Annotated in this window: 101 protein-coding genes, 2 tRNA genes and 3 rRNA genes (2 of these 106 cut by a window edge); 35 read left to right on the top strand and 71 right to left on the bottom strand. The window is 66.3% G+C overall.

Annotated features, from left to right (window positions below; all coding sequences use genetic code 11):
• Nucleotides 1-492, bottom strand: partial view of an NAD(P)/FAD-dependent oxidoreductase gene (locus PT015_RS05280; RefSeq protein WP_285189348.1) — the start only. Its footprint begins 1,278 nt before the window's first position; 492 of the gene's 1,770 nt are visible here — the first part of the coding sequence; it begins with the start codon at nucleotides 490-492; its stop codon lies off the left edge, out of view.
• 116 nt (nucleotides 493-608) lie between these two features.
• On the opposite strand from PT015_RS05280, the gene PT015_RS05275 reads away from it, so the two are divergent.
• Nucleotides 609-1,886, top strand: coding sequence for a cation:proton antiporter (locus PT015_RS05275; protein ID WP_285189346.1), 1,278 nt, complete (start codon nucleotides 609-611; stop codon nucleotides 1,884-1,886).
• 230 nt (nucleotides 1,887-2,116) lie between these two features.
• Here PT015_RS05275 and PT015_RS05270 read toward each other — a convergent pair whose 3' ends face one another.
• A complete protein-coding gene (locus PT015_RS05270; RefSeq protein ID WP_285189344.1) occupies nucleotides 2,117-2,587 on the bottom strand; it encodes a DIP1984 family protein in 471 nt (156 codons plus the stop codon).
• Between the two features lie 676 nt (nucleotides 2,588-3,263).
• On the opposite strand from PT015_RS05270, the gene PT015_RS05265 reads away from it, so the two are divergent.
• Complete coding sequence (locus PT015_RS05265; protein WP_285189342.1) at nucleotides 3,264-4,127, top strand: PE-PPE domain-containing protein; 864 nt, start codon at nucleotides 3,264-3,266, stop codon at nucleotides 4,125-4,127.
• A 168-nt stretch (nucleotides 4,128-4,295) separates the two neighbouring features.
• Here PT015_RS05265 and PT015_RS05260 read toward each other — a convergent pair whose 3' ends face one another.
• Nucleotides 4,296-4,760 carry an SRPBCC family protein gene (locus PT015_RS05260; protein ID WP_285189340.1) on the bottom strand — a complete coding sequence of 155 codons (465 nt, stop codon included), beginning with the start codon at nucleotides 4,758-4,760 and terminating at the stop codon, nucleotides 4,296-4,298.
• A 240-nt stretch (nucleotides 4,761-5,000) separates the two neighbouring features.
• Here PT015_RS05260 and PT015_RS05255 point away from each other — a divergent pair, with 240 nt between their 5' ends.
• Complete coding sequence (locus tag PT015_RS05255) at nucleotides 5,001-5,984, top strand: glycosyltransferase (protein ID WP_285189339.1); 984 nt, start codon at nucleotides 5,001-5,003, stop codon at nucleotides 5,982-5,984.
• Nucleotides 5,981-6,838 carry a glycosyltransferase family 2 protein gene (locus PT015_RS05250; protein ID WP_285189336.1) on the top strand — a complete coding sequence of 286 codons (858 nt, stop codon included), beginning with the start codon at nucleotides 5,981-5,983 and terminating at the stop codon, nucleotides 6,836-6,838. Before PT015_RS05255 ends, PT015_RS05250 begins: the two co-directional genes overlap by 4 nt.
• Nucleotides 6,839-7,002: 164 nt before the next feature.
• On the opposite strand, the gene PT015_RS05245 is transcribed toward PT015_RS05250, so the two are convergent.
• The 8 genes from PT015_RS05245 to PT015_RS05210 form a co-directional block, all read right to left on the bottom strand.
• Nucleotides 7,003-8,061 (bottom strand): glycosyltransferase, encoded by a 1,059-nt coding sequence (locus tag PT015_RS05245; RefSeq protein ID WP_285189335.1) that lies wholly within the window; start codon nucleotides 8,059-8,061, stop codon nucleotides 7,003-7,005.
• A complete protein-coding gene (locus PT015_RS05240) occupies nucleotides 8,052-8,765 on the bottom strand; it encodes a glycosyltransferase (RefSeq protein ID WP_285189334.1) in 714 nt (237 codons plus the stop codon). Before PT015_RS05240 ends, PT015_RS05245 begins: the two co-directional genes overlap by 10 nt.
• On the bottom strand, nucleotides 8,762-10,030 hold the full coding sequence (locus tag PT015_RS05235; protein ID WP_285189332.1) for an SAM-dependent methyltransferase: 1,269 nt from the start codon (nucleotides 10,028-10,030) through the stop codon (nucleotides 8,762-8,764). The genes PT015_RS05240 and PT015_RS05235 overlap by 4 nt, the downstream gene beginning before the upstream one ends.
• 89 nt (nucleotides 10,031-10,119) lie before the next feature.
• The gene (locus PT015_RS05230; RefSeq protein ID WP_285189329.1) at nucleotides 10,120-11,193 is read right to left on the bottom strand and encodes an acyl-CoA dehydrogenase family protein; all 1,074 of its coding nucleotides are present in this window, start codon (nucleotides 11,191-11,193) and stop codon (nucleotides 10,120-10,122) included.
• A 468-nt stretch (nucleotides 11,194-11,661) separates the two neighbouring features.
• Nucleotides 11,662-12,048, bottom strand: coding sequence for an STAS domain-containing protein (locus tag PT015_RS05225; RefSeq protein WP_285189328.1), 387 nt, complete (start codon nucleotides 12,046-12,048; stop codon nucleotides 11,662-11,664).
• Between the two features lie 90 nt (nucleotides 12,049-12,138).
• Nucleotides 12,139-12,369 carry a microaggregate-binding protein 1 gene (gene mbp1 / locus PT015_RS05220; protein WP_285189326.1) on the bottom strand — a complete coding sequence of 77 codons (231 nt, stop codon included), beginning with the start codon at nucleotides 12,367-12,369 and terminating at the stop codon, nucleotides 12,139-12,141.
• 142 nt (nucleotides 12,370-12,511) lie between these two features.
• Nucleotides 12,512-13,279 (bottom strand): GAF and ANTAR domain-containing protein, encoded by a 768-nt coding sequence (locus PT015_RS05215; protein ID WP_285189324.1) that lies wholly within the window; start codon nucleotides 13,277-13,279, stop codon nucleotides 12,512-12,514.
• A gap of 96 nt (nucleotides 13,280-13,375) precedes the next feature.
• Nucleotides 13,376-14,038, bottom strand: a complete 663-nt coding sequence (locus tag PT015_RS05210; RefSeq protein WP_285189322.1) for a LuxR C-terminal-related transcriptional regulator — start codon at nucleotides 14,036-14,038, stop codon at nucleotides 13,376-13,378.
• A gap of 104 nt (nucleotides 14,039-14,142) precedes the next feature.
• Here PT015_RS05210 and PT015_RS05205 point away from each other — a divergent pair, with 104 nt between their 5' ends.
• Nucleotides 14,143-14,442 (top strand): GlsB/YeaQ/YmgE family stress response membrane protein, encoded by a 300-nt coding sequence (locus PT015_RS05205; RefSeq protein ID WP_285189321.1) that lies wholly within the window; start codon nucleotides 14,143-14,145, stop codon nucleotides 14,440-14,442.
• Nucleotides 14,443-14,543: 101 nt separating this feature from the next.
• Here the strand turns inward: PT015_RS05205 and PT015_RS05200 are convergent, their stop codons facing one another.
• From PT015_RS05200 to PT015_RS05190, 3 genes are all read right to left on the bottom strand, one after another.
• Nucleotides 14,544-15,170 (bottom strand): TenA family protein, encoded by a 627-nt coding sequence (locus PT015_RS05200; protein ID WP_285189320.1) that lies wholly within the window; start codon nucleotides 15,168-15,170, stop codon nucleotides 14,544-14,546.
• Between the two features lie 700 nt (nucleotides 15,171-15,870).
• Nucleotides 15,871-15,947: transfer RNA gene (locus tag PT015_RS05195), tRNA-Pro, on the bottom strand.
• A 157-nt stretch (nucleotides 15,948-16,104) separates the two neighbouring features.
• Nucleotides 16,105-17,121 (bottom strand): NADP-dependent oxidoreductase, encoded by a 1,017-nt coding sequence (locus tag PT015_RS05190; RefSeq protein ID WP_285189318.1) that lies wholly within the window; start codon nucleotides 17,119-17,121, stop codon nucleotides 16,105-16,107.
• Between the two features lie 64 nt (nucleotides 17,122-17,185).
• Here PT015_RS05190 and PT015_RS05185 point away from each other — a divergent pair, with 64 nt between their 5' ends.
• A complete protein-coding gene (locus PT015_RS05185) occupies nucleotides 17,186-17,866 on the top strand; it encodes a DUF3060 domain-containing protein (protein ID WP_285189316.1) in 681 nt (226 codons plus the stop codon).
• 4 nt (nucleotides 17,867-17,870) lie between these two features.
• Here PT015_RS05185 and PT015_RS05180 read toward each other — a convergent pair whose 3' ends face one another.
• Genes PT015_RS05180 through PT015_RS05150 form a run of 7 tightly spaced genes read right to left on the bottom strand, consistent with a single transcriptional unit; the run spans nucleotide 17,871 to nucleotide 23,977 of the window.
• Nucleotides 17,871-18,653, bottom strand: a complete 783-nt coding sequence (locus PT015_RS05180; protein ID WP_285189314.1) for a sulfite exporter TauE/SafE family protein — start codon at nucleotides 18,651-18,653, stop codon at nucleotides 17,871-17,873.
• Between the two features lie 43 nt (nucleotides 18,654-18,696).
• A complete protein-coding gene (der, locus tag PT015_RS05175) occupies nucleotides 18,697-20,100 on the bottom strand; it encodes a ribosome biogenesis GTPase Der (protein ID WP_285189313.1) in 1,404 nt (467 codons plus the stop codon).
• The gene (gene cmk, locus PT015_RS05170) at nucleotides 20,097-20,768 is read right to left on the bottom strand and encodes a (d)CMP kinase (protein WP_285189311.1); all 672 of its coding nucleotides are present in this window, start codon (nucleotides 20,766-20,768) and stop codon (nucleotides 20,097-20,099) included. Before cmk ends, der begins: the two co-directional genes overlap by 4 nt.
• Nucleotides 20,765-21,520, bottom strand: a complete 756-nt coding sequence (locus tag PT015_RS05165; RefSeq protein ID WP_285189309.1) for a pseudouridine synthase — start codon at nucleotides 21,518-21,520, stop codon at nucleotides 20,765-20,767. Before PT015_RS05165 ends, cmk begins: the two co-directional genes overlap by 4 nt.
• On the bottom strand, nucleotides 21,517-22,299 hold the full coding sequence (scpB, locus tag PT015_RS05160; protein WP_285189306.1) for an SMC-Scp complex subunit ScpB: 783 nt from the start codon (nucleotides 22,297-22,299) through the stop codon (nucleotides 21,517-21,519). The genes PT015_RS05165 and scpB overlap by 4 nt, the downstream gene beginning before the upstream one ends.
• On the bottom strand, nucleotides 22,296-23,105 hold the full coding sequence (locus PT015_RS05155) for a segregation/condensation protein A (RefSeq protein ID WP_285189304.1): 810 nt from the start codon (nucleotides 23,103-23,105) through the stop codon (nucleotides 22,296-22,298). Before PT015_RS05155 ends, scpB begins: the two co-directional genes overlap by 4 nt.
• The gene (locus PT015_RS05150) at nucleotides 23,102-23,977 is read right to left on the bottom strand and encodes a ParA family protein (protein WP_390887936.1); all 876 of its coding nucleotides are present in this window, start codon (nucleotides 23,975-23,977) and stop codon (nucleotides 23,102-23,104) included. The genes PT015_RS05155 and PT015_RS05150 overlap by 4 nt, the downstream gene beginning before the upstream one ends.
• Nucleotides 23,978-24,116: 139 nt before the next feature.
• On the opposite strand from PT015_RS05150, the gene PT015_RS05145 reads away from it, so the two are divergent.
• Complete coding sequence (locus PT015_RS05145; RefSeq protein ID WP_285189300.1) at nucleotides 24,117-24,857, top strand: O-methyltransferase; 741 nt, start codon at nucleotides 24,117-24,119, stop codon at nucleotides 24,855-24,857.
• A gap of 69 nt (nucleotides 24,858-24,926) precedes the next feature.
• Here PT015_RS05145 and xerD read toward each other — a convergent pair whose 3' ends face one another.
• The 11 genes from xerD to PT015_RS05090 all read right to left on the bottom strand — a co-directional run bounded on the left by xerD (nucleotide 24,927) and on the right by PT015_RS05090 (nucleotide 36,234).
• Complete coding sequence (gene xerD / locus PT015_RS05140) at nucleotides 24,927-25,874, bottom strand: site-specific tyrosine recombinase XerD (protein WP_285189299.1); 948 nt, start codon at nucleotides 25,872-25,874, stop codon at nucleotides 24,927-24,929.
• The gene (locus tag PT015_RS05135) at nucleotides 25,871-26,494 is read right to left on the bottom strand and encodes an NUDIX domain-containing protein (protein ID WP_285189297.1); all 624 of its coding nucleotides are present in this window, start codon (nucleotides 26,492-26,494) and stop codon (nucleotides 25,871-25,873) included. The genes xerD and PT015_RS05135 overlap by 4 nt, the downstream gene beginning before the upstream one ends.
• Nucleotides 26,487-28,244: a CTP synthase gene (locus PT015_RS05130; RefSeq protein WP_285189295.1), complete on the bottom strand. Its 1,758-nt coding sequence runs from the start codon at nucleotides 28,242-28,244 to the stop codon at nucleotides 26,487-26,489. Before PT015_RS05130 ends, PT015_RS05135 begins: the two co-directional genes overlap by 8 nt.
• A 205-nt stretch (nucleotides 28,245-28,449) precedes the next feature.
• Nucleotides 28,450-29,391 (bottom strand): copper transporter, encoded by a 942-nt coding sequence (locus tag PT015_RS05125; protein ID WP_285189294.1) that lies wholly within the window; start codon nucleotides 29,389-29,391, stop codon nucleotides 28,450-28,452.
• Nucleotides 29,392-29,403: 12 nt separating this feature from the next.
• A complete protein-coding gene (gene steA, locus PT015_RS05120) occupies nucleotides 29,404-30,597 on the bottom strand; it encodes a putative cytokinetic ring protein SteA (protein ID WP_285189293.1) in 1,194 nt (397 codons plus the stop codon).
• A gap of 105 nt (nucleotides 30,598-30,702) precedes the next feature.
• A complete protein-coding gene (gene recN / locus PT015_RS05115; protein ID WP_285189291.1) occupies nucleotides 30,703-32,475 on the bottom strand; it encodes a DNA repair protein RecN in 1,773 nt (590 codons plus the stop codon).
• Nucleotides 32,476-32,478: 3 nt separating this feature from the next.
• A complete protein-coding gene (locus PT015_RS05110) occupies nucleotides 32,479-33,402 on the bottom strand; it encodes an NAD kinase (RefSeq protein ID WP_285189290.1) in 924 nt (307 codons plus the stop codon).
• On the bottom strand, nucleotides 33,399-34,208 hold the full coding sequence (locus PT015_RS05105) for a TlyA family RNA methyltransferase (RefSeq protein ID WP_285189285.1): 810 nt from the start codon (nucleotides 34,206-34,208) through the stop codon (nucleotides 33,399-33,401). Before PT015_RS05105 ends, PT015_RS05110 begins: the two co-directional genes overlap by 4 nt.
• Nucleotides 34,209-34,213: 5 nt before the next feature.
• Nucleotides 34,214-34,408: a hypothetical protein gene (locus PT015_RS05100; RefSeq protein ID WP_390887935.1), complete on the bottom strand. Its 195-nt coding sequence runs from the start codon at nucleotides 34,406-34,408 to the stop codon at nucleotides 34,214-34,216.
• Nucleotides 34,409-34,463: 55 nt separating this feature from the next.
• Nucleotides 34,464-35,453 carry an HAD-IIA family hydrolase gene (locus tag PT015_RS05095; protein ID WP_285189283.1) on the bottom strand — a complete coding sequence of 330 codons (990 nt, stop codon included), beginning with the start codon at nucleotides 35,451-35,453 and terminating at the stop codon, nucleotides 34,464-34,466.
• A gap of 1 nt (nucleotide 35,454) precedes the next feature.
• Nucleotides 35,455-36,234, bottom strand: coding sequence for a tetratricopeptide repeat protein (locus tag PT015_RS05090; RefSeq protein ID WP_285189280.1), 780 nt, complete (start codon nucleotides 36,232-36,234; stop codon nucleotides 35,455-35,457).
• Nucleotides 36,235-36,404: 170 nt separating this feature from the next.
• On the opposite strand from PT015_RS05090, the gene PT015_RS05085 reads away from it, so the two are divergent.
• Nucleotides 36,405-36,749, top strand: coding sequence for a hypothetical protein (locus PT015_RS05085; RefSeq protein WP_285189279.1), 345 nt, complete (start codon nucleotides 36,405-36,407; stop codon nucleotides 36,747-36,749).
• 9 nt (nucleotides 36,750-36,758) lie between these two features.
• Here PT015_RS05085 and PT015_RS05080 read toward each other — a convergent pair whose 3' ends face one another.
• Nucleotides 36,759-37,016, bottom strand: a complete 258-nt coding sequence (locus tag PT015_RS05080) for a hypothetical protein (protein WP_285189277.1) — start codon at nucleotides 37,014-37,016, stop codon at nucleotides 36,759-36,761.
• Nucleotides 37,017-37,383: 367 nt separating this feature from the next.
• Between PT015_RS05080 and PT015_RS05075 the strand changes: the two genes are divergently transcribed.
• Nucleotides 37,384-37,710, top strand: coding sequence for a hypothetical protein (locus PT015_RS05075; RefSeq protein ID WP_285189275.1), 327 nt, complete (start codon nucleotides 37,384-37,386; stop codon nucleotides 37,708-37,710).
• A 70-nt stretch (nucleotides 37,711-37,780) separates the two neighbouring features.
• On the opposite strand, the gene rrf is transcribed toward PT015_RS05075, so the two are convergent.
• From rrf to PT015_RS05050, 5 genes are all read right to left on the bottom strand, one after another.
• Nucleotides 37,781-37,893: ribosomal RNA gene (rrf, locus tag PT015_RS05070) — 5S ribosomal RNA — on the bottom strand.
• A gap of 93 nt (nucleotides 37,894-37,986) precedes the next feature.
• Nucleotides 37,987-41,099 (bottom strand): 23S ribosomal RNA (locus PT015_RS05065).
• A gap of 345 nt (nucleotides 41,100-41,444) precedes the next feature.
• A 16S ribosomal RNA gene (locus PT015_RS05060) occupies nucleotides 41,445-42,977 on the bottom strand.
• Together the 16S, 23S and 5S rRNA genes form the textbook arrangement of a ribosomal RNA operon.
• 386 nt (nucleotides 42,978-43,363) lie before the next feature.
• Nucleotides 43,364-44,638 (bottom strand): tyrosine--tRNA ligase, encoded by a 1,275-nt coding sequence (gene tyrS / locus PT015_RS05055; protein ID WP_285190936.1) that lies wholly within the window; start codon nucleotides 44,636-44,638, stop codon nucleotides 43,364-43,366.
• Nucleotides 44,639-44,681: 43 nt separating this feature from the next.
• Nucleotides 44,682-45,293 (bottom strand): DNA-3-methyladenine glycosylase, encoded by a 612-nt coding sequence (locus tag PT015_RS05050; protein ID WP_285189274.1) that lies wholly within the window; start codon nucleotides 45,291-45,293, stop codon nucleotides 44,682-44,684.
• Between the two features lie 59 nt (nucleotides 45,294-45,352).
• On the opposite strand from PT015_RS05050, the gene PT015_RS05045 reads away from it, so the two are divergent.
• From PT015_RS05045 to PT015_RS05035, 3 genes are read left to right on the top strand one after another with little or no spacing between them, the layout of a single operon-like run.
• Entirely contained in the window at nucleotides 45,353-46,105 is a 753-nt protein-coding gene (locus PT015_RS05045; protein ID WP_285189272.1) for an ABC transporter ATP-binding protein, read from the top strand.
• Nucleotides 46,051-46,869, top strand: a complete 819-nt coding sequence (locus PT015_RS05040; RefSeq protein ID WP_285189270.1) for an ABC transporter permease — start codon at nucleotides 46,051-46,053, stop codon at nucleotides 46,867-46,869. The genes PT015_RS05045 and PT015_RS05040 overlap by 55 nt, the downstream gene beginning before the upstream one ends.
• On the top strand, nucleotides 46,866-47,489 hold the full coding sequence (locus PT015_RS05035; protein WP_285189268.1) for a TetR/AcrR family transcriptional regulator: 624 nt from the start codon (nucleotides 46,866-46,868) through the stop codon (nucleotides 47,487-47,489). Before PT015_RS05040 ends, PT015_RS05035 begins: the two co-directional genes overlap by 4 nt.
• On the opposite strand, the gene PT015_RS05030 is transcribed toward PT015_RS05035, so the two are convergent.
• Entirely contained in the window at nucleotides 47,455-47,667 is a 213-nt protein-coding gene (locus tag PT015_RS05030) for a Trm112 family protein (protein ID WP_285190935.1), read from the bottom strand. The two genes, PT015_RS05035 and PT015_RS05030, sit on opposite strands and share 35 nt — an antisense overlap.
• Nucleotides 47,668-47,681: 14 nt before the next feature.
• Nucleotides 47,682-50,651, bottom strand: coding sequence for an acyl-CoA synthetase (locus PT015_RS05025; protein WP_285189266.1), 2,970 nt, complete (start codon nucleotides 50,649-50,651; stop codon nucleotides 47,682-47,684).
• Between the two features lie 180 nt (nucleotides 50,652-50,831).
• Here PT015_RS05025 and PT015_RS05020 point away from each other — a divergent pair, with 180 nt between their 5' ends.
• Together PT015_RS05020 and PT015_RS05015 are read left to right on the top strand one after the other, a co-directional pair.
• A complete protein-coding gene (locus PT015_RS05020) occupies nucleotides 50,832-52,610 on the top strand; it encodes an ABC-F family ATP-binding cassette domain-containing protein (RefSeq protein WP_285189263.1) in 1,779 nt (592 codons plus the stop codon).
• Between the two features lie 187 nt (nucleotides 52,611-52,797).
• Nucleotides 52,798-55,089 carry a putative bifunctional diguanylate cyclase/phosphodiesterase gene (locus PT015_RS05015; RefSeq protein WP_285189261.1) on the top strand — a complete coding sequence of 764 codons (2,292 nt, stop codon included), beginning with the start codon at nucleotides 52,798-52,800 and terminating at the stop codon, nucleotides 55,087-55,089.
• A gap of 4 nt (nucleotides 55,090-55,093) precedes the next feature.
• Here the strand turns inward: PT015_RS05015 and argH are convergent, their stop codons facing one another.
• Genes argH through pheS form a run of 10 tightly spaced genes read right to left on the bottom strand, consistent with a single transcriptional unit; the run spans nucleotide 55,094 to nucleotide 67,055 of the window.
• Nucleotides 55,094-56,506 carry an argininosuccinate lyase gene (gene argH, locus PT015_RS05010; protein WP_285189259.1) on the bottom strand — a complete coding sequence of 471 codons (1,413 nt, stop codon included), beginning with the start codon at nucleotides 56,504-56,506 and terminating at the stop codon, nucleotides 55,094-55,096.
• On the bottom strand, nucleotides 56,503-57,711 hold the full coding sequence (locus tag PT015_RS05005) for an argininosuccinate synthase (RefSeq protein WP_285189257.1): 1,209 nt from the start codon (nucleotides 57,709-57,711) through the stop codon (nucleotides 56,503-56,505). The genes argH and PT015_RS05005 overlap by 4 nt, the downstream gene beginning before the upstream one ends.
• Before the next feature lie 26 nt (nucleotides 57,712-57,737).
• Entirely contained in the window at nucleotides 57,738-58,232 is a 495-nt protein-coding gene (locus PT015_RS05000; RefSeq protein WP_285189254.1) for an arginine repressor, read from the bottom strand.
• Entirely contained in the window at nucleotides 58,229-59,155 is a 927-nt protein-coding gene (gene argF / locus PT015_RS04995; protein WP_285189252.1) for an ornithine carbamoyltransferase, read from the bottom strand. The genes PT015_RS05000 and argF overlap by 4 nt, the downstream gene beginning before the upstream one ends.
• Entirely contained in the window at nucleotides 59,152-60,342 is a 1,191-nt protein-coding gene (locus PT015_RS04990) for an acetylornithine transaminase (protein ID WP_285189250.1), read from the bottom strand. The genes argF and PT015_RS04990 overlap by 4 nt, the downstream gene beginning before the upstream one ends.
• Nucleotides 60,339-61,214: an acetylglutamate kinase gene (gene argB / locus PT015_RS04985; protein ID WP_285189247.1), complete on the bottom strand. Its 876-nt coding sequence runs from the start codon at nucleotides 61,212-61,214 to the stop codon at nucleotides 60,339-60,341. Before argB ends, PT015_RS04990 begins: the two co-directional genes overlap by 4 nt.
• Nucleotides 61,211-62,425, bottom strand: a complete 1,215-nt coding sequence (gene argJ / locus PT015_RS04980) for a bifunctional glutamate N-acetyltransferase/amino-acid acetyltransferase ArgJ (protein WP_285189245.1) — start codon at nucleotides 62,423-62,425, stop codon at nucleotides 61,211-61,213. Before argJ ends, argB begins: the two co-directional genes overlap by 4 nt.
• The gene (gene argC / locus PT015_RS04975; protein ID WP_285189242.1) at nucleotides 62,422-63,468 is read right to left on the bottom strand and encodes an N-acetyl-gamma-glutamyl-phosphate reductase; all 1,047 of its coding nucleotides are present in this window, start codon (nucleotides 63,466-63,468) and stop codon (nucleotides 62,422-62,424) included. The genes argJ and argC overlap by 4 nt, the downstream gene beginning before the upstream one ends.
• A gap of 48 nt (nucleotides 63,469-63,516) precedes the next feature.
• Nucleotides 63,517-66,003 (bottom strand): phenylalanine--tRNA ligase subunit beta, encoded by a 2,487-nt coding sequence (gene pheT / locus PT015_RS04970; protein ID WP_285189240.1) that lies wholly within the window; start codon nucleotides 66,001-66,003, stop codon nucleotides 63,517-63,519.
• The gene (pheS, locus tag PT015_RS04965) at nucleotides 66,003-67,055 is read right to left on the bottom strand and encodes a phenylalanine--tRNA ligase subunit alpha (protein ID WP_285189239.1); all 1,053 of its coding nucleotides are present in this window, start codon (nucleotides 67,053-67,055) and stop codon (nucleotides 66,003-66,005) included. The genes pheT and pheS overlap by 1 nt, the downstream gene beginning before the upstream one ends.
• A 185-nt stretch (nucleotides 67,056-67,240) precedes the next feature.
• Between pheS and PT015_RS04960 the strand changes: the two genes are divergently transcribed.
• Together PT015_RS04960 and PT015_RS04955 are read left to right on the top strand one after the other, a co-directional pair.
• Nucleotides 67,241-71,137, top strand: coding sequence for a Pls/PosA family non-ribosomal peptide synthetase (locus tag PT015_RS04960; RefSeq protein ID WP_285189237.1), 3,897 nt, complete (start codon nucleotides 67,241-67,243; stop codon nucleotides 71,135-71,137).
• On the top strand, nucleotides 71,134-72,465 hold the full coding sequence (locus PT015_RS04955; RefSeq protein ID WP_285189235.1) for a M1 family metallopeptidase: 1,332 nt from the start codon (nucleotides 71,134-71,136) through the stop codon (nucleotides 72,463-72,465). Before PT015_RS04960 ends, PT015_RS04955 begins: the two co-directional genes overlap by 4 nt.
• A 4-nt stretch (nucleotides 72,466-72,469) precedes the next feature.
• Here PT015_RS04955 and PT015_RS04950 read toward each other — a convergent pair whose 3' ends face one another.
• Nucleotides 72,470-73,267 carry a rhomboid-like protein gene (locus PT015_RS04950; protein ID WP_285189233.1) on the bottom strand — a complete coding sequence of 266 codons (798 nt, stop codon included), beginning with the start codon at nucleotides 73,265-73,267 and terminating at the stop codon, nucleotides 72,470-72,472.
• 9 nt (nucleotides 73,268-73,276) lie between these two features.
• The gene (locus PT015_RS04945) at nucleotides 73,277-74,209 is read right to left on the bottom strand and encodes an adenylate/guanylate cyclase domain-containing protein (protein ID WP_390887934.1); all 933 of its coding nucleotides are present in this window, start codon (nucleotides 74,207-74,209) and stop codon (nucleotides 73,277-73,279) included.
• A gap of 220 nt (nucleotides 74,210-74,429) precedes the next feature.
• Between PT015_RS04945 and PT015_RS04940 the strand changes: the two genes are divergently transcribed.
• Entirely contained in the window at nucleotides 74,430-75,473 is a 1,044-nt protein-coding gene (locus PT015_RS04940; RefSeq protein WP_285190933.1) for an oxygenase MpaB family protein, read from the top strand.
• Here the strand turns inward: PT015_RS04940 and PT015_RS04935 are convergent.
• From PT015_RS04935 to infC, 4 genes are read right to left on the bottom strand one after another with little or no spacing between them, the layout of a single operon-like run.
• Nucleotides 75,470-76,240, bottom strand: a complete 771-nt coding sequence (locus PT015_RS04935; RefSeq protein ID WP_285189231.1) for a TrmH family RNA methyltransferase — start codon at nucleotides 76,238-76,240, stop codon at nucleotides 75,470-75,472. The genes PT015_RS04940 and PT015_RS04935 overlap by 4 nt on opposite strands.
• A 12-nt stretch (nucleotides 76,241-76,252) precedes the next feature.
• Complete coding sequence (rplT, locus tag PT015_RS04930) at nucleotides 76,253-76,642, bottom strand: 50S ribosomal protein L20 (RefSeq protein ID WP_285189230.1); 390 nt, start codon at nucleotides 76,640-76,642, stop codon at nucleotides 76,253-76,255.
• 52 nt (nucleotides 76,643-76,694) lie between these two features.
• The gene (gene rpmI, locus PT015_RS04925) at nucleotides 76,695-76,889 is read right to left on the bottom strand and encodes a 50S ribosomal protein L35 (RefSeq protein WP_285189198.1); all 195 of its coding nucleotides are present in this window, start codon (nucleotides 76,887-76,889) and stop codon (nucleotides 76,695-76,697) included.
• 29 nt (nucleotides 76,890-76,918) lie between these two features.
• Entirely contained in the window at nucleotides 76,919-77,518 is a 600-nt protein-coding gene (gene infC / locus PT015_RS04920; RefSeq protein ID WP_285190932.1) for a translation initiation factor IF-3, read from the bottom strand.
• Nucleotides 77,519-77,911: 393 nt separating this feature from the next.
• Between infC and lysX the strand changes: the two genes are divergently transcribed.
• From lysX to PT015_RS04900, 4 genes are all read left to right on the top strand, one after another.
• Nucleotides 77,912-81,241, top strand: coding sequence for a bifunctional lysylphosphatidylglycerol synthetase/lysine--tRNA ligase LysX (gene lysX / locus PT015_RS04915; protein WP_390887995.1), 3,330 nt, complete (start codon nucleotides 77,912-77,914; stop codon nucleotides 81,239-81,241).
• Between the two features lie 75 nt (nucleotides 81,242-81,316).
• On the top strand, nucleotides 81,317-82,729 hold the full coding sequence (locus PT015_RS04910; protein WP_390887933.1) for an alpha/beta hydrolase: 1,413 nt from the start codon (nucleotides 81,317-81,319) through the stop codon (nucleotides 82,727-82,729).
• A gap of 59 nt (nucleotides 82,730-82,788) precedes the next feature.
• Nucleotides 82,789-83,028, top strand: coding sequence for a hypothetical protein (locus PT015_RS04905; protein ID WP_285189195.1), 240 nt, complete (start codon nucleotides 82,789-82,791; stop codon nucleotides 83,026-83,028).
• 53 nt (nucleotides 83,029-83,081) lie between these two features.
• A complete protein-coding gene (locus PT015_RS04900) occupies nucleotides 83,082-84,206 on the top strand; it encodes a winged helix DNA-binding domain-containing protein (RefSeq protein WP_390887932.1) in 1,125 nt (374 codons plus the stop codon).
• Here PT015_RS04900 and uvrA read toward each other — a convergent pair.
• Nucleotides 84,196-87,108 carry an excinuclease ABC subunit UvrA gene (gene uvrA / locus PT015_RS04895; RefSeq protein WP_285189193.1) on the bottom strand — a complete coding sequence of 971 codons (2,913 nt, stop codon included), beginning with the start codon at nucleotides 87,106-87,108 and terminating at the stop codon, nucleotides 84,196-84,198. The genes PT015_RS04900 and uvrA overlap by 11 nt on opposite strands.
• Nucleotides 87,109-87,209: 101 nt before the next feature.
• Here uvrA and PT015_RS04890 point away from each other — a divergent pair, with 101 nt between their 5' ends.
• Complete coding sequence (locus PT015_RS04890) at nucleotides 87,210-87,887, top strand: MBL fold metallo-hydrolase (protein WP_285189192.1); 678 nt, start codon at nucleotides 87,210-87,212, stop codon at nucleotides 87,885-87,887.
• 41 nt (nucleotides 87,888-87,928) lie between these two features.
• On the opposite strand, the gene PT015_RS04885 is transcribed toward PT015_RS04890, so the two are convergent.
• From PT015_RS04885 to PT015_RS04870, 4 genes are read right to left on the bottom strand one after another with little or no spacing between them, the layout of a single operon-like run.
• Nucleotides 87,929-88,705, bottom strand: coding sequence for an SDR family NAD(P)-dependent oxidoreductase (locus PT015_RS04885; protein ID WP_285189191.1), 777 nt, complete (start codon nucleotides 88,703-88,705; stop codon nucleotides 87,929-87,931).
• On the bottom strand, nucleotides 88,702-89,196 hold the full coding sequence (locus PT015_RS04880) for a nuclear transport factor 2 family protein (RefSeq protein WP_285189190.1): 495 nt from the start codon (nucleotides 89,194-89,196) through the stop codon (nucleotides 88,702-88,704). Before PT015_RS04880 ends, PT015_RS04885 begins: the two co-directional genes overlap by 4 nt.
• Nucleotides 89,144-89,995, bottom strand: a complete 852-nt coding sequence (locus tag PT015_RS04875; RefSeq protein WP_285189189.1) for an SDR family NAD(P)-dependent oxidoreductase — start codon at nucleotides 89,993-89,995, stop codon at nucleotides 89,144-89,146. Before PT015_RS04875 ends, PT015_RS04880 begins: the two co-directional genes overlap by 53 nt.
• Nucleotides 89,996-90,017: 22 nt before the next feature.
• The gene (locus PT015_RS04870) at nucleotides 90,018-90,458 is read right to left on the bottom strand and encodes a universal stress protein (protein WP_285189187.1); all 441 of its coding nucleotides are present in this window, start codon (nucleotides 90,456-90,458) and stop codon (nucleotides 90,018-90,020) included.
• A 312-nt stretch (nucleotides 90,459-90,770) separates the two neighbouring features.
• Here PT015_RS04870 and PT015_RS04865 point away from each other — a divergent pair, with 312 nt between their 5' ends.
• The gene (locus PT015_RS04865) at nucleotides 90,771-92,333 is read left to right on the top strand and encodes a mannosyltransferase (protein ID WP_285189184.1); all 1,563 of its coding nucleotides are present in this window, start codon (nucleotides 90,771-90,773) and stop codon (nucleotides 92,331-92,333) included.
• A 10-nt stretch (nucleotides 92,334-92,343) separates the two neighbouring features.
• Here the strand turns inward: PT015_RS04865 and PT015_RS04860 are convergent, their stop codons facing one another.
• The 3 genes from PT015_RS04860 to PT015_RS04850 are packed head-to-tail and all read right to left on the bottom strand — an operon-like array spanning nucleotide 92,344 to nucleotide 97,975.
• Complete coding sequence (locus tag PT015_RS04860; protein WP_285189183.1) at nucleotides 92,344-93,738, bottom strand: MFS transporter; 1,395 nt, start codon at nucleotides 93,736-93,738, stop codon at nucleotides 92,344-92,346.
• Nucleotides 93,735-95,894, bottom strand: a complete 2,160-nt coding sequence (uvrB, locus tag PT015_RS04855) for an excinuclease ABC subunit UvrB (RefSeq protein ID WP_285189181.1) — start codon at nucleotides 95,892-95,894, stop codon at nucleotides 93,735-93,737. The genes PT015_RS04860 and uvrB overlap by 4 nt, the downstream gene beginning before the upstream one ends.
• 32 nt (nucleotides 95,895-95,926) lie before the next feature.
• Entirely contained in the window at nucleotides 95,927-97,975 is a 2,049-nt protein-coding gene (locus tag PT015_RS04850) for a serine/threonine-protein kinase (protein ID WP_285189179.1), read from the bottom strand.
• A gap of 306 nt (nucleotides 97,976-98,281) precedes the next feature.
• On the opposite strand from PT015_RS04850, the gene PT015_RS04845 reads away from it, so the two are divergent.
• Nucleotides 98,282-100,873 carry an ATP-binding cassette domain-containing protein gene (locus PT015_RS04845; RefSeq protein WP_285189177.1) on the top strand — a complete coding sequence of 864 codons (2,592 nt, stop codon included), beginning with the start codon at nucleotides 98,282-98,284 and terminating at the stop codon, nucleotides 100,871-100,873.
• On the top strand, nucleotides 100,873-101,376 hold the full coding sequence (locus PT015_RS04840; protein WP_285190929.1) for a DUF402 domain-containing protein: 504 nt from the start codon (nucleotides 100,873-100,875) through the stop codon (nucleotides 101,374-101,376). The genes PT015_RS04845 and PT015_RS04840 overlap by 1 nt, the downstream gene beginning before the upstream one ends.
• Before the next feature lie 3 nt (nucleotides 101,377-101,379).
• On the opposite strand, the gene PT015_RS04835 is transcribed toward PT015_RS04840, so the two are convergent.
• Complete coding sequence (locus tag PT015_RS04835) at nucleotides 101,380-101,910, bottom strand: hypothetical protein (RefSeq protein ID WP_285189175.1); 531 nt, start codon at nucleotides 101,908-101,910, stop codon at nucleotides 101,380-101,382.
• Between the two features lie 111 nt (nucleotides 101,911-102,021).
• Between PT015_RS04835 and PT015_RS04830 the strand changes: the two genes are divergently transcribed.
• Both PT015_RS04830 and PT015_RS04825 read left to right on the top strand, forming a co-directional pair.
• Nucleotides 102,022-102,504, top strand: coding sequence for a DNA polymerase ligase N-terminal domain-containing protein (locus tag PT015_RS04830; RefSeq protein ID WP_285189173.1), 483 nt, complete (start codon nucleotides 102,022-102,024; stop codon nucleotides 102,502-102,504).
• A gap of 17 nt (nucleotides 102,505-102,521) precedes the next feature.
• Entirely contained in the window at nucleotides 102,522-102,932 is a 411-nt protein-coding gene (locus PT015_RS04825) for a hypothetical protein (RefSeq protein ID WP_285189171.1), read from the top strand.
• Here PT015_RS04825 and coaE read toward each other — a convergent pair.
• From coaE to PT015_RS04805, 4 genes are all read right to left on the bottom strand, one after another.
• Nucleotides 102,922-104,142 (bottom strand): dephospho-CoA kinase, encoded by a 1,221-nt coding sequence (gene coaE, locus PT015_RS04820; protein ID WP_285189170.1) that lies wholly within the window; start codon nucleotides 104,140-104,142, stop codon nucleotides 102,922-102,924. The two genes, PT015_RS04825 and coaE, sit on opposite strands and share 11 nt — an antisense overlap.
• Before the next feature lie 77 nt (nucleotides 104,143-104,219).
• On the bottom strand, nucleotides 104,220-105,659 hold the full coding sequence (gene rpsA / locus PT015_RS04815) for a 30S ribosomal protein S1 (protein WP_285189169.1): 1,440 nt from the start codon (nucleotides 105,657-105,659) through the stop codon (nucleotides 104,220-104,222).
• A 162-nt stretch (nucleotides 105,660-105,821) separates the two neighbouring features.
• Nucleotides 105,822-108,485 (bottom strand): DNA polymerase I, encoded by a 2,664-nt coding sequence (gene polA, locus PT015_RS04810; protein WP_285190928.1) that lies wholly within the window; start codon nucleotides 108,483-108,485, stop codon nucleotides 105,822-105,824.
• Between the two features lie 98 nt (nucleotides 108,486-108,583).
• Nucleotides 108,584-108,871, bottom strand: a complete 288-nt coding sequence (locus PT015_RS04805) for a putative quinol monooxygenase (RefSeq protein ID WP_285189168.1) — start codon at nucleotides 108,869-108,871, stop codon at nucleotides 108,584-108,586.
• Nucleotides 108,872-108,996: 125 nt separating this feature from the next.
• Here PT015_RS04805 and PT015_RS04800 point away from each other — a divergent pair, with 125 nt between their 5' ends.
• From PT015_RS04800 to PT015_RS04790, 3 genes are read left to right on the top strand one after another with little or no spacing between them, the layout of a single operon-like run.
• The gene (locus PT015_RS04800; protein ID WP_285189167.1) at nucleotides 108,997-109,440 is read left to right on the top strand and encodes a Zn-ribbon domain-containing OB-fold protein; all 444 of its coding nucleotides are present in this window, start codon (nucleotides 108,997-108,999) and stop codon (nucleotides 109,438-109,440) included.
• Nucleotides 109,437-110,636, top strand: a complete 1,200-nt coding sequence (locus PT015_RS04795; protein ID WP_285189166.1) for a lipid-transfer protein — start codon at nucleotides 109,437-109,439, stop codon at nucleotides 110,634-110,636. The genes PT015_RS04800 and PT015_RS04795 overlap by 4 nt, the downstream gene beginning before the upstream one ends.
• Nucleotides 110,637-110,638: 2 nt before the next feature.
• The gene (locus PT015_RS04790) at nucleotides 110,639-111,037 is read left to right on the top strand and encodes a VOC family protein (RefSeq protein ID WP_285189165.1); all 399 of its coding nucleotides are present in this window, start codon (nucleotides 110,639-110,641) and stop codon (nucleotides 111,035-111,037) included.
• Between the two features lie 2 nt (nucleotides 111,038-111,039).
• On the opposite strand, the gene PT015_RS04785 is transcribed toward PT015_RS04790, so the two are convergent.
• Nucleotides 111,040-111,651 carry an ANTAR domain-containing response regulator gene (locus PT015_RS04785; RefSeq protein WP_285189164.1) on the bottom strand — a complete coding sequence of 204 codons (612 nt, stop codon included), beginning with the start codon at nucleotides 111,649-111,651 and terminating at the stop codon, nucleotides 111,040-111,042.
• A 100-nt stretch (nucleotides 111,652-111,751) separates the two neighbouring features.
• On the opposite strand from PT015_RS04785, the gene PT015_RS04780 reads away from it, so the two are divergent.
• From PT015_RS04780 to PT015_RS04760, 5 genes are all read left to right on the top strand, one after another.
• Nucleotides 111,752-111,825: transfer RNA gene (locus PT015_RS04780), tRNA-Leu, on the top strand.
• Nucleotides 111,826-112,048: 223 nt separating this feature from the next.
• Nucleotides 112,049-112,579 (top strand): hypothetical protein, encoded by a 531-nt coding sequence (locus PT015_RS04775; protein ID WP_285189162.1) that lies wholly within the window; start codon nucleotides 112,049-112,051, stop codon nucleotides 112,577-112,579.
• A gap of 65 nt (nucleotides 112,580-112,644) precedes the next feature.
• Nucleotides 112,645-113,970: an adenylate/guanylate cyclase domain-containing protein gene (locus PT015_RS04770; RefSeq protein ID WP_285189160.1), complete on the top strand. Its 1,326-nt coding sequence runs from the start codon at nucleotides 112,645-112,647 to the stop codon at nucleotides 113,968-113,970.
• A 73-nt stretch (nucleotides 113,971-114,043) separates the two neighbouring features.
• Nucleotides 114,044-114,616, top strand: a complete 573-nt coding sequence (locus PT015_RS04765; RefSeq protein WP_285190927.1) for an HdeD family acid-resistance protein — start codon at nucleotides 114,044-114,046, stop codon at nucleotides 114,614-114,616.
• 126 nt (nucleotides 114,617-114,742) lie between these two features.
• Entirely contained in the window at nucleotides 114,743-115,237 is a 495-nt protein-coding gene (locus PT015_RS04760; protein WP_285189158.1) for a DUF4190 domain-containing protein, read from the top strand.
• A gap of 20 nt (nucleotides 115,238-115,257) precedes the next feature.
• Here the strand turns inward: PT015_RS04760 and PT015_RS04755 are convergent, their stop codons facing one another.
• Nucleotides 115,258-115,343 carry the 3' portion of an acyl-CoA thioesterase II gene (locus PT015_RS04755; protein WP_285190926.1) on the bottom strand. The gene runs 754 nt beyond the window's last position, so only the last 86 of its 840 coding nucleotides appear in the window; its start codon lies off the right edge, out of view; the stop codon is at nucleotides 115,258-115,260.

Genomic DNA, 115,343 nt, shown 5'->3' with positions numbered 1-115,343 from the left:
GGTGATTTCGACGCCCTCGGACAGGCAGCGGCGGTTCAGCTCGTTCTCCAGTCGTCCCCGGTCGATTTGATAGGTGACCTGCGGTGTGAACGACGAACTGCCCAATTCCAGCCGACGGGCGATGTCGGTATTGCCGTCATGGGAGAAGAACATGCGTAGCCCCATTTTGCGGAGCTGCGCCGTGTTCAGGTGATCGGCCAATTCGAGGTGATCCCGAAGGTATTGCGCGGAGATCTCCACAGTCGACTCGCCGACGGTGTGAGTGATCTCCGGTACCGGGTGATCGCGCGGTTCGACGATCAGAATTCGCGTGTCGGGCCGAGCGCGACGAAGCTCGAGCGCCAGAGTGAGTGCGGCTATTCCACCGCCGACGATCGCGACGTCGTTGTCGGACTGGATGCTCTCGCCGTCGTGCAGCCGCGACTTGATCTTCTGCACCAGCGCGGCGCGTTCCTCCGGGCTCAGTTGTGACAGCTGCGTTTGCACGTCCATGAGTCCGCTCCCGCTGCTTGGATAGGACAGTTACTTAATAGTTAAGAAGCTACACTAACCCGAGTCTCTGGCAAGCGGACACAACAAGAATCAGTCGAACCGCGAGGACCGGTGTCATGCCCGCATCAACCGCTGTCCATTTTCTCCTCGAGCTTGCGGTCATCCTCCTTGCGTGCCGACTGACCGGTCTCGCCGCCGAACGAATCGGGCAGGCACCGGTGGTCGGCGAGATGATCGCGGGCGTATTACTGGGTCCGTCCCTCTTCGGCCAGATCGCGCCCGGAATACAGCACCAATTGTTTCCGCCAGGGCCGGCGAACATCGTCCTCTATACGGCGGCACAGATCGGCCTGGTGCTTTACATGTTCCTGGTCGGGTTGAACTTCGACGTGAACCTCGTGAAGCATCGCGTGGGCACCGCCGCGGCGGTCTCTGCCGCCGGGATTCTCGTGCCGCTGGCGCTCGGTGCCGCGATTGCGGTGCCGCTGTTGTCCGGCGGCATCTACTTCGACAAAAGCGTCACGCTGACCATGGCGATGATGTTCCTCGGAGCGTCGATCGCCACGACGGCGTTCCCGATGCTCGCCCGGATCATCTATGAAAAGCGGCTCTCCGGAACGCCTTTGGGCACTCTGGCCTTAGCGTGCGGTGCCGCCGACGATGCGCTGTCATGGTGCCTGCTCGCCACCGTGCTGGCCATCCACCGGGGTAGCGCCATCGTGGCCGTGACCGCAATCGTGGGCGGGGCGCTGTACACGTTGGCGCTGCTCACTTTCGGCCGCAAGGCATTTCGAGTTTTCGGAACGCTGTCCGAACGCCGCAACGCCATCAGCGGACCAATGATGAGCACGGTCCTGATCCTGTTGATGATGTGTGCGTGGTTCACCGACACGATCGGCATCTACGCAATCTTCGGCGCCTTCGTGCTTGGCGTAGCCATGCCGTCCGGATTCTTCGCCGAGCGCATGTCAATCAGTCTTGAGTCGGTCGTCACGACGTTCTTGTTGCCGCTGTTCTTCGTCTACTCCGGGCTCAACACCCAAATCGGATTGGTCAACACGCCGACGTTGTGGGCGGTGACACTGGGGATCCTCGTCGTCTCGATTGCGGGCAAGGGCGTCGCCTGCACGGTGGCGGCCCGGCTCAACAAGGTCCCGCTGCGCGAATCCATCGCGCTGGGCTCCCTGATGAACGCGCGCGGCCTGATCGAACTGATCCTGCTCAACATCGGGCTCGAGGCGGGGATCATCACGCCCACGCTGTTCACCATTCTTGTCCTGGTCGCCGTGGTCACGACGCTGATGGCCAGCCCGGTGTTCGAGTGGGTGTATGGACGGCATCGAGAGACACCGGCTGCGGACCGTCACCAACCGGCGGTCGTGCCAGCGGGCTGACGTCTGGCTATGTGGGATGGATGCCCCGTGCCCGCCCTCATCGTCGCGAATCTGCACGCGGTGCTGAACCGTGCCCTGTGCACCTTTACCTGTGCACGATGCGGGGCTGCACTGTGACGAGGGAGTCGAACCCTTCGCGCTGCCCTTCGCGCACCAGGAGACCGGGCTTGGCCCGCCGGTCAGGGGCTTGTGCACGCCTTCGCGACGACTACCTGCTCCACCCCAGCTGTTCAGTCCAGTAGTTCGACCTCCCAGTTCGCCTGCTGGATACGCACATCCAGCTCGCGAAGTTCGCGGGCGACTCGATCGGCCTGAGCGCGCAGATCGGCAACCCGCAAGGCGGAGAGCATCTTCAGCTCTGAGCGCAGCTGCCGTGAATAGCCCTGCTGATTGCTGCCCGCCGCGGCATCGGCCGCCGAGTTCAGTACGTGGTGGCGCCACTTCAGGGCGTCTCTCCGCGCCAGCGCATCAGTCAGCGTGCCGTCTGTCCCGATCGTTGTTGCGGCGTTCGTACGGTTTATGCGCCGGATCAGTCCCTCGTATTGGTCGATCACGGACTCGGCTTCGGTGAGCAACGCGGCGGCGTCCTCGGCCGGCTCTTCACCCTCCTGATAGCGCGCGTTGCTCACGACGCGTGCGCGCAGCTGCTCGATGCGACGCACTGCGGTGGCCCGCAAAGACAGGGCTTCGGCGAGCTTCATGAGGCCTCCTCGATCGGTTGGCTCGGTGCCATCCGCTGACATGGTCTTCCACATTCCGCAACCCGGCAATTCACCCTGGTGCCTGCCGGAATCAAGAAGCGGTCTCCTGAAAAGGTAATTCGTCACTTATTGAAGAATTAAGATCTTTTCGGATGGACTAGCTTTGCGCTATTTTCTCTCGCGCACCAACTGCCCCAGTGTTGCTGCCGCTATCACCAGATTTCGAAGCGGCCGGGCGTCGTGGCCAAGCTCGAGGCACGATCGCCGGAGGCGAACGACGTTCGCCGTGAGAGGGCGTTAGCGCGCGACCTGACGGATTAGCGTGGCCAGCGAGTACTCCCGGTTTCACGGGTGACGTCCATCAGTTGGGTGTGAAGTTCCGATGTGTCGGACGTGAGGTCTGAATACATGGCTAACTGCTAATTAGAGACCGCATTTAGGTGGGTGAACAATTCGCGGAAAAGGCGTCGGTCGGCATCAGTTGCCTATTGAAAAAAGTCTAAAAGTTTGACGCCGAATCCGTTTACTCGCACAAAAGTTGAGGGATAACTTAGTTGTGCCTGAGAGATTCTGATCGTCAACTCGTCGGGGAAGTGCCGAACAGAAATAGGTACCTGCCGCGCAGCCCGCGCACGGCGACCGTCATCTGTTTTCTGGAGAACAAGGGGGACATCCGATGAGAAAGACAATTATCGCCGCCGCGCTATGCGGTACCGCGGTCGCGCTGGCAAGTCCGGCCGACGCCGACAGCAGCAATGACTTCTGGACCAACGCGCTGAGCAGCCTCAACGACTGGTTGCTCGGCCCGACCGTTGCCGGCGCATCCAGTTCAGCGGGCGACTCGCTCGGATCCGTCGATGCTGATACCGGCGGCGACTTCTTGTCCGGGTCGGACCATGCCTTCATTCTGGGGCCCACCGGAATACCGACACCGAATGCCTTCTACATCAATGACGCGGAGAATCTGTACCTCAACCCGAATGGGTACGAGGGCAACGCGTTCACCACGCTCGCACTGACCACCCCGGAGACGAACGATTTCGACACCAGCGTGCCCCAGGGTGAGGCCATTCTGATCAATGCGATCGAGGCCGACTACAACGCCGGCGACATGGGGTGCGACGCTTCCGGCGTCTGCAGCGATCCGTTAACCATCTTCACGTACTCGCAGAGCAGCGCCGTCGCGGCCCTGGCCGAGCAACAGCTGTCCGCCGACAAGATCCCCGACGACGCGCTCAGGTTCGTCATGCTCGGTGCCAACCCCACCGGCGTTCCCAACGATCTGTTCCCGACCGAGATCTACAACATCCACGGCGACAGCTTTGCGGAACCGGGTGTCCTCGGCACGTCGTGGCAGGACATCATCTTCGGAGCGGAACTCCACGAGGCCTACCTCGGGTTGACGCAAGCCCAAATCGACTCGGCCACAACGACCGTCGAGGGCTTGACCACCATTCACGAGATCCCGACCTTGACCAGTATGGAACTCTGGACGGCGTTGCTCAGTGCGATGGATGCAGGGTCGTTCATGACCAGCTAGGCCTACACCCAGCAGCGCATGCTGCTTGATCTCGCCGACGACCGCCTCGTCCAAATCGACGCCGCGGTGTTCGAGCGTGCGCTTGACTTGCAGGATGAGTTCGCGGTTCGGCGGCGCCGCTCGCGACTGTTCGCCGGCCACAGCGACCTACGCCACGAAATGGGCGAATCAGGAAACGGCTTCCGCGGCAAGCTTTGCCAGGGAGTCTTCCAGCTGCTCCTTGGTAATCAAGGGAAAGTGCACCTTCTGCAGCAGATCCTTATCGGTGACCTGAGACCAGTCATAGGTCAATCGCACCAACGTCTCATGCGGCGCCTCGGAGTCCAGCTCCCACAGCCACTCCCATCCCGGGGGCTGCTCGCCGGCGGGAGCAGTCTTCCAGGCCACCAGCTTGTCCTTGACGCAACCGGAGACGTGGTTGTCAGTCTTGTACTCCCCGCCCATGTGATCGCCCTGCATGTTCATCGTGAAGACGTCGCCGACACTCTGGATGCGGTCGGCGTGGTCGATGCCGCGGATGAACCCCGAGCCATCGAGCGCCGGGTGTCGGTGCGGGTTGGACAGCACATCGAAGATGGCATCGGCGGGTGCCGCGATGGCTCGCTCAACTGTGATCTTGTTGTCAGGGCTCATCTCGGTATCGTGCCCAGACCGCCGCGATTGGAAACGTCGACTGCTGCCGGGTGCGCATTCATCCTGATGGACGGTTGCCGTCCGGCGCGTGGCGTGGTTGTCGCGGCCATGTGTTATTAGTCGTAGTGACGCAATCGTCGAGTCAGCGGCGAAGTTCCACGCTGTATGACGATTGGAGTTCTGCGTTGTGATTTGTGTTCGACCTACTTCCGCGTCCGATTCCACGCCACGGAAATCAGCGTGATCGGCTACTACGTACACCATCACGGCCGGGGCCATCTGATGCGGGCCCAGTCGATAAGCGCGCATCTCGCCGAGCCGGTGACGTTCCTGTCCTCATTGCCACGGCCGGCCGGTCTGCGGGCCGACGATGCGTGGGTGCAGCTGCCGAGCGACGTGCCTGCTGAAGCGTGCCGAGCGCACGATGTCACTGCCAACGGGCGACTGCACTGGGTGCCGCTGCACGACGAGGGACTGCGGCGCCGATCAGCGATGTTGCTGGGGGTCCTGGCCGCGGCTCGGGCGCGGCATCTGGTCGTCGATGTGTCGGTGGAAATCGCCGTGCTGGCACGCTTGGCCGGGATACCGGTGACCGTGATTGCGATGCCCGGGGAGCGTTCGGACCCAGTGCACCGCTTGGCGTTTGACGTCGCCGAGAACATCGTCGGGTGCTGGCCCCAAGAGGTGTACGACCCAGACTGGTTGACGGTGCACGCATCCCGCACGCACTTCGTCGGCGCGATCAGTCGATTCGACGGCAGAGCATCGATCGGTGATTCGCCGAACCGGCCCGCGACCGGGCTGATGCTGTGCGGGGCTGGCGGCTCCGCGTTTCCCGCCGACGCGCTCGAGCAGTTGCGTCGCGCCGTCCCGCAGATCACGTGGCGCGCGGTTGGCGGCGCTGCCGCATGGGTCGACGACCCGTGGTCTCTGCTGGCCTCGGCCGACATCGTGGTCACCCACGCGGGCCAGAACGCGATCGCCGACGTCGCGACCGCTGGCGTTCCGGCGGTCGTGATTGCGCAACCACGACCATTCGGCGAACAGCGCGCGATGTGCGAAGCGCTGGACTGGGCCGGAGTCGCCGTCACGTCGGCCAAGTGGCCGGCGCCTGAGTGTTGGCCGGCGTTGTTGGACAAGGCGATAGCGCACGGCGGTAAGCAGTGGCGCCGAATGCGCACCGCCGGCGCCGCGGCGCGAGCGGCGGCTGTGATAGCGCAGTGACCGCGCCTCGCACCGCCGTCATCACTGCCGTGCGCGGTCGCCACCAGCACCTGCGCTTGCAGCAGGCCGGTATCGCCGCCGCCGCACCAGGCATCGACCTACGGTGCCTGGTCGCAATCGACGACGCGGCGATCCGCTCCATCGCCAGCGTCGGTACCGAAGTGATCGATTGCCCCGCAACGGGAACGGGGCTTCCAATGGCGCGCGCCCGCAACGTCGGCGCGCGCTGGGCCCTGGAACACGACGCCGAGTTGCTGATCTTCCTCGATGTAGATTGCGTCCCGGATGCCGCCATGATCGGGCGCTACATCGATGCGCACCAACATGTTCGGGACGCTCTGTTGGCCGGGCCGGTCACCTACTTACCTCCGTCGCCCGGCGGCTACCGGTTGGCTGAGTTGCCCACACTGGTCAATCCGCATCCAGCCCGACCGAATCCACCGGGCGGTGCGGTGATGCGCGAATGGAACTATGACTTGTTCTGGTCACTGTCGTTCGCGGTCTCGTCGCTCACCTGGCAACGGATCGGTGGCTTCTGTGAGGACTACGTCGGGTACGGCGGAGAGGACACCGACTTCGCCGCGGTCGCGGCGTTGCGTGGTGTTCCGCTCTACTGGGTCGGCGGCGCACACGCATACCACCAGTTCCACCCGGTTTCTGACCCTCCGGTCGAGCACCTCCACGCGATCGTGGCCAACGCCAGAACATTTCGCCGGCGCTGGGGCCGATGGCCGATGATCGGCTGGCTGGACGCGTTCGAACGCGCGGGCCTGATCCGGTTGTGTATCAACGAGATTGCGTTACTTCCGCATGGTCATGGAGATCCGGATCAGTCGGCCTCAGCACCAAGTTGAAAGCGGCAAACGGCGGCAACGCTGTTGGCTCAACGCCGAAGCTGCACCCGCCATCTGCCTGACGGAAGCACTTGAGGCAGCTGCCCAGCATGATCCGCTACAGGTTCACTACCCACCAATCAGTCTTCGCACACCGCAGCTCGCGGTCGCAAAGTCTGCTGCCGTCACTGCCGCCGCAACAGATCGCAGAGCCGCTCATATTGATCGATCATCGCGCTCACATCCCACCTCGAACGCGCGTGGTCAGCGACCTCCGCGCGCGATATCTGGCTGACCCCCGGCAGCGCCTCGGCCAGACGCGAGATCAACCGCTGACCCGGCTCGACCAGGACACCGCCGGGACCGGTCACCACTTCCGGCAGGCCGCCGCGACGGATGCCGACCACAGGTGTTCCGCACATCTGCGTTTCGACGGCGACCAGACAGAACGGCTCCTCCCACCGCGGTGTGACCAAGGTCGCGGCGCTGCTGCCGTACAGGTCGGCGAGTTCGCGCCCGCTGACCGGACCCACATACGACACCGAAGGCCCGAGCATCGGTCGGATGACGCTACCGAACCAATCGGGATCGCTGATGGGTCCGGCCAACCGCAACTCTCGGTCCGCGTGCTGGGCGACGCTGATCGCAATGTCGGCGCCCTTGTCGGGGGTGAGCCGTCCAACCCACAGCAGCTCTCTGCCTCCCGGCCCGATCGGAAACCGGTCGGGGTCCACACCGTTGTAGATCACGTGGCTGTCGGTGAGGGTGGACCACTGCGCCTGTAACGCTTGGCTGACCGCGACAAAGCACGCACTCGGCCCGGCAAGCCACGCCCCGATTTCCATCCAGGGAAACGGCGGGGTGTGCAGAGTCGTCACCGTGGGCATGCGCAGCGCTGAGGCCAGCGCCAGCGGTAGCTGGTGCAGACTCTCGTTAAGCACGGCGTCAATATCGTTGCGCTGCAGCAGATCACGCATTGCCGCCAAGTAGACGAACTGGTCGTGCAGAAACAAGGGTTCGGGCATATTGGGATCCGCGGAGGCGACCTCCGAGAGATCAGGTAATGCGGGCATCAGATGCAGCCGGTCGGCGAGCTCAGGGTCAGTTCCCGGCAGCGCGAACAGCTCGAGATGATGGCCCCGCCGTCGTAGTCCGCGTACCAGGTCCGCGGTGAAGCGCTCCTGCCCGCCGGCGAACGGCTCGCCGACCGGATGATGCGACGGGCCCAGAACGGCTAGGCGCACGAGGAGTCTTCGGCATCGAGGCACCTGATGAACGTCGCGAAACCGCCGTCGACGCGGGACTGCGTACGCCCTGACGTGGTCACACTCGCGCGGTGCGTGGCGACCCACCGATCGGTCTTGCGCTGCACCTTGTCGACGATGTCGTGATCTTCGTCGACGGACAGCGGCGCGAACCCGCCCGCCGCCAGGTAGGTGCTGCCGCGGATGCCCAGGTTGGCGCCGTGAATATGCGGGTGCCCTTCGATGAGCTCATGGGCGTTGCGCCACAGGCGATCTAAAGCGGGAGTCAACGCGGCCGGGGTGACCGTGCCGATTACCAGTTCGGCGCCGGTCGCCGCGATCTGCAGCTGGGTGGCCAGCCAGCAGTCCGGTACCACGCTGTCGGCGTCGGTATTGGCGAGCCACACCGCATCAGCGGGAACACCAGCTCTGCGGCCGCGCTGCAACACCGCTAATGCGCCTGCGTGGCGGGCGCACCCCACCCGCCCCGCGCTGCTGACGATCACCTCGGCCCCGTGCCCTGTCGCCCGAGCGGCGGTGTCGTCGGTGCAGCAATCGAGGACGACCACGATCTGGCAGGAAATACCCGGATTTACTTGGCGCACAAGGCTGATGGCCTCCTGGACACTGCTCAGGCACGCCGAGATGGTCTGCTCTTCGTTGCGGGCGGGAACTACCACGCCTAGATGACGGATCTCGTTCATTGATCACTTCCACCTTCGTCGAAAACGGAGACCGGGCTGCCCCAGATGTCCACTGCCAGGTCGGCGTCCAGGTACTGCGCTCGCCGAGGCAGATCCAGCACGGCCGCCGCCTGCTCGTTCACCAGTGGACCGTCGAGCGGAATACCGGACGTTGACCGACGCCAGTTGGCGATGACGATCTCGCCGCCGCGTCGCAGCGAGCGCCGCACCGCCCTGAGTGCGGCAAGCAGATCGGGACCGTCGAGGAAGTAGCCCACTTCCGACAGCACGATGAGGTCGAAGCGTTCGTCGGGGATGTCCCACGGTGCGGCGCCGAGGACCCACCGCACTTGTTCGTTTCGGGTTCGCGCGATGTCGAGAGCACGTTCGCTCACGTCGAGACCGACCACCTCGTCGCACACTGTGTGCAGTCGATCACTCAGTTGGCCTGTGGCACAACCAATTTCGAGGGCCGCACGGTAGCGACGACGGCCCAGGCAAGCGAGTACGATGTCGAGTCGTCGGCGCTCATACAAGGAGCTATCCAGTTTCCACGGATCAGTATCGCCGTCGGCCATCATGGCGTCGAACTGCTCCGCCGTGCCGGAGCGGTCACCGGGAGGCGCGGCCTCCTGCACGCGGGCTGCCAGGTCCGCATCGTGCGGCAACAGCACCGCTTCGAAGAGTCGCCGAGCCCGGGCGATGCTGCTCGCTCCGACAATCGGAAAGCCGTCTGCGGAGCGCAATTGGCTGGAGTAGCAATCGACGGCGGCGCGCTTGTCGCGCAGGCCGCGCAGCGACGGTGCGGTGACAAGCACACGCGCCCAGTCGATGTGGTCGGGATGCGCCCAGTGCCACAGCCACACGGCGTAACACAGCAGCACCGCGTTGCGTCGCCGCGCCGCGGCGTACGCCGCGCGTGCGACAGCTTCATGATCGCCGTGGCCGTCGCACTCGACGGGCGCGAGCAGCAGAGTTCGCGCATCGATCAATTCGGCGATCCGGTCGGTGATGGCGGACTCGTGGTCGGCAAGGGCGCCGTCCGGCAGATCCCACCACACCGTGTCGACGCGGGGCGAGAGCGTCGTGATCGCGCGCACGGCTTCCGCTCGGCGCACCAAGGATTGGGGGTGACTGCCGCCGTGGGTCGCGAACACGACCGTGATCGGCACGCCGCGCACTGCTAGATCGGACAGGGTGGCGCCCAGCGCCAGGCTTTCATCGTCGGGATGCGGCGCGATCAGCACCACCCGCGCAGACTCGCGCAGCATGTCGTCAATTGCCAAGCGCGCAACACGATCCCACCGCGCATCGAGTAGCCAGGTGGATTCCGCGGTGCCAGGGTCTCGATGCGAGAACGTTCTGTCAACGCCGGTCAGCACGGTGTGCTCCGCAGTAGCTCGGCCAGGCGTACCAAGTCACGCTCGCCGTGATGTTGCCGGACGTACACGGTGAGATCGGCCGTACGCCGGGCGTACTCCTCATCCTGGGTCAGCGGCCCAGGTCCGAGCGCCGCACCGACGACGGTAAGGACGTTGTGCACCATCCGCGCGACGACGGCGCGCACCCGAAGAGCGAGGATGTCGCCCTTATCGCCGACCGCTCGGCCGGCATCGATCTCGTCCGCTGCGTGGTGCAGGCTGAGCTGCGCCGCAAAGAGGTCGTAGTCGACGGTTCCCATGTCTGCCAGCGCGAGTTGATCAGGCGGGCGCCGGTCAACCTGTTGACACATGTGGTCGTAGAGACCCAGCGCGATGCCGAACCACACCGCGGCGACCCCGATGGCGCCCCAGCTGAAGCCGGGGCGGGTGAGGTACCACCCGGCGTCACCGACCTGAATCGCAGGCAGCCCGTCAATCCGGATGCCGGTGCTGACCACCTCGGACAGCCCACGCGAAACCCACCGAGCCGGAAGCGGCGTGACGCTTTCCCGGTCCAGTCGGACGGCGAACGCGCCGGAGCCTCCGCCGGGTAGGTCTGCGGTGATGACGGCGTGGGATAGCGACTGTGCCAGTGAGCACCAGGGTTTGGTGCCGCTGAGCGTCCACCCGAGGTCGTCGCGGTGCGCCTCGAGGTGATGTCCAGCCGCGTTCGCGGCGAACACTCCCCAGGTCGCAGCTTCGTCGGCATCGATTCTGGGGATCAGCGCGGAAAGGCCCGCCTGATGCAGGATGGCGTGCGCATCGAGGTGCGGTTCGATGACACGCGCGACGGTGGCGTCGACGAAACCCGCCGTCACCAGCGCCGACAGGTAGGCGTAGGTCCGTCCACCTCCGGGACGAATATTCCGCTCCGACAGCGCGGTTGCTGCTGATAGCGTCGATGTCAGCGAGACGACGCCGTGCTGTAATGTGTTCCGCCGCAACCACTCTGCGAGCTCTTCGTCGACGTGCGGACGACCATGGGTATCTGAGATCGCCGTGTGGCCACTGGGCGAGATGTCGATCATCGGGGATGCGTCCTCCCGTCACGAGAGGGGTCGACGCCGGTACGCGGTCTGCGCCGTGGGCGACCATGCGCGGTCGCGTGATTCGACGCCAAAACTTCGTTGCGACAACGGTATTGCTGCCGACAAGCAACCGGTCGCGGTGTGCAGCGCACACGCGCGGTCATCCGCACGTCAACTCCGGGACTGTCGCAGGGTCAACCGCGGTTCTGGCGTGTCGCTCTACGACAATGGGTAGTTACCCGATCCGGGTGGGGTCTAAGCGTGAGGGCGGATTGGGCGGCGATTGCCGACAGAATGGGCCGCTAACCAGCTGGCAGAGGACGGTGCCCGCGGGTGTTCTGCAATGCCACATTCGGCCGCCGCTGTGTGCTCAACGGCTTCAGATCCCGCAAGTCTGTAGTCGCGGGCGTGCCGGCGGTACTCGCGTTGTGAGCCGCCCGAGGCGCGGCTTCGATAACGCAACGAGTGTCAGAGGCGGGCCTCGCCGTCGCGGTGTCCGCAGATGGCCTCTCGCATACTGGGATACAGCTCGATCAATCGCTCGACGCCCAACAAATGCATCGGTCGGCTGGTGGCCGGGCCATCTGCGACTACCCGCAGCGTCGCCGAGGTCGACCGCGTCAGACGCTGCATTTCGACAAGCAGGCTGATGCCCGAGGTGGACATGAAGTGCACCGCGGTCAGGTCGACGATCAACACCCGGGGCTGGTGGATCATCGACTCGTCGAGTTGGGTGGCCAGCGACGGCGCGGTGACCTCATCGAGGCCGCCGCGGACCGAGACGATGAGGACGTCGTTCTCGTGCCGGCGCAGTACGGCAAAGCGGCTGGACGAGTCCAGCGTATTTATCGGCACAGCGGCCCTCCCAGATAATCGTGTGACCGTGTGCGGAGATAGCCGAGCGGCCACGCGACACCGTTGTCGGCGCGGCCGCTCGGATTGTCCCTACTCAGCGGCCTTTTGGCGGGCTTCCGCAGCCTTCTCGGCGGCGCGGGCGGCATCGGCCTCAGCCTCTTTCTTGGCGACGTCACGCGCGGCTTCGGCCTTGTCCTGCTGCGCGCGACCCTCTTCGCGCAGGTCCGCGTTGTCGGTCACGATTCCCGCGACCTCTTTGGCCTTACCTTTGACGTCCTCGACGATGCCCTTGACGGCTTCCTCGGGTCCACTGTCACCCATGTTCGGTCCTTTCACCTCGTGTGCTGAAGAGAAGCACCGACATTTACCCGGCTGACACCGTTTGAAAACGAGGCGTGGCTCACGGGCACGGCCCGGGAATGCGGATGCGCTGGTCTTTGACGTCGATTTCGACGCCGCCGTCTCAGGCGTCAGGCAGCACCCCGGTCGCGGCCACCGTCTCGGCGACCTCGACCAATTTGCGATTGACTCGCTGCGACTGCGTCTTGAGCAGCAGGAAGGCTTGGTCGGCTGTGACGCGGTGACGCTCCATCAAGATGCCCTTCGCCTGCCCAATCACGTCGCGACTGGCCATCGCCCGTCGCAGCTGGTCGGTTCGTTGCGCGGCGGACAGCGCCAGCGCCGCGTGGGTGGCATACAGCTCGGCCAGCCGGCGATCCGAGTCACGAAAGGCGCGCGGCGCGGTCCCGTACAGGCTCAGCGAGCCCAGCATCTCGTCGGTCACCCACAGCGGCAGGCACAACATGGAGTGCACACCCTGAGAGATCGCCGCGGCCGAGAACGCCGGCCAGCGCGAATCTGCCTGCAGGTCATCAATATTGACGGTGACCTGGCTACGGGAGGATTCGATGCACGGGCCCTCGCCGGTGCGCTTCTGAAGGTCGTCGAGCGCGGGCGGCGCCGAACCGACCGTGGCCTGCGGAGTGAAACGCCCCTTGACGTACAGGTTAAGTCCGGCATGCCCGGCGGCGGGCATCACCGTGGTAGCCGACTCCAACACGGCGCGCAGCGTGTCCTCCAGGTCCGCCTCGCGCAGGTGCAGCGCCCGGCTCAGAACGGTCAGTGCGTCAAACGCGGTGTCATCCAGAATGTCCAGACCATCGAGTCCCGACGCCAAATCGCCCTCGCGGCCGTCACGGGTGGGTATGGAGTCAGTAGCGGCACCAGACATGACGCGATTGTTGCAGGTTGCTCGCTGCCAGCGGCGGGATCAGTGCGTACCCGATCCCTTAGCCACCAAACGAGTGGGCCAACGGGCTAGATGTCGTCACGGCCCGCCCTTCCAATGGTCGATGCGATGGTGGTCGGGGGTAAAACCGTGCCGAACTCCCCACAGCACCGCCTGGGTGCGGCTGCCCACGTTGATCTTGCGATAGATACTGCGGATGTAGGACTTGACCGTATTGGGACTCAGATACGTCAGCCGAGCGACGTCGGCGTTGCTCTTACCCTGGGTGATCAAAGCCAACACCTCGGATTCACGATCGCTCAACCCCTCCGTGCGGCCCGGCCAATCCAGATTCGGGGCGCTGCGTGCTCGCGGCCCAGGCTCGCTGATGACCAGTTCGCCGGCGTGAACGGCCTCAAGGGCAGCGACCAGTTCTCGCGCCGGCAACGTCTTCGACAGGTAGCCGTGCGCGCCGTGCTGGCGTGCGCTGGCGATCAGGTCGGGATGAAAGTTCCACGTGTACACCACGACTCGATGGGCGCGAGGGTTGTTGATCAGCGTGGTGATCTCGCGATCGTCAGATTCAGGTTGGGCGAAAGAGTCGTAAAGCGCGATGTCGACGGGGTCCTTGACCCCGGTCGTCGCATCGAGTTCGGCGATCACCACGCGGTCGCGGTAGTTGTCGAACATATTGGCCACGCCCTTGACCACTATGTCGTAGTCGTCGACCAGCGCAATGGTGATGGGACGGTCCGACGGCACAAGGCGAACTTACCCCCCGTAGGGGTGTACCGGGACCCCCCTAGGGAGGGTTGTCTGGACGCATGTGTCGAGCTGACTCGGCGCCCTGAGGAGAGGAAGACATCATGAGTACGAATTTGGCAGCTGCCGAACTGCTGGCCCGGTCCACCACCGTGACCAGTGTCGGCTGGATCGGCTACATCGTTATCGGAGCAGTTGCGGGATGGATCGCGTCGCTGATCATGAAAACCCGAGAAGGTCTCCTACTCGACATCGTTGTCGGTGTGGTGGGCGCGCTGCTCGGCGGATTCCTGCTCAGCTTCGTCGTCGACACCGCCAGCGGGGGATGGTGGTTCACCCTCTTCACCGCGGTCTTCGGCGCCGTGATCCTGCTGTCGTTGGTTCGTGTAGTGCGGCGCGTCTAGAACATTGACTGGCCGTCGCCGCCGTCGTCAGCACCGATAGCGGCGACGGCCGCCCAACACCGATATCGCCGTATTCCCTTGTCGGCGTGGTCGTCAGAAGCTCACGACACGCCTTGCGCGCAACTGCTGAAAAATTGCATCTCGAGTTCCATACCTCGGCCGTAGAGGAACGTCATGCGCTTTGAGTCGCCGCCGTAACGGTCGACCAGGCCCTCGAGACGTTCAGCAAGCTTCTCGAACTCGGGGTCGGAGTAGGTCGTCACCCACTCGCGAAATGGGTTGCCAGGTTGCGTGTGCGGATTCAGCTGCTGACCCAGATAGCTGTAGAGGCGCAGGCACGGAGCCATCGCCGCCGCGATATGACCGACCGGCTCGAGCGCGGCAACCGCCAAAATGAAGTCCGTGTACGCCGCAGTTGCAGCGCCTATCGGAGGGTCGAGGTCGACGCCCCAGCGGTCGGCGTACCCGCGATGCAGGGCAAGCTCCTCGACTGCGGCGTCCAACAGAGTCTTGAACACCATGACCCCCTCGCGGTCCGGGCTCTTGGCTGATCCGAGCGCGTACGCGCGGCAGTAAGCGTCGAGAAATGCAGCGTCTTGGCCGACGTAGTGCGCGAACGCTGCGCGGGGCAATTTTCCTGACGCGATGCCTCGAAGAAACGGGTGATGTAGTGCAGCTTCCGCCGTGTCCTGGTTTCGGCGCCACAGCGTATCGGCGAAGGAGTCCACTCGCTCCAGGCTAGGCCGTTGCCGCTGACCGACCCAGCAGTCGTGCTCTGACTTGTGTCATCCGATGCGACGCAGTCGTTGAACGTCGCGCTCGAAGCAACCCACCCGGTCCGCTGCCCATGCGATGGAGAGTTCGGGGTTCTACAGAATCGTCAATTCGTAGGCTGTGAACGCGGCTTCGGCATCCACGGCGCCTCGTCGGGATCGTTGCGCGCAACGATCCCCCGGGAAAAGTGAAGTGATACCGATCCCGATCTTGGTCGGCGTCTCCCCCGCTGACTCTGACGCCTTCAAACGATTATGCCGTTGCCGCGCAGGGGATTTCCGCCCCGAAGATCATCACCCGACCGCCGTGGCTGACGTGAATGCCGAACAACGGGCACGCGGGACTGGCTGTCGGCCGCAAGGTCTTTGGTCGCGAAATCGAACGACCGCGCCGTCCATGCCTTATTGATGCTGATGTACACGCTGCCCAGTCAGGCGCCCGTCCATCCGCACGTGAGACACAAGATTGCCGCCCGCGTCAACGACGGTGATGTCCCGCGGTTGACCGATCTCCCCGGCGCGCCTTCGGTGGCTGCGAGGACGTTGCGGCGTCGGCGAGAGCGATTCCTAGGCGGCCTGATTCGGGTTGAGTTTCTTCGACACGAGCAGGCTAGGAAAAAGCCGGCTCACGCAGGTCGGAAACCGCCTCTGAACTTGGTCGGGCTGACAGGATTTGAACCTGCGACCACTTGACCCCCAGTCAAGTGCGCTACCAAACTGCGCCACAGCCCGCCGCCGCCAGTTGTACCACCGGCAGCAGGGGGAAAGCCTACAGCAGACTGCGAGACGTACCCCAACCCGAACACGACGCCGCACGATCGCGCGGCTGACCTTCCGCGATCTCGCGCTTCGGTGCCGCGTCGCCCTGCGCCCGCATCCGGGAGCGGAGCTAAATTGTCGGCTCGCTCAACTTGACCAGCATCTTGCCGATGTTGGCTCCGGTGAACAGCCCGTTGAGCGCGTCGACGCACGACTCGATGCCGTCAAAGATGGTCTGGCGGGCATTGATTCGGCCCTCGTGCCCCCACTGGCGCAGCGCGGCCGATGCTTCGTCGAAACGACCCCACTGGTCAAGCGCGTTGAATCCCTGCATGGTTGCGGTCTTTGACAGCAGGTTCACGTAGTTGACCGGGCCGGGGTGATCGCCGCTGAGGTAGCTGGAAATGATGCCGCACAGCACAACTCGGGCGTTCATTGCGAGCCGGCCGAGCACGGCATCGAGTATCGGCCCGCCGACGTTGTCGAAGTAGACGTTCACCCGTTCGGGGCAATGTTGCTTCAATGCCGCGGGCAGGTCGTCGTTCTTGTAGTCGATGCAGGCGTCGAACCCGAAGTCGTCGACCACCGCCCGGCACTTCTCGGGGCCGCCCGCAATGCCCACCACCCGCGCGCCGGCGATCTTCGCGATCTGGCCGGCGATCGACCCCGTCGCACCCGCGGCCGCCGACACCACCACGGTGTCGCCGGGCTGCGGCTTACCGACGTCGGTCATCCCGATGTAAGCCGTCGCACCGGTCGGGCCGTAGACCGACATGATCGCCAGCTGGTCGCTTTCACCGGGAATCGGCGTGCTGAATACGTCGTCGCGGATGATGACGTACTCCTGAAAGCCGGTGAGTGTGGTGATCACATCGCCCACCTGGTAGGCGTCACACCGGGACGACACAACCTCGCCGATCCCGGCCGCTCGGATGACCTCGCCCAGCTGTACCGGCGGAAGGTAGCCCTGTTGGTCGTTGAGCCAGGTGCGCACTGCGGCGTCGAGGCCGACGTACGTGGTGCGGACGAGTGCCTCGCCCTCCACGGGCTCGGGCGCAGGCGTGGTCACGAGCTCGGTATCCCCCGGCTGGACCAGCCCGCTCGGACGGCGGCGCAGCAGGATCTGGCGGTTGGCTAAGTCGGGCACGCTGCAGAAATTACCGAATGCGAATGACCTTTTAGCCGTGTTCCCGGTATGCGAGCATCGGTGAATGAAATCCGAGGATGATCCGGAGGCCCGGATCCGGGAGCTGGAGCAGCCGCTGACGGACGCGGCCCGCGCTTCCGAGGCTGCCGCCTATCAGCCCCCCAGCAAGTGGGCGCCGCCGTCCGGCCCGCCATTGCCGCCACCGGCGTTGCCCTACGACGCCACCATCCAGTACCCGTCGACCGGGCCCCGGCGAGGGGGTCGGACGCGCTGGATTCTGCTTGCGCTGTTCGTGATTGGCGTGATGTGTCTACCGATCGCGATCTTCCTCTTCAGTGCGCATCACGTGTCTCGCAGCACCTTTCCGTCTATACCGAGTTTCTCGACGCCCGGCCCGAGTACGTCCGTGCGAGTGCCGCGCACCACCGCGTCCGCGGCCCTGCCGACCGCACCCGCCACGTCGGTGACGAAGGCTCCGGCCGGTGAGAACATCACCGTGTCCGGCATCAGCGAAGCCCGGACCATCGCCTGCAGCGGAGGATCGATCAGCGTCAGCGGAATCACCAACAACGTCACCATCACCGGCCACTGCGCGCGATTGATCGTCTCCGGAATTCAGAATCAGATCAGTATCGACACCGCCGACGCGATCGAAGCCTCGGGCTCCGGGAACCAGGTCACCTACCACGGCGGGTCGCCGAAGATCGGGAAGTCCGGCATCGACAACGTCGTTCAGCAGGGGTGAGGCCTCAGGGTGCCAGCAGCCGGTACAGACCGATCAGGCCCACCACGACGATCGTGGCGCGCAACGCGTTCGGCGACAACCGACGACCATAATGCGCGCCCAGCCACCCGCCGATCAGCGAGCCGGCCGCAATGAGCCCCGCTGCGGGCCAACTGACCCGGTCGAAGGCCACCAATGTATAGGCCAGCGCCGCAACGATATTGACCAGCAGGGCGAGCAGGTTCTTGGCGGCGTTGGTCCGTTGCACCGATTCGGGGAGCAGCGCACTCATTGCGGCGATCAGCATGATCCCCTGCGCCGCTGTGAAGTACCCGCCGTAGACGCCGATCGCGAAAGTGCTTGCGACCAAGGCGAACATCCGGCGGGGTGAAACATGGTCGGCGTCCCGTCCGGCGTTCTCGGACCGCCGCCGCGCCCAGTTCTGAATCCGAGGGCCCACCGCCACCAATGCCAGTGCGGCGATCAGCAGCACCGGCACCACTCGCGCGAAGACCTTCTCGGGCAAGTGCAGCAGCAGCCACGCCCCGAAGATTGCACCCAGGATCGACGCTGGGATCTGCCAGCGGAGCCGATTCCACTGGCCGCGCAATTCGCGGCGGTAGCCCCAGGTCCCGGATGCGCTGCCGGCGACCAGGCCCACGGCGTTCGACATGGTCGACGTCACCGGCGGGTAGCCCATCGCGACCAGAGTCGGGAAGGTGATGAGGGTGCCGGATCCGACGACGGCGTTGATCGCACCGGCGGCCAAGCCGGCGAGGGTGATGAGAATTGCGTGAGTCAACGGCACCGAACCGACTGTAACCGGGCCGGTTTCGACGACTACGTCACACTCAGCGCGACTTGGGTTTCCGTTTTTCGCGCACCCGCACGTTGATGCGGACCGGGCTACCCTCGAACCCGAATGTTTCGCGTAGGCGCCGCTCCAGGAACCGGCGATACCCCGCCTCCAGGAAGCCACTGGTGAACAACACGAAGGTCGGCGGTCGGGTGGTCGCCTGGGTGGCGAAGAGGATGCGAGGCTGCTTACCGCCGCGCACCGGCGGCGGCGTTGCGGCGACGATTTCCTTGACCCAGGTGTTCAGTCGGCCGGTGCCGATCCGGGTATCCCATGACGCCAGTGCGCTTTCCAGCGCGGGCACCAGCTTCTGCACCGCGCGTCCCGTCTTCGCGGAAATGTTCACCCGCTGCGCCCAACGAATCTGGACCAATTCGCGGTCGATCTCCTTGTCCAGCAGGTAGCGCCGGTCCTCGTCGACGAGATCCCACTTGTTGAAGGCCAGGACCAATGCGCGGCCGGCCTCGACGACCATCGACAGCACCCGCAGGTCCTGTTCGGTCAGCGGCATCGACCCGTCGATCAGCACGATCACCACCTCGGCCGCGTCGATCGCGCCGTGGGTGCGCACGGATGCGTAGAACTCGTGGCCGCTGGCTTGTCCGACCTTGCGCCGCAGGCCGGCTGTATCGACGAATCGCCAGATCTTGCCGTCCAATTCGATCAGCGAGTCCACCGGGTCGACGGTGGTGCCGGCGACATCGTGCACGACCGACCGCTCATCACCCGCGAGGCGGTTCAGCAGCGAACTCTTGCCGACGTTGGGCTTGCCGACCAACGCCACCCGGCGTGGACCGCCCTGGCTGGAGCCGAGTTCCGCGACGGCGGGCAAGGATTCGACCACGGCGTCGAGCAGATCGCCGACGCCACGACCGTGCATCGCGCTGATCGCATGCGGCTCACCGATTCCCAGCGACCACAGCGCCGCCGCGTCAGATTCGCCCTTGTCGCTGTCGACCTTGTTGGCGGCCAGGAAGACCGGCTTGCCGGAGCGGCGCAGGATGCGGGCGGCCGCCTCGTCGCCGGCCGTCGCGCCGACGACCGCGTCCACCACCAGGATGATGGCGTCGGCGGTGCGCATGGCCACGGCGGCCTGTTCGGCCACCAACTGTTGCAGACCCTTCGCGTCGGGCTCCCACCCGCCGGTGTCCTGCACCACGAACCGGCGACCGATCCACAGCGCGTAGTAGGAGACGCGGTCGCGGGTCACGCCCGGAATGTCCTGTACCACCGCTTCTCGTCGGCCCAGGATCCGGTTGACGAGCGTCGACTTGCCGACGTTCGGTCGCCCCACGATCGCCACCACCGGCGACGGTCCGCCGGCCACCTCGTCGGTTGGCTCGACGAATTCGGTTGATTCCCAGTCGCTTTCGTCGACCCAGGTGCCGTCTTCGCTCATCGGCTGATCTCCTCGACCAGGTGCACGAGGTGGTCGACAACCTCGGACTCGGTCATCTCGCTGGTGTCGACGACCACCGCATCGTCGGCGGCCCGCAGCGGCGACACCAGGCGCGTCGAATCCAGGTGGTCTCGGCGCCGGACGTCGGCGAGCACACCGTCGTAGTCGTCGGGCAGGCCGGCCGCGACGTTCTGATCGTTACGGCGTCGCGCCCGGGTCTCGGCCGAGGCGGTCAGGAAGATCTTGAGGTCGGCGTCCGGCAGGACGACGGTGCCGATGTCGCGTCCTTCGACGACGACGCCGCCGTTCCCGCCCGCGAGTCGGCGCTGCAGATCGACCAGTCGGGCGCGCACGGCGGGAACCGATGAGACGGCTGACACCGCTCCGGTTACCGCGTCGCCGCGAATCTCCGATGAAACATCTTCGCCGTCAAGGTAACTGCGGTCCTCGTCCGGGTCGTGGCCGACGGACATGTTCGCGCTCGCGGCCACGGCCTGCACGGCTTCATGGTCGGCGGGGTCGACTCCGGCCCGCAGCACCGCCAAGGTGGCGATGCGGTACATGGCACCGGTGTCGAGGTAGCGAGCGTGCAGGGTCCGCGCCAATCCCCTTGACACCGACGACTTTCCGGTTCCGGCCGGGCCGTCGACGGCGACAACGGCGCTCACAGCCCGACCGCTTTGTAGAGCTCACCGATCTCATTGCGGCGCAACGCCCGGATGCTGCCCGGACGCTGATCGCCGAGTGTCACCGCTCCGATGTCGGTGCGCACCAACGCCTGCACCGGAAAGCCCACGGCCTTCAGCATGCGGCGCACGATGCGCTTGCGCCCTTCGTGCAGCGTGACCCGAATCAACGTCTTACCGGGAACTGCGTCGACCACCGCGAAATCGTCGACGGCTATGGGGCCGTCCTCCAGCTCGATTCCATCCCGCAGCTTCTTACCCAGGCCGCGCGGCACCGTCCCGTTCACGGTGGCCACATAAGTCTTGGGGATCTCGTACGACGGGTGCATCAGCCGGTGCGCGAGTTCGCCGTCGTTGGTCAGCAGGATCAGCCCCTCGGTGTCGGCGTCGAGCCGGCCGACGTGAAAGAGCTTCTTGTTGCCGCGAACTCGGTGCTCGACCAGGTCGCCGATGCAGGGACGACCGCGGTCGTCGGACATGGTCGAGTGCATGCCCTGCGGCTTGTTCAGTGCCAGGTAGACCATCGAGTCGTCCAAGATCACCCGGGCGCCGTCGACCCGAATCTCCGACGCGTCCGGGTCGACCCGGGTGCCCAGTTCGGTGATCACCTGCCCGTCGACCTCGACGCGGCCGTCGATGATCATCCGCTCGGCTACCCGGCGTGACGCAATCCCGGCCTGAGACAGCACTTTTTGAAGGCGAATCCCGTCGGATTCGCCGGCACCGGCGATCATTCGTTGTCCACGTCGAACGACAGCGGCTGGTCGTCGGAGACCGGGCCGCCGCCAAGCTTTGCGAAACGTGGCTCATCGTCCAGGGTTTCGCTGAGATCGTCGATCATGTCGACGTCGGGAAGCAGCGGAGCGATGTCGGGAAGGTCGGTCAGCGACGACAGTCCGAGGCGTTCGAGGAACAACTCCGTCGTGGCGAAGGTCGATGCGCCGGTGTCGGTGTCGGCGCCGGCCTCCGTGATCAGACCGCGGGCCAGCAGCGTTCGCATCACGGCGTCGACGTTGACGCCGCGGACCGCGCTCACCCGCGCACGCGTCACCGGCTGCCGGTAGGCCACCACCGCCAGGGTTTCCAGGGCGGCCCTGGTGAGTTTCGAGCGCGACCCGTCCAGTAGGAGTCGTTCCACGTAGGGCGCGAAGCGTGCCCGAGTGTAGAGCCGCCATCCCCCGCCGGCCTCGCGAAGGTCTATGCCGCTGTCCTGTTCGGTCAGGTCGTCAGCCATCAGCCGAAGCTTGGCGGCGACGCGGTAGGCGGGCTGCTCGGTGGCCGCCGCCAACGCCTCGACGGTCACCGGGGTGTCGACCACCAGCAGCAGCGCCTCCAGCACCGCGCCAAGCTCGCCGTCTTCGAGTTCTGGGGCGGTAGCGACGTCGATGCCCAGGTTCGTCTCGGACGTTTCGAGGTCTGGGTCGGGCTCGTCGTTACCCAGGTCAGCGTCGATGGGCTGATCGGTGCCCGACTCCTCCGCGTCGCTGCGCTCGGCATCGTCGTTGGCGGTCATTGGTATTCGTCCCGGAATTCTGCGTTGGTCGGTTGTTCTCCGGTCCACGAAACCTGGAGCACACCAAGCGGTTCTGACTGGTCGAATGCTACCGCCCGGGAGCGATACAGCTCGAGCAGCGCCAGGAAGCGACCGACGATCTCGATCGGTTCGCACTCGGCGACGAGATCAGAGAACGACGCCCACTGTCCGATTCCGCGCTGCTCCAGAAACCACAGCAGTCGCTTGGCCTGCTCGGGGACGGACACGTACACCTGGTGTAAGTGCTCGGTGCCCACCGTCGGCACCGGCCGCGGAGTGAACGCGGTCGCGGCGATATCGGCGAAGGTCTGGGCGTCCACCCCGAGCATGACTTCGGGCAGCAGGTCGGCGAACTGGTCCTCCAACGCGACCGCGCGGGGGTAGCTGCGCAGCGCGGCGGCCTCGAGCTCGCCGAACATCATTGCGACGTGCTTGAACGCCCGGTATTGCAGGAGGCGGGCGAACAGCAGGTCGCGAACCTCCAGCAGCGCGAGATCCTCCTCGTCGGTCACCTGACCAGACGGCAGCAACCGAGCGGCTTTGAGATCGAGCAGCGTCGCGGCGACCACCAGGAAGGCGGTGGTCTCCTCGAGTTCGAGGTCGGCGCCGATGGCCTTGGTGTAGGCGATGAAGTCGTCGGTGACCTGATGCAGCGCGACCTCGGTGACGTCGAGGCGGTGCGCGAAGATCAGCTGCAGCAGAAGGTCGAACGGTCCCTCGAAATTGGTCAGCCTGACCTGGAAGCCGTTCTGGGTGGGTGCCTCGCAGGTCGTTCCGTCGGTCACGCGCCGAACCGGTCGATCACTTCGCGGGCCAACGAGCGGTAGGCGGCCGCGCCGCCGGATCTCGGTGCCCAGGAGGTGATCGGTTCGCCGGCGACGCTGGTCTCCGGGAATCGGACAGTGCGGGTGATGACCGTGTCGAACACCAGATCGCCGAATCGCTCGACGACGCGGGACATCACCTCGCGGGAGTTGACGGTCCGCGGGTCGTAGCGGGTGATCAGGATGCCGCTGATGTCTAGTTTCGGGTTCAGCCGGTCGCGGACCTTCTCGACGGTGTCGGTCAGCAGGGCCAGGCCACGCAGCGAGAAGAACTCACACTCGGTCGGGATGACGACGCCGTCGGAACAGGCCAGGCCGTTGACCGTGAGCAGGCCCAGTGAGGGCTGGCAGTCGATCAAGACGTAGTCGTAGCGGTCCAGCACCGGATGCAGCGCACGTGACAGCGTCTGCTCGCGACCGACCTCGTTGACGAGTTGGATCTCCGCAGCGGACAGGTCGATGTTGCTGGGCACCAGATCCAGGTTCTTGACCCGAGTGTGCATCAGGACGTGGTCCAGCGACACCCGCGGCTCGACCAACAGGTTGTGAATCGTGTGTTCCAGCTCGTAGTGCGGCACGCCCAGCCCCGCGGACAGCGCACCCTGCGGGTCGAGGTCGACGAGCAGCACCCGGCGGCCGTACTCGGCCAGCGCGGCACCCAGATTGATTGTCGACGTGGTCTTGCCGACGCCGCCCTTCTGGTTGCACATCGCGATGACCTTGGCCGGTCCGTGCGACGTGCGCGGCTTCGGTTCCGGAACCGCCCGCGGCGGACGCCCGGTCAGGCCGATTTGAGTGCCGCTGTCGGCCTCGTCAGTCACGCGCGGCGCCATTCATGCGGCGGGCGGACAACTGCGGGCATGGCACGAAAGTGTAACGGTTACGAGCGCCCGCGCCGGGAGACCCGCAACAACGTCACCTGCGAATTTGGCAGCCACCGGCTGCCCCGTCCTGCGGACTAGGGTGGCGATCATGAGTCTGAAGCAGCGCATCCCCCTGCTGCGATGGTCGTTCTGGCGGTTGGCGACCAGCGCGCGCAACATCACCACGACCGGCCAGATCGGCGACGGCCGCGAGGCCGCGGCGGTCGAGTACGTGCTCAATCACGCTCGGGCCGGCGATATCGACGACGTCATCGCGACCATCGACCGGTTCGCCTACGAGAAGTCGATGCTGATCAACGTCGGTGACGAGAAGGGCGTTCTGCTCGACGCGGCCGTTCGCCGTGCCGGCCCGAAGCTCGCGCTCGAGCTGGGCACCTACTGCGGCTACGGCGCGCTGCGCATTGCCCGTGCGGCACCGGGCGCGCACGTGTACTCCGTCGAGCTCGCCGAAGCCAACGCCGCGAATGCCCGCCGCATCTGGGCACACGCCGGCGTCGCTGACCGGATCACCTGCGTCGTCGGCACTATCGGGGACGGTGGCCGGACGCTCGACGCGCTCGGCTTCGATTCTGGCACATTGGATTTCGTCTTCCTCGACCACGACAAGGATGCGTATCTGCTCGACCTGCAGAGCATCCTCGATCGGGGCTGGCTGCACGGAGGGTCGATCGCGGTGGCCGATAACGTACGAGTCCCGGGTGCGCCCAAGTACCGCGAATACATGCGTCAGCAGCAGGGCAAGCTGTGGAACACCACCGAGCACAAAGCGCATCTGGAGTATCAGAGCCTGGTCTCGGACCTGGTGCTGGAGTCGGAATACCTCGGCTAGTCGTCGCCGAGCGTCGACTTGTTGTCGAGATTTTGGCGATTGGGCCCCATCAACTCGACGTTCGCGAAGTCAGCGGGCCCGCGGGTGGGCTTCGGCCCACACTTCGCGCAACGCGTGCACGGTCACCATGGTGTAGATCTGCGTGGTGGTCACCGACGCGTGCCCGAGCAACTCCTGGACGACGCGGACGTCGGCGCCACCTTCGAGCAGATGCGTGGCGAACGAGTGCCGCAACGTGTGCGGCGAGACGCCCGAGGTGATTCCTGCGCGCTCCGCGGAGTCCTGCAGCACCTGCCACGCACTCTGCCGGGACAGCCGACCGCCGCGGGCGTTGAGGAAGATGGCCGGCGTGCCGCGCCCGCGACGCGCCAACTCCGAACGCCCGCGGACCATGTAGGCGTCCAACGCCGCCACCGCCGGGCGACCGATCGGCACCAGCCGCTGCTTGCCGCCTTTACCCCGGAGCAGCACCGAACGGGCGTGCGTGTCAACGTCATCCACGTCGAGTCCGACCGCCTCGGAGATGCGCGCGCCGGTGGAATACAACAGCTCGAGCAGCGCGCGGTTGCGCAACGTCAGGGGTCCGTCGGAGGGGCTGTCGCCGCCGGCACCGGCCAGCAGCGCGAGCACCTGATCCAGGCTGAGGCTCTTGGGCAGTCGCCGGCCCGGCGTCGGGGGTTTGACGGCTTGCGCGACGTCGACCTCGGCGAGGCCTTCGGCCGCTGCGAAGCGGTGAAATCCGCGCACCGCGATCAGCGTTCGCGCGGCCGATACCGCGGACAGTGGTACGACGCCGGAGTCCGGGTCGCCGCGCCGCAGCGACATCAGGAATTCGCTGACGTCGTCCTCGCGGGCCTTGGCCAGATCATCGACGCTGCGCGACATCAGATGCTCGAAATACCGTCGCAGATCGCGCCGGTAGGAGCTCAACGTGTTCGCCGCGACACCGCGCTCGATCGTCAGGTGATCGAGGTAACCCTGCAGCTGGCCCTCCAGCGGCGGTGCCAACGTCGTCATCCGGACGCCTTTCGCGCGGCGAACGCCGTCGGGCGATCGGTCCACGGTGCATCCACCGGCCGCGGCTCCGCGAGTCCCTCGGTGACTGCATAGGCGGCCAGAATGCCGCTTACGGCAAGAGAATTGACGATGTCTCCGCTGAAGATGCGCCGCACCGCCTCGGGGATGGAGTACCAGTCCATCGTCATGTCGGCTTCTTCGTCGTGAGCTTCGGGCTTGTCGACCTCGGTCAGCTCGGTGGCCAGATAGATCCGCACCGACTCGTCGCTGAAGCCGGGCTCGGAATCAAGATCGACCAGTACCTGCCACGTTTCGGCCGTCAGCCCGGCCTCCTCCCGCAACTCACGGGCGGCGGCGAGCTGCGGGGTCTCGTCGCCGACGTCGAGCAGTCCGGCGGGTAGCTCGCGCAGCCGGCGGCCGAACGGGTGACGGTACTGATACACCAGCGGAATTCGGCCGTGTTTATCCATGGCCACGATCGCCACCGCACCAAAATGTTCGACGACTTCGCGGGCCTTGACCGTACCGTCGGGCATCCGAACCTGATCGATTCGCAGCGCGAATATCTTTCCGCTGTGCAGCAATTCGGACGAGGTCGTCTCGAAGTCGTGCTCACCCACGGGTAACGGGCTCGGGCTCGGACAGCGACGACTCCGCGTCCTCGTGGTGCTCGTTGCCGTTGGCCCGTCGCTCCGGAATCTCCAGCGACAGCCGCTCGGCCGCCTTGTATTCGATTGCCGCACCGATGAAACCGGTGAACAGCGGATGGGGTCTGGTCGGTCGGCTCTTGAGTTCGGGGTGCGCCTGGGTGCCGACGACGAACGAGTGCATGTCCGCCGGGTATTCGACGAACTCGACCAGATGCCCGTCCGGAGAGGTGCCGGAGAATTTCAGCCCGCTCTCGGCGATGCGCTCCCGGTAGGCGTTGTTGACCTCGTAACGGTGCCGATGCCGCTCGGACACCTCGGTTGCCTGATATGCCTGCGCCACAATCGAACCCGGCTCGAGGACCGCCGGGTAGGCGCCCAGTCGCATGGTGCCGCCGAGGTCGGCTTCGCCGGCGACGATCTCTTCCTGGTCGGCCATCGTCGAGATCACCGGGTCGGTGGTGTCTGGATCGAACTCCGCGGAGTTGGCTCCGGCCAGTCCGACCGACCGGGCGGCCTCGATCACGATGCACTGCATCCCGAGGCAGAGTCCGAGCACCGGCAGCCCACGCGCGCGGGCATGCCGGATCGCGCCGATCTTGCCCTCGATGCCGCGGATGCCGAACCCGCCGGGAATCAGTACGCCGTGGACGTCATCGAGGACCGCCGCCGCGCCACCGGCCGTCTCGCAGTCGTCGGATCCCACCCAGCGGATCTCGACCTTCGCGCGGTGCTTGAAACCCGCCGCACGCAACGCCTCACTGACCGACAGGTATGCATCGGAGAGGTCGATGTATTTGCCCACCAACGCAATTCGGACGGTCTCCTGCGGGTCGTGCACGCGACGCAGTAGGTCGTCCCACTCCGTCCAGTCGACGTCACGGAACGGCAGGTTGAGCCTGCGCACGACGTAGGCATCCAGCTCTTCGCGGTGCAGCACCTTCGGGATGTCGTAGATCGACGGCGCGTCGGGTGTGGAGATGATCCCGTCGATGTCGACGTCGCACATGAGCGCGATCTTGTTCTTCAGGGGTTCGGGCACATCCCGATCGCAGCGCAGGATCAGCGCGTCGGGAGTGATACCGATGCTGCGGAGCGCGTTCACCGAGTGCTGGGTGGGCTTGGTCTTCAGCTCCCCCGACGGCGCCAGGTAGGGGATCAGCGACACGTGCAGGAAGAACGCGTTCTCCCGGCCGATGTCATGGCGCACCTGGCGCGCCGCTTCCAGGAACGGCTGAGACTCGATGTCACCGACGGTGCCGCCGATCTCGGTGATGACGACATCGGGTCGATTGCCGTCGGCGTCCGGTTCGGCCATCGCCAAGATCCGACTCTTGATCTCGTCGGTGATGTGCGGGATGACTTGGACGGTGTCGCCGAGGTACTCGCCGCGGCGTTCCTTGGCGATGACCGTCGAATACACCTGTCCGGTAGTGACATTGGCCGACCCGGACAGGTCACGGTCGAGAAAACGCTCGTAATGACCGACGTCGAGGTCGGTCTCGGCCCCGTCCTCGGTGACGAACACCTCGCCGTGCTGGAACGGGTTCATTGTTCCGGGATCGACGTTGAGGTAGGGATCCAGCTTCTGCATCGTCACCTGCAATCCGCGGGCGGTCAGCAGCTGGCCGAGGCTACTCGCGGTGAGTCCCTTACCGAGCGACGACACGACCCCGCCGCTGACGAAGAGATGCTTGGTGGCGGTCTGCGGATGCTTTCGCAAGTTGGCGACCTCCGTGATGACGGCGCAGGGCTAGCCTCTGGTGAGGGCTGTTTTCCAGCTTTTGGGCCTGCCGACCCACGGAAACTCACCCTAACAAACAGTGCGCCGACGCGTCGCTGACACGCCCTCTGACGCGAAACAGAACTCGCGGCCGGGAAAACCTCGAGCCACGACCCGGGCTGCTGACTCGCAGCGGCTGGAGCCGTTACGAGGCGACCGTGAGGCTGGTGCTGCGGTGGCCGGTGCCGTACTGACCGGTGTGGCCGCCATTGATCAGGTCGGCCACACCCAGGATCGCGGTGACCCGGCCAGACGACGCGTCCACGTCGTCGACGGTGCTGATCACCGGGGTCACGGCGGCGTCCGCGCGGGCGACACCGACGGCCGCGGGCCCGTCCGACGAGCCGTCGCGGCCGGCCAGGACGACGCCCGAACCGTGCGGTGCGAGCGCGGCCGCGAACCGGGCGACGCTGACGCCCTGATTTCCGGCGTCGTTGTTCAGCGAGCCGCCAGTGACGACGAGGGCGCCGTTGGCCGCACCGATGTGCTGGCTGCCGAATGCGATGAAGCCGGTGTCGCGCAGCGCGGCGAGCACGGTGTCGCGCTGCGGGTCGTCGACCGGAGGGACGGCCGGATCACGGTTGATCAGCAGAGCGATGCCCAACAGGTCGCCGGCCTGTGAGCCTTGGTCGACCAATTTGGTGCTGAGCTGGGCGCCCGCGGGTAGCACCGACGAGTTGACCACCGAGTGCAGCTTTTCCGCGGAGTTGGCGTCGACGAACTCCTGCGTCAGGGTCACCGTCCCGGTGACCGCTCCCCCGGCCTGGCCGACGATCTTCGACACCGCGTCCACGTCTTCGTCTTTGGCGTCGGGCGCGCGGAAGATGACCAGCGACTTGCCGTTCAGCGTGTCGTGCACCATCCGGCCGGCCATCTGCGCGTCGAAGGCGTTGGCGGAGTTGATCTTTGCGTTCAGAACGCTCTTGTCGCCGTTGAGCCCGTCGATCTGCTTGTGCAGCGTCTTGGTCTCGTCGCGCAGCCCGGAGACCAGCGTGTTGGACAGAAAGCCCGACCCGAGTACGACTCCCACCGCCAGGGCCAGGAACACCGCGGCCAACGAAATCGCATGCTGGCGAAGAGATATCACGTCGCTACCGTCCTAGTGGATCCAGTGCTGCAGCCACAAGAAGAAGTGGTTCCAGTACGTCGCGACCCAGTGCAGCACCACCGTGTCGGTCCGCGACACCCACAGCGCGGCAATGACCGACAACAGCATCGTCAGGATCAGCAGTGCGATCGCACCGCCGGAGATCCGGTTGTGGTACAGCGTCGCAACGGCTTTCGCGTCGACGACCTTCTCTCCCACCCTGAGCCGGGTGAGGAAGGTCGACGGGTTGCTGTGCTGGCGGGTGCGGTCGAAGAATGTCTCGATGTTGGCGCGGTGCCCGGCCGTCACCAGCAGCGCGGCGCCATGGTGGTCGGCCAGCAACAGCGCCAGGTCGGCCGGCGATCCCGCCGCCGGGAACGTCATCGCGCCGACTCCGAGGTCTTGTATCCGCTCCAGTCCCGGCGCGTGCCCGTCGGCGTCGGCCGGCAGTACCACCTGAGCGCCGCTCTTGAGCACTTCGTCGCTGAGGTTGCTGGGGTCCCCGACGATGAGTTGCGGACGATATCCGGCCTTGCGCAACACATCTGCCCCGGTGCCGACACCGATCAGCACCGGTTGATATTCCTTGATGAACGGCTTGAGCCGCTTGAGGTCGTCGGCGGCGTCATCTTCATCGGCCACGACCACGACGTGGCGACGGCGCAGTTCGATGTCGACGTCGGGGATGCCAATGCCGTCGATCAGCAGCGGGCTTTCGCTTCGGATGAACTCAATCGTGTTGCCCGCGAACGCTTCCAGATGCGATACGAGCCCGCTCTTGGCTTCCTGCATCAGGGTGGCGATTTCTTCGTCGGTGCGCTCGGTACCGCGGATCAGTCGACGGTCACCGGCGTAGACACCGCCGTTGTAGAGGCGAACCTTCGAGCCGTCCTTCACCTTTTTGAAGACATCGGTCCCGGTCTCGTCGATCAGCGTGACGCCGTTGGCCAGCAGCACCTCCGGCCCCAGGTTCGGGTAGCGGCCCGACACGGACGGGGATGCGTTGACCACGGCGGCGATCTCGGCGTCGACGAGGGCGTCCGCGGTGATCCGGTCCAGGTCCAGCACGTCGAGAACCACGATGTCGCCGGGGCACACGCGGCGCAGCAGGCGGTCGATATCGCGGTCGACGCGTGCCGTGCCGTAGACGCCCGGCCGTGACGTGTTGCGGGACAACAGTGAGGACAAGGTGGTGGTCACGCTCATGGAGGCGATTCTGTCGGTCAACCCAAGACTGAGCGGGGAGGCGCGCCGTAACAAAGGCCTCAGAAGTTACATCGTGTCACACCAGTCACAGCGTCAAACGCCTCTTTAGGTCGCAATACGGTCACAGTCTGCGGCGTCGAGCAGCTCGCGGGCGTGGGCGCGGGCGGTGTCCGAATCGCCCAGTCCGGCCAGCATTCTGGCGAGTTCGGCGACGCGGTCGTCGCCCTCGAGCCGCCGGACACCGCTGGCCCCGTTCTTGCCGTTGGTGTCGACCATGAGATGGGTGTCGGCGTAAGCCGCAACCTGGGGCAGGTGCGTCACGACAATGACCTGTCGGTTGTGGGCCAGCCGCGCCAGCCGTTTGCCGATCTGCACCGCGGCCCGGCCGCCGACGCCGGCGTCCACCTCGTCGAACACCATTGTGGTGCCGGTGGTCGAGGCGGCCAGGACGACTTCCAGGGCCAGCATCACGCGCGACAGCTCACCGCCGGAGGCACTCTTGGCCAGGGGTAACACCGTCATCCCCCGGTGCGCGGCGAAGCCGAACTCGACCAGGTCGACGCCGTCGCCGCCGGCGTGCGCCTGCTCCCCGGAGGCCAGCGGCAGCGCCGCGGGATCGTCGGCGGTGGCCGGCATTGTCGACACGGTGATGGTGAACTCGGCGTCGGCCATCGCGAGGCCGGATAGCTCCGCGGTGACTTCCTTGGCGAGCTTCTTGGCGGCGCCGGTTCGCGCTTTGCTGAGTTCCCCTGCCGCACCGGCCAATTCGACAGCCAATTCGTCGACTCGTCGTTGGAGGCCGGCCAGCGCCTCCTCTGAGACGTCCAGCTGGGCGAGCCGGTCGCGGGCCTCACGGGCCCACGCCAAGACGCCGTCGATATCGGCGGCGTACTTGCGGGTGAGGGTGCGTAACTCCGCCTGCCTGGCCAGCTTGCCATCCAAAGTGCTGGCGTCCGAGGGTAATTCGCTCAGATATCCACCGAGTTCGCGCGAGGCGTCGCCGACCACGGTGAGGGCTTCCTCGAGCTGGGTGGCCAGCGCCCGCAACGTCGTGTCGTCGGTGGACTCCAGGGACGTCTTTGCGCGCGCGAGGCAGTCCGCCGCGGAGGCGATCTGAGCCGTGGGGTCCGCGCCGGCCTCATCGCCCGCGCCGGCCAGCGCGACGCGCGCGCCGGATGCGGCCTCGCGCAGCGCATCCAGCTCGGAGAGCCGGCGAATGTCGCCGACCAGTGTGTCGTCTTCACCCGCGGCGGGGTCGACGGTGTCGATCTCGTTGAGAGCGAACTTGAGTCGGTCGGCTTCCTGCGCCAGCTCGCGAGCCCGGTTGCTGCGGTCGATGTAGTCGCGCCGCGCGCTCTGCCAAGCGTCGCGGATCTTGCGGTACTTCTCCAGCCGGGCGTCGACGCCGGCGAACCGGTCCAGCGCGCCGCGCTGCTCGTCGGGGCGCATCAGCCGTAGCTGGTCGTTCTGGCCGTGCAGCGTCAGCAATTCGGCGGTGAACCCGCTCAGCGACTTCGCCGGCACGCTGCGCCCTCCGAGATAGGCGCGCGACGGACCGTCGCGGCTGACTGAGCGCAGCGCGATGATGCTGCCGTCCTCGTCGCGTTCGGCCCCGGAGCCATCGAGCAACTCGTCGAGCAACGCCGTCGCACTGTCGTCGAGATCGGCGGTGGTGAAACGCCCTTCGACGACCGCCCGCTCGGCGCCGGAGCGTACTCGGTTGGCGTCGGCACGCGCTCCGCCGAGCAGGTGCAGGCTGGTCACCACCATCGTCTTTCCGGTGCCAGTTTCGCCGGTCAAAACCGTTAAGCCGCTGTCGAATTCGGCGGTCGCAACGCTGATCGCGCCTAGCGACTCGATCCGAATTTCGGAGAGCACGCGCTACCGTCCGCGCCAGCCGGTGACCGGCAGCCGGAACTTGCGTACCAGGCGGTCAGTGAACGGCGCGCTATCCAGCCGGGCCCACTTCACCGATGCATCGCAGCGCTGCACCTCCAGGCGCGCGCCCGCCGGGACGCGCATCTCGCGGCGTCCGTCGCAGAAGACCAGGGCGTCGTGTCCGTCGGCCTCGATCTCGATGGCAATGCGTGCATCGGGACTGGTGACCATCGGCCGGGCGAAGAGTGCGTGCGCGTTGTTCGGCACGACCAACAGCGCCTCCAGGTCAGGCCACAGGATCGGTCCGCCCGCGGAGAACGCGTAGGCCGTCGATCCCGTCGGCGTCGACACCAGCACGCCGTCGCAGCCGAACGTCGAGACCGGTCGGCCGTCGACCTCGAGAACCACGCCCAGCACCCCGAGTCGAGGCCCCTTTTCCAAGCTCGCCTCGTTGAGCGCCCATCCCCGCGACAGGACTTCGCCCTTGACCCGCACCGTGATGTCGAGGGTCAGGCGCTCCTCGAGACGGTAACTGCGGGCGACGACGTGCTCGAGCACGCTGTCGATAGCCTCGGTTTCTGCTTCGGCGAGGAAGCCGATGCGCCCCAGGTTGATGCCGAGCACCGGCACGTTGGCGTTGCGTGCCAGTTCGGCGGCCCGCAGGAACGTGCCGTCGCCGCCGAGGCCGATGACCAACTCGCAGCCGTCGGCGGCATCGGGATCGGCGTCGGTGAGTTCGATGTCGACGCCCAACGCGCGCACGTCATCCGGACCCAGCGGCACGGGCCCACGGTCGACGGCCTCGGCCGACAGCACCCGAAGTCCAATGTTGTTGTCGCACAACACTTTTTCGATCCGTCGAGCGGTCTCGGTCGCCTCTTCGCGTCCGGTATGGACCACCAGCAGGACGGTGCGATCACTCGTCACTGTGGACCCGCCTCGACAGCACCGCGGACCGCACTCTCCAACTCATCAGCAGACAAACCCCGATCGGTTTCGGCGCGTAACCACAGGAAGTATTCAACGTTGCCAGACGGTCCCGGCAGTGGGCTGGGGGTAACCCCGACGGTCTGCCAGCCAAGCTCGCCCGCGCGACGGGCAACGTGCAGAACCGCGCCGGTCCGCAACTCAGGGCTGTGGACCACACCACCGGCTCCAACCTGGCCTTTTCCCACCTCGAACTGCGGCTTCACCATGGGAACGATATCCGCGCCCGGGGAGGCGCATCCAGTCAGCGCCGGCAGCACCGTGGCCAGGGAAATGAACGACAGGTCGGCGACGACCGCGTCGGCTCGGCCATTGATCGTCTCCGGGGTGAGCTCTCGAACGTTGGTCCGCTCGATGACCATCACTCGGTCGTCGGAGCGCAGCGACCAGGCCAGCTGCCCGTAGCCGACGTCGACCGCGACGACCTCGCGCGCGCCACGATCCAGCAGGACCTCGGTGAATCCGCCGGTCGACGCGCCGGCGTCCAGGCAGCGTTGCCCCTCGACGTCGATTCCGAAGGTGTCGAGGGCCCCGATCAACTTGTGGGCGCCGCGGGACACCCAGCTGCGCTCGGCGTCGTCGGCGACCTCGAGCGCCGCAGTAACCGTGACGGCGGTGGCCGGCTTGATCGCCGGCATTCCGTCGATGCTGACCTTGCCGGCGCCGATCAATTCCGCGGCCTGCTGGCGCGACCGGGCCAGCCCGCGGCGGACCAGCTCGGCATCAACACGGGTACGCCGCGGCACAGCGGTCAGGCCTTCTCCGCCGACTCCAGCGCCTGCACCAACATGTCGTGTGCCTCGGACAGCTGGCGCGCGAGTTCCTCGAGATCGGCTTCGGCGGGCATTTTGTCGGGATTGTTGGGATCCGGCAGCTGGGCGAGGATGGCGTCGATCCGTGCGCGAATCTCTTCAGGGTCGGTACTGATGGCGCCACTCCTCCTCATCGCGTAACTCTGCATCGTCGTCGGCGCGACTCATCGTTGTTCTACGCTACGGGATTTACGTCAACGACCACTGTTCTAGGGCCGCGTGTGCGGTGTCGTCGCCGGCCTTGACGGTTTCCGCCCCAGTGGCCCAGACGGCGTCGGCGACTGCGCGGACGATCGACAGCCCGTCGCCCTTGTCGTCGTTCGCGGTGGTCACGGTCACGGTGCCACCGTCGGCGTCGACCGTCCAGGCGTGCTGCGGCCCTACCGCCAGCTCCTTGGCGTCCTGGTGCAGCGAACGTAGGTCGTGGCCGATGAAGGCCGCGCGCTGCTCGGGGATGGCATAGACCGCGTCGGGTGCGGAGTTGACGCCGGTCAGCACCATCAGGCTGGGCAGTTCGGCGGCATTGGCGCCCGCGATATCTGTGTTCAGTCGATCGCCGACGACTAGCGGCGTACGAAAGTTGCCACGTGCCAACGCATCTCGTAGCAGCGTCGGTGCGGGCTTGCCCGCGACCTGTGGCTTGGCGTCGGTCGCCGATTTGAGTGCGGCGACCATCGAGCCGTTGCCGGGCAGTAGTCCGCGTTCAGTCGGCAGGGTGGCATCGACGTTGGCGGCGACCCAGACCGCCCCGGCCCTGATCGCGAGCGCGGCCTCGGCGAGGATCGCCCAGTCGGTATCCGGGGAGTGGCCCTGCACGACAGCGACGGGCTTGTCGTCGAAGCTGCGAACGGGCGCCAGGCCGGCGGCGGAAATTTCGGCAGCCAGCGACTCCGTGCCGACGACCAACACTTTCGAGCCCGCTGCGAGCTGGTCGGCCAGCAGGTGGGCCGCGCTCTGCGCACTGGTGACGACGTCGTCGGCGTCCGCCTGCAGGCCGAGATCAGTCAGATGCTTGGCGACCTCGGCGGCGCTGCGCGAGGCGTTGTTGGTGACGAACAACGCTCGGCTTGAGGCCTTTTCCAGCGCCTCGGTCGCGCCTTCGGTCAGCTCGTGTCCTCGGAATACCGTGCCGTCCAAGTCGAGGAGCAGGCAATCATGTTCCTGCGCAAGCGTTCCCACGTCAGCCGAGCTCGCTCACTCGGTCCTCCGCGTCGGTGGCCCCATCGCGGTCGGCTTCGGCGGCGTGCAGGAACCACTGCAGGGCTTCGTCTTTGCGGTCCAGCGCGAGCAGTGTCTCGGCATAGGCGTAGAACAGTCGGGCCGCGATGGTGCCGACGCGGGTCGGATCCAGCTGCGGCGTGGACAATACGGTCAGCGCCTGCTCGAGTTGGCCCAGGTCGGCGCGCGCGCCTGCGATCACGATGCGCATTTCGTCGGCCTCGTCACCGGCGAGTTTGGTGGCCTCGTCGCCGCGGGCCAGTTCGAGCGCACGTTCCGGACGGCCCAACCCCCGTTCGCAGTCGGCGATCAACGGAAGCAACGGCGATTTGCTGCCCATTCGGCGGGCGGCGCGCAGTTCGGCGATAGCCTGTGCCCAATCCCCGCACTGATAGGCGGCGATGCCGACGGCCTCGCGCACGGCGGCGATGCGACCGGAGCGGGCGCGTGCCGCGCGAGCGTGGCTGAGCGCCGCCTCCGGGTCTTCGTCGAGTAACTCCCCTGCCGCGACGAGATGGCGGGCCACCGCGTCGGCGTTGGCCTTGTCCAAAGTGATGAGTTCACGGCGGATTTCGGGTGCCAGCTGTTTGGCTTCGATCTCACGCGGGATCGGCGGCCCCTTGTGTTCGTCGTCGGAACCGTTACGCGGGCCTGGACGCTTTTCCCGCCGCTGCGGGCCTAGGGAACCATCTCCGCCCCTACGCACCGGCCGACGCTCGCCGCCTGTTCTGTTGTCGACCACTGAAACCTTTCGCCACGAAACTCATGTCAGGATACGGGCCAGCCGTTGCTTCGGCTCGACCGGTATTCAGGCCGTTTACCGATGAAAACCAGGCTTCGCCGCTCGGTTCTCGCGTTAACGTGGCGGCTGAGGCGGCCAGCAAGGGTCGCGCCTGAGAAACGAGAAGAGATATGAAGCTCACGCGGCTGGCCGCCCTCGCGGCCGTGCTGACCGGCGCTGCGGTGGGACTGGCGGCTCCTGCTTTCGCGGATCTGGCCGATGGTGCCTATCAGGCGACGCCCGACCAACCCGACATGAAGGTGTTGAACGTGGTCGTCTCCTCGTGCGGCGTCGGCTGCAAGAACATCGCGGGAATCGTCAAGGACGACTTGCCATTCCATCTCGACGGCGCGTCCTGGACATCGACCGACCGCTTCGGGGATGTGCGCACGATCGACAACAACTCATTGACGGGCACGTGGACATCACAGTTCCTGGAAGCGCCTGTCAACTACCACTACGTCAAAGCCGGTTAACCGCGGGCGTCAGCCTTTGCTCAGTTGGGCCGTCAAGTTGGGGTAATTAGGACATGTTTCGGTAAGAAACAACGAGCCGTCGTCCAACGAGGCGGTGCAGGAATTGTTGGGACCCCAGTTGCCATTCCAAGCGCCGCCTTCCCGACGCAAATCCATATCGAGCGTGCCGCCCGTGGTCACGTGCATGCAGTCCGGACCGCATTGGGAGAAGTTCCAGTGCGCTTTCTGTCCTGGTTTGAACGCGCCCCCGCCGTCGATGTAGGTCACGGTGTAAGGGCCCCCGACCACGTCCGCTGACGCTGGGGAAGCCAGCGCTGTCAACGTGCCGGCCAGGGCCACACTTGCAATGAGTCCTCGCGCAATTGCCATCATGCTGATCCCACCTTCGCGTGCCGAGTGGTCCATGTAGCGGATTACTGCAGGTCCTCAGCGTTTGATGACACGACGCTATTCCTCGAGTGCGCTCCGCTGATACAGGGATTTCCCTTGTAGTTCTGAGTTTCACAAGGGAAATCCCTGTATCAGCGGGGCTGCGGATGGGCATACCGTGTGCGTTTTGAGGGGCCCCTGGACGGCGGCCTCAAGGCCAGACGGAAGTGATGAATAGATGAAGTGCATGCGTAGTGCGGCCGTGGTGGCGGTGATGGTCGGCGCGTCGATCGGGCTCGCCGGCTCGGCGTCGGCCGATCCGCTTATCGGAAGTTATTCGGCGAAAGTGACAGGCGGCAACATCGCTCCGCTCGGTGCGGTGCGCCCCTGGGTGTTCACCTCGTGCGGCGCGGACTGTACATCTCGCGAGGTTCCTGGCGACGGTCCAAGCCTTACACGCGAATTCCATCGGCAAGGCAATACCTGGACCACGACTACCGCGGACGGATCGGAAACCGTGGATGCCGACACACTGGTCGCGCATTCCTACGAGCCAGCCGGATCCATCGACTGGCAGTTGACGAAGTCCTGATCGAGCTGGCGCATAAAGCACAAAACCCGTGCCCCCCAAGGATTTTGGGGGGCACGGGTGTGTTGTGTGTGTTCGGCGGTGTCCTACTTTTCCACCCGGGTGGGTAGTATCATCGGCGCTGGCAGGCTTAGCTTCCGGGTTCGGGATGGGTCCGGGCGTTTCCCTGTCGCTGTGGCCGCCGTAACTTTATTCACCCGTTTCTGGGGTGTGAAATGTGTGGTGGTGTTTTTGGTGGTGGGGTGCAGTGGTTTGCGCTGCATTGGGTTGTGGTTGCGTGTGTGTAAGTTTTCGGCCGGTTAGTGCCAGTTCCCTGAAACCATTGCTGGTTGTGTAGGTCTGGTCTATTGATCCCGTGGTCTGCGGGGGGCCTTATCCCACTTGAATGGGTGAGAAGCCTGGTCTTGGAGGGGGTTTCCCGCTTAGATGCTTTCAGCGGTTATCCTGTCCGAACGTGGCTATCCAGCGGTGCCCCTGGTGGGACAACTGGTGGACCAGAGGTTCGTCCGTCCCGGTCCTCTCGTACTAGGGACAGGTTTCCTCAAGCTTCTGACGCGCGCGGCGGATAGAGACCGAACTGTCTCACGACGTTCTAAACCCAGCTCGCGTGCCGCTTTAATGGGCGAACAGCCCAACCCTTGGGACCTGCTCCAGCCCCAGGATGCGACGAGCCGACATCGAGGTGCCAAACCATCCCGTCGATATGGACTCTTGGGGAAGATCAGCCTGTTATCCCCGGGGTACCTTTTATCCGTTGAGCGACACCCCTTCCACTCGGGGGTGCCGGATCACTAGTCCCGACTTTCGTCCCTGCTTGACGTGTCAGTCTTGCAGTCAAGCTCCCTTGTGCACTTGCACTCAACACCTGATTGCCGTCCAGGTTGAGGGAACCTTTGGGCGCCTCCGTTACATTTTGGGAGGCAACCGCCCCAGTTAAACTACCCACCAGGCACTGTTCCTGAACCGGATAGACGGTTCGAGGTTAGAGGTCCAATACGATCAGAGTGGTATTTCAACAACGACTCCGCAATTACTGGCGTAATTGTTTCACAGTCTCCCACCTATCCTACACAAACCGTACCGAACATCAATACCAAGCTATAGTGAAGGTCCCGGGGTCTTTTCGTCCTGCCGCGCGTAACGAGCATCTTTACTCGTAGTGCAATTTCGCCGAGTCTATGGTTGAGACAGTTGAGAAGTCGTTACGCCATTCGTGCAGGTCGGAACTTACCCGACAAGGAATTTCGCTACCTTAGGATGGTTATAGTTACCACCGCCGTTTACTGGGGCTTAAATTCTCCGCTTCACTTTTAACGGTTAACGGGTCCTCTTAACCTTCCAGCACCGGGCAGGCGTCAGTCCGTATACATCGTCTTGCGACTTCGCACGGACCTGTGTTTTTAGTAAACAGTCGCTTCTCACTGGTTTCTGCGACCCACTCCCGCTGCCGGCCGCGTGGGCCATGACGGTGTGTGGGCCCCCCTTCTCCCGAAGTTACGGGGGTATTTTGCCGAGTTCCTTAACCATAGTTCTCTCGTACGCCTTGGTATTCTCTACCTGACCACCTGTGTTGGTTTGGGGTACGGGCCGTGTGTGAGCTCGCTAGAGGCTTTTCTCGGCAGCATAGGATCACCGAATTCACCTCATCCGGTTATGCATCACCTCTCGGCATATATGCCAGACGGATTTACCTATCTGACTGCCTACGGGCTTGCCCCAGTATTACCACTGACTGGTACGGCTACCTTCCTGCGTCACCCCATCGCTTGACTACTACCCATCCGGGTCCCGTGCAGCCGGCGACACTCATTGACCCGAAGGTCGCAGATATGCCGCCTTTTGGACGGTTAGCAGAATGGATTCGTCATGGGCGCGCACACACGGGTACGGGAATATCAACCCGTTGTCCATCGACTACGCCTGTCGGCCTCGCCTTAGGTCCCGACTCACCCTGGGCGGACTGGCCTGGCCCAGGAACCCTTGGTCTTTCGGCGGGCAAGGTTCTCACTTGCCTTATCGCTACTCATGCCTGCATTCTCACTCCCACACCCTCCACCACACCATCACTAGGTGGCTTCACTGGATGCAGGACGCTCCCCTACCCAACAACAAAAGTTGTTGCCGCGGCTTCGGCGGTGTGCTTGAGCCCCGCTACATTATCGGCGCACAATCACTTGACCAGTGAGCTATTACGCACTCTTTCAAGGGTGGCTGCTTCTAAGCCAACCTCCTGGTTGTCTATGCGACTGCACATCCTTTTCCACTTAGCACACGCTTAGGGGCCTTAGCCGGCGATCTGGGCTGTTTCCCTCTCGACGCACGGAGCTTATCCCCCGCCGTCTCACTGCCACGCTTTCACTTACCGGCATTCGGAGTTTGGCTGACGTCAGTAACCTAGTAGGGCCCATCGGCCATCCAGTAGCTCTACCTCCGGTAAGAAACACGCAACGCTGCACCTAAATGCATTTCGGGGAGAACCAGCTATCACGGAGTTTGATTGGCCTTTCACCCCTACCCACAACTCATCCCCTCAGTCTTCAACCTAAGTGGGTTCGGGCCTCCACGCGGTCTTACCCGCGCTTCACCCTGGCCATGGGTAGATCACTCCGCTTCGGGTCCAGAACACACCACTACACCACCTCACGATGGATACGCCCTATTCAGACTCGCTTTCGCTGCGGCTACCCCACACGGGTTAACCTCGCGACATGTCCCTGACTCGCAGGCTCATTCTTCAAAAGGCACGCCATCACCCCACCCAAAAGGGAAGGCTCTGACGGCTTGTAGGCACACGGTTTCAGGTACTCTTTCACTCCCCTCCCGGGGTACTTTTCACCATTCCCTCACGGTACTAATCCGCTATCGGTCATCAGGAAGTATTCAGGCTTACCGAGTGGTCTCGGCAGATTCACAGCAGATTCCACGGGCCCGCTGCTACTCGGGTATTCGTGACTACAGATGACATGTTTTCACCTACCGGGCTCTCACCGTCTACGGCAGACCATCCCAGGCCACTTCGACTAACACGCCACTACTGCAGCCCTGATCGGCGGACCAGAGAACACAAACCCCACAACACCACACACACAACCCCCGCCGGGTATCACATGCGCACGGTTTAGCCATCCTCCGCTTTCGCTCGCCACTACTCACGGAATCACTATTGTTTTCTTTTCCTACGGGTACTGAGATGTTTCACTTCCCCGCGTTCCCTCCCGCACCCTATGTATTCAGATACGGGTGACACGACATCACTCGTGCCGGGTTTCCCCATTCGGACATCCTCGGATCCACGCTCGGTTGGCAGCTCCCCGAGGCATATCGCAGCCTCCCACGTCCTTCATCGGCTCCTGATGCCAAGGCATCCACCATGTGCCCTTAAACACTTACAAACACAAAAAAACACACTCAACAAAACGCTAAACAAAACAGCTTTTTGCTAAAGATGCTCGCAACCACTATCCAATAAACAAACACCACACCCCACCACCAAGATGGAGCGACAACCCCACCCCTCGATCCAACGACCGAAGGACAACAGCAGGTGTTGCCTCAGGACCCAACAGTGTGCTTGGCGATCCGCCCTCCCGACACCGGGAGACCTTCACCGAAGTGAAAACTTTGTTGTTGTGCACCAGACCTGCACCCACTACAGGTGACAGGCCATCCATCGAATCGTCTGGAACCCGGCTGATCCGCACGATGCGGGCCGGCCCAGATCTCGTGGTGCTCCTTAGAAAGGAGGTGATCCAGCCGCACCTTCCGGTACGGCTACCTTGTTACGACTTCGTCCCAATCGCCGATCCCACCTTCGACAGCTCCCCCCACAAGGGTTAGGCCACTGGCTTCGGGTGTTACCGACTTTCATGACGTGACGGGCGGTGTGTACAAGGCCCGGGAACGTATTCACCGCAGCGTTGCTGATCTGCGATTACTAGCGACTCCGACTTCACGGGGTCGAGTTGCAGACCCCGATCCGAACTGAGACCGGCTTTCAAGGATTCGCTAAGCCTCACGGCATCGCAGCCCTTTGTACCGGCCATTGTAGCATGTGTGAAGCCCTGGACATAAGGGGCATGATGACTTGACGTCATCCCCACCTTCCTCCGAGTTGACCCCGGCAGTCTCTCACGAGTCCCCGCCATAACGCGCTGGCAACATGAGACAAGGGTTGCGCTCGTTGCGGGACTTAACCCAACATCTCACGACACGAGCTGACGACAGCCATGCACCACCTGCACACAGGCCACAAGGGAACCGATATCTCTACCGGCGTCCTGTGCATGTCAAACCCAGGTAAGGTTCTTCGCGTTGCATCGAATTAATCCACATGCTCCGCCGCTTGTGCGGGCCCCCGTCAATTCCTTTGAGTTTTAGCCTTGCGGCCGTACTCCCCAGGCGGGGTACTTAATGCGTTAGCTACGGCACGGATCCCAAGGAAGGAAACCCACACCTAGTACCCACCGTTTACGGCGTGGACTACCAGGGTATCTAATCCTGTTCGCTCCCCACGCTTTCGCTCCTCAGCGTCAGTTACTGCCCAGAGACCCGCCTTCGCCACCGGTGTTCCTCCTGATATCTGCGCATTCCACCGCTACACCAGGAATTCCAGTCTCCCCTGCAGTACTCCAGTCTGCCCGTATCGCCCGCACGCCCCCAGTTAAGCCAGGGAATTTCACGGACAACGCGACAAACCACCTACGAGCTCTTTACGCCCAGTAATTCCGGACAACGCTCGCACCCTACGTATTACCGCGGCTGCTGGCACGTAGTTGGCCGGTGCTTCTTCTCCACCTACCGTCACCGGAAACAAAAGCTCCCGGCTTCGCCGATGGTGAAAGAGGTTTACAACCCGAAGGCCGTCATCCCCCACGCGGCGTCGCTGCATCAGGCTTGCGCCCATTGTGCAATATTCCCCACTGCTGCCTCCCGTAGGAGTCTGGGCCGTATCTCAGTCCCAGTGTGGCCGGACACCCTCTCAGGCCGGCTACCCGTCGTCGCCTTGGTAGGCCATCACCCCACCAACAAGCTGATAGGCCGCGGGCCCATCCCACACCGCAAAAGCTTTCCACCACACACCATGCAGTGCGTAGTCCTATCCGGTATTAGACCCAGTTTCCCAAGCTTATCCCGAAGTGCAGGGCAGATCACCCACGTGTTACTCACCCGTTCGCCACTCGAGTACCCCCGAAAGGGCCTTTCCGTTCGACTTGCATGTGTTAAGCACGCCGCCAGCGTTCGTCCTGAGCCAGGATCAAACTCTCCAAACAAAAACCCCCCACCCACAGGCAGGGCACATTTTCAATCAGAAAAACCTGATCCAAACAAAAAGACACCAAAAACTGGCATCAAAAAACCACACCCCCACAAACGGGAAAAACACGAGGGCACGGCAAAAAACAACAACAAAAACAAAACCACCAAACACACTATTGAGTTCTCAAACAACACCCACCGGCCGCGCAACAAGACCCGCGGCTCAAGGCCGCTCACTCGCTCTGCGGACGTCGAAGGAAAACCACCGAAGTGGTTCTTCCCTCTGGGATGCCGCCGCGCTCTCCGGACTGGCCGGGTCGCAGCGACTCGATTAAGTTACGTGACAGGAAACTTGGAGTCAAACAGGCTGCTAGAGGGCGTGTTTCACGTCAGCTCAAGATCAATCGACGCGCTCGGCGCCGGCGATGTTCCGCTTCCCGCGACGCAGCACGAGCCACCGACCGTGGAGGAAGTCGCTCGGCTGCGGCGTCCAGTCGTCGGCCTCGATCTTCGCGTTGTTGACGTAGGCCCCGCCCTCAGCGATCGTGCGCCGTGCGGCGCCCTTGCTATCGGCTAGGCCGCTGGCGACCAACAGGTCGACGATCCCGGCCGGCCCGCCGGGCGTCAACTCGGCAATCGAGGTCTCCCGCAGCGCGGACCGCAGCGTGGCTTCGTCCAGACGCTCGAGCTCCCCGCGGCCGAACAAGGCGCCGCTGGCGTGCTCGACGGCCTCGGTGGCCTGCTCGCCGTGTACCAAGTTCGTGAGCTCACGTGCCAGCCGCCGCTGCGCCACGCGTTGCTGCGGGCGCTCGGCGGTGACCGCCTCGAGCTCGGCCAGCTCCTCAGCCGTCAGGAACGTGAACCAGCGCAAATAGCGGATGACGTCGGCATCCGCGGTGTTGACGAAGTATTGGTACCAGGCATACGGACTGGTCATCTCGGGATCGAGCCAGAGATTGCCGCCGCCGGTCGATTTGCCGAACTTCGTTCCATCCGCAGCGGTCACCAGCGGCACCGTCAGCGCATGCACCGACGCGCTCAGCTTTTGGCGGACCAACCGCACGCCGGCGATGATGTTGCCCCACTGGTCGGAGCCACCGATCTGCAGCACGCACTGATGCCGCCGGTGCAGTTCGACGAAGTCGTTGGCCTGCAACAACATGTAGCTGAATTCCGTGTACGAGATGCCCTCGCCCTCGAGCCGCCGCTTGACCGTGTCGCGGTCAAGCATGACGTTGACCGAGAAGTGCTTACCGACGTCGCGAAGTAGCTCGATCGCCGACATCGCGCCGGTCCATTCGAGGTTGTTCTCGACAATGGCTCCGGTCGGCGAGCTGTCGAAGTCGACGAAGCGCTCGAGCTGGCCGCCGATCCGGCCGGTCCACTCCTGCACCGTCTCTGCGGTGTTGAGGGTGCGTTCGCCGGTTTCTCGCGGATCACCGATCAATCCGGTCGCGCCGCCGGCAAGAACGATCGGCCGGTGCCCGGCCTGCTGAAAGCGACGCAGCGCGAGCAAGGGCACAAGGTGTCCCGCATGCAAGCTGGGCGCGGTGGGGTCGAAGCCGGCGTACAGCGTGATCGGGCCCTCGGCGGCGTCCGCGGTCAGCGCGTCCAGGTCGGTGGACTGTGCGATCAATCCACGCCAGGTCAGCTCTTCGATGATGTCAGCGCTCACAGTCACCAATCTTCTCCCATGCGGCAGGGTCGCCGCGCCCGAGTCAGTCGCTGGCACCCGGCGCGGGAGCACGTGGGCTGCGTCGATACGACGAGACTTCCGGGCGGTCCGCGATCCACAGCCGCCACGGTCTATCGGCGGCCTGGCTGACGCCGACGCGCGGCCCGGACACCGCCTCCACGGCCTCATTGAGTTCGAGGCGCACCGGGCTGTCGGCGTCGAGCAAGTCAATTCCGTTGTCGGCCATGGTGATTCCCAGAGCCGAACAGAGGTTCCCCGGGCCACGTGCCAACGCCCGTGGTTTTATCGCGGCTCCGCGTCGCGACCGGGCGACACCGAGCCCGGTGTCGATGGCTGCGGCGCGCAGCAGCACGGCCGCCGCCACACCGTCGGTGGCGCACACCACGTTCGCGCAGACGTGGATGCCATGGCTGCGATAGGCGTAGAGCCGGCCGGGTGGCCCGAACATGACACTGCTGCGCCCGGTCGGGCCACGGTAGGAATGGGCTGCGGCGTCCGGCCACGGTCCGTCCGGGACCCCGCCGTATGCCTCGACCTCGACGATCGTCGCGGTGACGCCGCGTCCGACGAGGGTGGCGCCGAGCAGTCGATGCGCCGCGCCGACGGGGTCGACCGCCAGCTCGTCTGCGCCCATCGCACAGATTCTGCCCGCGGGCGCTTGACAGTGCACGAGCCGGGGCGGATATTCATCACATGATGACTTCATCGACTGATGAATTCTTTCCACACCGCCACGAGGCGGCGATCGACATCCGCCATCTGCGCGTCGTTCGAGGACATCGACCTGCTTTGCACGATTTCTCCATGCGGGTGGCCCGCGGCAGCATCACCGGCCTGCTCGGACCCTCGGGCTGCGGAAAAACCACGTTGATCCGGAGCATTGTCGGCACCCAGCGGATCACGGCGGGCTCGGTTGAGGTGCTCGGCGAGCCGGCGGGATCAGCGCGGCTGCGTCAACGAATCGGATACGTGCCGCAGGATCCGACGATTTACGACGACCTGCGGGTCATCGACAACGTCCGATACTTCGCGTCGCTGTACGGCTTCGACTCGCACGCGGCGGATACCGCGGTCGACCGGGTGGGCCTCGGCGACCACGAGACCGCTTACTGCGCCAACCTGTCCGGCGGTCAGCGCACCAGAGTGTCGCTGGCATGTGCGCTCGTCTGCCAACCGGAGTTACTGGTTCTCGACGAGCCGACGGTGGGTCTGGATCCCGTGCTGCGCGCCGATCTGTGGCAGCAATTCACCGACCTGGCGCGCGGCGGAACCACGTTGCTGGTGTCGAGCCATGTCATGGACGAGGCCGACCACTGCGGTGACCTGCTGCTCATGCGCGAGGGCCACCTCGTCGCGCACACCACCCCGACCCGACTACGAGAGGACACCGGATGTCGATCGCTGGAGGACGCGTTCCTGTCGATCATCACGCGCAAAGCCGGGTAGGGCTCAGCGGACAACTGAAACCGTTCGGCGCCACTACTTTTCGCATCCTGCGACAACTCGGGGCGGACCCGCGCAGCATCGCGATGATCGTGTTCGTGCCGATTCTCGTGATCACGCTGATGTATTTCATGTTCGAGAATGCGCCGCACCGACCGGGTGGGCCGACGCCGTTCAACAACGCGTGCCTGATCCTGCTGGGTCTGTTCCCGCTGTTCCTGATGTTCATCATCACCTCGATCACCATGCAGCGGGAACGGGCATCGGGAACGCTGGAGCGGATCCTGACCACTCCCCTGCGCCGACTCGACCTGCTGATGGCCTACGGGACCGCGTTCTCGATTGCCGCGGCGGTGCAGGCCTCGCTGGCGTGCGCGGTGTCGTTCTGGTTGCTCGGCTTCGACACGGCGGGCAGTCCGTTGTGGGTTTTCGTGATCGCGGTCGTCAACGCGGTGCTCGGTGTCGGGCTGGGGTTGCTGTGTAGCGCGTTCGCGCGCACGGAATTTCAGGCCGTCCAGTTCATCCCGCTGGTGATGGTGCCGCAACTACTGCTGGCGGGCATCATCGCGCCGCGGGCATTGATGCCGACATGGCTGGAATGGATCAGCAACGTCCTGCCCGCCAGCTATGCGCTGGAAGCACTGCAGCAAGTCGGCGCGCATTCCGAACTGACCGGTGTGGCGGTGCGCGACATTGCCGTCGTTCTGGGCTTCGCCGTTTCGGCGCTGTGCCTGGCCGCGGCGACGCTGCGACGGCAGACGCCGTGACGACAGCCAAGTCTGCCCGCAAGAAGCCCGGCCGGCCGGCCGGCAGCTCGAACACCCGTGAGCGCATTCTGAACAGCGCTCGAGAGCTGTTCGCCCGCAACGGAATCAGTAACACCTCGATCCGGGCGGTGGCCACCGCCGCGAGCGTCGACTCGGCGCTGGTGCACCACTACTTCGGCACCAAGGAACAACTGTTCGCGGCGGCGATTCACATCCCGATCAACCCGATGGACGTGATCGGTCCGCTGCGCGAGGTGCCGGTCGACGAACTCGGCCACCACATCGCGTCGACGTTGTTGGCGCTGTGGGACTCCGAGGTCGGCGCGAGCTTCATCGCCACGCTGCGTTCGATCCTGGCGGGCACCGAGGTCAACCTGTTCCGAAGCTTTATCCAGGATGTCGTCGGAGCGGAAGTGGCTCCGCGCGTTGACGATCCGCCGGGAAGCGGCACCACCCGGGTCCAGTTCGTCGCTTCGCAACTGGTGGGCGTCGTGATGGCCCGTTACATCCTGCGACTGGAGCCGTTCGCGTCGCTGACCGCACAACAGATCGCCGACACCATCGCGCCCAACCTGCAGCGCTACCTCACCGGGGAGTTGCCGGACCTGCCTGCGCCGTGAGGCGGTCGTGCTCGGCGTCGTCGACCTCGATCGCCTCGTCGATCAACAGCACCGGGATGCCGCCCTCGATGCGGTACGCCCGTCGTAGCCGGGGGTTGTAGAGCACCTCGTCGACCAGTAGCAGTGGACCGCGATCGGCCGGACAGACCAGGATCGCCAACAGCGTCTCGTCGAGCACGTGAACTCCGAATGTCATTGTGTACCAGATAATTCCGCACGGGCCGGCCCGGTCAGGCGGCGGTACTGGCCCGTGTCGGCGTCGAACACCCAGGCGTGCCGACCCGCCTTGGGGATACCGGCCGCACGCAGGGCGCTGACGGTGGGGCGATAGGTCGCGCTCAGCGACAGCTGCGGCACCACGTGCACGATGTCCGGTCCCAGCCCGAACGGCATCGCGGCGACGGCTTCGGTGAGATCCGCGGCGGTGATCGTCGCCCCCGGGCGCGTTGTCAGCGCGGTCACCGCGACCTGATGGCCGTCGATGGTGACCCCGTAGGTCACCCCGAGATCGACGGCCGGAATCAGCCCGAGCGCATCGGTGATCGGCTCGCAGTACACGACACCGCGGACGGTGTGCACGGTCGATCCGCGCCGGCCCACCAGCCAGAAGTCGCCGTCGGTGTCGCGCCGGAACAGGTACTCGGTAGAGATCCAGGTGTCGGCCGGCGCGAAAACCCCGCGCTTGACGGATGCGGTCGGGTCGATCGGCCCGCGCGGTTCGGCCAACAGCACGCCGACTTCGTTGGGCTCCGGGATGCGCACCAGGCCGCGTTCGTTCTCCAGGATCAGGTCGTGTTCGGCGTCGTAGGCGCCCAATTCGGCGCGTCCGGCACCGGGCAGCGGCCGACCCTTGCTGCCGATCTTGGCGCCGGAGACGTTGGCCAGCACCGCATGACCATCGGTGGTCGCGAAGAACTCGACGACGTGTGCGGGCGCGAATACGTCGGCGATGCGCTGCCACAAGCCGGTCGGCATACCGGAGCCGATGAACAACCGGATCGGGTGATTGCTGTGCAATGCGAATTCCGGGTCGTCGATGACATCGCTCAACATCGCCCAGGTGTAGGAGACGACGGTGACGCCATATTGACGGACCTCCGCGGCGAAGCGGTCCGGACGCAGCGCGCGCGACAACGCTATTCGGGTGCCGCCGACCACGGCCCCGCCGAGGCTCACCAACAGCGCCGACTCGTGGTGCAAGGGCGTGAGGCAGTACACGGTGTCGGTGCGGTCCAACGAGGCGGTCGAGGCGGTGCCGAACGCCGACAGCGCCCACCGATAGTTGGTGATCTGCTTGGCGACCAATTGCCCACTCGCGGTGCTGAACGCGACGAACGCGATGTCCCGGGCGTACCCCGGGTTGGGCCGATACCAGGCCGGCAGCTCGACCGCGTCGGGGTCGATCTGCTCCATGTCGATGACGTTGGCATCGTCGGGCAGATGCAGGTCGCGGGATTCACCGCCGCCGAGAACCAGAATCTGTTCCGGCAACTGTCGCGCCGTCTCCAGATTGGCCGGGTCGGTGATGATCTCGGTTACTCCCCCGAGTCGCACCGAGGCGGCCAGGTCGGAGTCGGGCTTCAGCAGCACGGCGACCGCACCCAACCGCGACAGCGCGGCGATGGCGACCAACGCGCTGGGGCGGGTCTCCATCAGCACACCGACATGCTCGCCCTGGCGCACACCGACTTCGATCAGGCCGCGCACCACGTTGTCGATACGACGGTTGACCGCCTCGTAGGTGTGCACCCGGCCGTCGAAGAGCAGGAATTCACCGTTGGGCGCGTCATGCGCCTGCTCGCCGATGATGCGGCCCAACGAGATTCGCGTGTGGTCGTTGATCTGGCCCAGTCGGGCCAACCGCGGCAGCGTCCGCGCGGTCTCGACCGCCAGCGTGCGCATCGACTTGTTGGCTGTAATCAGCGCGTCGGCCGCCCCGCGAGCGAGGGTCAGCGCCACCTCGGAGGCCTCGCCCAATCCGTGCAGCACCCGCGAACTGAGCGCGACACCGCGGTCGGTCGGCTCGTCGGGCTGATCTGCCATCGGGAAGATGTCGGTGGGCTTCTTCCCGTCGCCGGAAATCCAAAGCACCCAATCCGCGACGGTCGGCCAACTCTCCTGTGCCGCTTTGGATCCCACGACGAGGCCGAAATGTCCCGTGCGGATCAGGTATTCGTACACCTCGGCGTTGGGCGCCGCGCGACGGATGCCGCGCACCGCAGCCGGCTGACCGATGTCGTCGACCTCGCCGACGAACGCCAGGATCGGGCAGGTGATGTCGGTCAGGGTGACCAACTGACTATTGATCGCGAAACCGCCGGTCATCATCCGGTTGTGCGCGACAAACTGCTTCAGCAGTTCGGAGATGGCCGGCCCGGACCAGGCGATCCAGCCCTCCGACTCCAGGAATCTGCGCTGCGCCTCCCGGGGCAGCAGCGCCTCGCGGTCGTGGAGTTGGCGGACGAAGTCGATGCGGGCCTTCGCCGTCTTGAGCGGGTCCAGCATCTGAAAACCTGTGCGTGCCAACCAACCCGGGATGTCCAGGCGGTTGAAGACGTGATCGGCCATGAACGTCGCGACGCCGGGCGCGATGTTGGGCGGCAGCCCCATCGGCAATGCCGCCAAGGTATCGACCGGGGAGCCGAACGTGACGATGCTGGCGATGCTCTTCGAGCGTCGGTAGGCCGCCGCCTGATAGCAGAACATCCCGCCCTGCGAATAGCCGATCAGGTGGATGTCGCGCCCGGTGGTGTCGTTGATGGCGTCCAGCGCCTCACTGAGTGCAACGATGTGGTCGGCCAGGTTGCGGCGCATGCCGCCTTCGATCTCGTCGGGCGAGCCGAAGTCGATGACCCACGGATCGAGCCCCGCGGCGTGCAGGATGCCGACCGCGCCCTCCTGTCGCGTGACGTCCCACATGTTTGCCGACATCATCATCGGGTGCACCAGCAACACCGGTTCGCCCGCTTGCGGATGCCCCGGCCGGCTGTCCGGCGGGTAGTACCGCCGAAGCTTGTACATCGGCGTGCTCTCGACCGTCTGCGACGGCGATGGGGAGTTGCCGGTTTCCAGCCCGCCCAGACGCAGGACCTCTAGGCCGTTCTGAGCCGTCGCCACGAGGCGTTCTACTGGCCGCGTGAGCGCCGAAAACTTCAGATCCATGCCGCCGCTCCCTCGAAACGAAGACCATGCTGTGCTCCGTGTGGGCCTGACAGCGCGCTCATCATGGCACATCGCAGGGGGTGCGCCCGTTGCTTTGGTCACGGTGCCGGGCCCGTTCGACCAGCCTAGTCGCCCGCCTTGTCGACGGCCGCCGCGCGGAGTGCGTCTAGGGTCGGCCCGGTGGCACACCTGCTCGGCGCCGAGGCGATACACCTCGAATACCCGGCCCGGGTCGTTTTCGACTCGACCACGGTCGGGGTCAGCGACGGAGACCGGATCGGCATCGTCGGCCGCAACGGCGACGGCAAGTCCAGTTTGCTGGGTCTGCTCACCGGCCAGGTACGCCCGGACGCCGGGCGGGTAACGCAGCGCAGCGGATTGCGCGTCGGCGCGCTGAGCCAAGCCGACGTCCTCGATTCGGCGGCCACGGTGGGTTGGTCGCTGGTCGGCGATCGTGCCGATCACGAGTGGGCCGGTGACCCGCGGATCCGCGACGTGGTCAGCGGTCTGGTCGCCGACATCGGCTGGGACGCGATGGTGGGCACGCTCAGCGGCGGGCAGCGCCGGCGCGTCCAACTGGCGGCGCTGTTGATCGGTGACTGGGACGTCATCGCGTTGGACGAGCCGACCAACCACCTTGATATCGAAGGCATCACCTGGCTGGCCGCTCATCTTCGCGGACGCTGGGCCCGCAACACCGGCGGCCTGCTGCTGGTGACCCACGACCGCTGGTTCCTCGACGAGGTGGCGACGGCGACATGGGAAGTGCACGACGGAATCGTCGAGCCGTTCGAGGGTGGGTACGCCGCCTACGTGCTGCAGCGGGTCGAGCGGGATCGGCAGGCCGCCGTCGCAGAGTCCAAGCGGCAGAACCTGATGCGCAAGGAGTTGGCCTGGCTGCGGCGCGGTCCCCCGGCACGCACGTCGAAGCCGAAGTTCCGCATCGACGCGGCCAACCAGCTCATCGCCGACGTCCCGCCCCTGCGCAACACCGTCGAATTGGCGAAACTCGCGACCGCGCGCCTCGGCAAGGACGTCATCGACCTGCTCGACGTGTCGGTGTCCTTCGACGAACGACTCGTGTTGCGCGACGTCGAATGGCGGATCGGCCCCGGTGAGCGCACAGGGATCGTCGGTGCGAACGGTGCCGGCAAGTCGACGCTGCTGGGCCTGATCACCGGCGCCATCGCGCCTGACGCTGGAAAGGTCAAGCGCGGCAAGACAGTTCGATTGGGCATGCTTGATCAGCGCGGCGACGAGTTGGTGCCGCTGGCCGATGAGCGGGTCGCCGATGTGCTGGGTCGGCTCCGCACCGGCTACGAGGTCGACGGTCGCGACGTCACGCCTGCTCAACTGCTGGAGCGCCTCGGATTCGCCGGCGGCCAGCTGTCCGCGCGCGTCAACGAGCTGTCCGGCGGCCAGCGCCGGCGGCTGCAACTGATGCTCACCCTGCTGGCCGAGCCTAACGTGTTGCTGCTCGACGAACCGACCAACGACGTCGACACCGACATGCTGGCCGCCACCGAAGACCTGCTCGACTCGTGGCCGGGCACGCTGATCGTCGTGTCGCACGACCGCTATCTGCTGGAGCGGGTAACCGACCAGCAGTACGCGATCTTGGACGGTCGGTTGCGGCACCTTCCCGGCGGAATCGACGAGTACCTGCGGCTGGCCGATCACAAGCAGCCGCCCAGCAGGTCTCCGGCCGCGCCCACACCGTCGGTGTCGCGGGACGTCTCCGGCGCCGAACTGCGCGCGGCGCAGAAAGAAATCGCGGCCATCGACCGCAAATTGGCGCGGCTCGCCGAGCAAATCGACGCCAAGCACGGAGAGCTGGCCGATCACGATCAATCCGATCACGTCGGCATCACCGATCTGACCGATCAGCTGCGCGGGCTCGAACGTGCTGTGGTCGAGCTGGAGACACGCTGGATGGAGGTCTCCGAAGTTCTGGACTGATTCTCTGAATATTGACTAGCACATAAATTGGTCAAGAATTCGGTGCCGCGACCAACATTCCGGTTTACGGAATGGCAATACACCGCGAAAGCTACACAGGCCAGCGGCAACGCCTTTAATATGCTGACCAAAGGACGTCGCTTGTCCCGAATTCGGTATCAGCCCTGAAGGTCGAGAGATGTCCACCATGTCGCCACGCAGAATCGCGTTGGTCGTTTTGGCGACAGCGGGTCTGCTTGGTTTCGCGATCACACTGCTGAACGGCGAGGTTGATTCCGGACCGACCGGTCTCGATCTCGTCGGGCCGGTGGGCGCATTTCTGATGGGTGGGTTCGCGACGGGATGCGCCGCAGCCGCAGCAAAGGCGGCAGGCCGCGGTCAGAGACTGGCGTGGACCGCAATCGCGGTCGATTTCGGCGGATGGAGCGTAAGCGCCGCGATCTGGTGGTACGTCGCCGCAGGCGGTTCCATACCGATCTCGGAGGAGTCGGTTTCCGAACTCGGGTACGTCGTGTTGCCGGTATTCGCCCTCGGCGCAGCGCTTTTGGTTCCGGGTCGCGACGATTCGAACTTTGGTCTCCAACTGGCGCTCGACGGGGTTTTGGTGGCGGCCTCGCTGTCGGTTGCGCTCGGCAGCGTCGCACTGGGCAGCGGCAGCGCAGTCGACTTCCCAAGCGTGCTCCTGAGTGTGATCACCGCGCTTTACCTGGGGCTCGTGGTCATGGCGGTGATCGTCACCCACAAAGCCGAACCGGACCGTCGACTCTCTCCCCTGCTGCTCGCCGCCGGCTTCGCGGCGATCGCAGTGGCGGGCGCTAACCGCATTTTCATGACTGGTCGGCCGCAGACTCCGCGCACTCTCGTCGAACTCGGTTGGGTCGTGGGAATCTATCTGTTGGCTCTGTCGGCCCTGGCTTCTCGGCCCGGTCCGGATCTGGAAACGGGTGATACCCGGGCGTGGGCGCGGATGTCGATTCTGCTGCCTTATCTCCCCCTTCTGGTCGCTGTGTTCATCGGTGGTGCGCACTTTTGGCCGGACGACCGCAGTGAGGCGCTCGTCTATGCAGCGGGCATGGTCGTCGTCGCGACAGTCCTTACGCGGCACATGCTCGCCCTGAACCGAAAGCAACGCCTGCTCGAGGCGATGACCGATGCCGCTCTGCGTGACGCGGTGACCGGTCTGGCGAATCGTCGCCTGCTCGACGAGCGGTTGGCCCACGCCGCGCAACTGCATCAGCGTCTCGCGGTGCCGCTCAGCATTTTGAGCATCAGGGTCGACGACTTCAAAGTGGTCAACGACACGTTGGGATACGCCGCCAGCGATGCGCTGCTGCGCGGTGTCGGCGCCCGAATCCAGGGCAGCGTCCGCGCCGGGGACACCGTCGCCCGCATGGGCGGTGACGAATTCGCCATTCTCGTCGAAGACCGGCCGGAAGTGGCGGCGCAGGTGGCCACGAGAATCGCCCGAGCTTTCGACAGCGCCCTCGAGATCGGCGACAACCGGGTGTACATCCACCTGAGCATCGGTGTGGCGACCGCGCAACCCGACGACGACGCGTCGTTCACCGCAGCCGATCTGCTGAATCAGGCGGAAGCCGCCCGGTCGCGTGCCGAACAGACCAGCGCCACCGACGTGCAGACCTTCATGCCGGAGCGGGATGCACACCTCGGCCGGCGCCAGACGTTCCGCGACGGGGTCGCGCGCCTGCAATTGCTGTGGGATCTGCGACGTGCGATCGACGATCGTCTGCTCACCCTGGTCTACCAACCCCAATTCGGAATGCTCAACGGCGCGGTGTGCGGTGCGGAGGCGCTTTTGCGTTGGGAACACCCGACTTTGGGCACGCTGGAGCCCCGCGAGTTCCTACCGTTGGTCCGGGAGCACGGGCTGATGGATGCGGTGACCGATCTCGTGCTGTCACGCGCCGTCGCCGACGGCGCCGCGTGGCACGCGGCCGGTACCGAGATCCCGGTGGCCGTCAACCTGTGGGCCCGTTCGCTCGACGAGGACACCCTGCCAGATCGCATCTTGACCGTGCTCGACGAGCATGGCATGTCAGCAAGCCTATTGACCGTCGAGATCACCGAGGAACTCATGGTTGCCGACTTCGTCAAGGGCCGGGCCGTGTTGAATCGCCTGCGGGAGGCCGGTATTCGCGTGTCGATCGACGACTTCGGTAGCGGCTACTCCACCTTGACCTATTTGCGTGAGCTGCCGATCGACGAAGTGAAACTCGACCGCCAGTTGATTGCACCGATCCTGTACGACCAGCGCGCGGCCACGATCGCGCGGTCGGTCATCGAGTTGGCCGAGGAGTTCGACATCGCCAGCGTCGCCGAGGGAATCGAGAACGAGGAAACCGCGCGTTGGCTGCGACGATTCGGGTGCGACGTCGTGCAGGGCAATTACTACTGCGGTCCCCTGCCGGCCGGCGAAATCCCGCAGGTGCCTTCGGTTCTCGCCCGCCGGGCGCGGTAGACCGTTAGCGGCCCAGACGGTCGCGAAGCTCCTGCGCTTTCGTCAGCACCGAATCGAGTTGGCCGGCAACCTGTGACGGCGCGGTGCCGCCCCGGGCATCGCGGGAGGAGACCGATCCCTCGATAGTCAGCACCTCGCGGACATGCGGTGTCAGGCTCGCACTGATGGAGGCCAGCTGTTCGTCGGTCAGCTCTTCGAGACCGACGTCGAGCTTCTCGGCAATCTGTACCGCGGCGCCCGCGGCTTCGTGCGCGTCACGGAACGGAACCCCTTGACGAACAAGCCATTCCGCAATATCGGTGGCCAGCGTGAAGCCGGCGGGTGCCAGTTCCGCCATGCGCTCGGTGTCGAACGTCAGGCTGCCGACCAGTCCGGCCATCGCCGGCAGCAACAGCTCCAACTGCGCGACCGAATCGAATACCGGCTCCTTGTCCTCCTGGAGGTCGCGGTTGTAAGCCAGCGGCTGTGCCTTCAAGGTCGCCAACAGCCCGGCCAGGTTGCCGATCAGCCGCCCAGACTTGCCCCTGGCCAACTCGGCGATATCGGGATTCTTCTTCTGCGGCATGATCGAACTGCCGGTCGACCATGAATCGTGCAGGGTGACGTAGCCGAATTCGGTTGAGCTCCAGAGAATGATGTCCTCGGCGAGCCGGGACATGTCGACGCTGATCATCGCGAAGACGAAGGCCGCCTCGGCGGCGAAATCCCGTGACGCCGTGGCGTCGATGGAGTTGTCGGCGGCCCCGGCGAATCCGAGTTGCTCGGCGATCGCGTCAGGATCCAAGCCCAGCGAGGAACCGGCCAGCGCACCGGAACCGTACGGCGACAGCGCAGTACGGGCATCGAGGTCGACGATCCGGTCGACGTCACGTAGCAGCGGGTGGGCGTGCGCCAACAGGTGGTGTGCCAGCAGGATCGGCTGGGCGGACTGCAGGTGGGTCTTTCCCGGCATGATCGCGTCGGGATACGCGGCCGCCTGGGCTGCCAGCGCGCCGACGAGATCGAGCGCCACGGCGGCCACCCGGCGAAGCGCGTCGCGCAGCCACATCCGAAACAGCGTGGCCACCTGATCATTTCGTGAGCGTCCCGCCCGCAACCGGCCACCCAGGTCCGGGCCAACCCGGTCGATCAGACCGCGCTCCAACGCACCGTGGACGTCCTCGTCGGTGGTCAACGGCCCGAAGCTGCCGTCGGCGACGTCCTCAGCCAGGCTGTCCAGGCCAGCCAGTAGCCCATCGCGCTGTTCGGCGGTCAGCAGTCCGGCGTTGAACAACACCTGGGCGTGAGCCTTGGAGGCGACGACGTCATACGGCGCCAGCACCCAGTCGAAATGCGTCGACTTGCTCAGAGCCGCAAGCGCATCAGACGGCCCGTCGGCGAACCGTCCGCCCCACAGCGATCCCTCGTGAGTGCTCACGTCTGGTCGGCGGCCTGGTCCCGGCGCGCTGCGATCTTGGACGACAGCCCGTGCACATGCACGAAGCCCTTGGCCATCGACTGGTCGAAGGTGTCTCCCTCGTCGTAGGTGGCCAGGTTGAAGTCGTACAGCGATTCGGAACTGCGCCGGCCGTTGACCGCAATGTGGCCGCCGTGCAACACCATTCGGATCTCTCCGGTGACATGCTCCTGGGTCTTGGCGACGAACGTCTCCAGCGCCGACTTGAGTGGCGAGTACCAGAGTCCGTCGTACACCAACTCGGCCCAGCGCTGGTCGGTCTGGCGCTTGAAACGGCCCAGTTCACGCTCCAGCGTGACGTGCTCGAGTTCGGTGTGCGCGGTAATCAGCACCATCGCACCTGGGGCCTCGTAGATTTCGCGGCTCTTGATGCCCACCAGCCGGTCTTCGACGACGTCGAGGCGCCCGACACCCTGCGCGCCGGCCCGGCGGTTGAGTTGCTCGATCGCCTCGAGCACGGTCACCGCGTTGCCGTCGATCGTGACCGGGACGCCCTTCTCGAAGCCGACGATGACCTCGTCCGGGGTGTTCCAGTTGACCGTGGGGTCTTCGGTGTAGTCGTAGACGTCCTTGGTCGGCGCATTCCAGAGATGCTCCAGGAAGCCGGTTTCCACCGCGCGGCCCCACACGTTCTGGTCGATGGAGAATGGAGAGCGTTTGGTGACGTTGATCGGGATGTCGTTCTGCTCAGCGAAGGCGATGGCCTTTTCCCGGGTCCACGCGTAGTCGCGGACCGGCGCGAGGACCTCCAGATCCGGTGCCAGCGAGGCGAATCCGACTTCGAAGCGGACCTGGTCGTTGCCCTTGCCGGTGCAGCCGTGGGCGACGATGCCGCCACCGTGTTCGCGGGCCGCTTTGACCAGATGCTTGGCGATGAGCGGCCGGCTGATCGCCGACACCAGCGGGTAGCGATCCATATAGAGGGCGTTGGACAGGATGGTCGGCAGGCAGTAGCCCTCGGCGAACTCGTCGCGGGCGTCGACCACGACGGCCTCGACGGCGCCGCAGTCCAGGGCCCGCTGCCGAATGACCTCCATGTCTTCGCCGCCCTGCCCCAGGTCGATCGCGACAGCGACAACCTCTTTGCCGGTCTCCTTGCCGATCCAACTGATCGCCACCGAGGTGTCCAAACCGCCGGAATACGCCAAGATGACGCGCTCGGACATGAACTGATCTCCTTTTGTTGGTGCTATTACGTCAGGTCTTGGATCACGCTTGCGAGTTCTGCGCCGGTCATCGGCTCGCGGGCTGCCACGAAGATGGTGTCATCCCCGGCGATGGTGCCGACCACGTAGGGCAGCGCTGCCCGGTCGATGGCGCTGGCCAGATAGTCGGCGGCGCCCGGCGGCGTGCGCAGCACGGCTAGGTTGCCGGTGGCATCGGTGGACACCAGAACCTCGCTCAACAGCCTCGACAGTCGCGCGGTGCCACCGGACACCCCGCGCAGTGGGCTGCCGTCCTCCGGCACCACGTATACGCCCACCCCGCCGTCGGCGCCGCGTAGCTTCACCGCGCCGAGTTCTTCGAGGTCCCGCGACAGCGTGGCCTGGGTGACGTCCACACCGTCGGCTGCCAGTAGCGCGGCCAGCTCGCTCTGGCTGCGGACCTCGGCCGACGACAGGATCGCCACGATGCGGGCCTGGCGGCCGACGCGGGTGATCTCCGGTGATGCTTTAGAGCGGGTCATGCCGATCGCTCCAGCAGCCACACGAGCAGCGCCTTCTGCGCATGCAGGCGGTTCTCGGCCTCGTCCCAGACCGCGCTGTGCGGACCGTCGATGACCTCGTCGGTGATCTCGTGGCCGCGGTGCGCCGGAAGGCAGTGCAGCACAACGGCTTCGGAATCAGCCTTGGCCAGCAGATCGGAGTTCAACTGGAATGGGCGGAACGGCCGTACTCGATCCAGCCCGTCGTCCTCCTGCCCCATCGACGTCCAGGTGTCGGTCACCAGTACGTCGGCGCCGGAGGCCCCGACGATGGGGTCGGCCGCGATGGTGACCGATCCCGCGGTGTCGGCGGCGCGGTGCTCGGCGGCGGCGGTGAACAGCGGGTCCGGCGCGAAACCGGCCGGGGCCGCGATGGTGACGTGCATGCCCGCGGTCACCCCGCCGAGCATCAGCGAGTGCGCCATGTTGTTGGCGCCGTCACCGAAGTACGTCATCCGAAGGCCGCGCAGCGAGCCCTTGCGCTCGGCGACGGTCTGCAGGTCGGCCAGTACCTGGCAGGGGTGGAACTGATCCGAGAGCGCGTTGACGATCGGCACCGTCGCGGTCTCGGCCATCGCGCTGAGCCGCGCCTGCCCGTAGGTGCGCCACACGATGGCATCAACGTAGCGGGACAACACTTTTGCGGTGTCCTGCAACGTCTCCTCGCGGCCCAGCTGAGTGCTGCGGCCGTCGACCACGACGGCGTGCCCGCCGAGTTGGGCGATGCCCACCTCGAAGGAGAACCGGGTGCGGGTGGAGTTCTTGTCGAAGATCACCGCGACACCGCGCGGGCCCTCCAGCGGGCGGTGACTGAAGGGGTTCTTCTTCAGTTCGGCGGCAAGCCGCAGGACCTCGGCCTGCTCGTCGGGTGTCAGGTCATCGTCGCGCAGGAAGTGGCGAGTCACGTTGTCTCCTTGGCGGAGTCGAGGATGTCGGGCAAGGCGGTGACGAACGTGTCGAGTTGCGCTTCGGTGACGATCAGCGCCGGTGCCAGCCGGACGACGTCGGGTGCGGCGGCGTTGACCAGGAATCCGGCGTCGCGCGCGGAGGCCTCGACGTCCTTCGCGGTCGGTGTGGAGAGGACGATCCCCATCAGCAGGCCGCGGCCGCGCACATGGTCGATCGACGGATGCCGCAGGGATTCGATGTTCTGGCGCAACGTCTTTCCGAGCGCACCGGCGCGGCGCACCAGATCGTCGTCGGCGAGCACCCGCAGTACGGCCAACGCCGCCGACGCGCAGATCGGGTTGCCGCCGAAGGTGCTGCCGTGCAGGCCGGGGGTCAGCAGTTGCGCCGCGGCGCCCACGGCCAGGCACGCGCCGATCGGCAGACCGCCGCCGAGCCCCTTGGCCATCGTCACGACGTCGGGCGTGATGCCGTCATGCTGGTGCGCGAAAAACGTTCCGGTGCGGCCCATTCCGGTCTGCACCTCGTCGAACACCAGCAGGGTGCCGTGACGGGCGGTGATGTCGCGGGCCGCCGCCAGGTAACCGTCCGGCGGGACGACGATGCCGCTCTCCCCCATGATCGGTTCGAGGAACACCGCAGCGGTGTCGTCACCGACCGCGGTGGCCAGCGCGTCGACATCGCCGTAGGGCACGTGGGTGACGTCGCCCGGCAGCGGCGCGAACGGGGCCTGCTTGCTGGGTTGGCCGGTGAGCGCCAGGGCGCCCATCGTGCGGCCGTGGAAACCATCCTGCGCGGCAACGAGTTTCGTGCGGCCGGTCAGCCGCGACAGTTTGAACGCCGCCTCGTTGGCCTCGGTACCGGAATTGCAGAACAGCACGCGTGTTTCGGCGTCGGCGCCGAGCTGTCCGGCCAGCGCCTCGGCGAGCGCGAGGCCGGGCTCGGCGGCGTACAGGTTGGACGTGTGGCCGAGCGTGGACATCTGCTGTGTGACGGCTTCGAGAATCGCGGGATGGCCGTGGCCCAGAATGTTGACCGCGATACCACCGAGCAGGTCCAGGTACGACTTGCCGTCGGCGTCGGTGACCATTACCCCGCTACCGCTGGCCAACGCGACCGGCGGAACGCCGTAATTGTTCATCATCACCGCGGACCACCGCCGCTGAATGTCAGAGGTGTGGGTCATTTGGCGCCACTCACCACCTTCGTTCCGGAGCCTTCATCGGTGAGCAGTTCGACCAGCACGCAGTGTTCGACGCGGCCGTCGATGACGTGCGCGCTGGGCACTCCGCCCTTGACCGCGTGCAGGCAGGCCTCGACCTTGGGGATCATGCCCGACTCCAGCGTCGGGAGGAGTTGTGTCAATGTCTCGGTGTCGATTTCGGTGGCCAGCGAGTCTTTGTCGGGCCACCGCGTGTACAGACCCTCCACGTCGGTCAGCATCAGAAGTTTGTCGGCGCCCAGCGCCTCGGCCAGCGCGCCGGCCGCGGTGTCGGCATTGATGTTGTGGACCACGCCGTCGATGTCGGGCGCCAGCGTCGACACCACCGGAATCCGGTTGGCGGCAATCAGATCCAGCACCACTGCGGGGTTCACCTGCTCGATATTGCCGACCAGGCCGATATCGGTCTCGACGCCGTCGACGCTGACGCTGCGCCGCACCGCGGTGAACAGGTTCGCGTCCTCCCCGGTCACACCGACCGCGTACGGGCCGTGCGCGTTGATCAGGTTCACCAGTTCGCGACCGACCTGACCGAACAACACCATCCGCGCCACGTCGAGCACCTCGGGTGTAGTGACGCGGAATCCGCCCTTGAAGTCGCCGGCGATACCAAGGCGCTTGAGCATCGCGCTGATCTGCGGCCCACCGCCGTGCACGACGACCGGATGAATACCGCAGTTACGCAGAAAAGCCATGTCGGCGGCGAACTCTCGCCGCAACGTGTCGCTGGTCATCGCATTGCCGCCGTATTTGACCACGACGATCTTGCCGTGCAACTGAGTCAGCCAGGGCAGGGCCTCGGCCAGCACCTGAGCCTTGACGTCGGTGGTGATCATGACGAATACGCCGAGTTCTCTTCGACGTACGCGTGCGACAGGTCGGTGGTCCGGACCGACGCGTGCGCGGCGCCGACGCCGAGGTCGACGGTGACGTCGATGTCGGTGGACGACAGGTCCACCTCGCGGGCTCCCGGTGCACCGACGCCATCGGCGAAGACAGCGGAGCCGTTGAACGACACCGTGACCCGGTCGGGGTCGAGTTGCACGGGCGCCATCCCGACCGCGGCGAGCACGCGGCCCCAGTTGGGGTCGGAGCCGAACAACGCGGTCTTCACCAAGCTGTCGCGGGCGACCACCCGGGCCGCGGTGAGCGCGTCGTCTTCGGTGAGCGCGCCGGTGACACTGATCGTGACGCGCTTGGTGACGCCTTCGGCGTCGGCCTGCAGTTGCGCGCACAGGTCGTCGCAGACCCGCAACACCGCATCGTCGAGTTCGGTTTGGCTGGGCGTGATTTCGCTGGCGCCCGAGGCCAACAGCAGCACGGTGTCGTTGGTGGAGCAGCTGCCGTCGATGTCGAGGCGGTCGAACGTCTTCGCAGTGGCCTTACGCAGCGCCTGCTCGAGCGCAGCGGCGTCGACCGCGGCGTCGGTCGTCAGCACGCACAGCATGGTGGCCAGCGACGGCGCCAACATTCCGGCGCCCTTGGCCATCCCGCCGACGGTCCAGTTCTTCGGGTGATGCAGCGCAACCTGTTTCGGCACGGTGTCGGTGGTCATGATGGCCCGGGCGGCGTCGTCGCCACCGGTGATGCCGCCCGCCATCTCGTGCACCACGGTGGCGACGCCGGCCAGCACCTTGTCCATCGGCAACCGGTCGCCGATCAGCCCGGTCGAGCACACCGCGACCTCGATCGCCCCGGTCTCGGTGCCCCACTCCGACAGCGCGGCGGCCACCGCCTCCGCGGTGGCGTGGGTGTCCTGGAAGCCGCCCGGACCGGTACACGCGTTGGCGCCACCGGAATTCAGCACGACGGCCCGCAATTGCCCGTCGGCCAGCACCTGCCGCGACCACAGCACCGGTGCGGCTTTGACCTGGTTGCGGGTGAACACCCCGGCGGCCGCGTGATCGGGTCCTTCGTTGAACACCAGCGCCAGGTCGAGGTTGCCCGACGCCTTGATGCCTGCCGCGATGCCGGTGGCCCGGAAGCCCGCGGGCGCGGTGACACCCTGGGTGCGCACCAACGGCGCGTTGTCGGCCAGACCGGTCACGGTGCCACTCCGACCACCGAAAGGCCTTCGGCCTCAGGCCAACCCAGGGCCAGGTTCATCGACTGCACGGCGGCGCCGCCGGTGCCCTTGACCAGGTTGTCGATCGCCGCGATCGCAACGAACGTCGATGCGTCCTCGTCCACTGCGATCGCGATCTGTGCGGCGTTACTGCCCACCACAGAGCCCGTCCGGGGCAGCTGCCCTTCGGGTAGTAGATGCACGAAAGGCTCGTCGTGGTAAGCCTTTTCGTAAGCGGCTCGCAGTTGCGACAGCGGCGCCGTGGTGCGGGCCGTACAGGTGGCCAGGATGCCGCGTGTGGTCGGGATCAGGACAGGCGTGAACGAGACGGTGACGTCGCGATCGGTGACCTGACGGAGTCCCTGGATGATTTCAGGGGTGTGCCGATGCGCACCGCCGATGTTGTAAGCACGGGCCGATCCGATGGTCTCGGAGCCGAGCAGGTCGACCTTTGCGGCGCGTCCGGCGCCGGAGGTTCCACTGACCGCGACGACAGTGACGGCGGTGTCGATGAGATCGGCAGCGACCGCGGGGAACAACGCCAACACCGCGGCGGTCGGATAGCACCCCGGAACGGCGACGCGCCGGGCGTCGCGCAGCACGTCGCGGTTGCCAGGAAGTTCAGGCAAGCCATAGGGCCAGCTGCCAGCGTGCGCCGAGCCGTAGAACCGCTCCCATGCGCCCGGGTCGGTCAACCGAAAATCGGCGCCGCAGTCCACCACCAAGGTCTGTGGGCCGAGTTGCTCGGCCAGCGCCGCCGAGTGGCCGTGCGGCAGTCCCAGGAAAACGACATCGTGGCCCGCGAGGATGTCGATCTCGGTGGGCTCCAGCACGCGCTGCGCCAGCGGTAGCAGGTGTGGGTGATGATCGGCCAGTGCGGTTCCGGCGCTGCCGGCCGCGGTGAGGGCGCCGATTGTCAGCCGTCCGTCCTGGTAAGCGGGGTGACCGAGCAGCAGTCGCAGGATCTCTCCCCCCGCGTAGCCGCTGGCACCGGCCACCGCCACCCGTATGGTCATGCCACTCATCGTTGCATGACTATGCACGGTGATGCAAACTCATTCTTGCTGCGTGATTCAGCTGCGCAGAACTGCACCGACGACCTCGGTGGCGCGGGCTACCGCCCCGTCGCGGGCGGCGCTGGCCTCGTCTTCGGTGAGAGTGCGGTCGGTGGCCCGGAACCGCAATGCGAAGGTCAACGACTTGTGGTCCTCGCCGACCTGCGGTCCGGTGTACACATCGAACAGCCGGACCTCTTCCAGCAGGTCCCCCGCGCCGTCGCGCACCGCATCGGCGACCGCCTGCGCGGACACGTCCGCGCCCACGACGAGGCTGACGTCCTGGAACACCGCGGGAAACGGTGACACCCGAGGAGCCGGAACCGCGTCGACGAGCGGGATCGCGTCCAGATTCAACTCGATCGCGCAGGTGCCCTTCGGCAGGCCGGACCGCTCGATCACCGCTGGGTGCAATTGGCCGGCGTGCCCGACTACGGTCTCGCCGACGAGCACCTCCGCGCAACGGCCGGGGTGCCACGGCAGGTACTGAGCCGCCTGTATCGTCACGTCGATTCCACTGGCCCGAGCGATGATTCGAACGGCCTCGAACGCATCGGCGGCGTCGGCCCGCCGTCCTGCGCCCCACGGACCGCGGGGCTCGCGCAACCCGGTCAGCACCGCCGCGACGTGCTGGGGTTGCCTCGGCAACGACGCATCCAAGGCGGCGATCTCGTCGTCCGTGGGCCGACGGTCGACAGGTATCACCGCGACACCCTTGGTCTGCGCGGTCGGCTGGACCACCTGCGCGACCGCGAACAGCGCCACATCGACGATGCCCCGAGAGACGTTGCGCGACAACGCCTCCAGCAGCCCGGGCAGCAGCGTGCTAGCCAGGTGCGGACGATCGGCCTCCAGCGGGTTGAGCACCTGGGTCGTCTGCCGCCGTGCATCGTCGGCGGGCAGGCCCCAAGCGTCGAACACCCCGGCCGGCAAGAACGGCGTCGGAAGAACCTCGACGTAGCCGGACAGCGCCAGCGATTTGCCGATGGCACGGCGGCGGCGCTGTACCGCGGACAGCCCGCGCCCGGCCGGCGCGGGCGGGAGCACCGACGGAATGACGTCCAACCCCTCGAGCCGTAGCACCTCCTCGACAAAGTCGGCCGGCTGCAACAGGTCTGGACGCCAACTCGGCGGCGTCACGGTCAGGCGGTCGCCGGCCTCGGTCACCGTGGCGCCGATCTGGGTCAGTCGACGAGCGGTGGTGCCCGGGCGGTATTCCACGCCGGCCATCCGGTCCGGCAGGTCGGCGGCGAGTTCAACGGGGGCTGGTGACCAGTCGCCGACCGGCGGTTCGCCGCGCCAGTCGGTCAGCGTCGGCGCTACCTGGCCGCCGGTGATCTCGGCGAGCAGCGCGGCGCAACGGTCCAGTGCTGCAACCGAAATCGCCGGATCGACCTCGCGCTCGTAGCGGCGGGCGGCCTCGCTGGGCAGGTGCAGACGACGCGCGGTCCGCGACACCGCGGCCGGCTCCCAGACCGCCGCCTCCAACAGCACATCGGTGGAGTCGTCGCGCATCTCGGTGCTGCCCGACCCCATCACACCGGCAATGGCGGCCGTGGCCACCTCGTCGACGATCAGCACATCTGTCTCGTTGAGCGTGCGCTCGACGTCATCGAGGGTCTCTACCTTTTCGCCGGGTCCGGCGAAGCGTACGTCGAAGCCGCCGGTGATCCGGTTGAGGTCGTGCGCGTGCATCGGGTGGCCGAGTTCCAGCATCACGTAGTTCGTCGCGTCGACGGCCGGCGAGATCGCCCGGATGCCGCTGAGGAGCAGTCGGCGCTGTAACCACCACGGCGACACCGCCGTCGGGTCGATGCCGTTGACGGGGCGCAGCGCGAAGCGGCGCACCCCAGTCTCGGGGTGAATGGTCAGCGCCCAGGCTTCGCCCTCGTTGGGCAACGGCGGCACCGCTGCGGGGTCGGCGAAGTCGAGGTCGTAGGCGCACGCGATCTCGCGGGCCAGGCCGCGGACCGACATGCAGTAGCCGCGGTCCGGAGTGATCGCGAGGTCGAAGACCACGTCATCGAGACCGAGCACCTCGACACCGTTCGCGCCCGGTTCGGCGGTCCCCGGCGGCAGCACGAGGATGCCGGAATGGTCTGCGGCCAAACCGAGTTCGGCGGACGAGCAGATCATGCCGTCGGAGGTGTGGCCATAGGTCTTGCGGGAGGCGATGTGAAAGCCGCCGGGTAGCGTGGTGCCGGGTAACGCCACCACGACCAGGTCGCCTACGGCGAAGTTGGTTGCGCCGCAAACGATGTCACGCGGCCGCTGTTCACCGACGTCGACCTTGCAGGCGCGAATCGGCTTCTTGAACTCGGTGAGCTCCTCGATCTCGGCGACCCGTCCCACCGTCAGCGGACCCTCGACGGGCCCGAGGGTGATGACGTCCTCGACCTCGTGGCCGATGCGGATCAACGCCTGCTCGAGATCCTCAGGAGGCACGTCCCATCCGGGTGCGCCGGCGTTCACGCTCTCCCGCAGCCAGCTATAGGGAATGCGCATCAGGCACCCACCCCGAACGGCAGCGAGAACCGGACGTCGCCCTCGACCATGTCGCGCATGTCGGGGATGCCGTTGCGGAACTGCAGCGTGCGCTCGAGTCCCATACCAAATGCGAAGCCCGAATACTCGGCGGGGTCAATCCCGACGGCGCGCAACACATTTGGGTTCACCATGCCGCAGCCACCCCATTCGACCCAGCCGGCGCCGCCCTTTTTGTTCTCGAACCACACGTCGACCTCGGCCGACGGCTCGGTGAATGGAAAGAAGTGCGGGCGGATCCGGGTTCGGGCCTGCGGTCCGAATTCGGACCGGGCGAATGCGTCGAGCGTGCCGCGCAGATGCGCCATCGACAATCCGCGATCCACGGCGAGTCCCTCCACCTGATGGAAGACCGGTGTGTGGGTGGAGTCGAGTTCATCGGTGCGGAACGTGCGGCCGATCGAGATCACGTACACCGGGAGCGTGCGTTCGAGCAGGGCGCGCACCTGCACCGGCGAGGTGTGCGTGCGCAGCAACTGGCGAGAGCCCTCCGGTGCGATGTAGAAGGTGTCCTGCTCACTGCGCGCCGGGTGATCCGCCGGAAAGTTGAGGGCGTCGAAGTTGAACTGCTCGGTCTCGACTTCTGGCCCCTCGGCCAACTCCCAGCCCATCGCGATGAAGGTGTCGGCGATGTGCTCGGCCAGGATCGTGATCGGATGTCGCGCGCCGGTCGGCTGCCGGGTGGAGGGCAGCGTCACGTCGATGCGCTCGGCGATCAGCACGGCCGCATCCCGCTCGGCCCGCAATTCCGCCAACCGATCGTCGTAGCTCTGCTGCACCTCGCCGCGTGCGGTGTTCACCAGTCGGCCCCCGTCGGCGCGCTCGGCCTTCGGGACGCTGCCCAGCGCCTGGCGCGCCAGCGCGACCGGTGAGCGATCGCCCAGATGCTCGGTCTTGGCCCGCGCCAACTCGTCGAGATCGCTCGCGGCTGCGAAGGCTTGCCGGGCGGCGTCGACCGCGGCGGTCAACGCCTCCGGCGACAGGGCATCCGTGGACGGGGGCTGGGCACCCACGCGGCGACACTCTCCTTTAGGTGAACTCTTGGTGAAGCGGACCATGCGTGTGCGGCATCCATGTGCCGCGCAAGAGCCGATCATATGTGGTCACGTCATCGACGACCGGAAGCCGCCAGCGACTTTCGCCACACGCCGCGCCGACGCTGGCAGGTGAACCGCTCAGCCTTGAGTATTTTCGTGGGGTGGCGACGCCTGAAGCTGCCGAACTCGTGCCGGCGCAGTACCTGTTGTCGCCGCGCGCCGCGAGCCCGCGAACGCTCATCGACGTCCTCTACGACACCGCCGCCTGCTTCCCCGAAGCGGCCGCCATCGACGACGGCACCGTCCAGCTCACCTACAGCGAACTGGTCAGCGATATCGAAGCGAGCGTCGCCTGGCTGGCCGCCCGCGGGATCGGCCGCGGCGACCGAATCGGCATCCGGATGCCGTCGGGAAGCTTCGCGCTGTACGAGGCGATCCTGGCGACGCTGGCGGCCGGGGCGGCGTATGTGCCTGTCGACGCCGACGACCCGGACGAGCGCGCCGAGCTGGTCTTCGGCGAGGCCAACGTCGTCGCGATCGTCACCGAAGCGGGCATGACCCGCGGTCCCGGATCGTCGCGCGGCTGGCGGGCCGAGCCGCCGACCCTGCGTGACGACGCGTGGATCATCTTCACGTCCGGCTCGACCGGCACGCCCAAGGGTGTTGCCGTCACCCACCGCAGCGCCGCCGCATTCGTCGACGCCGAGGCGCAGATGTTTTTGCGGGACAACCCGATTGGCCCGGGTGACCGGGTGTTGGCCGGGCTGTCGGTGGCATTCGACGCGTCGTGCGAAGAGATGTGGCTGGCCTGGCGGCACGGCGCCTGTCTGGTGCCCGCACCGCGGTCGCTGGTGCGCAGCGGCATGGACCTCGGGCCGTGGCTGGTGAGCCGTGACGTGACCGTGGTGTCGACCGTGCCGACGCTGGCCGCGCTGTGGCCCGCCGAAGCGCTGGAAGCGGTGCGGCTGTTGATCTTCGGCGGCGAGGCCTGCCCGCCGGAACTTGCCGCGCGGCTGGCGGTCGACGGCCGAGAGGTGTGGAACACCTATGGGCCCACCGAAGCCACCGTCGTCGCCTGCGCCGCGCGGTTGGGCGCCGAGGGACCGGTGCGCATCGGGCTGCCGCTGCCCGGGTGGGACCTGGCCGTCGTCGACGGCGACGGCCGGCCGGTGGCCGACGGCGAAACGGGCGAGCTGGTGATCGGCGGGGTGGGCCTGGCCCGCTACCTGGACGAGGCAAAAGATGCCGAGAAGTACGCGCCGATGCCGACGTTGGGATGGTCGCGGGCCTACCGCAGCGGCGACCTGGTTCGGCTGGAAAGCGACGGCCTGATTTTCTGCGGGCGCGCCGACGATCAGGTGAAGGTCGGCGGTCGGCGCATCGAGCTGGGCGAGGTCGACTCGGCGCTGGTGCATCTGCCCGGCGTCAGCGGCGGCGCCGCGGCCGTGCGCCGGACGGGAGCGGGCACCCCGGTGCTGGTCGGCTACATCGCCAGCGCCGACCTGGACTTCGACATGGCCACCGCGCGGGCCCGCTTGGCCGAGCAGCTGCCGGCGGCGCTGGTGCCGCGGCTGGTGCGGGTCGACGAGCTGCCCACCCGCACCTCGGGCAAGGTCGACCGCGACGCATTGCCGTGGCCGCCGCCCGGCGGCGACGCCGACCTGGCCTCCGACCTTGCCGGCACCGCGAGCTGGCTGGCCGGGTTGTGGCGGGATCTGCTCGCCGCCACGGTCGACGGGCCGGAGGCCGATTTCTTCGCCCTCGGCGGTGGGTCGCTGGCCGCCGCGCAATTGGTCGCCGCGCTACGCGAGCGTTATCCGCAGGTCACCGTCGCCGACCTGTATGACCACCCGCGACTCGGCTCGCTGGCCAGCTTTCTCGACGAGTTGGAGAAGCCACCCGACGTCGTCGAGCGGGTGGTCCGACCGACGCCGCTCCGGACTCAGCTCGCGCAGCTCGCACTGTCGGTGCCGCTGGCGACGCTGACGGCGCTGCAGTGGGTGACCTGGCTCGCGCTCGGCAACAACGTCGCCCGCTGGTTGCGCGTGGTGTCGTGGACGGTCTCGGTGCCGTGGTGGCTGGTCGGTGTCGCGTTCGTCGTGTTCGTCACGCCGCTGGGCCGGATGGGCATCGCCGTGCTGGCGGCGCGGCTGCTACTGCCGAACGTGAAACCCGGCAGCTATCCGCGCGGCGGCTGGCTGCATCTGCGGGTCTGGTTGGCGGAACGGCTGGCGGAGGCCAGCGGCGCGACGAACTTGGCCGGGGCGCCGTGGCTGGTCTACTACGCTCGCGCGCTCGGCGCCGACATCGGCAAGGGTGTCGATCTGCACTCGATGCCACCGGTCACCGGGCTGCTCACGCTCGGGCACCGCAGCGCGGTGGAACCCGAAGTCGACCTGTGCGGGCATTGGATCGACGGCGACACATTCCATATCGGGGCGATCGCCATCGGCAACGACGCCACCATCGGCGCCCGAACCACCCTGCTGCCCGGGGCGGTCGTCGGCAAGAACGCGGACGTCGCGCCCGGCTCGGGGGTGGTCGGCAAGGTCAAGAGCCGGCAGTACTGGAAGGGCTCCCCCGCGGTGAAATCCGGCCGGGTGAAACATCCGTGGCCCGACGAGCGCCCGGCCCGCCGCACCCACTGGGTGGTCGTCTACGCGCTGACGTCAATGCTGCTCGCCGCGATGCCGCTGTCCGCACTGGCCGCCGGGCTGGCCGTGATCGGCGTGAGTGTGCATCGCACGCAACGGCTTTCACAAGCCGTGCTGCCAGCCCTGTGCTGGACTCCGGTTGCGACGATCGCGGGACTGGCGGTATACGCGGCGCTGACGGTCATCGCGGTGCGTGCGCTCTCGATCGGGTTGCGGGAGGGCTATCACCCGGTGCGCAGCCGCAGTGGCTGGCAGCTGTGGGCTACCGAGCGGCTGATGGACGGTGCCCGCAACTACCTGTTCCCGCTGTATGCCAGCCTCGCCACGCCCACCTGGCTGCGCGTGCTCGGCGCCAAGGTCGGCCGCGACACCGAGATCTCCACGGTGCTGCTGACGCCGAAGTTCACTGTCATCGAGGATGGCGCGTTCCTGGCCGACGACACCATGGTCGCCTCCTACGAGCTTGGCGGCGGCTGGATTTACGCGGCGAAGACCACGGTCGGCCGGCGCGCGTTCCTGGGTAATTCGGGCATCACCCAGCCGGGTCGCCGGGTGCCTGACGACGGATTGGTCGCGGTGCTCTCCGCGGCGCCGCCGAAGGCCAAACGCGGCTCGTCCTGGTTGGGCAGTCCGCCGATGCGGTTGCGGCGGCGACCGGCCGAAGCCGATGCGACGCGGACCTACGAGCCGCCGTGTCGATTAAAGGCGATGCGCGCCACCGTCGAGGCCTTCCGGCTGATTCCGGTAATGGTGACCGCCGCGATCGGACTGGCGGTGCTGGGCGCGCTACAGGCGCTGGCGCGGATCTTCGGCTTCTGGGCGGCCGCACTGGGCGGCGGTCTGGTGCTGCTGATCGCCGGCGTGGTCGCCGCGGTCGTCGCGGTCGTCGCGAAATGGCTTCTGATTGGCCGGATTAGGGCCGGTGAGTTTCCGCTATGGTCGTCGTTCGTGTGGCGTAACGAACTCGCGGATACGTTTGTGGAGACGGTCGCCGCGCCGTGGTTCGCCCGCGCGGTCAGCGGGACCCCGGTCATGAACATGTGGCTGCGTGCGCTCGGTGCGACCGTCGGTCGCGGCGCCTGGTGTGAGACCTACTGGCTGCCCGAAGCCGACCTCGTCACGCTCGGCCGGGGCAGCACCGTCAATCGCGGCTGCGTCGTGCAGACCCACCTGTTCCACGACAGAATCATGCGGATGGACGAAGTTGTGCTCGAGCACGGCGCCACACTCGGCCCGCATGGCGTGGCCCTGCCATCGGCCCGACTCGGCGCGGGCGTCACCGTAGGCCCCGCGTCGCTGGTGGTCCGCGGCGACTCTGTGCCGAAATCGACTCGCTGGCAAGGTAATCCGATTAGGCCGTGGATCGCGCCGCGGGAGAAGTCCGGCAAGAAGGCGGCCGCGTGAGACGTGCCGCCAAGAAGACGGCGCCCGGCCCGGCTTCGACCGTGATCGACCCATACCTACCCAAGAACGGCAACCTCGGATACCGGGTGTCGCACTATGCGCTGGCGCTCGAGTACAAGGTCTCGAGCAACCGGCTGTCAGGGTCGGCAACGATCACCTCGACGACGCTGACCGAGTTGGAGGAGTTCACCCTCGACCTGTCCGACGCGCTGACCGTGTCGAAGGTATCGGTGAACGGGAAGCGGGCGGCCCACTTCGGGCGCCGTGAGCGGAAATTGCGTGTTCGGTTGGCGACGAAGCTGGCATCCGGCGCGGCGATGTCGGTCGTCGTGCACTACCACGGTTCGCCGCGGCCGATCCGTTCGCTCTGGGGCGACGTCGGTTTCGAGGAGTTGACCAACGGTGTCCTGGTCGCCGGCCAACCCAACGGCGCGGCGTCGTGGTTCCCGTGCGACGACCATCCCAGCGCGAAAGCCTCGTACCGAATCCAGATCAGCGCCGACAATCCATACCGTGTGGTGGCCAACGGGCGGCTGGCGTCGCGGCGGCCACGGGCGGCGCAGACCGAATGGACCTACGAGCAACCCGAGCCGACGTCGACCTACCTCATCACTTTGCAGATCGGGCTGTACGAGCTGATCCGGCTGGGCGCCACCCCGGTGCAGATGCGGGCGGCGCTGCCGGAGCGGCTGCGCCGAGACTTCTACGAAGACTTCGGCCGCCAGCCCGAGATGATGGAACTGTTCGTCGACCTGTTCGGCCCGTACCCACTGGATAACGGCTACACCGTCGTCGTGACCGACGATGACCTCGAGATACCCCTTGAGGCGCAGGGCATTTCGATCTTCGGCGCCAACCACTGCGACGGCACCCGGGGCAGCGAGCGGCTGATCGCCCACGAGCTGGCGCACCAGTGGTTCGGCAACTCCGTCACCGCGCGGCAGTGGCGCGACATCTGGCTGCACGAAGGCTTCGCCTGCTACGCGGAGTGGTTGTGGTCGGAGCACAGCGGCGGGCCCAGCGCTGACGTGCTCGCGCGCCAGTACCACCAGAAGCTGCGCGCCGCCCCACAGAACCTGCTGCTAACGGATCCGGGAGCGCGCGACATGTTCGACGACCGTGTCTACAAACGCGGCGCGCTGACCCTGCACGCCCTGCGGGGCCGACTGGGTGACGAAAAATTCTTTGCACTGCTGAAGGAGTGGACGAACCGCCACCGGCACAGCTGCGCGGTCACGGAGGATTTCATCGAGCTGGCTGCGGGCTACAGCGACGAGTCGCTACAGCCGCTGTGGGAAAGCTGGCTCTACGCGCGACCGGTGCCCTGAGCCCTCAGCAGGTGGTCGCCGGCTCCGGCGCAAGCTCGGCAGCCGGCCGTCGCCGTGTCGCACGCGACCGGGTCAGCACCTCTGCCACCACCGCCCCCAGAACGCCGACGATTGCCGCACCGACCGTCGACCACGCGCCGTGCGCCAGCAGGAAGAAACCGAACACCGCCGATACGGCCAGCAGCGCGCACCGGACCTTAGTCCAGCGCGCCGGCCCGTCCAGCCGGGTGGCGACAAGCATGCCCAGCATCAGGGCGACGGCATGGCCGACGTCGGTGAAGTCCTCGCCCAGCAGGGCCGCGGCGAGACCCACCGGAACCCAGAAGCCGATCCAGGCCGGCCGCAGGCGGCGCGGGATGGCCGACGTCAGCGCGCCCAGCACGGCGACCGCGCCGTAACTGACCCCGACGTCGCTGGCCCGCGACACCGACAGCGGCAGCCAGTGGAATTCGATCGCCGCGGTGAGGCCGATCGCGACCAGCAGCGTCGCACCGATGTGACCGGTGACGAACACGAGAGCCAACCGGCCGCTGCGCCAAATCAACTCGGCCAGCGCCAGCAGGCAGACAAAGCACGGCAGCCAGAAATACAACGGCCCGGCGTCGGTGATGAACGCGCTGTCCAGCAGCGTTGCCAGATGGCCGTGCGCCAGGTTGTGCAGATTCGTGCTGGCCTGCGCGATGACGTGCGCACGCGCGCGTGGGCGCAGCTCGGCGAGCGCCAGGCTGACCCCGATCAGCACTGCCGCATAGGCGAGCGTCATCCGCACACGTAGAAGCCGCGACAATATCCGCAATATCATCGCCATCTACTATGCCTGCGACCCGTCCTCATCCGGATTGTCTATTGCTGATAAGTCGCTAACAGTTTCTCGGGACGACTTGAGTCGATAGATGGCGAGATCAGCAGGTAGACCTGCGGGTTTGCTGGTAAATACGGGCCAGTGCACCCGCTTGGCGGAGACCCCGAGTGTGACCAAGTCGTCGGCCGCGAGTTGGTTCAGGGTCGTGCCCGAGATCATCACCCCGCCGCGGGTGGCCCGTTCCATCACCCGGGCCGCGACGTTCACGTCGACACCGAGCCAGTCGGCCGCCAGTCGCTGCGGCCGCCCGGTGTGGATGCCGACTCGCATCCGCGGCGTGTAGCCGTCGATGTCGACGGTCCTGAGCGCGCGCTTGGCCTCGAGAACGGCGGCCACCGCGACGCGCGGGTCCGCGAAGACCGCCATCGTGCCGTCACCCATGCGTTTGACGATGTGGCCGCCCGCATCGAGCAGCGGCGGTTCGATGGCGCGCGCGACGCGGCGCAACAACTTCAACGTCGCGTCGTCCCCGGCGTGCAGGGACCAGTTGGAGAAGCCCACCAGGTCGGTGAAGACGATCGTCACCTCTTCGTTGACCGGGCGGCGTTTGACCGCCTCGGTGACCGCCTGCCAGACCTGCAATGCGCCCAGGCTGACTTCGCGGGATGCGCCGCCGCGCTCACCGAGCAGGCGACCCGCGGCCCTTGCCGCGGCGCGCGGCCCGCCGTGGCCGGCGGTGGAGAGCGGGTCGCCGAAATCGGGATCGCCGGGCAGGCCGCGCCGGGCCCGCCGGACGGCTGCGATCAGGCTGGGGCTTTGGTTGGTGCTGCGCAACCAGTGCGCCGCCCCATGCAGCGGCGAGCGCTGACGTTCTGCGGGTGGATCCGGCGTCGTCACCGTTTGCTCGGGCTCGCCGGACACCGGTTCGGGCCCGAGTTCCACAACGCTCAGGGTAGGTGCACTCCGGAGAGACCGGCAACGACCGCCTTGGTGGTGTCCACCACGGTCGGCGATGAACCACCTGATCACGGCACTGCGACGGCGCGGATGACACTCGATAACACCACCCGCGACGCGCCCCGCAGATCGTAGACAACGATTGTTGTCATCATTATCGTGGATGGGACCCCCGGAGCAGGAGGCTGTGATGACAGTGACGTCGATGCCGCCCACCCACGCGCCACACGAGCCGGTGATCCCCGACGACGAGGCGCTGCCACTGGGCCCGGATTCGTTGACGTGGAAGTACTTCGGCGACCTGCGCACCGGGATGATGGGCGTCTGGATCGGCGCCATCCAGAACATGTATCCCGAGCTGGGTGCCGGCGTGGAGGAGCATTCGATCCTGCTGCGTGAACCGCTGCAGCGGGTGGCGCGGTCGGTGTACCCGATCATGGGTGTCGTCTATGACGGCGGTCGGGCGTCGACCACCGGAGCGCAGATCAAGCAGTACCACCACACGATCAAGGGCGTCGACGCCAGCGGCCGGCGCTACCACGCGCTGAATCCCGAGACCTTCTACTGGGCGCACGCGACGTTCTTCATGCTGGTGATCAAGGTGGCCGAGTATTTCTGCGGCGGCTTGACCGAGGCCGAGAGGCGACAGCTGTTCGACGAACACGTGCAGTGGTACCGGATGTACGGCATGAGCATGCGGCCGGTGCCGAAGTCGTGGGAGGACTTCCAGGAGTACTGGGAACGGGTCGGCCGCGACGAGCTGGAGATCAACCAGGCCACCCTGGACATCTTCCAAATCCGGATCCCCAAGCCGAAATTCGTCTTGATGCCGACTCCGATCTGGGACCAGCTATTCAAACCGCTTGTGGCAGGCCAACGTTGGATCGCAGCCGGCTTGTTCGAGCCCGCGGTGCGCGAGAAGGCCGGCATGCGCTGGACCCCCGGCGACGAAGTCGTGCTGCGGTTGTTCGGGAAGCTGGTCGAGTTGGCCTTCCTGGCCGTTCCCGACGAAATCCGGCTGCATCCGCGGGCTTTGGCCGCCTACCGGCGGGCCGAGGAACGCGACTGCGACAAGGCTCCGCTGATCGAGGCGCCGAGCTTCATGGGGCCGCCATCGGATCGCCGTGGCTTGCCGATGCACTACTTCCCGCCGCGCAAGTCCCTCTTCGAGCGCGCGGGCTCGCTAGTTCACACCACGTTCTCACTGGCCGGGCTGCGGCCGGCGCGGGGCCGCGGCAAAGCCGCTTAGGTTTGCGCCTTGGCGCTTTCGTAGAGGCAAATCGCTGCGGCCGCAGCCACATTCAGGCTCTGGGCGCCGCCGGACATCGCGATGCGCACGCGCGAATCGGCCATCCCGGCGATCTGCGTCGACAGGCCGTGGGCCTCAGAGCCGAACAGCCACGCCGTCGGCAACGCGAGATCGGCGTCGTCGAGCGGCAATTCGCCGTCTACCGTGGTGGCGAGCACCCGCAGGTCGGCTTCCTGCAGGGCGGTGATTGCCGCCTCGACATCCGGCGCGACGACGACAGGGACCGAGAAGATGCTGCCAGCCGAGGCGCGCAGGCACTTGCCGTTGTAGGGGTCGACGCCGTGGCCGAGGAACACCACCGCGGCGGCGCCCATGGCGTCGGCGACGCGGATCAGCGTGCCGGCATTGCCGGGTTCGCCGATCTCTACACCGACGGCGATGAGCCGCGGCGCCAGCCCGAGCACGTCAGCCAAGCTGGTGCTCGGGTGCTCGCAGACCGCCACCAAGCCAGCGGGAGTGACGGTGTCCGACAGGGCTTTTGCCGCCCGCTCGGTGACGTGCTGTACGGCGGCGCCGGAGTCGGCCAATAGCGCCGCGTAGCGCTGCGCCGCGGCCTCGGTGGCGAAGATCTCTCGGACCAGCCCGCGCCGCGACGCGGCCTCGACCAGGTTGGCGCCTTCGACCAGAAAGCGGTCGCTACGGCGACGGGTTGCCTGCCGATGCAGCTTGGCCGCAGCGACCACCCGGGTCGATCGTTCGGTGAGCACCGGGGTGCGCGGTTAGGCGGCCTCTCCGGACGGTGCGTTCACGTCGGCGGGCAGCGCCTTGCGGGCGACCTCGACCAGCGCGGTGAACGCCGCGGCGTCGCTGACCGCGATCTCGGCCAGGTTCTTACGGTCGACCTCGACGCCGGCGGCCTTCAGGCCCTGGATCAACCGGTTGTAGGTGATGTCGTTGGCGCGGGCCGCGGCGTTGATCCGGGAGATCCACAGCTTGCGGAATTCGCCCTTGCGCGCGCGACGGTCGCGGTAGGCGTAGGTCAGCGAATGTAGCTGCTGCTCTTTGGCTTTGCGGTAGAGGCGGGACCGCTGGCCGCGATAGCCCTTGGAAGCCTTGAGGATAGTGCGGCGCTTCTTCTGGGCATTGACTGCCCGCTTCACGCGTGCCATGGGGTGTTCCTATCTCGTGGGTAAGTGGTTGTTCCGGCGCGGTGGCTGCCGGTCAGCCGTTCAGCATCTTGTTGACGCGCTTGGTGTCGTTGGCCGACACCGCGGTACGTCCGTCCAGGCGTCGCGTCCGCTTGGTGGGCTTGTGCTCGAGCAGGTGGCGACGGCCGGCCTTCTCACGCACGATCTTGCCGGTGCCGGTGCGACGGAATCGCTTCGACGCTCCGCTGTGGGTCTTGGCCTTGGGCATCTGTTCTCGGTCCTCTTGTCTTGTTGTGGTCAGTTGGGCGACGGTTCGGCGTCGTCTGCCGGTGCGGGCCGGGTGCTGGGGCCGGCGGCATCTTCGGCCGCACGCGCGCGCGTCTTGGCGCCGCGGTGCGGTGCGAGCACCATCGTCATGTTGCGTCCGTCCTGCTTGGCCGAGGTCTCGACGAACCCGTAATCAGCGACGTCGGCGCCGAGGCGCTGCAGCAGTCGGAAGCCCAGTTCGGGTCGCGACTGTTCGCGTCCGCGGAACATGATGGTGACCTTGACTTTCGCCCCGGCCTCCAAGAATCGGATCACGTGACCCTTTTTGGTCGCGTAGTCGTGATCGTCGATCTTGGGTCGCAACTTTTGCTCTTTGACGACGGTCTGTTGCTGGTTCTTCCGAGACTCACGCGCCTTTTGCGCCGCCTCGTACTTGAACTTTCCGTAGTCCATGATCTTGCAGACCGGTGGTCTGGCATCCGGCGCAACTTCGACAAGGTCGAGATCGGCATCCGCGGCGACGCGAAGGGCGTCTTCGATACGCACAATGCCTACCTGCTCCCCTCCGGGGCCGATAAGTCGGACTTCAGGTACGCGGATGCGCTCGTTGACGCGGGTCTCAGTGCTGATGGGGCCTCCCTCATTGATCTTCTCGTCCATCGCCACCGTCGCCTGCTCCACGCGGAGCCAGCGGTTGGGATACCACGCATCAGCAAAAAGGCCCTGCATAAGCAGGGCCCGGTGCCGACCGATCACGGCCTCTACAGGCCGCCTGCGCAAAGCAGGAACCGACGCACTCGATGTGCCGGTGACCGGACCGCTGAGCCTTCGAGGCCAACGGTGGGAGCGGGACTCCACTTGCTGTCTCTGGCTATGCCGGAGACGGTCGCGGACAGGAGTCTACCAGTCACGACGCCCTGCTCTGACACGTCGCTGCGGCGACGGCCCCGGCCGGCGGTGGCAAACGGCCGACACGACCGATTTCCTGCCAGCCGGATCATAGGCATTCCATAGCGATACCGAATATCCTCGCCGTCTGTGACCCTCACTGCGTCCCGCCCACGGAGCGAGTCGACATCCCGGCTCCGCTGGGTGCCGGCAGCCGCCGGCTGGACCGTCGGCGTGATCGCCACGTTGTCACTGATAGCCAGCGTTTCGCCGGTGATCCGGTGGGCCATCCGGGTACCGCGCGAGTTCATCAACGACTTCGTCTTCAACTTCCCCGACACCAGCTTCGCCTGGTCATTCGTGCTGGCCCTGCTGGCCGGCGCGCTGACCGCGCGCAAACGCATCGCCTGGTGGGCGCTGCAGCTGAACCTGTTGCTGGCGGCCGGCCTCAACGTTGCCGGTCTGGTCGCCGAGCATCCCAGCCCGGCGAGGAGCTTCGGCGAGACGCTCGGCCTCGGATTGCACCTAGCCGCCATCGTGGTCATCACCTTCGCCTATCGCGAATTCTGGGCCAAGGTGCGTCAGGGAGCGCTCTATAAGGCCGCCGGCGTGCTGCTGACCGGCTGGGCGATCGGCATCGTGGTGTCCTGGGGCCTGATCGAAACGTTCCCGCGCACCCTGGCGCCCGAGGACCGGCTGTTCTACGTGGTGAACCGGGTGGTCGGGTTCGCCGTCGTCGAGTCGGCGCAGTTCACCGGCCGTCCGCCGGTTTTTCTCAACGCGCTGTTCGGTCTGTTCAGCGCGATGGCGCTGATCGCCGCCGCGATCGTGCTGTTCCAGTCGCAGCGCGCCGACAACGCGCTGACCGGCGAGGACGAGTCGGCGATCCGCGGCCTGCTCGAATTGTGGGGCAAGAACGACTCGTTGGGGTATTTCGCCACCCGCCGGGACAAGTCGGTGGTCTTCGCGCCGAGCGGTCGCGCGGCCATCACCTATCGGGTCGAGCTGGGCGTCTGCCTGGCCAGCGGCGACCCGATCGGCGACCCGCGGGCGTGGCAGCAGGCCATCGACGCGTGGCTGGCCTTGTGCCAGAGCTACGGCTGGACCCCAGGCAACATGGGCGCCAGCGCCGCCGGCGCCAAGGCATTCCGCGAGGCGGGCCTCAACGCGCTCGAGCTCGGCGACGAAGCCATTCTGCAGACGGCTGAGTTCCGATTGTCTGGCCGTGACATGCGCGGGGTGCGTCAGGCGGTGACGCGGGCGCGTCGCGCCGGGCTGACGGTGCGCATCCGCCGGCACTACGACATCGAAGCCGCCGAGATGGCGCAGGTGACCTCGCGGGCCGACGCCTGGCGCGACACCGACAACGAGCGCGGGTTCTCGATGGCACTGGGCCGGTTGGGCGATCCGGCCGACGGCGACTGCCTGCTGGTCGAGGCGCTCGGGCCGGGCGACACCGTCGTCGCGATGCTCTCGCTGGTGCCGTGGGGACGTAACGGCGTCTCGCTGGACCTCATGCGACGTTCGCCCCAGTCCCCCAACGGCACCATCGAACTCATGGTGAGCGAGCTCGCGCTGCACGCCGAGCGCATCGGCATCACGCGAATCTCGTTGAACTTCGCCATGTTCCGGTCCGCATTCGAGCAGGGCGCGCAACTGGGCGCCGGTCCGGTGGCCCGGTTGTGGCGCGGGTTCCTGGTGTTCTTCTCGCGGTGGTGGCAGCTGGAAACTTTGTATCGCTCCAACATGAAGTACCAACCGGATTGGGTGCCGCGCTTCGCCTGCTACGAAGACACCCGCATGATCCCGCGGGTCGGCGTCGCATCGGTGATCGCGGAGGGATTCCTGGTGTTGCCCTTCGTCCGTCGTGACGAACAGCACACCGGGCACCACCCGGCCGTGCCGCCGACGTTGCTGGCGACCGGGTTGCTGCATGACGACGGCTCCGCACCGGACGTCGCCGCACTGCAGGAAGCCGCGATCGTCGACGGCGACGAACGCGGCCGTCGACTGCCCGAGCAGATGCGGGTCCGGCTATCCAAACTGAAAGCGTTGCAGGACAGCGGAATTGATGCCTATCCGGTCGGGCAGCCGCCGAGCCATTCGGTCGGCGAGGCGCTAGCAGCCGGCGACAATACCGATGTCTCGGTGTCCGGTCGGGTGCTGCGAATCCGAGACTTCGGCGGCGTGCTGTTCGCCGAGCTGCGCGACTGGTCGGCGGAAGTGCAACTGCTGCTGGATAATTCGGTCCTGACGCAGGGCCGCACGGGCGATTTCACCAAGGCCATCGATCTCGGCGACCTGGTCGAGGTGAGCGGGAAGATGGGGTCCAGCAAGACCGGCACCCAGTCGCTGATCGTGCATCGCTGGCGGCTGATCGGCAAGTGCCTGCGGCCGCTGCCGAACAAGTGGAAAGGGCTGACCGATCCCGAGGCGCGGGTGCGCAGCCGTTACGTCGACCTGGCCGTCAACGCTGAGTCGCGCGAGCTGATCTCGGCCCGCAGCAGCGTCCTCCGCGCGATCCGAGACACCCTGAACGGCAAGGGTTTCCTGGAAGTCGAAACCCCGATCCTGCAGCAGATCCACGGCGGTGCGACCGCCCGTCCGTTTGTCACCCACATCAACAGCTACGACCTCGACCTGTATCTGCGGATCGCCCCCGAGTTGTACCTGAAGAGGTTGTGCGTCGGCGGCATGGAGCGGGTCTTCGAATTGGGTCGGGCGTTCCGCAACGAGGGTGTCGACTTCAGCCACAACCCGGAGTTCACCCTCCTGGAGGCCTACCAGGCACACGCCGACTACAAGGACTGGATCGACGGCAGCCGCGAGCTCATTCAGAACGCCGCGCAGGCAGCCAACGGCGCTCAGGTGGTGCTGCGGCCCACGGCCGGCGGCGCGCTGGAAAAGGTTGACATCTCCGGCATCTGGCCGGTGAAGACCGTCCACGACGCGGTGTCCGAGGCGCTCGGCGAGCAAGTCGACGCCGGCACCGACCTGACCACGCTGCGGCAATTGTCGGACGCGGCGGGCATTCCGTACCTGGCGCGTTGGGACGCCGGCGCTGTCGTCCTGGAGTTGTACGAACATCTGGTCGAGGCCCGCACCGAGAACCCGACGTACTACATCGACTTCCCGCTGTCGGTGTCTCCGCTGACCCGGCCGCATCGCAGCCGGCCCGGTCTGGCCGAGCGCTGGGACCTGGTGGCGTGGGGCGTCGAATTGGGCACCGCCTACAGCGAACTCACCGACCCCGTCGAGCAGCGCCGTCGTCTCGAGGAGCAGTCGTACCTGGCCGCGGGCGGCGACCCCGAGGCCATGGAACTCGACGAGGACTTCCTGCAGGCCATGGAGTACGCGATGCCCCCGACCGGTGGCCTCGGGATGGGCGTCGACCGGGTCGTCATGCTGATCACCGGTCGCAGTATCCGCGAGACGCTGCCGTTCCCCTTGGCCAAGCCGCGCTAGCCAACTCGACGACGCGCAACACGCGGGCTAACAGATCCGCAAAAGTCATGCTCACAGCACGCAAAAAAGATGACAATGGACCGCGTGACGGGTTCAATGGCGAACCTCCCTTTCGCGGTGCTGGCCGACAACCACACCTCGCTGATGCATGGCTGGGTGCCCGGCGTCGTGCAAGCCCTGGCCGGGGTTCTGCTGGTGCTCGCGATCGCGCGCCGGTCGTGGTCCTGGCGCCTGTTGTGTCTTCCCGCGGCCGCGATGCTCGGCGCCGCCGCCGCGGGCCTGTCGCACTGGTACATCGACAATCGCGGCCTGGCCGACGACCCCGCACCGCACCTGCTGTGGTGGTGGATCGCCGGCACCGGTGCCGCCGCCACGATTCTGGTCGTCGGCTGGCGTCATGCCCGGTGGTGGCGGCGCGGCGTCTCGGTGCTGGCCGTGCCGCTGTGTCTGCTCAGCGCCGCGTTGACGCTCAATCTCTGGGTCGGCTACTTCCCCACCGTGCAGACGGCGTGGGATCAACTGACGGAAGGTCCGCTGCCCCACCAGACCGACGTGGCCGGCGTCGCCGCGATGGCGGCCGCCGGAATGCAGCCCGCGCACGGGATTGTCGTCCCGGTGACGATCTCGGACGACGCGTCGCACTTCAAGCATCGCGGCGAGGTCGTCTACCTGCCCCCGGCCTGGTTCGCGAGCAGTCCCCCGCCGGCGCTGCCGGCGGTGATGATGATCGGCGGCGAGTTCAACACGCCCGCGGACTGGCTGCGCGCTGGTAATGCCGCCAAGACGATCGACGACTTCGCGGCCGCGCACGGCGGTAATGCCCCGGTCTTCGTGTTCGTAGACTCCGGCGGAGCGTTCAACAACGACACCGAATGCGTCAACGGCATCCGCGGAAACGCGGCCGACCATCTCACCAAAGACGTTGTGCCGTTCGTGAACTCGCGATTCGGGGTCGGGCCCGACGCGGCCAACTGGGGCGTCGTGGGCTGGTCGATGGGAGGGACCTGCGCGCTCGATCTGACCGTCATGCACCCGGAGCTGTTCAGTGCGTTCGTCGACATCTCCGGCAACCTGGGGCCCGAGACCGGAACCAAGGCGCAGACAATCGCCCGGTTGTTCGGCGGCGACGCCGGCGCCTGGGCGGCATTCGACCCCGCCACCGTGATCGCCAAACATGGCCATTACCAAGGGGTTTCCGGCTGGTTTGACGTGTCTTCGAGCGGTCCGTCGAAACGTCCGCACGGGATGGTAACCGATGTCGGCGACACGACGCTGACCGGCCGGCAGTCAGTTGGCCCCGGCGACCAGGCAGCGGCAGCCGAGTCGTTGTGTGCGCTCGGCCGCGCCAACGGCATCGACTGCTTGATCGTCGCGCAACCAGGCAAGCACGACTGGCCCTTCGCCAGCACCGCGTTCGCCGCTGCGCTGCCGTGGCTGGCCGGTCGACTCGATACACCGGACCTACCGACCGGGCCGGTAGGCCGCTGACGCCGGGCTATTGGCGGCAGATGGTGCGCTACCGGACCCGCCACGGGTAGCGTGAGATCGTGCCCGACGAACCCGAAACCCCCGACGCCGACACCGGCTACACCAGCTCGGGGGTGCCGACGTTCGACGCGGTCCGCGAGAAGATCGAGTCGCGCTACGAAACCTCCATCGGCTCAGCGGAATTGAGCGCCGAGACCCCCGAAGGCCGCGACGTCGATGAGCAGTTCGAGGCGCGGCAGCGTGCCGCCGCGGAACGGCTGGCCCAGATACGCGAGTCGATGCACGACGACGAACATTGAGCCGCAAGGGCGGTGTGCCTCGGTTCACCGACGACGAGCGGCGCAGCAGATTGATGAGCCGTCACTTCGGCGCGCTGGGAGATTCAATCGTCGAGGCCACCACCGCCCTGGTGGGCCTGCACGCCACCGATCCGGTCACGCCCTTCCTGTCGCTCTGGGCCCGGTGTCCCGGCTTCGTCGCGTCTGACCTCGAGCGGGAGCTATACCAAAGCCGTTCGCTGGTAAGGCATTTGGCTATGCGTCGGACCCTGTGGGTAGTGGCTGCCGAAGATTTGCCGATCGTGCAGGCTGCCGCGAGTGACCGCGTTGCCGCCAACGAGCACCGCAAGCTGGTCGGCGACCTGCACAAGGCGGAGGTGACCGCAGACGGTGAACAGTGGCTGACGACGGCATGCTCCGCGGTGCTGCGGCATCTGGGCACGCACGGGCCGCTCAGTAGTACCGAACTGCGCGCGGCGCTGACCGAGATCGACGGGACCTACGACCCCGCGCCCGGAAAGCCCTGGGGCGGAGCCGTTCCGGTGGCGCCCCGGGTGCTGACTGTGCTGTCGGCGCGGGGCGAAATCGTCCGCGGACCCAACGACGGACCCTGGACCAGGTCGCGGCCCCGGTGGGCGCTCGCCGAGGACTGGCTGGGCCCGCAGGCACCCGCGGACGAGGCGTTCGCGGCGCTTACCCGGCGATGGCTGCACACCTTCGGGCCGGCGACCGCCGCCGACGTCAAGTGGTGGTTCGGCACCACCCTGACCGCGACGCGGAAGGCATTGGACGACCTCGGGGTCGTGGAAGTCGCGCTGGACTGCGGACCCGGGTACGTATTGGCCGACGACCTGGACGATCGGCCGGCAGCCGCGCCCGCGGCGGCGTTGCTGCCGGGGCTCGACGTCACCACGATGGGGTGGTTCGACCGCGACTGGTATCTCGGCCGGCATCGCGACCAGGTCTTCGACCGCAACGGCAACGCCGGGCCCACGGCGTGGTGGAACGGGCGCGTCGTGGGGGGCTGGTACCAGGACGGCGACGCCTGCGTCCAGCTGCAGCTCCTCGAGGATCCCGGGCGCGATGGTCGCAGGGAGCTCACGCGACGGGCGGTCGAGCTGACCTCGTGGCTCGACGGCCTGCGGGTCAAACCGAGGTTTCCCTCGCCCCTGTCGAAAGCCGGCGCCGCTACGCGCTGACCTTGCGGCGCTTGGTCGTTCGCTTCGTCGCTGCGGGCTTGCGGGTGTCGGCGAGGACTTCCGCGAGGAACTTACCGGTGTAGCTCTCCGGCACCGCCATCACATCCTCCGGCGTGCCCTGAGCGACGATGGTCCCGCCGCCGGCTCCGCCCTCGGGTCCCATGTCGATGATCCAGTCCGAGGTCTTGATCACGTCCAGGTTGTGCTCGATGACGATCACCGAATTGCCCTTGTCGACAAGGCCATTGATGACGTCGAGCAGCTTGCGGATGTCCTCGAAGTGCAGACCTGTGGTCGGCTCGTCGAGGATGTAGACGGTGCGCCCGGTCGAGCGCTTCTGCAACTCCGACGCCAGCTTCACCCGCTGCGCCTCACCGCCGGACAGCGTTGGCGCCGGCTGGCCCAGCCGCACATACCCCAGCCCGACGTCGACCAGCGTGCGCAGGTAGCGGTGGATGCCGGTGATCGGCTGGAAGAACTCCGCGGCTTCCTCGATCGACATGTCGAGCACTTCGGAGATGGTCTTGCCCTTGTAGTGCACCTCGAGGGTCTCGCGGTTGTAGCGGGCGCCGTTGCACACCTCGCAGGGCACGTACACGTCCGGCAGGAAGTTCATCTCGATCTTGATCGTGCCGTCGCCCGTGCAGGCCTCGCAGCGACCGCCCTTGACGTTGAACGAGAATCGACCCGGCTGGTAGCCACGCACCTTGGCCTCAGTGGTGGCCGCAAACAGGGTGCGGATCTTGTCGAAGACGCCCGTGTAGGTGGCGGGGTTGGACCGCGGGGTGCGGCCGATCGGCGACTGGTCGACGCGGACCAGCTTGTCGACGCTGTCCAGGCCGGTGACGCGGGTGTGCCGGCCCGGAACATGGCGGGCGCCGTTGAGCCGGTTCGCTAGCACCGACGCCAGAATGTCGTTGACCAACGTCGACTTGCCCGACCCCGACACTCCCGTGACCGAGGTCAGCACGCCGAGCGGGAACATGACGTCGATGCCGCGCAGGTTGTGTTCGTTGGCGCCGACGACGGTGAGGTGCCGCTTCTTGTCGATAGGGCGCCGAATGTCCGGCGCCACAATGCTTTCCTTGCCCGACAGGAAGGCGCCGGTGATCGACTCCTTGTTCGCCAGCAGGTCGGCGTAGGTGCCACTGTGCACGATGTGTCCGCCGTGCTCGCCGGCGCCGGGGCCGATGTCGACCACCCAGTCGGCGTGCGCGATGGTGTCCTCGTCGTGCTCGACGACAATCAGCGTGTTGCCGAGATTCCTCAGGCGCGTGAGGGTTTCGATGAGCCGGCGGTTGTCGCGCTGGTGCAGGCCGATGGACGGCTCGTCGAGCACGTACAGCACGCCGACCAGACCGGAGCCGATCTGGGTGGCCAGGCGAATGCGTTGCGCCTCGCCGCCGGACAGCGTGCCCGCCGCCCGGGACAGCGACAGGTATTCCAGGCCGACATCGAGCAGGAAGCCCAGTCGTGACTGGATCTCCTTGAGCACCTGACCGGCGATCGCCTGCTCGCGGGTGCCGAGGGTGAGCGCATTGAGGAAGTCGGCGCAATCGTTGATCGAGAGCTCACACACCTCGGCGATCGACTTGGCACCGTACTTCCCCGCGGCGAGCGTGACCGCGAGGATCTCCGGCTTGAGTCGCGTCCCGTTGCACTCCGGACACGGCACGTCACGCATGAAGCCCTCGTAGCGTTCCTTCATCAGCTCGGACTCGGTCTGGTCGAGCTTGCGCTCCAGGAACGCCAGCACGCCCTCGAAATCGGCGTAGTAGGAGCGGGTACGGCCGTAGCGGTTGCGGTACTTGACGTGAACCTGCTCGTCGCATCCCTCGAGGATCGCCTTGCGCGCCTTGACCGGGAGCTTGCGCCACGGGGTGTCGACGTCGAAGCCCATCGTGTCGCCGAGGCTGGCCAGCATCCGGGTGAAGTACTCGGCGGTGTGGCCCATCGACCACGGCGCGACGGCACCCTCGGCCAGCGTGCGGTCCGGATCCGGGACCACCAGTTCGGGGTCGACCTCCTTGCGGATGCCCAGACCGACACACTCAGGGCAGGCGCCGTAGGGCGAGTTGAACGAGAACGACCGCGGCTCGAGGTCGTCGACCGCCAGCGAGTGCCCGTTGGGGCACGCCAGCTTCTCGGAGAAACGCTGCTCGCGATTGTGAGCGTCGTGTTCCTGGTCGACGAATTCGAGCACGACGATCCCGTCGGCCAGATTGAGCGCGGTCTCGACGGAGTCGGTGAGCCGCTGTTTGGCGCTGGCCTTGACGGTGAGGCGGTCGATGACGACCTCGATGTCGTGCTTCTCCTGCTTCTTCAGCTTCGGCGGATCGGTCAGCGGATGCACCGTGCCGTCGACCCGGACCCTGCTGTAGCCCTGCGCGTTGAGCTTCTCGAAGAGGTCGGCGAATTCGCCCTTGCGGGTGCGCACCACCGGGGCCAGCACTTGGAAGCGGGTGCCTTCGGGCATGACCAGCACCTGGTCGACGATCTGCTGCGGCGTCTGCTTGGCGATGCGTTCGCCGCAGACCGGGCAGTGCGGGGTGCCGGCGCGGGCGTAGAGCAACCGCAGATAGTCGTAGACCTCGGTAATGGTCCCGACCGTCGACCGTGGGTTGCGGTTGGTCGACTTCTGGTCGATCGACACCGCGGGCGACAGGCCCTCGATGAAGTCGACGTCCGGCTTGTCCATCTGGCCGAGGAACTGGCGCGCGTACGCCGACAGCGACTCGACATAGCGCCGCTGCCCCTCGGCAAAGATCGTGTCGAATGCCAGCGACGACTTTCCAGAGCCTGAGAGCCCGGTGAAGACGATCAACGCATCGCGTGGCAAATCAAGATCGACACTGCGCAGATTGTGCTCACGCGCACCCTTAACGACCAGGCGATCAGCCACGCAATCCCTTTCTGGGTGATTACCGGGCGCTGCCCGGACGCATCGTTCCTATGCTAAGTGCCCGCACCGACAAGCAACCGTCGGCCAGTACCGTGACTGGTATGACCGTCTTGGATGACAACTACACCGGCCACGTCGATGCGGGTAGTGCGGCCCGGCGAACACTGCCGGGTGTGTCGATCGTCAAGACGTCGGTCGGCCCCATGGACAACAACGTCTACCTGGTCACCTGTTCCGCGACGGGCGAGACGCTGCTGATCGACGCCGCCAACGACGCGGACGATCTGGTCGAACTGGTCCACGCCCACGCCCCGAACGTGTCGCTGATCGTCACCAGCCACCAGCATTTCGACCACTGGCAGGCGCTCGAAGCGGTGGCCGCCGCCACCGGCGCGCCGACCGCGGCACACGAGGTGGACGCCGAGCCGCTACCGGTGCGGCCCGATCGGTTGCTCACCGGCGGCGACACCATCCGGATCGGCGAGCTGACCTTCGACGTTATCCATCTGCGCGGACACACCCCTGGATCGGTGGCACTCGCGCTCGACGGGCCGGCCACCGGAGGTGTCACCCAGTTGTTCACCGGCGACTGCCTGTTTCCCGGCGGCGTCGGCAAGACCTGGCAGCCTGGCGATTTCGAGCAGTTGATCGACGACGTCAGCACCCGGGTATTCGACCGGTTCGGCGACGACACCGTCGTCTACCCCGGCCACGGCGACGACACCACCATTGGCGCCGAGCGGCCGCATTTGGCCGAGTGGCGCGAGCGCGGCTGGTAAAGCGCTGCGGCGCGGCTGGTAAAGCGCTGCGGCGCCGCATGTTACGCGTCCAGATCGGGCGCCCAGGCCACGCCGTTGATGTGACTGCCGCCGTCGACGAATAGCGTGTTGCCGGTCAGGTACCGGCAGTCCTCGCTCGCCAGGAACAGCGCCACCGGCGCGATGTCGAGATAGGGGTCCCCGATCCGCCCCATCGGGTTCATCGAGTCGGCGAACGCGGCGACGTCCGGGTTGTCGCCCAGAGCCCGCAGGAATGCGGCGCTCTTGGCCGCGGGGCAGACGGCGTTGACGGTGATGCCGAAGGGCGCCCACTCCCGGGCCGCGGTCCGGGTCAACGCGCGCAGCGCCTCCTTGGCCGCGTTGTATTCCAGCGTCCCCATGTGCGCGTTGACGCCGTTGAGACTGCAGATGTTGATCACCCGGCCCCAGCCGCGGGATCGCATGTGCGGCAACGCGGCTCGCATCGCCCAGAACGGGCCGTAGTAGGCGATCGCGATGCCGTCGCTGAGTTGCCGGTCGGTCTTGTTCTCCACCCGGCTCATCGATCCGCCGCCCCAGGCGTTGTTCACCACGACATCGATCGAGCCATAGGCTGAAACAGCCTGCGCGACGGCGTCTTCCACCTGGTCGCGGACTGCGACGTCGACCGAGACGAACAGCCCGTCGATCGCTTCCGCGACCTCGCGGCCACTGTCGGTATCCCGTTCGGCGACAACGACTCTGGCACCGGCTTCGGCAAATCGACGGGCGATGGCCTCGCCGATTCCCGCTCCCGCGCCGGTGACCAGAGCAACCTTGCCGTCGAGCGGGCCCGTCACAGCGGCCGGCCAGTCGCACCGGCGGCGAGCACGTTGCGGGCATCGCTGGACCCGTCCAGCGCGCGGGTGGTCCGCCTGACGATTCGCCAACCCTCGTCGGTCCGTCGCAGCGTGACGTGGTTGGCCCCGGCCCGCCACACCCGGTAGCCGCGGCCCTCATCGTCGTGCCGCACGACGATGGACTCGCACACCGCGATGGCGTTGTCGCCGTCGACCCGCAGGCACACTGGACCGAGAAAATGGGCGGCGCCGGCGCTGATCATGCTCTGATGCCCCGATGACTGCACCATCGCGGCGACGTCCGACCGGCCGCGCATGACCCAGCCGTCGACGTCGTATTGGCCGTCCTCGGTCCACAGCGCCGCGACAGTGTCCCCGTCGCCGGCGTCGACGAGTGGTCCGTAGGACGCCAACAGGCGCCGGATCGCCAACTCGTCCTCAACGCTGCGCAGGCGTCGTTCCAGCGCCTCGAGCCGATCCTCCACCGCCATCGGGGTTCCTCTCCGCGTGCAACAGCCGCTGCATCGTGCGATGGGCGGCGAGAACGGCAGTGGCCCGGTCGGGATCGCTACGCGCGCTCACGATCCGCTCGTTGCCGCTGACGATGTGGACCGGGCCGCGGCCCAGCCATTCCAGACCTTCGCGCGCGACGTCGGCCGGGTCGGTGACGATCACGCCGGGTGCGTCGAAATTCAGGCCGATGCGTTCCATGGCGGGTGTGCGCGTCACCCCCAGCACCAGTTCCAGCACGTCGACGCCGTGTTCGCGCAGTTCCAGCCACAGCCCCTCGGCGAAGATCCGGGAGAAGGCCTTCACGCCGCCGTACACCGTGTGCCGCGCCGACCCGAGATAGCCGGACAGCGATCCGAGCACCACGATGCCGCCGCGGCCCCGCTGACGCATCGCCCGCCCGTAGTGCTGCGTGAGCGCGAGCGGCGTCGACACGTTGAGATCGATCACCCGGTGAAACTCGGCGAGATCGCCGTCGAGGAACTCGTGGCTGTGCGTATTCGCGCCGGCGACCAGGATCAGCAGGCCGACCTCGAGCCCGCTCGTCGCCGCCGCGATTTGATCGCAGACGGCGGGATCACTCAAATCTGCTTGGAGAGTTCGGATTTCACCGCCATGCCGGCGACACCGTGTTGCCGTCTCGTCAAGCCCTGTCGCTGAGCGGGCTACCAGGACGAGATTCAGGCCCGCTCCGGCGAGCAGCATGGCGAACTCGGCGCCGACACCTTCCGAGCCGCCCGCGATCAGCGCCCACGGCCCGTACTTCGCGGTGTCGATCACCGGTCGACGCGAGAAAGACCGCTTACGAGGTGTGGACGATCAGCACGTCGACTTTGGCGCGCCGCGAGACGTTCGCGGGCACCGAGCCCAGCAGTCGGCCGGCGATCGTGCTGAGGCCGACGTTGCCTACCACCAGAAGATCGGCACCGACCTCTTCGGCGAGGCCCACCAGCGCGTCGACGGGGGCGCCGACCACCGATCGTTCCTCGACGTTCTGCGCTCCCGCGGCGCTGGCCCGCTCCTTCGCCTCGCGCAGGATCGCGTAGATCGGGGCGCTGCCCGACACCTTGTAGCTCTCGTCCTTCAGTGCGTCGGCGGCGCGGGAGTCGTCGCCCGACGGCAAGTAGGCGGTCGCGACGATCAGCTTCGCGTCGGACCCGGCGATGCTTCCTGCCTTCTCCACCGCACGTAGCGACGAGTCCGAGCCGTCGGTTCCCACCACCACGGTCCGATAGGCGCTCATTTACCCTCCCAGGTGTCGGTTGCTTCGCCAACCAAAGACAGTAACGGTTTGCCGGGGGTGAGTGGTCGGATTGAAACACGCCGATTCGGTTGGCATTACTCGGACTCACGCGCATTCCGCGGCGCCGATTCCGGCACCTATGCTCGTCAGTAGTCACTCAGCGCATCGAATTCCGTTGACACTGCGGTTTTTTCGCGGTCGAAGCGAGCCGTTCGATAGACCGATCGCATCGGCTCCAGCGGCAAAAGTGGCCCGTGAGCAGGCCGGACGGGTAAGCAGCTTCACCACACTGGCCTTACAGTGACACACATCATGGTTGTTTCCACGCTCGAAGAACCCACCACGGAGTGCGCTGCCCCCCAGGGGCGTCCGCGGTACCCGGGTCGGTTGTTCGACCCGCTCGCCGTCGCGCTGCTGGCCGCGCTCATCGGCAGCATCGCGGCCAGCCGGCCGTCCCTGTGGTTCGACGAGAGCGCGACCATCTCGGCCTCGGCGAGCCGCTCGATTCCCGACCTGTGGCGGCTCCTCGGGCACATCGACGCCGTGCACGGCTTGTTCTACCTGGTGATGCACGGGTGGTTTTGCCTGTCTCCGCCGACCGAGTTCTGGTCACGCGTGCCTGGCTGCATCGCCGTCGGCGTTGCAGCGGCCGGCGTGGTGGTCTTCGCCCGGCAGTTCCTACCGCGCAGCACTGCGGTGTGCGCGGGCGTCGTCTTCGCGATCCTGCCCCGGGTGACCTGGGCGGCGATCGAGGCTCGTTCGTACGCGCTGACGGCGGTCGCGGCGGTCTGGCTGACCGTCTTGCTGCTCACCGCGATCAGGCGGAATCGGTGGTGGCTGTGGACGGCCTACGCGCTGGCGCTGATGATCTCGATCCTGCTGAACGTCTACCTGGTGCTGCTGGTGCCCGCCTACGCGGTCATCACGCCGACGCTGCGTCGGCAACGCTCCGTGGTGGTGTCGTGGGCGGTCTCGTCGGCGGTCGCGGTCGGCGCCTTGACGCCACTGATGCTGTTCGCACACGGCCAGAGCTTCCAGGTCGCGTGGATTCATCCGTTGAGTTGGCACAGCCTGCTCGACGTCCTATTGCACCAGTACTTCGACAACAGCGTTCCGTTCGCCATCCTGGTGGCCCTGATTTTCGTTGCCGCGCTGACGATTCGATACACCGGCCGATGGCAGGCGAACGGCGACACCCGCCGGGCGCTGATCGTGTGCGCGGCGTGGTCGCTGGTGCCTACCGCCATCAGCGTGGTCTATTCGGCACTCAGTGATCCGTTCTACTACCCGCGCTACCTGTTCTTCACCGCACCGGCGATGGCGGTCGTGCTGGCCATCTGCATCGTCGCGATCGCTCGGCGGCCGCGGTGGATCGCCCTGGTGCTGGTCGCGCTCACCGTCGCGGCGGCGCCGAATTTCGTTCTGTCGCAACGGCAGCGATACGCCAAAGAGGGCTGGGACTACAGCGACGTCGCAGACATCATCACCGCCGAGGCGGCACCCGGGGACTGTCTGCTCGTCGACAACACCGTCGGCTGGCTGCCGGGTCCGGTTCGTGCGCTGCTCGCCGCCCGCCCGGCGGCCTTCGCGCCACTGGTCGACGTCGGCCGGGGTGTGCCGGCGCCCAAGCGGGAGACGCTGTGGGACGGCCACATCGCGGTGTGGCTGATCGTCGGCCGGTTGTACAAGTGCACCACCTTGTGGACCATCTCCACGCATGACACGAAATTGCCGAATCATCAGGCCGGACAATCACTTCCACCGGGCCGCGTGCTGGCCCGCACGCCGGCCTATCTGGTGCCGCAGAACGTCGGCTTCCACATCGTCGAGCGGTGGCAATTTCACCGCACGCAGGTGATCAAGTCGATCCGCTGAAAGTCTCTGGCTAAGAACTCAATCCGCGAACGGCACGGCGCGCGGCGAGCATTCCCAGGATGCCGACGGCGGCGAACACCGCGAACAGCGCCCGCGCGGCGACCACCACACCGCCCTGCGCGCTGTTGACGACGACCCCGGCCAGGCCCGCGCCGAACGCTCCGGCGATCATCTCGACCGTGTTGATCGCCGCGCCCGCGGCGGCGCCCTCGTTCTCGTCGACGCAGTGCATTGCCCATGCCGACAAGTGCGGCCAACCCGCCCCGAGACCCACCCCCGTGAGCGTCAGCGCGGCGGCCCACGTCACGACCAGGCTCGCCGGCGCGTTCTCCACCTGGGTGACAGCCGCGAGGGTCAGCCCGAGCGTGATCGTCAGCGGCGCCGCCACCACGACGCGTCTGATGGCCCGCTCACTCTTCAGCGACGCGCTGACTATTTCGCTGACCGCCCACCCGATGGCCAGTTCGGCGCCGAGAAATCCGGCAACCACCGGCACCAGGTGCGCCAAGCGCTGCCCGAACAGCGGCACATACATGTCGACCATCGCCGACATCATCAGCACCGCCAGCGCCAAGTAGATCCACTTCAACGGGCCGGGGCCGAACATGCTCGGCGGCAGCACTTTCGCCGTCGCCCGCCGGTCGACAATGACGAATGCGACGATCAAGGCCGTGCTCAGCGCGAGCAGCGTCACGGTCAGTGCGACGTTCGTCGGAACCTGCGCGATGCTGACGGTCAGCGCCGCCGCACTCAACACCAGCACCGACCACTTGGGCACGTGCGGCGCCTGCACGGGCTGTCCCGGTTCGGCGTGGCCGGCGGGCAATACCGCCGGGACCAACACACCCATCACCACCGACAGCGCGGCCATCACGCCGAAAGCCCCACGCCACAGGCCGAACTGGGCGAACAGACCGCCCGCCGCGGGACCGATCACCGTCGCCACGCCCCACATCGCCGAGACCAGCGCCGAAGCCCTCGTCCACAGCGCCCGCGGCAGCGTGGTGGTGATCAGCGCATAGCCCAGGCCGGCCAACAGCCCCCCGGCCGCACCCTGCAGCGTTCGACCCAGCAGCAGCACCGCCATCCCCGGGGCCGCCGTGCACACGATGCTGCCGAGCCCGAACACGAGCAGCCCCAACAGGAATGACCAACGGGCACCGACCCGCAGCAGCGTCACGTTCACCGTCGCCGCCGCGGCCACCGACCCCAGCAGGTACAGCGTCGTCACCCAGGCGTAGAGCCGTGCGCCGCCGATCTCGGCGATCGCGCTCGGCAACAGGCTGACGGTGAGGAACTCGTTGGTCGCGTACAGCGCCACCCCGCCGGCGAGCAGCGTTGAGGTGCCCAGGTGGCTAGGGCCGAGAAGCGAGCGCCAGCTGTCGTCCGCCGGTGCCCCGCTCACTTGAGCCCGGCGGCGTCCATCCCGCGCAGCTCTTTCTTGAGGTCGTGAATCTCGTCGCGGAATCGGGCGGCCAGTTCGAACTGCAGGTCGCGGGCCGCAGTCATCATCTGCTCGGTGAGGTCCTTGATCAGGTCGGCCAGCTCGGCGCGGGGCATGTTGGCGGTGTCCCGGCCCTCGATGACCCCGGCGCTGACGGCCCGGCCCGGTTCACCCGGCGCGCGCCGGCCGCGAGACGAATTACGGCCGGAGCCACCGATTTCCACGCCGGCGGTGTCGTCTGCCTCGCGGTACACCTGGTCGAGGATGTCGGCGATCTTCTTGCGCAGCGGCTGCGGGTCGATGCCGTTCTCTTCGTTGTAGGCGATCTGCTTGGCGCGGCGCCGATCGGTCTCGTCGATCGCCTCCCGCATCGAGTCGGTGATCTTGTCGGCGTACATGTGGACCTCGCCGGAGACGTTGCGCGCCGCGCGGCCGATGGTCTGGATCAGGCTGCGCGACGAGCGCAGGAATCCTTCCTTGTCGGCGTCGAGGATCGCGACCAGCGACACCTCCGGCAGGTCGAGGCCCTCACGCAGCAGGTTGATGCCGATCAGCACGTCGTAGTCGCCCATTCGCAGCTGTCGCAACAGTTCCACCCGGCGCAGCGTGTCGACCTCGGAGTGCAGGTACCGCACCCGGATACCGAGTTCCAGCAGGTAGTCGGTGAGGTCCTCGGCCATTTTCTTGGTCAGCGTCGTCACCAGGATCCGCTGGTCGGCCTCGGCGCGCTTGCGGATCTCGCCGATCAGGTCGTCGATCTGCCCCTTGGTCGGCTTCACCACGACCTTCGGGTCGACCAGGCCGGTCGGGCGAATCACCTGTTCGACGAACTCACCGGCGGCCTGGCTGAGCTCGTAGGGGCCGGGCGTCGCCGACAGGTAGACCGTCTGCCCGATCCGGTCAGCGAACTCCTCCCACGTCAGCGGCCGGTTGTCGCACGCCGACGGCAGCCGGAACCCGAACTCGACCAGGTTCCGCTTGCGCGACATGTCGCCCTCGTACATGCCCCCGATCTGCGGCACGGTGACGTGCGACTCGTCGATCACCATCAGGAAGTCTTCGGGGAAGTAGTCCAGCAGCGTCGCGGGTGGCGAGCCCGGTCCGCGATCGTCGATGTGTCGCGAGTAGTTCTCGATGCCGGAGCAGAACCCGACCTGGCGCATCATCTCGACGTCGTAGTTCGTCCGCATTCGCAGCCGCTGGGCCTCGAGCAGCTTGCCCTGGCCTTCGAGTTCGGCGAGCCGCTCCTCGAGTTCCTGTTCGATCGTCGAGATCGCGTGCGCCATCCGCTCCGGGCCGGCCACATAGTGGGTCGCTGGGAAGACGCGGAGCGAATCGACTTGTCGCACAACGTCACCCGTCAACGGATGCATGTAGTAGAGCGCCTCGATCTCGTCGCCGAAGTACTCGATTCGCAGCGCGAGTTCCTCGTAGGACGGGATGATCTCGACGGTGTCGCCGCGGACCCGGAACGTGCCGCGGGTGAACGACATGTCGTTGCGGGTGTACTGCACGTCGACGAGCAGGCGCAACAGGCCGTCGCGCGGCACCTCGGTGCCGACCTTCAATTCCACCGATCGGTCCAGGTAGGACTGTGGCGTGCCGAGGCCGTAAATGCAGGACACCGAGGCGACCACCACCACGTCGCGCCGCGACAGCAGCGACGACGTCGCAGAGTGCCGCAACCGCTCGACGTCGTCGTTGATCGAGCTGTCCTTCTCGATGTAGGTGTCGGTCTGCGCGATGTAGGCCTCGGGCTGGTAGTAGTCGTAGTACGACACGAAGTATTCGACGGCGTTGTGCGGCAACATCTCTCGCAGCTCGTTGGCGAGCTGGGCGGCCAGCGTCTTGTTGGGCGCCATCACCAGCGTGGGCCGCTGCAGCCGTTCGATCAGCCATGCGGTGGTGGCCGACTTACCGGTCCCGGTGGCGCCCAGCAGGACGACGTCGCGCTCCCCCGCCTCGATCCGTCGCTGGAGATCGTCGATTGCGGCCGGCTGATCACCGGCCGGCGCGTAGGGGCTGACCACCTCGAATCGGCCGCCGGCCCGGACCATATCCTCGACCGGGCGGTATTCGGAGTGCGCAAGCACGGGATGCTCGGTAGCGAACGCCATGGTGACCAGGGTAGAGCGCACCACCGACAAGGTCAGCTGTGCTGGCTGCTCCAGACGCGGCTGCCGGGGGCGCACTGGATGAGGTGCCCGTCTTCCGATTTGGACATGGTGAACACCGGTGTGTCGGTGCACGAGGTGCCGACCGGATGCACGCCGCTGGTCACCGGCGCCCTGTCCCAGACATTGGTCTCGCACACCACCTGCTCGTTGGACGTCGAGTCGTAGGCCACCTTGTCGATGTCGGTGCAGGGGCCACCGAGCACCGGCGGAGTCGGGGCGCCGATCGGCCCGGTCGTCTCGTTGGCGGCTTCGGCGGGATCGGCGACCTGCACGTCCGGCGGAACGCCCCCGCTGTGGGAGGCAACGACCGGAATGCGCAACGTCGCGCCCTGCGAACCGCACTCGTTGCTCTGCACGGTCTGGGTCTGGACGCCACGCAGAGTGCCGTCGGGTTCGGGCGTCAGCGACCACACCACCGTCTCGGACTGCGTGACGATCGGCGCACCGCGCGCCTTCTGGCACTGCGCCTGCATCTGCCGCGGCTCGCTCTGCCAGTGCCCGTCGACGAAGTGCAGGACGCCGCTGTTGCCGCTGCCGGTGCTCTTGGCGTAGGTGTGGGTGGCCTCGTCGAGTTTCGTGCCGGTCGCCGCGCATCCGGCCGCGGTACAGGCCGACGAGAACGCCCACCACGTCGTGTCACCGCCATTGGTCCGGATGACGCCGTTGGACGTCTGCTTGGAACGGTCGTAGTCGAGCCGATACGTGCCGTTGAGAGGCGGCGCCGCGAGCGCCGACCCCGAGGTCGACGTCTTGCTGACCCGCGGCGGCGCCGCGGTGGTCGCCTGCGGCTGGTTGTCCCAGGAGAAGAAGGAGATCGCCCAGGTCACCGCCAGCGACAGCATCGCCAGTACCAGCGCCACCGCGATGCCCGTCTTGAGTGTCAGCTTCCGTGTGCGGGGCGTGGTCCGCGGACGCCGCAGCACCGCCCGTGGACGGGCCCGCTCCGCACAGCCGCCGACCTGGTCGCGGAAGGCCGCGGCGAACAGCCGGCAGCGGTCGTAGCGCTGGCCGGGCTCCTTGGCGAGCGCCTTGGTGAAGACGTCGTCGAGGCCCGCCAGATCCGGGCGGTAGTCGCTGAGCCGCGGCGGAGTCGCATGCAGGTGCTGGCTGATCACCGCGACCGGGTTGGAGTTCTGGAACGGCGGCACACCGGTCAGCAGGTGAAACGCAGACGCCGCCAGCGCGTACTGGTCGGCGCGGCCGTCGATGTTCGATCCGACGAGTTGCTCGGGGGCTGCGTACGCGACCGTGCCGACCGCGACATTGGTCTCGGTGATGCCACTGATGTCGGCGAGCTGGCGCGCAACGCCGAAGTCCGCCAACAGGATTCGTCGATCATCCTCATCGGGATGGGTCAGCAGGATGTTCGCGGGCTTCACGTCGCGGTGCAACAGGCCCCGCGCGTGGGCGTAGTCGAGCGCACCGGAGACCGCGGTGATGATGGCGCAGACGTCGCCCTCGGGCATCCCGCCGCGGAAGCGTTCACGCATCAACCGGGCCGCGTCGGTGCCCTCGACGTAATCCATCGCGATCCAGAGGTGACCGTCGAACTCGCCGCGGTCGTGCACCGCGACGATGTGCGGATGCCACAGCGTCGCAGCAAGATCCGCCTCGCGGTTGAACCGTTCGCGGAACTCGGCGTCGGCGGTCGTTCCCTCGCTCAGAATCTTGAGGGCGTCGCGGCGTGGCAACCGCGGGTGCTTGGCCAGATAGACGTCGGCCATCCCGCCGGAACCCAGCGGCCGCAGGATCGTGTACCCGGCGAACGACGTCGGGGCGGCCAGGGCGTTGCCCGACGGGTCACCCGTCGCGGGCCGACGGACGTCGACGGCTTGCCGCGAGGGCCGCGAACCGATCAGCGGCACCCGCGTCAGCAGGCGGGTGATGCCGAGATCCGGAAGCGAGGCGTAGCCGCGCTCCAAGAGGCTGGGCGGACGCTGCGGGGGCGGCGAGGCGACGGGCTCGGCGGGTGACCCCGACTGGGCGTCCCAGCGCTGGGTAGCTCTGGTCGCCTCGTCCATCGACATCTCCCCCTCACTTCGCTCGCTTGGTGTCTGGTGCACCGCTTTCCCCGACCGCATCCGTCGGCCGGACCGAAATCGTGAATCAGTTGCGGGCCGGGCGTTTTCATCATTCCCCGGGGCGCAGCCGCGCCCACAGAACTGACCCACCGTCGACGATCATGCCGCCAGTCGCGGTGCGCTCCCGTTGTGCCGGTTATGAAACAGCTGTGAATCGAGTCTTCTGTCGCAGCTCGCGTGCTCCATAAGGCCGAATCACAGTCCGTCCCGTCAAATCCATGCCGCTACGCGGTCGATACTGGTGTGGTGAGTCGACCAGCCCCGCCCGTACTGACCGTTTGGCACAACGGCTCAGAAACGACGTTCGCGCCGGGCCACGACGTCATCATCGGCCGCGACGTTCGGGCCGATGTTCGGATCGCCGACCCCCGGATTTCGCGGGCACACCTGATTCTCCGCTTCGAGCAGGGCAAGTGGATCGCCATCGACAACGGCTCGGTGAACGGGACGTTCGTCAACGGTTATCGCCGGCCCGTCGTCGACATCCACGACGGCCAGAGCATCAACATCGGCAATGCCGGTGGCCCACAGTTGACGTTCGAGATCGGCTCGCGCCGCGGAAAAGGCGGCCCGCCACCGGTCGGCGGTCCCCCGCGACCCGCACAGCAGACGATGACATGGTCGACGCCGGCCCAGCCGGTCGCTCCGCCGCCGCCACCGCCGCCGCAAGTCCGGCCCGCGCCACCGCCTCGTCCGCTCCCGGCGTCGGAGTACCCAACCACCGTGCAGGGCGGACGCCCCCCGGTGGGGCCACCGCCCGACCAGGCGACCGTTGTCAATGCGCGTTCGGCCCCCGCGCTGCCCGGTGTTCCGCCCACCGAGGTCACCATGCTGGGCGCCCACGCCGCCGAGGGCGCAAACTTCGCCACCCGCTTCGTCAAGCGTCTGGCGCCGCGGGCCACCCCGTCGAGCAAGCCGACCGGCTCGGTCACCATCGGGCGCGCCGCCGACAACGACATCGTCGTGCCCGACGTGCTGGCCTCGCGCTATCACGCCACGCTGACGCTGACGCCGCTCGGCACCGAGATCCGCGACACCAGCGTCAACGGCACCTTCGTCAACGGCACCCGGGTCGGCTCGGCGATCCTCAGCGAAGACGACGTCGTCACCGTCGGCAACATCGACCTGGTGGTCAGCGGCGGCCTGCTGGTCCGCCGCAGCGAAACCGAGGCCGCCACCCAGACCGGCGGGCTCGAGGTACGCAACGTGCAGTACACCGTCGAGAATGGCAAACAACTGCTCACCGACATCTCGCTCACGGCCCGACCCGGGACGCTGACCGCGGTGATCGGCGGATCCGGCGCCGGCAAGAGCACGCTGGCCCGGCTCATCGCCGGCTACACGACGCCCAGCGGCGGCGCGGTCACCTTCGAGGGCCACGACATTCATGCCGAATACGCCTCGCTGCGCAGCCGGATCGGCATGGTCCCGCAGGACGACGTCGTACATCGGCAATTGACCGTCAATCAGGCGCTGAGCTACGCCGCCGAGCTGCGGCTGCCGCCGGACACCAACAAAGCCGACCGCGCCAAAGTCGTGTCGCAGGTGCTCGAGGAGCTCGACCTGACCAAGCACGCCGACACCCGCGTCGACAAGCTGTCCGGCGGGCAACGCAAGCGCGCGTCGGTAGCCCTCGAACTGCTCACCGGGCCGTCACTGCTGATGCTCGACGAACCCACGTCGGGCCTCGACCCCGCGCTGGACCTGCAGGTCATGACGATGCTGCGGCAGCTGGCCGACGCCGGCCGCGTGGTGCTGGTCGTGACCCACTCGCTGTCCTACCTCGACGTCTGCGACCAGGTGCTGCTGATGGCGCCGGGCGGCAAGATGGCGTACTGCGGCCCGCCGGACGGCATCGGCGAGGTCATGGGCACGACCAACTGGGCCAAGATCTTCAGCCAGGTCGGCGCCGACCCCGAAGAGGCCAATCGCCGGTTCCGCGAGCGTGAGCAGCCGCAACCGCCGGAGAAGTCGGACACGCCGGCCGACCTCGGCGAGCCGGTGCACACCAGCGTGCCCCGGCAGATCTCCACGATCGCCCGCCGGCAGGTTCGGCTGGTCGTCGCCGACCGCGCCTACTTCGTCTTCCTGGCGCTATTGCCGTTCATCCTGGGCGCGCTGTCACTGACCGTGCCGGGCAGCACGGGATTCAAACCCGCCACCCCGAACGGGACGCCGGACGAAGCCGCGCAGATCCTCGCATTGCTACTGCCCGCCGCCGCATTCATGGGCGTCGCGCTGACCATCCGCGACCTGGTCAGCGAGCGGGCCATCTTCCAGCGCGAGCAGGCGGTCGGGCTGTCGACGACGGCGTATCTGCTGGCCAAAACACTCGTCTTCTGCGGGTTCGCGATCCTGCAGGCCGCGATCGTCACCGCAATCGTGGTGGGCGGCAAGGGCGCGCCGAGCCGGGGTGCGGTGCTGCTGGGCCATTCGACCGTGGGAGCCACCGGCGAGTTGTTCCTGACCGTCGCGGCTGCCTGTGTCGCCTCGGCCGTATTGGGCTTGGCGATTTCCTCGCTGGTCCGGTCCAGCGAGCAGATCATGCCGCTGTTCGTGGTTGCGGTGATGGCGCAGCTTGTGCTCTGCGGCGGCATGGTCCCGGTGACGGGTCGGCTCGGCCTCGACCAGCTGTCCTGGCTGATGCCGGCCCGTTGGGGGTACGCGGCGGCGGCCTCGACGGTCGACCTGCGCCACCTGGTGCCGCCCACCCTGCTCCCTCAGGACCAGTTCTGGCAGCACACGAAGCATTTCTGGCTGCTCGACATGGGCATGCTGGCCGGCCTGACGGTGTTCTACGCGTGCTTCGTCCGCTGGAAGATTCGGCTCAAGCGCTGATGCACCCGCCCAAGCACGAGACGTTCGACCTGCGCGCCCGCACCAACACCGACCCCAAGGGCGTCGTCCGGCAGGTCGACGAGTACAGCGTGCGGCCGTGGGGCCTGTACATGGCCCGCCCCACGCCGGGGCGTGCGCAATTTCACTACCTGGAGTCCTGGCTGCTGCCTTCACTCGGATTGCGCGCCAGCATCTTTCATTTCAATCCCGGCCACGAACGCGACCAGGACTTCTACCTCGACGTCGGTGACTACACGGCAGGCCCGCAGGAGTGGAGTTCCGAGGACCACTACCTCGACCTGGTCGTCAAGACCAACGCGGGAGTGGAATTGACCGACGTGGACGAGCTGCTCGAGGCGGTGCGGCACGGCCTGCTGGCGCCGGAGGTGGGCGAACGGGCCGTCCGCCGGGCGATGGCCGCGGTAAACGGGCTCGCCCGCCACGACTACGACTTGGGGCGGTGGCTCGCCGGCCAGGGCATGCAGCTCGGATGGCGTCCGTGACGATCAGGCGAGCAGCTTGTCGAACAGTGCGCGGTAATGCACGAACGCGTCGCGCTGCTGTTCGGTGCTGACCTCCTCGTCGGACACGCTGGTGGTGTGGGCGGCACGGTAGTCGTCGACGATCTCCGGATGGTCCACTGAGATGTCTGCGGCCCGGCGGTCGAAATCGTCTACCGGGTAACCTCTTTCGCGCATCACCTCGGTCACCAGCCGATCGGCGGCGTTCACCGCGCTCGCGGGATTGTCGACGAAGCTGGCTTGAACCTCGTGCCAACCGTTGGTGAAGTTCGTTCGCGCGTCCGGCGTCAACGGAACGATGTCGAGCTTGTCCCGTTGACGCTCCCGGCCGGCCAACTCGCGATTGGCGGCCTTTGCGCTACCCGTCTGTGACAACAACCGCTCGTACTCGCGGCCGTAGTGGTCCCTCAGACGCCGGGTTGTCGCGTGACTCCTGGCGATGCCCACGCCGACGATGAGTGCGGGTATGCCCACAATGACGAGGGCGGCGATCACGATCCATACCCAGATGGCCATATCGAGGCTCCTTTCTAACACGCGTCTAATATCCGGTTGGTTAACGACGTAAACCTTCGGCACAGCCGATGTGCAGTTTCCGAAGTGGTGGCCAGTGGGTACGAGCCACAGATGCCTTTGAACAACCACCGCCCTCAGCGGCGGACCGGCAGGCCGCGCGGACGACGACCAGGCAACAGCGGACCCCGCTTCGTCATCCAGCACCACGCGGCGCGAGATAACTACTACGACTTCAGGCTGGAAATCGACGGTGTGCTGGTGTCCTGGGCCATCCCACGGGGTCCGGCGGTCAACCCGCAGGAGCGGCGGATGGCGCGACGGATCGAGGATCATCCGCTCGAAGACGGTGTGATCGATGACGATGGCGACGGCAGCGACGCAGTAATCATCTGGGACAGCGGCACTTACGCCAACAAGACCGCACACGAGATGGCGACCTGCCTGGGCGTCGGACATCTGTCGTTCCTGCTGGACGGCGAGAAGCTGCACGGTGACTATGCGTTGACCCGGGTTCGCGACGGCGACCAGGAAACGTGGCTGCTGGTAAGGCGGCCTGACGACGCCGCCGACGCGGCGAACCGACTCAAGGGCTAACGGTAATCTGTCCGGTCATGGGCAGGATGCAGACAGGGTTGGTGGTCGTTGCGGCGATGGCCTGCACGTCGCTGAACCCCGCGATCGCGCGGGCGGATCAGCACAACATCACCTACATCGCGCGCGTCGACGGCGTGGCGCCGGGTAGCCAGGCGACGTTCATCACCGCGGAGAACCAGACCAACATGGCCCAGCTGAGTGCGTTGCCGGGCAACGCTTTTCAGGCCAGTGCGGTACTCCCGGACCCACGGCATGCCGGCATGCAGGTCGCGGTCAAGTGGCCCTACGGCGCCAACGTGCACTGTGAAATCGACGTCGACGACAAGATATTCGTGCAGGTCGACCAACAGGCCCATCCCGCACCGGGCAGCGCCGACCCGATGAACGGCGTCGTGGCTTGCGGCGCACCGCTGCCCGCTACCCCTTAGCGCGCCAACTCGTGTCGTCCGCCCACGTCCACGCCTCGCGGTAGGCCTCGAGCAGCCACGGCTCCTTGGCGTCGGCATAGCCGGCGACGTCGACGGCGCCTTGGGCGTCTCGCTTGACGGCCAGATAGCGCTGCCGCGCATCGGGATTGGCTGTCAGCCAGTCGGCGAACAGCAGCGCGAACTGCTGATTGGGCCATCCGTCCACGCGCACGTGGACGTTGGTGGGCCGGCCCGGGTCGGCGGACGCATGAATCCGCTTCTGCCACAACGCCGCATCGTCGGAGTGGTCGAACTCCGCGACGGTGCTGCGGGCGTCCGGCTTCCCCACGTCAGTGGTGATCGGCAGTCGCACGTAGCCCGCGGTGGTCAACGCCTCGGCGATCTCGTCGGCGACGTCCAGCGAGGCGACCGTCACCTGAATGTCGATGACGTCCTTGGCGTCGAGGCCCTCGACCGCCGTCGACCCGACGTGGTCGATGCGGACAGCGTGATGCCCACACGCCGTCTTCAGGCGCGCCACCACGCGCCGGGCCTGCTCCGGCCACGACGGGTCGTAAGGCACCAGCACCGGCCGCGGGCGGGCCGGTTCCCCGGCGTCGAGGTTCTGCTCGAACGGCAGGATTCGGTCGTGCCACAGGGCCCGAGCCTGGGCCACCAATTCGTCTGTGCTGCCGGTGTTGTCGAGCCAGACGTCGGCGACCGCGCGGCGCTGCTCCTCGCTCGCCTGCGCGGCGATGCGGGCCCGCGCATCCTCCTCGCTGAACCCCCGGTGCTCGATCAGCCGCTTGACCCGCAGATCCTCATCGGCGTTCACGATGATCACCAACGGAAACATCGGTGCCATACCGGATTCCACGAGCAGCGGAATGTCTTCGACGATCACTGGATTTTTCAGGTCGTTCTCTGCACTTTCGATCAACTCGGCCCGGCGCTTGCCGACCAGCGGATGCACGATCCCGTTCAGCGTCTGACGTTTCTCCTCATCGCTGAACGCGATCGCGGCCAGGGCCGGCCGGTTGAGCGAGCCGTCGTCGGCCAGGATCTGCTCGCCGAACGCCTCGACCAGCTTGGCCAGGCCATCGGTGCCCGGCTCGACGACTTCGCGGGAGATCACATCGCCGTCGACGACGATGCCGCCGAGATCGTTGAAGGTGGACGAGACGGTCGACTTCCCGGCGCCGATACCGCCGGACAGGCCTATGCGCAGCACGGCACCAGTCTGTCAAAGCCCGCGAACGACGAACGCCCCGACTCGGATGAGCCGGGGCGTCCGCGAGGGTCTGACTGTTAGGCGCTGCCTGCCAGCTTCTCCCGCAGCGCGGCGAGTTGCGCATCGCTGGCCAGGGAGCCACCGGTGGGCGCGTCGTCGCTCGACGAGCTGCTGGACTGCGGACGGGCGGCCTCTTCGGCCTCGGCAGCGGCGAACTTCTCCATCTGCGCGGTGTGCATCTTGTGACGACGTTCCGCCTCGGCGTAGCGGGCCTCCCACTCGGTGCGCTGCGTGTCGAAACCTTCGAGCCATTCGTTGGTTTCGGCGTCGAAGCCCTCGGGGAAGATGTAGTTGCCCTGGTCGTCGTAGCTGTCGGCCATGCCGTATTTGGCCGGGTCGAACTCCTCGGTGTAGTCCTCGTTGGCCTGCTTGAGGCTCAGCGAGATCCGACGGCGCTCGAGGTCGATGTCGATGACCTTGACCATCGCGTCGTCGCCGACGGCGACCACCTGGTCGGGCACCTCCACGTGGCGCTCAGCCAGCTCGGAGATGTGCACCAGGCCTTCGATGCCCTCCTCGACGCGGACGAACGCACCGAACGGCACCAGCTTGGTGACCTTGCCGGGCACGATCTGACCGATGGCGTGGGTGCGGGCGAAGTGACGCCACGGGTCTTCCTGAGTTGCCTTGAGCGACAACGAAACCCGCTCGCGGTCCATGTCGACGTCGAGCACCTCGACGGTGACCTCGTCGCCGACCTGCACGACCTCGGACGGGTGGTCGATGTGCTTCCAGGAGAGCTCCGACACGTGCACCAGACCGTCGACACCGCCGAGGTCGACGAACGCGCCGAAGTTGACGATCGAGGACACGACACCCTTGCGGATGGCGCCCTTCTGCAGCTGGTTGAGGAACTCGCTGCGCACCTCGGACTGAGTCTGCTCCAGCCAGGCGCGCCGCGACAGCACCACGTTGTTGCGGTTCTTGTCCAGCTCGATGATCTTGGCCTCGATCTCCTTGCCGATGTACGGCTGCAGATCGCGGACGCGACGCATCTCGACGAGCGACGCGGGCAGGAAGCCGCGGAGACCGATGTCGAGGATCAGACCACCCTTGACGACCTCGATGACGGTGCCCTTGACGGCCTCGTCCTTTTCCTTGAGAGCCTCGATGGTGCCCCAGGCGCGCTCGTACTGAGCACGCTTCTTGGACAAGATCAGACGGCCTTCTTTGTCCTCCTTGGTGAGGACCAGGGCTTCGACCTCATCGCCCACGGAAACGACCTCGTTGGGGTCGACATCGTGCTTGATGGACAGTTCGCGGGAAGGAATGACGCCTTCGGTCTTGTAACCGATGTCAAGTAGGACTTCGTCACGGTCAACCTTGACGATGGTCCCTTCGACGATGTCGCCATCGTTGAAGTACTTGATTGTTTTGTCGATGGCGGCGAGAAAATCCTCGCTCGAGCCAATGTCGTTGACGGCTACTTGCGGCGAGGTGACGGTGGGACTCGGCATATTGTTGGGTTGCTCCGGACAGGTTGAGGTCGTAGGGACAATGCTGATTTCAATTCGAAAGTCCGCCAATGGCGGCCGGACTACCTTTCAAGGCTACTCGACTAGGCCTATGCAGGCCAAACCCGCCCCACCGGCGTCGCGGGATCGGCTCGCGTCCGGAGGCTAATGCGCGGCGCTGTCCCAGCTCGGTCCGTAGCCCACCGAGACCTCCAATGGCACGTCAAGCGGGTACGCACCGCCCATCTTGTCGCGCACCAGCGCCTCGAGTTGGTCGCGTTCGCCCTCGGCGACCTCGAACAACAGCTCGTCGTGAACCTGTAGCAGCATCCGCGATGTCAGGCCGGCCTCCGTGAGCGCCTCGTCGACCTCGATCATTGCCACCTTGATGATGTCGGCGGCGCTGCCCTGGATCGGCGCGTTGAGCGCGGCCCGCTCGGCGGCCTCCCGGACGTTGCGGTTACTGCTGTCCAACTCGGGCAGATAGCGCCGGCGGCCGAACACGGTCGAGGTGTAGCCGTCCTTGCGGGCCTGCTCGACGACGTTGTGCAGGTAATCGCGGATGCCACCGAATCGGGCGAAGTACTGATCCATCTGCTCTTTGGCTTCTTCGGTGGAGATCTTCAGCTGGGCGGACAACCCATAGGCGCTCAACCCATAGGCCAGGCCATAGGACATCGCCTTGACCCGGCGCCGCAGTTCGGCGGTGACCTCGTCGATCGGCACGCCGAACGCCCGAGACGCGACGAACGAGTGCAGATCCTCACCGGTGTTGAACGCCTCGATGAGCCCTTCGTCCTTGGACAGGTGCGCCATGATCCGCATTTCGATCTGGCTGTAGTCGGCGGTCATCACCTCGGTGTAACCCTTGCCCACCACAAACGCGTCGCGGATCTGCCGTCCGGCGTCGGTGCGGATCGGGATGTTCTGCAGGTTGGGCTCGGTGGACGAGAGCCGGCCGGTCGCCGCGATGGTCTGGTTGAACGTGGTGTGGATGCGGCCATCGCCGGCAACGGCATTCAGCAGCCCGTCGACGGTCACCTTCAGCCGCGTGACGTCGCGATGCGCGAGTAGGTGTTGCAGGAACGGATGTCCGGTCTTGTCGAACAGCGTCTGCAGCGCGTCGGCGTCGGTGGTGTAGCCGGTCTTGGTGCGCTTGGTCTTGGGCATTTCCAGCTCGTCGAACAGGACCACCTGCAGCTGTTTGGGCGAGCCGAGGTTGATCTGCTTGCCGATCACGGCGTAGGCCGCCTCGGCGGCGTCGCGGATCTGGTCGCCGAATTGGCTTTGCAGCGAACTCAATTGGTCCAGGTCGACGGCGATGCCGATGGATTCCATGGCCGCCAGCACCCGCTGCACGGGCAACTCCATCTCGGCCAGCAGCTTGGTGGAGTCGATGCGCTCGAGTTCAGCGTCGAGGGCGTCGGCGAGGTCGACCACGGCGCGGGCGCGTAGCACCGCGGTCTGCACGGCCTGCTCGTCGACGCCGTCGCTGTCGTCGAGCAGCGAAAGTTGTTGCTGTTCCGATGTTTCCGCGCGCAACTCCCGACGGAGGTAGCGCAGCGACAGATCGTCGAGGGTGAAGCTGCGCTGTCCGGGGCGCACCAGGTAGGCGGCCAGCGCGGTGTCGGAGCTGACGCCGTTCAGCGTCCAGCCGCGACCGGCCAGGTCGTGGATCGCAAGCTTCGCCTCGTGCAAAGCCTTCGGCTTGCCCGCGTCGGCGAGCCAGGCCGCCAGGGCCGAATCGTCTTCGGGCGTCAGGGTTGTCGTGTCGACGAAGGCACCCTCGTCATCCGCCGCGGCGATGGCCAGCGCCGTCGCGTCGCCGCCGTAGGGCAGGTGCGTGCCCACCACCGCGAGGCCGGCGCGGCGGCCGTCGGAGGCGTGATCGGTGAGCCATTGCGCGACGGTGCCGGGCTCCAGCGCTCCCCCGCGCACGTCGAATCCCTCGTCGACTTCCGGCTCGACGGCGGCCAGGGTGTCGAACAGCCGGTCGCGCAGCACCCGGAATTCCAGCTGGTCGAACAGCGTGTGGATCTGGTCGCGGTCCCACGGCTGCATGCGCAGCGTGTCGGGCGTCTGCGCCAGCGGCACGTCGCGCACCAGATCAGTGAGCTCGCGGTTGAGCACCACGCTGGACAGATTCGCCCGCAGCGCGTCACCGACCTTGCCGCGTACCGACTCGACATCGTCGACCAGCGCCTGCAGTGATCCGTACTCGATGATCCACTTGGACGCGGTCTTCTCACCGACACCTGGGATGCCGGGCAGGTTGTCGCTCGGGTCGCCGCGCAACGCCGCGAAGTCGGGGTACTGCGCGGGCGTCAAGCCGTACTTCTCGACGACTGCCTCCGGCGTGAACCGGGTCAGCTCGCTGACGCCCTTGCGCGGATACAGCACGGTGACGTCGTCGGTGACCAGCTGCAGCGAGTCGCGGTCACCGGTGACCACCAGCACCCGATAGCCCTCGTTCTCGGCCTGGGTGGTCAGGGTGGCGATCAGGTCGTCGGCCTCGAAGCCCGGCTCGGCGAGCACCGTAATGCCCAGTGCGACAAGCACTTCCTTGGTGATGTCGATCTGGCCGCGGAACTCGTCCGGGGTGGTCGACCGGTTGGCCTTGTACTCCGGATACCGCTCGGAGCGGAAGGTCTGCCGCGACACGTCGAACGCGGCGGCGACGTGGGTGGGGGCCTCGTCGCGCAGCAGGTTGATCAGCATCGCGGTGAACCCGTACACGGCGTTGGTGGTCAGGCCGCCCTGCGTCTTGAAGTTCTCGGCCGGGAGCGCGAAGAACGCCCGGTAGGCCAGCGAGTTGCCGTCCAGCAGCATCAACGTCGGCTTCTCGTCGGCGGCTTTGCCGGCCTCTGTTTTCTTGGTCGCGGTCCTGGCTGGGCTCACGGCGTCAACTCTAGGCACACCTCACGACATCAGGTCAGGGACCGCTGGCCGGTCACCTCGTATTCGCAGACCGACGCCGAGATGATCGTCTCGTGCTGCTCGTCGCTGGGTCCGCTGCCGCGGAATTTCTCGGCGTCCGCCCGCGACTGCCAGCGTTCGAAGATGGCAATGCGATTCGATTCGACCAGGTCCGCGGTGATCGCGAAGTCGAGGCAGCCGTGCGCGTGGCGGGCCTGCTCGACGACGTCTACGCACTCCTGCAGATAGCGATCGCGCTGCGAAGACTCCACCACCAGGTATCCGGCGACGATGACCATCGACTCTCCTTGCGTATGTCCATTACCTGCACGGGAATGACACCCGCGGGGCGCAGAACTCATCGCCGCTCGCATCGAACTGCAACACGTTTCAGTTTCGCGCCGCGGCTGGGTAGGCTGGCCCGGTGCCCGAGGTCACCAGTCAAGAACCGGCCATCGACGGGTGGTTCGCCACCGAAGACGCCGAAACGCCCCACCTGATCGGCAGTAAGTGTCCCAAGTGCGGCACCTACGTTTTCCCGCCGCGGGAGAACAACTGCCCCAATCCGGCCTGCGACAGCGACGTACTAGAGGCCGTCGCGTTGTCACGCCGCGGCACGCTGTGGAGCTACACAGAGAATCGCTACCCGCCGCCGAAGCCCTACCCCGCCCCGGATCCGTTCGAGCCGTTCGCGATCGCCGCGGTGGAACTCAAAGACGAGGGCATCATCGTGCTGGGCAAGGTCGTCGAGGGAACCCTCGCCGCCGATCTGAAGGTCGGCATGGAGATGGAACTGGCCACCATGACCCTGTACACCGACGACGACGGCGTCGAGCGTCTCGTCCACGCGTGGAAGGTGGCGTCATGAGTCCGGAACCGCTGTACATCCTGGGCGCGGGCATGCACCCGTGGGGCAAATGGGGCCGCGACTTCACCGAATACGGCGTGGTTGCCGCGCGCGCCGCGCTGGCCGAGGCGGGCCTGGACTGGCGCCAGATCCAACTGGTCGCCGGCGCCGATACCATCCGCAACGGCTACCCCGGCTTCATCGCCGGTTCGACGTTCGCGCAGAAACTCGGCTGGAACGGCGTGCCGGTCAGCTCCAGCTACGCCGCCTGCGCCAGTGGGTCGCAGGCACTGCAGAGCGCCCGCGCCCACATCCTGGCCGGATTCTGCGACGTCGCGCTGGTGATCGGCGCCGACACCACCCCGAAGGGCGCGTTCGCCCCGGTCGGCGGTGAGCGCAAGAACGATCCGGACTGGCAGCGCTTCCACCTCATCGGTGCGATGAACCCGGTCTACTTCGCGCTGCTGGCCCGCCGCCGAATGGACCTCTACGGGGCGACGTCGGAAGACTTCGCACAGGTGAAGGTGAAGAACTCCCAACACGGCCTGCAGAACCCGAATGCTCGCTACCGCAAGGAATCCGCGGTCGAGTACGTGCTGGCCAGCCCGGTCGTCAGCGACCCGCTGCGGCAGCTCGACATCTGCGCCACCTCCGACGGCGCGGCCGCGCTGATCGTGGCGAGCGCGGACTTCGCCCGCAAGCATCTCGGCTCCCTGGACGGTGTGCCGTCGGTGCGTGCGGTGAGCACGGTGACCCCGCAGTATCCGCAGCATCTCCCCGAATTACCTGACATCGCAACGGATTCCACCGCCGTGGCGCCGGCGCCGGAGCGGGTCTTCAAGGACCAGATCCTCGATGCGGCCTACGCCGAGGCGGGCATTGGGCCCGAGGATGTCAGCCTGGCCGAGGTGTACGACCTGTCCACCGCGCTCGAACTCGACTGGTACGAACACCTTGGGCTGTGCCCGAAGGGTGAGGCCGAGGGGTTGCTGCGCAGCGGCGCGACGACGATCGGCGGCAAGGTGCCGGTCAACCCGTCCGGTGGGCTGGCGTGCTTCGGCGAGGCCATTCCCGCCCAGGCGATCGCGCAGGTCTGCGAATTGACCTGGCAGTTGCGCGGTCAGGCCACCGGTCGGCAGGTGGAGGGCGCCACGGTCGGCGTCACCGCGAACCAGGGCCTGTTCGGTCACGGCTCCTCGGTGATCGTCGCGCGCTAGCCATGCTGGGACACGTCGGTCTGAACGTGCCCGACCTGCCGGCGGCCAGGCGGTATTACCGCGAGCTGATGCCGCTCGTCGGCTTCGACGTTTTCCTCGACGTCGACGACCAGATCGCGTTCCGGCCGACCGACGGGAAGCCGGGCACTTTCGTATTCCTCTATCCGACAACGGAATCCGGCGAATATTCGCGTCAGCGAACGGGACTGCAGCATGTGGCCTTCATGGTGAAGACGCGGTCGGCGGTCCGCGCGGTGCATGAGTGGGCCTCAAGCCACGGCGGCGAAGTCTTGCACGAGCCGCAGTCGTTCCCGCAGTACCCGCCGCCTTATTTTGCGACGTTCTGGCTGGATCCGTTCGGCTTCATGCTGGAAGCGGTCTGCCATCACGACCGCGACTGATGTCAGCTCTTGGCGTCCTTCACGTTGTCCAGCGTCTCCAGGACAACCTCGGCGACGTGCTTCATGGTGGTGCGCCGGTCCATCGCCGCGCGCTGAATCCACTTGAACGCCTCGGGCTCGGTCATGCCCTGATTGGCCTGCAGCAGACCCTTGGCCCGCTCGACGAGCTTGCGGGTCTCCAGGCGGTCCGACAGTGTCTCGACTTCGAGTTCCAGCGCGCGGATTTCGCTGAATCGACTGAGCGCCACCTCGATTGCCGGGATCAGGTCTGAGATCGTGAACGGCTTGACCAGGTAAGCCATCGCGCCGGCGTCACGCGCCTTCTCGACCAGATCGCGCTGGCTGAACGCGGTCAGCACAACGATCGGCGCGATCCGCTTGGAGGCGATCTCGGCGGCGGCGTCGATGCCGTCGCGGCGCGGCATCTTGACGTCCATGATCACCAGATCGGGCTTGAGTTGCTCGGCCAATTCGACGGCCTCTTGGCCGTCGCCGGCCTCGCCGACGATTTCATAGCCCTCTTCGCGCAGCATCTCGGCCAGGTCGAGCCGGATCAGGGCCTCATCTTCGGCGATGAGGACCCGGTGCGGGGTGATGGCGGCGTCGTCGGTCATGGTGAACATTCTGTCGTGAACCGCGCGAAACCTCGACTGCGGGGCTGTGAGTCGGCTCGCACCGGCCAATCCTCTATGGTGGGAGGCCGTAGTTGAGCAGGCCCTCGTATCCCAACTGGCAGAGGAAACGGATTCAAAACCCGTGCAGTGTGAGTTCGAATCTCACCGAGGGCACTCCAAGTCTTAGCGGTTGAGCCGCTTCCGATCGCGGCCACCTGACGTGACCGAATCCGCGGCCGGCGCATGATGCCTTGCTCCCCCAGCGACCTACGTAATCCGTAGGGGTCCAAATACAAGGGAAATCCCTTATTGCCTTCGGTCCAAAGCGTTGATTACGTTGCACTCAGCAAACACTTAGCTAATCAACACCTAGATCACAGACAAGAGGTTTCCGGACATGAACACACCGCGATTCGTAGTTCTGACCGGCGTCGCTGCGGCCGCCGGCGCCTTCAGCGTTGCAGCGATGATCTCGGCCGGGAGCGCGTCGGCGGCACCTATAGACGAGTACCTGATTCCCAACCTTTCGAGCTTCGACGCCACTAGTGCGCTGGGTTATCCCCCGCTGATCGACGTGCTGCAGGGCAACGAGAGCTGGACGATTGCGGGCCTGCCTGACAACGTGACCTTCAATGTCTTCGGTGTCGACACCCAGACAACCTTCGGCTCGTTCACGAATAACGACTTCCTCACTAATTTGAACGGTGAATTCGGCACGGTCGGTATCCCTTTCCTGCCGGACAACACCGAGATAGACCTGATGGACTTCGGCGGCGGGTTCGCAAACGAATGGATCAACATCCCCGTCGGCGCCATTCCCGGCCTCACTTTCGCCGACCCCGGCGTGTCCGACCTGCTCATCACCCCGTTCGGAAACTTCGAACTGTTCGGGACCTACTTCTCAGACCTTGTAACCGCACAGATCTAGCGCCGCTCACAGCGCGTCAGTCCGACCCACCACACAGGTTTCTGCCGAGCGGTTAGGCTTTCGACGTGGTGGCTAAGCGGTGCGCCGCCCAGCAACCAGCGGGTTCGCGGCGATCACCGGATTGCGTGGAGGCAGTACGGGCATACCCCCGTGCTCGCAGCCAGGTCTACATCGAACGCGTCGAGCGGCGTCGCCGCATCCTGAACCTCACCGCGGCGATGGCCGTGTTCATCAGCGCCGGCTTCGGCTTCGTGCAGGTGTTCGCCTCGCCCAACCTGTGGTGGACGGGTTTCATCAACATCGTCGGCGCCGCGATCTACGCCTCGGTGCCCTTATTGCACCGCTTCGGCGAACTGCTCCCGCCGATGACATTCATCTGCACCGCGTACCTGTCGATCTTCGCGATCTGCTGGTTCGTCGGCACCGGATCGGGACTGCAGTTCTACTTCCTCGTCGCGGCCTGCCTGGTGGTGCTGCAGTTGGGCGTGGACCGCATTTTCCTCGCCTCCGTTCTGGCGGCGATCGCCGCCGGGATGGTCATCACGCTCCAGTTCCTGGTCCCCCGCAACACCGGCGCCCAGCCGCTGTGGGCGCTGTCGCTGAGCTTCGTCGTCACCACGATCTCCGCGTGCATCATGGTGGTGACGACCGTCTGGTATGCGGTGCGCGAGATCGTTCGCGCCGAGGCCGCGATGGAAGTGGAATACGAACGCTCCGAAGCGCTTCTGGCCAACATCTTGCCCGCCAGCGTCGCGGAGCGTCTGAAAGACCCGGCGCGCAACATCATTGCCGACAAGTACGAGGATGCCTCGGTGCTGTTCGCCGACATCGCCGGATTCACCGAACGTGCCAGCGACATGCCTCCCGATCAGTTGATCCTGTTCCTGGACAAGCTCTATGGCGACTTCGATGCCCTGGTCGACAAGCATGGTCTGGAGAAGATCAAAGTCAGCGGCGACTCCTACATGGTGGTCAGCGGCGTCCCGGAACCACGCGCCGATCACGTGGAGGCGTTGGCCGACTTCGCCATCGACATGGCCGAAGTCGTACGCGCACTGAAGGATTCCCGCGGCGACCCCCTGCCGCTGCGAATTGGCTTAGCGCGTGGGCCCGTCGTCGCCGGCGTGGTCGGATCACGCCGATTCTTCTACGACGTATGGGGTGACGCGGTCAACGTGGCCTCGCGGATGGAATCGACCGATTCGGTCGGCTGCATCCAGGTTCCGGAAGACGTCTACCTCCGACTCAAAGACGACTTCACGCTGCGCGCGCGCGGCGACATCGAGATCAAAGGCAAAGGGCGCATGCGCACCTGGTATCTCGTCGGCCGCAAGCCCGACGCGGGTTCCGGCGACGTCCGCGCCGAAGCGCCGCAGACCGTCGGCGCATGACGCCACCTAAACCTCCCACCCTGACCGCGGTTTGTGGGAAAATCGCGGGATGGAAACCACTGCTGCTCCAAAGTTGTTGCCGCACCTGTGGAAGTCGACCCTGCTCTCCGGCATTCTCACACTGACTCTGGGCGTCCTGGTCTACGTTCTGCCCGAGCACTCCATCATCATCGCGGCCGCGTTGTTCGGCATCTACCTGCTGGTCACCGGCGCCGCGCAAGTTTTCTTCGCCTTCGCACTGCACGTCTCGGCAGGCGGACGTGTGCTGTCCTTCATCAGCGGCGCCGCCTCGTTGGTGCTGGCGGTGCTGTGTTTCCGCCACTTCGGTCAGGGCTATGCGATTCTGCTGCTTGCCATCTGGATCGGTGTCGGGTTCATCTTCCGCGGAGTCGCGACGTCGATATCGGCCATCAGTGATCCGAATCTGCCCGGTCGCGGGTGGCAGATCTTCCTCGGACTGGTCAGCCTGCTGGCCGGCGTCGTGATGTTGGGGTCACCCCTGGAGACCATCGAGATCTTGACGTTGATCGTGGCCATCTGGTTGATCGTCATCGGGATCTTCGAGGTCGTGTCGTCAATCGGTATTCGCAACGCGTCGCGGCGGGCGGAGAAGATTCTGACCGCAGGGCAGCCACACGCCGAGTGACCGACTGCGCGTGGCCGTCAAAACGGTGAATTGGGTTGTGCGGTAAGCCCGAAATGCGTCTTGGAGGTCCGTGCCACCGCGTATTCTGACTGAGAGTCGTCCATGTCTCCGATCAGAGAGCGAGCCATGACCGGATCGCCGGACCAGCCGGTTAGACGGGACAGCGCCGCAGGAGCGCCGCACACCGGGCCGCTGTATCCGTACCCGCCCCAGTACGCCGCGCCCCAGCCGTCAGCGGCGAAGAACGGTCTCGGAATCGCCGCGCTGGTGCTTGCGGTCGTCGGGTTGCTGAGCGTCGCAACCGTCTTCGCCCCGATCGCCCTGGGCGCGGTTGCGGTGGTCCTGGGCGTGATGGCGCGCGGTCGGGTCAAGCGCGGTGTCGCCGACAATGGTGGAGTCGCGATTGCCGGGATCGTGTTGGGCGGCTTGGCCATTGTCGTCGGCCTCGCGTTCATTGCGATCTGGACGACGGTCTGGAACGACGTCCGCGGCGACGATTACATCGACTGCGTGCAGAAGGCCGGAGAAAACCAGGTCGCCGAACAGCACTGCGCAGATCAGTTCCGGCGCACCGTCCAAGACCGGTTGAGCGTCACCCTGACGCCCCCGTCAGGTTCCTGAAGCCGCTCTGTCACACGGCCTTAACGCTTGTCGGGGAAATACTTCACCAGGCCCTCCTGCACCACGGTGGCCACCGGCCGCCGAGTGCGATCGAAGAAGTGTCCCG

It is taken from the genome of Candidatus Mycobacterium wuenschmannii (assembly GCF_030252325.1).
In the GTDB taxonomy this organism is placed as follows: domain Bacteria; phylum Actinomycetota; class Actinomycetes; order Mycobacteriales; family Mycobacteriaceae; genus Mycobacterium; species Mycobacterium wuenschmannii.
This window is presented reverse-complemented; position numbering and strand designations above follow the sequence as displayed.

Excerpts from the sequence above, each read along its gene's own strand:
- PT015_RS04870 (WP_285189187.1), bottom strand. The coding sequence starts at position 90,458 with ATGAGCGCCTATCGGACCGTGGTGGTGGGAACCGACGGCTCGGACTCG.
- PT015_RS05215 (WP_285189324.1), bottom strand. The coding sequence starts at position 13,279 with ATGTCTGGTGCCGCTACTGACTCCATACCCACCCGTGACGGCCGCGAG.
- PT015_RS04835 (WP_285189175.1), bottom strand. The coding sequence starts at position 101,910 with ATGGCCATCTGGGTATGGATCGTGATCGCCGCCCTCGTCATTGTGGGC.
- PT015_RS04890 (WP_285189192.1), top strand. The coding sequence starts at position 87,210 with ATGACCGTCTTGGATGACAACTACACCGGCCACGTCGATGCGGGTAGT.
- PT015_RS05000 (WP_285189254.1), bottom strand. The coding sequence starts at position 58,232 with ATGACCCGCTCTAAAGCATCACCGGAGATCACCCGCGTCGGCCGCCAG.
- PT015_RS05275 (WP_285189346.1), top strand. The coding sequence starts at position 609 with ATGCCCGCATCAACCGCTGTCCATTTTCTCCTCGAGCTTGCGGTCATC.
- PT015_RS04865 (WP_285189184.1), top strand. The coding sequence starts at position 90,771 with ATGGTTGTTTCCACGCTCGAAGAACCCACCACGGAGTGCGCTGCCCCC.
- PT015_RS05265 (WP_285189342.1), top strand. The coding sequence starts at position 3,264 with ATGAGAAAGACAATTATCGCCGCCGCGCTATGCGGTACCGCGGTCGCG.
- PT015_RS04830 (WP_285189173.1), top strand. The coding sequence starts at position 102,022 with ATGCCTTTGAACAACCACCGCCCTCAGCGGCGGACCGGCAGGCCGCGC.
- PT015_RS04785 (WP_285189164.1), bottom strand. The coding sequence starts at position 111,651 with ATGACCGACGACGCCGCCATCACCCCGCACCGGGTCCTCATCGCCGAA.
- PT015_RS04880 (WP_285189190.1), bottom strand. The coding sequence starts at position 89,196 with ATGGCGGTGGAGGATCGGCTCGAGGCGCTGGAACGACGCCTGCGCAGC.
- PT015_RS05230 (WP_285189329.1), bottom strand. The coding sequence starts at position 11,193 with ATGATCGACATCTCGCCCAGTGGCCACACGGCGATCTCAGATACCCAT.
- PT015_RS04790 (WP_285189165.1), top strand. The coding sequence starts at position 110,639 with ATGCTGGGACACGTCGGTCTGAACGTGCCCGACCTGCCGGCGGCCAGG.
- PT015_RS05270 (WP_285189344.1), bottom strand. The coding sequence starts at position 2,587 with ATGAAGCTCGCCGAAGCCCTGTCTTTGCGGGCCACCGCAGTGCGTCGC.
- mbp1 (WP_285189326.1), bottom strand. The coding sequence starts at position 12,369 with ATGGGTGACAGTGGACCCGAGGAAGCCGTCAAGGGCATCGTCGAGGAC.
- pheT (WP_285189240.1), bottom strand. The coding sequence starts at position 66,003 with ATGCGCATTCCCTATAGCTGGCTGCGGGAGAGCGTGAACGCCGGCGCA.
- PT015_RS05185 (WP_285189316.1), top strand. The coding sequence starts at position 17,186 with ATGAAATCCGAGGATGATCCGGAGGCCCGGATCCGGGAGCTGGAGCAG.
- PT015_RS05205 (WP_285189321.1), top strand. The coding sequence starts at position 14,143 with ATGAGTACGAATTTGGCAGCTGCCGAACTGCTGGCCCGGTCCACCACC.
- PT015_RS04850 (WP_285189179.1), bottom strand. The coding sequence starts at position 97,975 with ATGGACGAGGCGACCAGAGCTACCCAGCGCTGGGACGCCCAGTCGGGG.
- PT015_RS04910 (WP_390887933.1), top strand. The coding sequence starts at position 81,317 with ATGGACCGCGTGACGGGTTCAATGGCGAACCTCCCTTTCGCGGTGCTG.
- PT015_RS04825 (WP_285189171.1), top strand. The coding sequence starts at position 102,522 with ATGGGCAGGATGCAGACAGGGTTGGTGGTCGTTGCGGCGATGGCCTGC.
- PT015_RS04990 (WP_285189250.1), bottom strand. The coding sequence starts at position 60,342 with ATGACCCACACCTCTGACATTCAGCGGCGGTGGTCCGCGGTGATGATG.
- uvrB (WP_285189181.1), bottom strand. The coding sequence starts at position 95,894 with ATGGCGTTCGCTACCGAGCATCCCGTGCTTGCGCACTCCGAATACCGC.
- PT015_RS05005 (WP_285189257.1), bottom strand. The coding sequence starts at position 57,711 with ATGTCCGAGCGCGTCATCTTGGCGTATTCCGGCGGTTTGGACACCTCG.
- PT015_RS04950 (WP_285189233.1), bottom strand. The coding sequence starts at position 73,267 with ATGATATTGCGGATATTGTCGCGGCTTCTACGTGTGCGGATGACGCTC.
- PT015_RS04805 (WP_285189168.1), bottom strand. The coding sequence starts at position 108,871 with ATGGTCATCGTCGCCGGATACCTGGTGGTGGAGTCTTCGCAGCGCGAT.
- PT015_RS05100 (WP_390887935.1), bottom strand. The coding sequence starts at position 34,408 with ATGAGGAGGAGTGGCGCCATCAGTACCGACCCTGAAGAGATTCGCGCA.
- PT015_RS05240 (WP_285189334.1), bottom strand. The coding sequence starts at position 8,765 with ATGAACGAGATCCGTCATCTAGGCGTGGTAGTTCCCGCCCGCAACGAA.
- PT015_RS04775 (WP_285189162.1), top strand. The coding sequence starts at position 112,049 with ATGAACACACCGCGATTCGTAGTTCTGACCGGCGTCGCTGCGGCCGCC.
- PT015_RS05025 (WP_285189266.1), bottom strand. The coding sequence starts at position 50,651 with ATGGATCTGAAGTTTTCGGCGCTCACGCGGCCAGTAGAACGCCTCGTG.
- PT015_RS04900 (WP_390887932.1), top strand. The coding sequence starts at position 83,082 with ATGAGCCGTCACTTCGGCGCGCTGGGAGATTCAATCGTCGAGGCCACC.
- PT015_RS04940 (WP_285190933.1), top strand. The coding sequence starts at position 74,430 with ATGCCGCCCACCCACGCGCCACACGAGCCGGTGATCCCCGACGACGAG.
- rpsA (WP_285189169.1), bottom strand. The coding sequence starts at position 105,659 with ATGCCGAGTCCCACCGTCACCTCGCCGCAAGTAGCCGTCAACGACATT.
- PT015_RS04840 (WP_285190929.1), top strand. The coding sequence starts at position 100,873 with ATGCACCCGCCCAAGCACGAGACGTTCGACCTGCGCGCCCGCACCAAC.
- argC (WP_285189242.1), bottom strand. The coding sequence starts at position 63,468 with ATGAGTGGCATGACCATACGGGTGGCGGTGGCCGGTGCCAGCGGCTAC.
- PT015_RS04795 (WP_285189166.1), top strand. The coding sequence starts at position 109,437 with ATGAGTCCGGAACCGCTGTACATCCTGGGCGCGGGCATGCACCCGTGG.
- PT015_RS05045 (WP_285189272.1), top strand. The coding sequence starts at position 45,353 with ATGATGACTTCATCGACTGATGAATTCTTTCCACACCGCCACGAGGCG.
- polA (WP_285190928.1), bottom strand. The coding sequence starts at position 108,485 with ATGCTGCTGGACGGCAACTCGCTGGCCTACCGGGCGTTCTTCGCGCTC.
- PT015_RS04760 (WP_285189158.1), top strand. The coding sequence starts at position 114,743 with ATGACCGGATCGCCGGACCAGCCGGTTAGACGGGACAGCGCCGCAGGA.
- rplT (WP_285189230.1), bottom strand. The coding sequence starts at position 76,642 with ATGGCACGCGTGAAGCGGGCAGTCAATGCCCAGAAGAAGCGCCGCACT.
- PT015_RS05165 (WP_285189309.1), bottom strand. The coding sequence starts at position 21,520 with ATGATCGCCGGTGCCGGCGAATCCGACGGGATTCGCCTTCAAAAAGTG.
- PT015_RS05050 (WP_285189274.1), bottom strand. The coding sequence starts at position 45,293 with ATGGGCGCAGACGAGCTGGCGGTCGACCCCGTCGGCGCGGCGCATCGA.
- PT015_RS05015 (WP_285189261.1), top strand. The coding sequence starts at position 52,798 with ATGTCGCCACGCAGAATCGCGTTGGTCGTTTTGGCGACAGCGGGTCTG.
- PT015_RS05260 (WP_285189340.1), bottom strand. The coding sequence starts at position 4,760 with ATGAGCCCTGACAACAAGATCACAGTTGAGCGAGCCATCGCGGCACCC.
- argB (WP_285189247.1), bottom strand. The coding sequence starts at position 61,214 with ATGATCACCACCGACGTCAAGGCTCAGGTGCTGGCCGAGGCCCTGCCC.
- PT015_RS05040 (WP_285189270.1), top strand. The coding sequence starts at position 46,051 with ATGTCGATCGCTGGAGGACGCGTTCCTGTCGATCATCACGCGCAAAGC.
- rpmI (WP_285189198.1), bottom strand. The coding sequence starts at position 76,889 with ATGCCCAAGGCCAAGACCCACAGCGGAGCGTCGAAGCGATTCCGTCGC.
- scpB (WP_285189306.1), bottom strand. The coding sequence starts at position 22,299 with ATGACCGCCAACGACGATGCCGAGCGCAGCGACGCGGAGGAGTCGGGC.
- der (WP_285189313.1), bottom strand. The coding sequence starts at position 20,100 with ATGAGCGAAGACGGCACCTGGGTCGACGAAAGCGACTGGGAATCAACC.
- xerD (WP_285189299.1), bottom strand. The coding sequence starts at position 25,874 with ATGACGACGTTGGCACCGCCGCTGGAGGGCCAGCTGCAGGGTTACCTC.
- PT015_RS05145 (WP_285189300.1), top strand. The coding sequence starts at position 24,117 with ATGAGTCTGAAGCAGCGCATCCCCCTGCTGCGATGGTCGTTCTGGCGG.
- steA (WP_285189293.1), bottom strand. The coding sequence starts at position 30,597 with ATGAGCGTGACCACCACCTTGTCCTCACTGTTGTCCCGCAACACGTCA.
- PT015_RS05085 (WP_285189279.1), top strand. The coding sequence starts at position 36,405 with ATGAAGCTCACGCGGCTGGCCGCCCTCGCGGCCGTGCTGACCGGCGCT.
- PT015_RS05150 (WP_390887936.1), bottom strand. The coding sequence starts at position 23,977 with ATGGCGCCGCGCGTGACTGACGAGGCCGACAGCGGCACTCAAATCGGC.